This is a genomic window from Streptomyces sp. NPDC020958, assembly GCF_055562175.1.
This window is the reverse complement of sequence record NZ_JBVHFU010000002.1, coordinates 400,438-515,780: the sequence shown is the minus strand read 5'-3', so window position 1 is coordinate 515,780 and position 115,343 is coordinate 400,438. Positions and strand designations below refer to the sequence as shown.

Below are 115,343 nucleotides of genomic sequence, written 5' to 3'. Positions count from 1 at the left end.
GCTGACCGCCTCCGGGCAGCTGAGCGACTCCCAGGAACTGGTGACCCTCGCCGGCCGCACCCAGGACGCGCTGGCGCTCGCCAACTCCCTCGCCGACGAGCGCGACGAGGTCACCACCTACATCGCCGCGGGCCGCGCCAAGTCCAAGGCGCCCTCCGAGGACCGCAGCGCCCGCGTCGACCGCCAGGTCGAGGACCTGCGCGCGGACACCGACACCCCCGGCTGGCTGCGCACCGACCTCGACGGCATCGCCGCCGTCCGGCGCGCCGCGCTCACCGGCAAGAGCACCGCCCTGCAGACGCACGACGCGTACTCGCGGACGATCACCGAGCTGCACCGGCTCGCCGAGCAACTGGCCGAACAGACCCCGGCCAGGGCCGGCTCCGGCGCCCACGCGTTCGCCGAGCTCGACTCCGCCGTCCAGCAGTCCGCCGCCGCCCGCGGCCTGCTCCTGGCCGCCCTCAGCATCCCGAGCAGCACCCAGACCACGATCAGCCCGCTCACCGGGCTGCCGGTCACCAGCACCACCACCTCCGCAGCCGACAAGAAGCAGCGCGACGCCCTCTCCGCCGCCGCCCAGCAGGCCAGGCTGCGCGCGGACGCGGCCCTCGCCGACTTCCGCGACACCGCGCCCGCGGCGGCGGTCGAGTCCTACGACTCCACGGTCACCGGCAACGACGTCAACGCCGCCGACAGGTACCTGGCCGCCCTCACCGACCAGCCGACCCTCTCCGACGCCGACCTCGCCACCAGCTCCAAGAAGCTCGACGCGGCGCTGTCCGCGCGGGTCGAGCTGATGCGGGGCGTGGAGTCCGCCCTCTACGACCACCGCACCAAGGACCTCGCGAAGCTCCGCGACGACGACGTCACCGCGCTGGAGATCCGCGTCGCGGTGGTCGGCGCCCTGATGCTGGTGGCCGTCGGCATCGCCACGGCCATGGCCCGCAGCCTCACCCGCCCGCTGTCCGTGCTGCGCCGCGGCTCGGCGCGGCTCGCCGAGGCGGAGGACCCGCGCACCCAGGAACCGGTGCGGTTCACCGGCCGCAACGACGAGTTCGCCCAGGTCGTCCGCTCCGTCAACGCCCTGCACGCGCACGGCGTCGAGCTCTACGAGCGCATCGCCACCCTGGAGACCGACCGCAAGCACCTGGTCGGCCAGCGCCAGAAGATGGCCGACGCCCGCGAGGAGCTGCGCGCCGAACTGGCCGACTCCGCCACCCAGCTGGAGCGGCTGCGCACCAGCATCGGCGGCACCTTCGTCAACCTCGCGCTGCGCACCCTCGGCCTGGTGGAGCGCCAGCTCGCCGTCATCGAGGGGCTGGAGGAGCGCGAGCACGACCCGGAGCGCCTCGCGACCCTCTTCAAGCTCGACCACTTCGCCACCGTGATGCGCCGCCACAGCGAGAACCTCCTGGTCCTCGCCGGTACCGAGCACGTCCAGCAGCACGCCGGGTCGATCCCGCTGGTCGACGTCGTCCGGGCGGCGGTCAGCGAGATCGAGCGCTACGAGCGGGTCCGTATCGCCGCGCTGCCGCCCCACGCGCACGTGGCCGGTTTCGCCGCCGACGACCTCTCCCACCTCCTCGCCGAGCTGATGGAGAACGCCACCGCGTCCTCCCCGCCCGACGTCCCCGTGGAGATCTCCGGCTGGCTCCTGGAGAGCGGCGAGGTCATGCTCTCCGTGCAGGACGAGGGGATCGGCATGGCGGCCGACCGCATGGTCCGCCTCAACAGCCGCCTCGCCGAGTTCGACCCGGAGTCGCCGTACGACCAGGAGGGCGAGGACGGTCTCGGCCTCGGCCTCTACGTGGTGGCCCGGCTGGCCCACCGGCACGGCGTCCGCGTGCAGCTGCGCGAGCAGAAGCAGGGCGGGGTGGCGGCGGTCGTCGTCCTGCCCCAGCCCCTGCTGGCGGCGCCCCCCGCGGCGACGGTCCCGGCCCCCCCGGCCACCGCGACCGGCACCTTCTCGCTGCCCGGCGCGGACGCGGAGGCCAACTCCAACGTCCTGCACGGCCGCGCCACGTCCGGCGACCCGCTGGTGACGCTGGCGGAGCACGCGGTGGCCGCCCACGAGGCCGACGAGGACCCCGCACACGAGCAGGCGGCTCCGCCGGAGACGCCCGCCGAAACGACGATGGAACTCCTCCTCCCGGACCTCGCACCGACGGAGCCCGCCCCCCGGCCCACCGCCCCCGACGACCAGCCGGGGACCGTGTCCGCAGGGGAACAGCCCCGGGCCGCCGCGCCCGGCGACCGGTCCGGCTCCGTTCCTCCGGGGGACGCCTTCGGGTCTGCCCCGGCCGGGGAGCGGCCGCGGGTCGACGCATCCGAGGAGCGGTCGCGAGGCGCGTCGGCGGCGGAGCAGCCCCGCCCCGACGGGTCCGGCGACCGGTCCGACGCCTTCCCTCCGGCGGACCGCTCCGGGCCCGTCGAGGGCGGCCCCCGTGCCGCCGAGGCCTGGGGCCAGTCGCGCGGCGTGTCCGTGGGAGAGCAGTCCCGGACCGACGTGCCCGGCGACCAGCCCCATGCATACCCTCCGGCGGCCCGTCCCGGGCTGACCGAAGCCGGGGAGCAGCCCCGGGCCGCCGAGGCCTGGGGGCACGTGGGGGAGCAGTCGCCGGCCGGTGCGCCCGGAGGGCGGCCTGGGGCCGTTCCTACGGGGGAGCACTCCGGGTCCGGGCCGGCCGGGGACCAGGTGCGCGCCGTGCCTTCGGCGGGGCTGCCCTGGGGAGCCGGGGGTGAGGGGCGGGCGCATCCCGCGGACGCGGAGGTCCGGAACCGGCCGTCGACCGCGGCCGGTGACGGTGAGCGCGCGCCGGGGGCGCCCGGGTCCGGCGACGGCACCCGCACGGGTGCGAGCGCCTTCGGGGGAACCGAGGAGCACGCCCGCCCGCTGCCCGCACCCGGCGACGGCGGTGACGCCCTCGCCGACGCCGAGGACCCCGTCACCAGCAAGGGGCTCCCCAAGCGCACGCCCAAGATCACCGCGCCCGCTCCGCCGCCCCGCCAGCGCGGCACCGGCGTGGACGCCGAGGCCCTCCGCCGCAGGCTCGGCGGCTTCCGCCGCGGCGCCGACGCGGGACGGCGCGACGTCGAGGCGGAGATCGCCGAACAGACCGGCCAGAACCAGGTACCGAGCAACGCACCGGCCGGACGCGCAACAGGCGTATCCGAAGAAGCCACGGGGGGCACAGTCGAGGAGGCAAGCAGTTGACCGCGCCCAGTACCTTCGGACTGAGCAGTGAGGCACGCAACCTGCACTGGCTGCTGAGCAACCTCGTCGAGGAGGTGCCAGGTATCCAGTCGGTCGCCGTGGTCTCCTCGGACGGCCTCCTCCTGCTCTCCTCGGACACCAGCCGGAACGAGGCGGCCCGCGAGGCGCAGAGCGAGAAGCGCACCGGCCCGCGCGGCTCAGCCGCCGACCTCGCCACCATCGTCTCCGGCATCGGCAGCCTCACCGTCGGCGCCGCGAAGCTGATGGACTTCGGCCCGGTCAAGCACACGATGGTCGCGATGGACGAGGGCAGCCTCTTCGTGATGTCCATCAGCGACGGCTCGCTGCTCGGCGTGCACGGCAGCGCGGAGTGCGACATGAGCGTCGTCGCCTATCACATGGCCCTGTTCGTCGGCCGCGCCGGTCACGTCCTGACCCCCGAACTCCGCAGCGAGCTACGGAAATCGCTGGAGAACGACGCGCCGAGGAGCGGCCGATGAGCAGCGCGCCGAAGAACCACAGGCAGAACCTCCCGGTCCGCGGCGGCGACCGCAAGCCCGCCCGCGTCCGCCCCTACTCGCTCACCGGCGGCCGTACCCGCTTCGGCCACGTCCTGCTCGTGGAGACGTTCGTGGCCGCGCTCGAGGCCCCCGAGGAGCGCAAGGAACTGACGAATGGTTCCCTCAACACCCGGGTGATGCCGGAGTTGCAGGCCATCGTCGAGCTGTGCCGCCGTATGCGTACGGTGGCCGAGATCGCCGCGCTGCTGAGGATGCCGCTCGGCGTGGTCCGGGTCCTGCTCAGTGACCTCGCGGACCAGGGAAAGATCCGTGTGTACGGAACCGGAACCGGTCACGGCGTCGGCCGCCCGGACCGCGCTCTGCTGGAAAGGGTGCTGAGTGGACTACGCCGTCTCTGACGCCGTCGGCGTCAACCCGCTCCTCGACGGCGAGGAGGACGTGCGGTCGTGGCAGACGGACCGCAGCCGGGCCCCGATCGCGACGAAGATAGTCGTGGCGGGCGGTTTCGGTGTCGGCAAGACCACGCTGGTCACCGCCGTCTCGGAGATCACGCCCCTGCAGACCGAGGCGCTGATGACCGAGGCGAGCGAGGAGACCGACGACCTCACCGCCACGCCCGGCAAGCTCACCACCACCGTGGCCATGGACTTCGGCCGCATCACGCTCGACGACGACCTGGTGCTCTACCTGTTCGGCACGCCGGGCCAGCAGCGGTTCTGGTTCATGTGGGACGACCTGGTGCGGGGTGCGATCGGTGCCGTCGTCCTCGCGGACACCCGGCGGCTGAAGGACTGCTTCCCGGCCCTCGACTACTTCGAGAGCTGCGGGCTGCCGTACGTCGTCGCGGTCAACCACTTTGACGGCAGCGAGCGCTTCGAACCCGAGGACGTGCGCGAGGCATTGACGATTCCGCCGCGCATACCTGTAATGATCATGGATGCCCGCCGTCGTGTCCCGGTGATCGAGACCTTGTTGTCCCTGGTCGCCCACGCGCTGGACGAAACACCCGAGTAGGAGAACGGTCCCCGTATGCGGAAGATACTCGTCGTGGGGGCCGGTCAGTCCGGTCTCCAGCTCGCCCTCGGCCTCCAGTCGCACGGCTACGAGGTCACCCTGATGTCGAACCGGACCTCGGACGAGATCCGCTCCGGCCGGGTCATGTCGACGCAGTGCATGTTCCACACGGCACTGCAGCACGAACGCGACCTCCAGCTGAACTTCTGGGAGTCCCAGGCCCCGAAGATCGAAGGACTCGGCGTCTCGGTCGCGGCCCCCGGCTCCTGGGGTGAGGGCCCCGCGGCCCGCGCGATCGACTGGGTGGGCCGGCTCGACGGGTACGCGCAGTCGGTCGACCAGCGGGTGAAGATGGCCGGCTGGATGGAGACGTTCGCGCAGCGCGGCGGCCAGCTGGTCATCCACGGCGCGGCCGTCGGCGACCTCGACTACTTCTCCCGCGCCTACGACCTCGTCCTGGTCTCGGCCGGCAAGGGCGAGCTGGTGTCCATGTTCGGCCGCGACGCCGCCCGCTCCCCGTACACGGAGCCGCAGCGGGCCCTCGCCGTCGCCTACGTCCACGGCCTCGGCCCGCGTCCCGAGCACCCGGACTTCCACGCGGTCCGCTGCAACCTGGTCCCCGGTGTCGGCGAACTCTTCGTCATGCCCACCCTGACCACCTCGGGACCCGCCGACATCCTCTTCTGGGAGGGCATACCCGGCGGCCCGCTGGACGTGTTCAACGGCGTCAAGGACCCCTCGGAGCACCTCTCCCTGACCCTGGAACTCATGGAGCGGTACACGCCCTGGGAGTACGCGCGGGCCGGCAAGGTCGAACTGACCGACGCCGGCGGCACCCTCGCCGGCCGCTACGCCCCGACCGTCCGCAACCCGATCGGCCGGCTCCCCGGCGGCGGCCTGGTGCTGGGCGTCGCGGACGTCGTCGTGGCCAACGACCCGATCACCGGCCAGGGCTCCAACTCGGCCGCCAAGTGCGCCGCCTCCTACCTCGCCTCGATCCTCGAACACGGCGAGAAGGAGTTCGACGAGACCTGGATGCAGGCGACCTTCGACCGCTACTGGGACACGGCCCAGCACGTCACCAAGTGGACGAACGCGATGCTGGCGCCGCCGCCGGAGCACATCCTCAACCTGATCGGCGCCGCGGGCCAGCTCCAGCCGGTCGCGGACCGCTTCGCGAACGCCTTCAACGACCCCGCCGACTTCGAGAACTTCTTCTACGAGCCGCAGAAGACGGAGGCGTACCTGGCCTCGGTGACCGCGGGCGCCTGACCGGTTTCGGCCGCGGGTGCGTGGTGGTTGCTCGCGCAGTTCCCCGCGCCCCCGAAGGGGCGCACTGCAGCGCCGCTTCTTTTAGGGGCGCGAGGAACTGCGCGACCAGCCACGACGGCGCCGCAGTCGGTCGACGACCCGCAGCGCCCCCCGGCCGACCGCATACGCTGATCGCATGACCCCGCAGGCCCCCACCCCCGCCTACCGCAGGCTGTCCGTCGAGGAGCGGCGCAGCCAGCTGCTCGACGCGGCCCTCTCCCTCTTCGCGCACCGCGTGCCCGAGGACGTCTCGCTGGACGACGTGGCGGAGGCGGCCGGGGTCTCCCGTCCGCTGGTGTACCGGTACTTCCCGGGCGGCAAGCAGCAGCTCTACGAGGCCGCGCTCAGGTCCGCGGCCGAGGAGCTGGAGCACTGCTTCGACGAACCCCGCGAGGGGCTCCTGCTGCCCCGGCTGTCCCGGGCCCTCGACCGCTACCTGACCTTCGTCGACCAGCACGACGCGGGTTTCAGCGCCCTGCTCCAGGGCGGCAGCGTGGTGGAGACCTCGCGGACGACGGCGATCGTGGACGGCGTACGACGGGCCGCCGCGCAGCACATTCTCAGCCACCTCGGCGTCGCCGATCCCGGCCCCCGGCTCCGGATGACCGTCCGGATGTGGATCACCGCGGTCGAGGCGGCCTCCCTGATCTGGCTGGACGAGGAGAAGCAGCCGCCCGTCGAGGAGCTGCGGGACTGGCTGGTCGACCAGTTCGCCGCCGTGCTGAGCGTGACCGCGCGCCGCGACCCGCAGACGGCCGCCCTCGTCGACGCGCTCGCGGCGGATGGCTGAAACTGGTGCCGTGAAGAGTCAGGACACCCCCTTCGAGGGCGGCCCCATGGACGGGCGGGTGCTCCCCGTGCTGCTCGGCATGACCGGCCACCCCCCGAAGACGTACCGCATCCCGGTCCCGGACCCGGCCGGCGGCCCGCCCACCGTCCTGGTCTACCGCCGCGTCCCCCGCGGCGCCAGCAAACGCCTGGGCCTGACCCAGGGCTGGAAGTACGCGTACGACCCGACGGGCAAGGGCGGCGGCACCGGCGGTGGCAGGCCGAAGTGGCCGTGGAGCAAGCCGGCCGACACCGACGGGTGACATCGTTGCGCCGAACCGCGCACACGTACCGTACAAACCGGCCATACATGTCTGATTATCACCGATGCGGCACGGAGGGACCGTCCCGCATCGGAGGTGATGACGTGTCAGGAGGGTTTCTGCGCCTGGTCTGTACGGCCGCGGTGACGGCCCAGGCCGTCCTCGTGCCGGTACCCGCGCTCGCCGCGCCCGACCCGCAGCGTCCGGTGGCCGAGCTGCTGACGGACCTGCAGCGGCTGTACCGGGGGACCGAACAGGCCACCGAGGCCTACAACGCGGCCGAGGAACGGCTGCAGCGCCAGCGCGCCGAGGTGACCCGCCTGGACGACGAGCTGGCCAGGGCCAGGCGCTCGCTGGGCACCAGCAGGACCGACGCGGGCCGGCTGGCCCGGGAGCAGTACCAGAACACCACGGGCATCTCCCCGTACCTCCGGCTGCTCCTCGCCCGCGACCCGCAGCACGCCCTCGACGAGGGCCATCTCATCGGCCGGCTGGCGCGTCAGCGGGCCGAGGCGGTGGGGCGCCTCGCGGACGACGAGCGGAAGCAGGCCGACCTGGCCCGCAAGGCCCGCAAGGCGCTCGACACCCAGCTCACCCTCGCCGAGGGCCAGAAGAAGCAGCGCGACGAGGTACGGGCCCGGCTGTCCGACGTGGAACGCGTGCTGGCGGCCCTCACCCCCGCCCAGCTCACCGCCGTCGCCGACCTGGAGCGGACGGACACCGCCGCCGCCCAGCGCGACCTGACCGCCTCCGGGGCCCTGAGCGCCACCACGCCCCCGCCGTCCCTGCTGGGCGACCGCGCGGTGCGCTACGCGGTGCGGCAGCTGGGCAAGCCGTACCAGTGGGGTGCGGCGGGCCCGACGGCGTACGACTGCTCGGGCCTCACCTCACAGGCCTGGAGCCACGCGGGCACCCGCATCCCGCGCACCAGCCAGGAACAGTGGGCACACCTGCCGCACGTCCCCCTGAACCGCCTTCGCCCCGGCGACCTCGTCGTCTACTTCCCCGAGGCCAGCCACGTGGCCCTCTACCTGGGCGACGGCAAGGTGGTCCAGGCCCCCCGCCCCGGCGCCAGGATCAAGATCTCCCCGATCGCCGCCAACCCCATCCTGGGCGCGGTACGCCCGGACCCGAAGGCCGGCTCCCTGGCGCGCTACACGCCCCCGACGATCCCGAAGGCGGCGGAGGAGGGCTCGGACGACAGCTTCGGAACCTCGCGGCCGACGGCTCTGACACCCACCCAGGGGCGCGAGGAACTGCGCGACGAGCCCCCACTCACCCGCACCTGATTCTCAACCCAACAGCCCCGAGCTCTTCCACAACCGCCGTCCCGCCCCCCGCAGCACCCCGATGTCGTCCAGGAAGTCGGTCAACCGCTTCGCCCCCGTCTGCATGACCTCCCGCCGATGCCCACTGGCCCGCACCTGCGCCACCGCCTCCCGCCGGTCCAGCCCCACGTTCGTGTACACCTCGGGATTGACGAACGCCACCGAGAACACCCGGGCGAACTCCCCCGAGGTCACCCGGGTGAACTCCTGTGACCAGCGCGGAGCGGTCACCATCTGCCGCCGCAGTTCCTCACGGGCGTACCGCACGTGCCGGGCCTCCTCGACCACATGGATCCGCGTGACCCCCCGGACCAGCGTCTGCACCCGCTCGTCGGGGAAGGTCAGCCGCTGCATCCAGTCCAGCACCTCCTCGCCCAGCAGGGTCGCGGTGAACGACCCCGGCGTGGTCGAGATCGTCTTGAACAGGCGCCCCAGGTTCTGGTGGGCCCGGCTCACCGGGTACCAGGGCGCGTCGCCGCGCTCGATCAGCCGGGCGAACATCTTCGAGTGCCGGCACTCGTCCTCGATCTCGGTCAGCGCGTACCGCACGTGCGCGGACGTCGCCGCCTTGTCGTAGACGTGCCGGACCAGCAGCTGCATCAGGATCAGCTCGAACCAGATGCCGAGCGAGGCCAGCGCGGCGGCCTCGTGCTGCGACAGCAGGATCCGCTGCTCCTCGCTCATCCGCTTCCACATCGGCGTGTCGTACAGCGACACCAGCTCCGGCGGCCAGAACCACTTGCCGTCCTCGAAGGGCGCGTCCCAGTCCAGCTCCTTGTCCGGGTCGAAGGAGTGCTTCGCGGAGGAGACGAGCAGCCGTTCGGCCACCTGCTCGCGGTCCTTGAGCAGGCCGAGCGCGTCCCGCAGTCCGTCGACCGCGTCGGCTTCCGTCAGGGTCGTCATGGCTCCCTCACCTCGTTACCCGGGGGTACGTCGTCGTCCGGTCTTATGAGACCGCGTGTCAGCAAGGCGGTCAATCCCCTGCGCACGACTTGTTGACAACGGATCTACCTCAACCTCGCCCCGCCGGATCGGAGCCTCAGAGCCCCAGCGCCGCCCGCATCACCGCCCTGGCGATCGGCGCCGCGTCCCCGCCCCCGCTGATCTCCCCGCGGTCGGCCGCCGCGTCCTCGACCACCACCGCCACCGCGACCTTCGGCTCCACGTCCGTGTCCGCCTGCGCCCAGGACACGAACCAGGCGTACGGCACCCCGGAGTTGCCCAGACCGTGCTGCGCGGTGCCGGTCTTGCCGCCGACCGTGGCCCCGCGGATCGCCGCGTTGCCGCCGGTGCCCTCCCGGACCACGTCGACCATGAGTTCCTTCATGCGGACGGCCGTCGAGGGGCTCATCACCTGCCGCACCGGCCCCGAACCGCCCGTGCCCACCGTCTCACCGGTCGGCCGCTCGGTCCGTTCCACGAGGTACGGCGGCCGGGCCATCCCTCCGTTCGCCACCGCCGCCGCGACCATCGCCATCTGCAGCGGGGTGGCCCGCGTGTTGTACTGCCCGATCGACGACAGCGCCAGCTGGGCCTTGTCCACGCGGGTGTCGAAGGTGCTGGTCGCGGTGGAGAACGGGATGCGCAACCGCGTGTCGTTGAAGCCGAACGCCTGCGCGACGGTCGTCATGTCGGCGACCCCCACGTCCACGCCCAGTTTCGCGAAGACCGTGTTGCACGACCACTCGAAGGCCTCCCGCAGCGAGGCGTCCCGGCAGCCGTCCCCCTCGTTGGTCAGCCGGGTCGTCGTGCCCGGCAGCCGGTAGGGGTCGGGGGAGTCGGTCGGCGCGTCCAGGTCGGTGACCACCCCGGCGTCCAGGGCGGCGGCCGCGGTGACCACCTTGAACGTCGAACCCGGCGGATAGGTCTGCCGTACCGCCCGGTTGAGCATCGGCTTCTCCGGGTCGTCGTTGAGCCGCGCCCAGGCCGAGGCGACCCGGCTGTCGTTGCCGGACAGTTCGGAGGGGTCGTAGGACGGGGTGGAGACCAGGGCGAGGATCCGGCCGGTCGCCGGTTCGATCGCGGCCACCGCGCCCTTGCGGGTGCCCAGGCCCCGGAAGGCGGCCTCCTGGGCGTACCGGTTCAGGGTGGTCACCACGTTCCCGCCGGGGGTCGGCACCCGGCTGCCGTCGTGCCACAGCGGGAACGGCGACAGCATCGGGTCGGTGCCCGCGAGCAGGTCGTCCTCGGCGTGCTCCAGGAACGTCGTGCCGTACAGCTGGGAGGCGAAGCCGGTGACCGGGGCGTACAACGGGCCCTGCGGATAGGTGCGTTCGTAGCGCAGCTGCTCCCGGCTGTCCCGGGAGCCGGTGACCGCCTCGCCGCCGACCAGGATGTTCCCGCGGGGCAGACCGTAACGGGCGATCGTGGCACGGCGGTTGGCCGGATTGCCGTCGTAGGAGCGGCCCTGTACGACCTGCACGCGGGCGGCGTTGACGAGCAGGGCGAACAGCAGCAGGGCGCACAGGGCCCGGGCCCGGCGGACGTACGCGGCGGTCCCCTGCTGCCGGCTCACGGGGCCACCCGGCCGTCGTAGTGCCTGCGGGCCGAGTCGCTCACCCGGATCAGCAGGGCGACGATCGCCCAGTTGGTGACCACCGAGGAGCCGCCCTGGGCGAGGAACGGCATCGCCATGCCGGTCAGCGGGATCAGCCCCGTCACCCCGCCCGCGATCACGAACACCTGGAGGGCGACGATCGAGGCGAGCCCGACCGCGAGGAGCCGGGCGAAGGGGTCGCGCAGGGCGAGCCCGGCCCGGTAGCCGCGTTCGACGAGCAGGCCGTAGAGGAGGAAGATCGCGGAGAGGCCGGCGAGGCCGAGTTCCTCGCCCGCCGTGGCCAGGATGAAGTCCGACTTGGCGGCGAAGCCGATGAGCACGGAGTGACCGAGGCCGAGCCCGGCCCCGAGCACCCCGCCGGCGGCGAACGCGAAGAGTGACTGGGCGAGTTGGTTCGGTCCCTGGCCCGCGTCGATCGAGGCGAAGGGATGCAGCCAGTCCTCGATGCGGCCGTGCACGTGCGGCTCGAGACGGCCGACGGCGACCGCGCCGAGCACGGCGAGCAGCAGGCCGACGGCGATCCAGCCGGTGCGTCCGGTGGCGACGTACAGCATGACGACGAAGAGGCCGAAGAAGAGCAGCGACGTGCCCAGGTCGCGTTCGAGGATCAGCACCCCGACGCTCACCAGCCAGATGGTGACGATCGGGCCGAGCACCCGCCCCGTCGGGAACTGCATGAACCACAGGCGGCGGCCCGCGTAGGCGAGCGCGCCCCGGTTGGCGGCGAGGTACGCGGCGAAGAACACCGCGAGCAGCACCTTCGCGAACTCGCTGGGCTGGAGCGAGAATCCGGCGATCCGAACCCAGATCCGGGCCCCGTTGACCGCCGGGAAGAAGATCGGGAGCAGCAGCAGGACGAGGGCGGCGGCCACGCAGACGTAGGCGTAGCGCTGGAGGACGCGGTGGTCGCGCAGCATCAGCACGACCATGATGAAGAAGCCGACGCCCAGGGTGGACCAGACGAGCTGGGCGGGGGCCGCGCGGTCGCCCGGGGTCTCCAGGTCCAGCCGGTAGATGAGGACCAGGCCGAGGCCGTTGAGCAGCACGCCGATCGGCAGCGGCAGCGGATCGGCGTACGGGGCGCGCATGCGTACGGCGAGATGGGCGACGAGCGCGAGGATCCCGAGGCCGGCTCCGTAACCGGCGGCGCCGGGCGGGACGGTGCCGGTCCTGGCCAGGCCGACCGCGCAGTAGCCGTACACGGAGAGCAGCACGGCCAGCACGATCAGGGCGAGTTCGACGCCCCGGCGCCGGGGGAGGCGTTCGGCGGGGGCGGCGGGCGCGCTCGCCGGGAGGGTGGTTCCGGCCTTGGTCATGCCCGGAACTTACCCAAATAGCGTGAGATGCGTGCTGTGGGGATCGGTGCCAGCGTGGCGCGGGGGCCGAGAGGTGGATTTCGGGTGCGGGCCCGTCGTGGCTGATCGCGCAGTTCCTCCCCCAGCCTCCGGCCGGGGGTGCCCCCAGCGCCCCTAAAAGCACGTCGGCTGGTCCCACCCCTCTTGGGGGCGCGGGGAACTGCGCGGGCGACCCCAGTACGGGACGCGGGTGCGGCCCCCGCTCGACCCCCTGGGGTTCCCCTTGCCCACCCGCAGCCGCGCCTCCCACCTTTCAGGCCCCTACGGGAGCGTCAGAGTCGCCACCGCGCCCCCGTCCACCGCGTTGGCGAACGACAGCCGCGCGCCCAGCACCTCCGCCTGCCCCACCGCGATCGTCAGCCCCAGCCCGTGCCCCTTGGAGCCGCCCTCCGTCCGGAACCGCTGGGGGCCGTGCGCCACCAGGTACTCGGGGAACCCGCCCCCGTGATCCCGCACGGTGACCTCCTTGCCCTCCACCGTCAGCACCACCGGCGCCCGCCCGTGCCGGTGCGCGTTGGCGACCAGGTTGCCCAGCACCCGTTCCAGCCGCCGCCGGTCGGTCTCCACCCACACGTCCCGGACCACCTTCACCTCGGTCTGCGTCCCGGACGCCTGCACCACCCGCTCGGCCAGCGCGCCCAGCGCCTCCGCGTCGGTCTCCAGCCGCTCCCGGCCCGTGTCGAGGCGGGAGATCTCCAGCAGGTCCTCGGTGAGCGTGCGCAGCGCAGCCACCCGGTCCCGCACCAGCTCCGTCGGCCGCCCCGGAGGCAGCAGTTCCGCCGCCGCGTGCAGTCCCGTCAGCGGGGTCCGCAGCTCGTGCGCCACGTCGGCCGTGAACCGCTGCTCGCTCAGCAGCTTGCTCTGCAACGACGCGGCCATGCCGTCCAGCGCGGCGGCGACCGCGGCCACCTCGTCCTGCGGCCGGGTCGGGTCCTTCGTCCGGGGGTCGTCCACCCGCGCGTCCAGGTCCCCGGCGCTGATCCGCCGGGCCACCTGCGCGGTGCCGTGCAGCCGCCGGGTCACCCGGGTCACCGCGAACGCGCCCACCAGCAGCGTGGCCCCGATGGCCAGGGCCGACGACCAGAGGATCGAACCGTCGAGCGCGGCGATGGTGCGGGCCTGCTGGGAGTAGTCGACGGCCACCGCCAGCACCCGGTGCCGGTCGGCCGGCCCCGCCGCCCACATGAGGGGGCGGCCCTCGTCCTTGGAGACCATCGTGCCGCGCTCCCCGGCCAGCGCGAGCGCCCGCAGCGGCGACGGCAGCCCCCGCGGATCGACCCTGGCCTCCGGCACCAGCGTGTCCCCGGACTCGAAGTCGCCGGTCGCCTCCGCCAGCCGGGACAGCGCCTGTTCGCGGGCCTGTGCCACGGTCTGGTCGGTCACCGACACGTGCACCAGCACACCGAGGAGCGCGGCCAGCGCACAGCACATCACCGTGATGAACGCGGCCGACTTCGCCGCGAGCGTCCCGGCCCAGCGGGGGAGCCTCATCAGGCACCCGCCGAGGCCGAGGCCGACGCCGAACCTGAGGCCGAAGTCGAAGCCGAAGCCGAAGCCGACGCCGTGGGCGCGGAGGGCGGGGTGGGGGCCGGTGCCGGTGTGCGGTGGTGGCGCCCCTTGCCCGTGCGCATGAACTCGTCCCTGGAGAACACCATCGCCTTGCGGTCCGGGTCCCACGCCCAGGTCGTGCGGTACTCGTACCCGGTGATCCCGGCCGGCGACCGTACGATCACCGCCCGTCCGGCCAGCTCGACGCCGATGATCGCGTCGTTGTCGTCGAGCACCTGCACCAGCCGGTGCTTCTCGACGGTGTACACGCGCAGCGCGGTCTGGTTCGTCGGATACAGCCGGAAGCCGAGCGTCAGCTCGTCCCGGCCGTCCCCGTTCAGGTCCCGGTAGTAGGGCTTCAGCAGCGGACAGTCGGCACCACCGCCGGCCGCCCCGCACGCCTTCATCCGGTTCACGGTCTCGTGGTACACCCCCTTGGACCCGTAGTCCGCCGGGTCGGAGGCGATCTCCGCGCGGACGACGGCCACCGGATCCACCGCGCGGATGTCGTCCCCGGGAACCGTGATCCCCTTCACGGTGTGCCTGCTGCCCTCGTCGTACGGCCAGGCCGGACTGGACGCCGGCCGCAGATCGGGCCAGAGCTTCGCGGGACTGACCGCGGTGGGCGTCGCCCCCGCCGCGCGCAGCCCGCCGGAGTCGCCGCAACCCGCCACCGTCGTCGCCAGCAGCGCGACGGCGGCCGCGACGACGGCGCTGCGAAGGGGGCGACGGCTCGGCACGCTGCTCCTGGCTCGGGTACGACGGGTGTCCGGGCCGGCGGATCGGGTGACGGCCCCGTACACCTTAGTCGTAGATTCGTATGGAAGTCCGTTTTGCACCGGAGGGGCCGGTGCAGAGGAGAGGCTACTCGGCGAGTTCCTCAAGGAGACGGGCGGCGTCGGGACCTCGTACCGTTCCTCACGGATCCGCACCGGCGCCTCCCCGCCGCGTGCGCCAACCCCAGTCAAAGGCAGCGGGGTTCTTGCCCCTGGAGCACCCCGCCTGTTCCCATGGTCGAGGGGTGATGTCGCAATGAGCGGACTGCGCGTCGTGCCGGCCTGGCGCCACGGCCAGGAGCGGCTGTACGTCTGCCTCACGGACGGACGGAACATCGCCTGGTACGACCGTGAGGCGGGCCGGGTCAACCTCCTCGGCGAGGAGCACCTGGACGACGTACTGGAAGCCCTGCGGCCCTACCTGACCGGCCCGGTCACGGTCGGCCCGCCACCGGTGCCGACGCCCGCCGAACTGGCCCGGCTGACCCTGCACCCGGACGACGACCTGGCACCCAACCGCCCCGGCGAGGCGCTGCTGGTCGCGATCGACCGGGACCCCGGCCCGTCCCGCCGCCTGCGCCCCGACCCGCGCCGCCGCGCCCTGGCCGCGGAACAGGCCGTGGGCGACGCCCTGGACCGCCTGGACGGCGCCGGCTGGCATGCCCTGCACTCCGTGCCGCTGCCCGGCGGCGACCGCATCCACCACCTGCTGATCGGCCCCGGCGGCATCTTCTGCGTGCACGCGCTCCCCGCCCGTAAGCGGAAGGTGCTGGTGGCCGACCCGATGGTCACCCTGGGCCGCCGCGATCCGCAGCCGCTGCTCCGCCGGCTGCGGGCCGACGCGGACCGGGCCTCGTACGCCCTCACGGCCGAGGTCCGCCCGATCCTCGCCCTCACCGAACCGGCGGACGTGACGGTGCTCGCGCCGCCCCGCGAGGCCCGCATCCTGCGCGACCGCGACCTGCCGGACCTGGCCCGCCTGGGCGGGGTCCTCAAACCGGCGGACGTGGAGGCGCTGCACGCGATGGCACGGGACCGCAACACGTGGGGGAGGGTGTAGGACGCTCCGCGGGGCGACCGGGGGGGCTCATGGCATGGGGGCCGAGCGCGTCGCGTCCAGCAGGGGGGCCAGCAGGTCGCCGTGGTCCTGGACGCGGGGCGCGATGTCCTCGGGCCGGAACACCAGCTGCCCCGCCGCCCGGCACTCCGCGACCTCCTCCCAGGTCACCGGCGCCGACACCATCGGCTCCCGCCGCGCCCGCACCGTGTAGGGCGTGGCCGTCGTCTTGCGCCCCGCGTTCTGGCTCCAGTCCACGAACACCTTCCCCGGCCGCAGACTCCGCGTCATCCGGTGCACCACCAGCCGCGGCATCGCCCGCTCCGCCTCGACCGCCAGCCCCTTCGCGTACTCGCTGACCCGCTCGCTGCTCGCCCCCCGCACCCCCGCCAGCAGGTGCAGCCCCTTCGACCCGGCCGTCTTGGCGTACGCCTCGATCCCGTCCGCCGCCAGCCGCTCCCGGAGCCACAGTGCGACCTCGCAGCAGTGCACGACCGTGGCGGGCGGCCCGGGGTCCAGGTCGAAGACGATCCGGTCGGCTTCGTCGGGGCACTGCGCGACCCACTGGTGCGTGTGGAACTCGGTGACCAGGTTCGCCGCCCACATCAGGCTCGCGAGGTCCTGCACCAGCACCATCCGCGCCACGCCCTCCGACCGGTGCACCTCGGTCGTCGTCACCCACTCGGGCGTACCGGGCGGCACGTTCTTGGCGAAGAACACCTGGCCGTCGGGGCCGTCCGGGTACCGGAGGAACGACACCGGCCGGTCCCGCAGATGCGGCAGCAGCTCCCCGGCCGTCGTCGCGTAGTAGTGCAGCAGCTCGCCCTTGGTGAACCCGGTCGCCGGATAGAGCACCTTCTCCAGATTGCTCAGCGTGACCCTTCGTCCCTCCACCTCTGTGATCGGCGTCATACGATGACAATCTCACACAAACCGTACGTCCCGGACGGAGGGAAACCGCACGTGCGATCCATCTGGAACGGCGCGATCTCCTTCGGTCTCGTCAGCATCCCGATCAAACTGGTGAACGCCACCGAGAGCCACTCGATCTCCTTCCGTCAGGTCCACACCGAGGACAACGGCCGCATCCGCTACCGCAAGTTCTGCGAGCTGGAGGACCGTGAGGTGACCCAGTCGGAGATCGGCAAGGGATACGAGGACGCCGACGGCACCATCGTCCCGATCACCGACGACGACCTGTCCCACCTGCCCATCCCCACCGCCCGCACCATCGAGATCGTCGCCTTCGTGCCGGCCGACCGCATCGACCCGCTCCAGATGGACGCGGCGTACTACCTGGCCGCGAGCGGCGCCCCCGCGGCGAAGCCGTACACCCTCCTGCGGGAGGCCCTGAAACGCAGCCACAAGGTGGCCATCGCGAAGTACGCGCTGCGCGGCCGGGAACGCCTCGGCATGCTCCGGGTGGTCGGCGACGCCATCGCCATGCACGGCCTGCTCTGGCCGGACGAGGTCCGCGCCCCCGAGGGCGTCGCCCCCGACGTCGACGTCTCCGTCCGCGACAAGGAACTCGACCTGGCGGACGCCCTGATGGACACCCTCGGCGAGGTCGACCTGAAGGACCTGCACGACGAGTACCGGGAGGCCCTGGAGGAGGTCATCGCGGCGAAGGCGGCCGGCGAGACCCCGCCGGAGGCACCCGAGCCGGCCCAGGGCGGCAAGGTCCTGGACCTGATGGCGGCCTTGGAGAAGAGCGTCCGGGCGGCGAAGGAGTCGAGGGGCGAGTCGAAGGGTGAGTCGAGGGGCGAGGAGGCGGAGGTGACGCCGCTGACCGGCGAGAAGAAGTCCGCGTCGCGGGCGAAGAGGACGACGACGGCGGCCAAGAAGACGCCCGCGAAGAAGACCGCGAGCAAGTCGGCGGCCGGGAAGAAGACGGCGGCGAAGAAGACGACGGCGAAGGAGACCGCGAGCAAGTCGGCGGCGGCGAAGAAGACGACGGCGAAGAAGACCACCCGCAAACGCTCGGCGTGAGAGCGGGCGTGACCCTGGCCGCGCGCGCCCCGCCACGCGGCCGCAACGCGGCCGTCACGCGGCCTCTTGGGAGCGTCAGGCGGCTTTCTGGGAGGCGGCCGCGGCGGGGTGCAGGTCGTCGAGGGTGAGCCGGTGGGCCGGGGGATCCGGCAGCAGGGTCTCCTGGACGACGCGCAGTTCGGGGTCCACATGGAGCAGTTGGCCGGGACCGAGCGGGCGCCAGTCGGCGTTCTCGTCCAGACGCTCGCTGGCGACGACGACGGCGGGGTGGTCGGTGAGGTGCGCCGAGTGGACCCGCATGCGGCCGTGGCTGCCGCTCTGGTCGAGGTGCCGGCTGCCGTGCTGCCCGCCCGGCCTGCGCTCCAGGACGTAGAGGTCGTGGGTGTCCGGGTAGCGCAGCGCCCACAGCTCCTGCGGGGTGGTGAGGATCAGGTTCAGGGCGTAGACGGGCAGGTTCGCGGCGATCCAGCGGGTGGCCTGCCGGATGCCCTCGGTGACGTCACCGCCGTGGCGCCGGGTCTCCCTGGTGATCAGGGCGAAGTACCGCTCGGAGTCGGTGTCGCCCCGGACCAGCGAGCGGTCGTCGCCCAGGTGGGCGTCGAGGGCGTCGAGGCCCTCGATGACCCCGTTGTGCGCGAAGAGCCGTCCGTCCTGCTCGAAGGGGTGGGTGTTGCGCACGTCGAGGCTGCCGGTGGAGGCGAAGCGGATGTGGGCGACGAAGGTCGCCGACTCACGCTGCCGGGCCTCCTGCGCGAAGGCGCGGTCGCGGTAGGCGGCGATGGGCGCCTTGTCGACGTGCGGGGCGCCGTCCGGACCGAACCAGCCGAGCCCGGTGCCGTCGGGATCGCGGTGGCTCTGCCGACTGAGGCTGTCGGGCGCGTCGAGCAGCCAGAACGTGGCGTGCGCGCGGAGCGGGGCACTGCTGAGGCCGAAGAGACGGCACACGGAAGCCTCCTGGGGGCAGGCGGTTCATGACCCTTCGAAGACCGTAACGCCAAGGGGTAGGACGGCGCCAAGGTCGGCCCGGTGCCGACGTAGGCGTCACTGCACGTCCGACGAGGCGAACTGCACGAACCGCTCCAGCACCTCGCGCGCCTGCGTGGCGAGGGCGGCCAGCTCCGTCTTGTCGGCCGCCTTGTGCAGGGTGGAGGTCAGGGCGTACGCCTCCTGCGCGGTGTCGATCAACGGCCGCGCGCTCGCGATGAGCTGGACCCTGAACAAGGCGTGCAGGGCGACCCCGCGAAGGCGGTGGGCCTCGGACCGGGCTTCGGGGTACGTGGTGGCACCCCCCGGATCCGCCTCCCTGCGGTGCCAGCGGTCCTGCTGCGCGCGCCGGAACTCCGTCAGCGCCCCGGCGAAGTCGCTGTAGACGGCCATCCGGTCCGCCCGAAGCTGCTGCTGACTCACGAACAGCCGCTCACGCGCGGACGCGTTGCGCTGGAACGCGTACGTGACAGCGGAGCCCAGCAACGTGCCCACAATGGCGACCAACGCCGAGACGACACCATCCACGCGGCTATCAGATCACAAGACCATCACTCCGAAGGGGTGACGATCCCTCTGCACCCGCCGGGAACGGGGAAGTTGCAGGCGACGTCGTTCCGAGAGAGCTGGGAGTCACCCCGTGGTGGTGACGAGTTCGTCGAGTACCTGCTCCAGCAGGCTGTTGTCACCGAGAAAACTCTTCACCGAGGCGTCCTCATTGCGCTGAGGGTCCAACCCCGCCCAGTTCAGCTCGTATCCCGCGTCGGTGCTCAGCTGGGCCAGGAACGCCCGCTGGGCACGGCCGTTGCCCTCGCGGAACGGGTGGAGAACGTTCATGTCGCCGTACAGCTCGGTCAGTCGGATGACGAATTCCTGCCGGGGGAGACCCCGCAGACGACCGGCGGCAGGGGGCGTTCGGTGAGCAGGACGAGGCGAGCCCTGGTGATGTCAGCCTCCGCCGCCGCCAACAATTGATGGTCCGTGATGCCGAGTTTGTTGCGCAGCACGCCGTTGGACATGGCATACGGATCGTTCACCCTGCCCGCCGCTCCGAAGTTTGCTGGTGGCGGGCGATCGCGCGGGCGACAAGGGTGTCCGCGTCGAGGTCGCCCTTCACGTACGCCTCGGTGTCGCGGTCGGACGCCTCCGAGGCGTGGAGCCCCTCGGCCTCGATGGAGCCGGTGGCCGAGGCGACGGCCGCACGTCGTGCCGCTCGGCCGCTCAGCGCCTCGAAGGCCTCGACGGACAGGAGGACGCCCCGCGGCTTGCGGTGGGCGCCGATGAGGACCGGATCGGCATCCGCGCCGGACTCCGACAGGTCGGTCAGAATCCGTGACAGCCTCGCGCGCGTCACTGACTTCCGACGGGACGCTCCCCGGCGCCCACCGGCCTGCTCTCCGGCCGGCGTTCCGTTGAACCCCACGTGCTACTGGCACGGCCGTGCAGTGCGGACCTGCTGATCCTCTGTGCGGCGCGGCGCGGCGCGCTCACTCCGGGCCTTGATCCGACTTCGAGGGCGTTGGGCCGGCCAGGGCCTGCTGTCCCGTGCTCTGAGCGAAACCGATCAGCTCTTCGGGAGTCCAGCCGAGCCGACCGCTGCGAAGGTCGTCTGTGACGGCTCGGATCCAGTCCAGCTCCGCGGCGGTCATCGCGCGCAGATACTCCTCCTCGAGCCTGGTCACCCGCGGCAGGCCCTGGACCTTCGCCTGCTCCGTCAAGGACTTGTCGTGCGCGTCAAGGGTCTGCACGAGGGCCGCGGCGCGCTGTTCCAGCACATCGAGGGCCTCCTCCGGGGCCAGCATGAGGACGAAGGACAGCGCGGCGGGGAACTGAGGGAACTCCTGCTTCGGCGCGGCCAGCATCTCGTCGAGCCAGACGCGCATGGTCGAGCGCCCCGCGTCGGTCAGCTCGTACACCGTCCGCTCGGGGTACTGCTGGTCGCGGCCGGTCTCCCGGACCGTGACCAGGCCCGTTGCGAGCAGCCGGTCGATCGTTCGGTAGAGGCTCGCGCGCTGGCCGACATTGACGACCTCGTCCTTCCCCCACTGCTTGATCAATCTCTGGATGCCGTACGGGTGCAGCGGCTGGAAGTGCAACAGGGCCAGCACGGTCAGGGCCAGCGGGGAACTGCGGGGCGGGGTGCTCATGCGCGCATACTACCCACGTTGAAACTAGTTGACTTGATACTAGTTGCAGTGCAACTATCGGAGCGAAGTGAGCGGGACCCACGACCGGACGGAGACCACGAACATGACCACCACCAGCACTGAGACGCCCGCCGCCACCGAGCGCGTCCACGCCGACCACGCCACGACCAAGCGGCTGGGCAAGTGGACCCGTGCAGGACACATCCAGGTGCGTGCTCGTCGGGGCCTGGCCGTGCTCGACCTGCGCTCCCCGGACCTGCCTGACGACATCGAGCTGCGCCTGGAACTCCAACGCGCCACGCTCAAACTGCTGGTGCCGGAAGACGCCGTAGTCGAGCACTGGGACCTGCGTTGGACCGCTCGCGGCAAGGTCAAGGACGCGCAGGGCCGGACCGTCGGGGAACCGGTCCTCGCCGGGGCCCGCCGAATCCGTCTGACCGGTGCCGCAGCCGACAGCGAGGTCCGCGCGCACCGCGGCGGCATCGCGGTCCTGAGTGCCATGTGCTCCCGCGCCTACCTCCAGGACCTGCGCCTCGCCCACAGGACGGGCGGCCACCCGACCGTGGACGATCCGGCTCGCTCGCACGGCCACTGAAAATCCGACAGGACGGGGAAGGGCAGACGCATGACTGCGATCAAGACGGCGGCCGTGATAGGGGGCGGCATAGCCGGACCGGTGACGGCCCTCGCACTTCGCAGGGCGGGCATCGAGGCGACCGTCTACGAGGCTCACGAGAACACGGCGGACGGCCTCGGCGGCATGCTGATGGTCGCACCCAACGGGCTCAGCGCCCTGGAAGTCGTCGGTGTGGACCAGGGCTTGGCCGGTCAGCCGATCCATCGCATGGTGATGACCGACGGACGGGGCCGACGGCTGGGCGAGTTCGGCGGGCTGACGGGCCTACCGCCCAGCCAGGTGATGTGGCGCGCCGACCTGTACGGGGCGGTACGCGAGCGGGCCGCCGCGATGGGCGTACGGACCGTGTACGGCAAGCGCCTGGCCGGAGCCGAGGAGACTCCGGCGGGCGTCACCGCCGAGTTCACCGACGGGACCCGGGTGACCGCGGACGTGCTGGTCGGCGCGGACGGTATCCGGTCGGCGGTCCGGCGGCTGATCGACCCGGCAGCCCCCGGCCCGCGCTACACCGGCCTGCTCGGTTTCGGTGCGCATTCGAAGGCGCAGGTCCCACAGGCGCGGCCGGACACCATGTACTTCGCCTTCGGCAAGCACGCGTTTCTCGGCTACTGGCCGGTGCCCGGTGGAGGCACCGCCTGGTTCGGCAACCTGCCGTTCGACGGGCCGCTCAGCGCGGAGCAGGCCCGTGCGACGCCGTCGGCCGCATGGATGCGGATCCTGCGGGAGAAGTACACCGAGGACGTGCCCGGCCGGGATCTGCTCCGGGGCACCGGCGACGACGAACTCCTCACCTTCGGAGGGCTGGAGATCCTGCCCTCGGTGCCGAAGTGGCACCGCGGCCGGATGGTCCTGGTCGGCGACGCGGCCCACGCACCGTCCTCCAGCTCCGGACAGGGCGCGTCCCTCGCCGTGGAGAGCGCGGTGCAACTGGCGCGGTGTCTGCGGGACATCCCCGACGTGGGCACGGCGTTCGCGACGTACGAGCGGCTGAGGCGGGCGAGGGTGGAGAAGGTCGCCGCCCAGGCAGCGAAGACCAACAGCCAGAAGTCCATGGGGCCGGCCGCGACGAAGATCATGACCTTGCTGATGCCGCTGGCGACGCGGACGTTCCTGAGCCCGGAGAAGATGTTCGGCTGGACGCACCGGTACCGGATCGACTGGGACGCGCCCGTGGCGCCCGCCTGACGCGCGACGACGTCTGACAGCGGCCACCCGACTCGAGCGCCCGTGTCGTCGCGGGCACGGCACCCCGCGCCCCGCGCCCGCGCCCCGCGCCCGCACGGCCCGTACGCGGGTCGCCGCACATCGCTCGGTTCGCCGTCGTGCTCGACACCAAGCACCGCACTCGAGGATGCCGCAGTCAGGATCTACGACTGGGTCCGCAAGTCGTCTGAGAGGCCCGTCGGCCAAGGCCTTCCAGTGCCGGAACGCTTCCTCCGTGGCTTCGGGCCGGAATCGGGTCCGCTCAAGCCGACGCAGGGCAGCCGTGCAAGATCCTGAGAGGCGGTCAGTGAACGGGTACCGTCGATGCCTCGGCCGGCGGACAGGAATGCCGCCTCGCAGGGCTGACGGATGCCCGACTCATGCCGGGCTCTTGCCGAAGGCTTCGCGTCGTAGGAGCTGCCACAGGGTCGGGGCACCCTCGGGGGTCGTCACGGCTACTCGCCTGCCGCTCCACCGCCGGTCCCCGGCCTGCGCGAGGAGGCAGGCGGCGAGGTCGGCCCGGCTGGTGAAGACGCCGTCCGCGTGGTCTTCCTGGAGGCGGTAGTCGCTCACCTTCTCGGCGTCGAAAAGTCCGGAGGGACGCAGGACCGTCCAGTCGAGGTCGCTGTTCGCGAGGAGCGTCTCCATGGCGGCCATGTCGGCGTACGTCGTCCTGCCGATCGTTCGGGTGATCAGAGGCTGCAGCACCCGGTTGAGCACGATGCCGCCGTCCGCGTGCGGACGTGGGTCCAGGGCACTGGAGCTGACGGCGACGATTCGGGTGACACCGTGCAGGCGCATCGCGGTGACGATGTTCGCGACACCTGTGCTGTAGACGCTGATCGGGTCACGGCTGAAGGGCACGCCGAGCGTCGAGAGCACTGCGTTCGCACCGTGGACGGCCTTCACGACGTCGTCCTCGACGTGGACGTCGGCCGGGACCACGTCGAGATGCTCGTGGGCGAGCGGGAAGACGTCGGGTCGCCGGGTGACTGCGGTCACCCGGTGTCCGGCCTCCAGGGCCTGGCGGGTGAGCCGGCGGCCGGTCTTGCCGTTCGCACCGAAGACGACGAGCTTCATTCGGGTACCCCTGTCCTGTTGTTCTGTTGGGCGATGGTTCCGAGATGAAGTCGGATCAGCCGCCGTAGATGTGACGGTGCCGCTCGCGGCGCCTGCGGCCATCCGGCTCGCTCAACCTGAGGCGCAGGGACCGCCCCGGCTGCGCCGGTCACATCCGCGCACGTCAGGTGCCGCAGGCGCTCGGGGGCATGGCATCGAGCTGCAGCCCGGGAAGGGTTCGTCGCAGGGTCGAGGCCCCAAGCCGCGGAGCGACATTCGGCTCGGTCATCCTGAGGACGCCGTCGTCCCGTTCCTCAAGCCGGTTCGAGAAGTTCGCCACGGCGGATCGCCCGCCCGCACCACCGCCCCAGGGCCGTCCCGGTGGTCCTCATCAGCGGATCGTCAGGGTGGAGAGCTTGGCTGGGTCCAGGACCAGGTCGATCTCGGCGATGCGACCGGAGACGACGGTCATCCCTACGACAGCGACCACGCTCGACCGGGTCCTGGCGATGATGCCGGCGGCGCCGTTGACCAGGGCCGGCTCGCACAGCATGGCGAACCGAGAGCCGTGCGTGGCGGCGTGGGCCGCGACGTCGGCCGCGCCGGTCAGCAGCGCCGGTGCGAGCCAGGTGCGTGATCCGGTGTCGACGCGGAAGACCACGTCGGGGTCGAGCAGGGCGAGGAGTGCCTCGAAGTCGCCCGCCCGGGACGCGGCGAGGAACGCGTCCACGACCCGGCGCTGGGTGCGGAGGTCGGCGTCGGGCACGGCCGCGGTCCCGCGCAGCCGCCGCCTCGCGCGGCTGGCGAGTTGGCGCGCCGCCACCGGAGTACGGTCCACGATCGGGGCGATCTCGTCGAACGGGACGCCGAACATGTCGTGGAGCACGAACGAGAGCCGTTCGGCGGGCTCAAGGCTTTCCAGGACGACGAGCAGAGCAAGTCCGACCGAGTCGGCCAGCAGGCTCGCCTGCTCAGGGTCAACCGTCTCGTCGGTGGTGACGACGGGCTCGGGAAGCCATCCGGTGAGCTGCTCGCGTCGGGACTTCCTGGTACGCAGCATGTCGATGCACACCCGGCCGACCAGCGTGACCAGCCAGCCGTCGATGCTCTCGATGGCGCCGGCATCGGAGCGGGTCGTGCGGATCCATGCCTCCTGGAGGGCGTCGTCGGCGTCGGTGAGCGTGCCCAGCATCCGATACGCCACCGCCCTCAACCGTGGGCGGTGCAACTCGAACTGCTCGGCGAACCAGACCTTGTCGTCCCTCTGCATCCCGCTCTCCACTCCCGGCCACAGCCGTCCCGGCCGACGATGTCATGACAGATACGGCGAAGTGCCACCCCTCGGCTCCCGTACCCGCCGGTGAAGCACCCGGGCCGCCGGCGGCAGCATCGAGATCCGCGCACGCTCGTCGGCCAGGCGGGCGCGGCGCCTCCGGGCGTCGGCTCAGTTCTCGATGTCATCCTGCGAGATGTCAGGCATCGGTCCTCCTCGCCATTTCCTCTCCCCTCACGTACAGCCAGGCTCAGACACTTGGTCGGATCGAGTCACGAAAACGTGACACGGCGGAGTGCGTCTGCCTCAGCGGGTCTGCTGCAGTTGCGGGTGACGGTTGACCTGCCCCACCGCTCAGGTTGCAGTTCTGGTGGCTAACTGGCAGCCCTTCACGGAAGGTTGGCAGTCATGCCTCGTCCCTGTCCTCCGGAGTTCCGGGTGCGTGCCATCGCGCTGGTCCGCGCCGGCAAGCAGGCTGAACAGACGGCGGTGGAGCTCGGCATCCATCCCGTCACGTTGTCGAAGTGGTTGCGGCAGGACGACATCGACAACGGGCGGCGACCGGGAACGCCGTCGAGCGAGTCTGCTGAGTTGCGGGCCGCTCGCCGGCGGATCCATGAGCTGGAAACCGAGCTGGCGATCGTCCGGCAGACGGCGAAGTTCCTTGGCGAGGACAAGCCGGCCCCAAAAGACTCTGTCGAGGAACGCCTGGCACTCTAGGCACGGTCGTACGACCTGATGCGCGCGGCGACGACCGCGGCGATCGTGGCGGGCGGCGGGTGCGCCATGGATCTGGCCTGCACCGCCCAACGCCTCGCCCGTGAGGAGATGTTCCTGCTCGTGCAGGGTCAGACGGCCGAGGTGCGCCGGGCCCATCTGGACGCTCTGGCCGGGCCGTGGGCCGACTGAGCTGTTCACTGGACATTCAGTCGGTGGCCACTTTCTCCGGCGCCGGATGAGCAGAGTTATTCCATGGCGATCGCACAGTCAATCGACAAGAACCCCGCCGAGCTCAATGACGTCCCCGGCTGGTTCCCTCCGCTGGACCAGCTCCTGTTCACCTGGTTCCTGGAGCGGCAGGAAAAGGGCGGCCTCCGGGGCGATCTGGTGGAACTCGGCGTGTACATGGGCAGGAGCGCGATCCTGCTCGGGCGGCACCGGCAGGACGGCGAGGAGTTCACGGTCTGCGACCTCTTCGGCGGAGAGGCACCGGACGGGCCCAACCAGGCCGAGACGGCGAAGTCGTACTCCTCACTCACCCGGCAGGCCTTCGAACGCAACTACCTCTCCTTCCACGACACCCTGCCGCGGGTGCTGGAAGCCCCGTCCTCCGTGATCTCGGCGGAGGTGAAGCCGGGCACCTGCCGCTTCGTCCACATCGACGCCTCGCACCTGTACGAGCACGTCCGCGACGACATCGGGGCCGCCCGCGACCTGCTGCTGCCCGAGGGCGTCGTCGTGCTCGACGACTTCCGCTCCGAGCACACCCCCGGCGTCTCGGTCGCCACCTGGGAGGCCGTGCTCAATCGCGGGCTGCGCCCGATCTGCCTGAGCACCCAGAAGCTGTACGGCACGTGGGGCGATCCCGAGCCGGTGCAGGAGGAGTTGCTGGTGATGCTGGAGGAGCGGACGGACATCGGTCTGAGCGTGCAGGACGCCGCCGGGCACCGCCTGGTGCGCGCCCGCGCCAACAAGGGACTGCAGGCACCGCCCTTCCCGCACTCCCGGCACTACACACCGCCCGAGCCGCAGCAGCCGGCCGCCCCAGCCCCAGCCCCGGCCTCGGTGCCCGCTCCCCGCCGCCCGCGCTCCCGCGCCCGCCGCATAGGCGTGGACCTGATGCCCCCGATCCTCACCCGGACGGTGCGTCGGGTCCTGGCCAACCGCTCCCGGTAAGGCGCCTCAGCTCGCGAACGGCACCTGGGCCGGTGACACCGCCCGTGTCCTGGCCTGGTGTCGCCACAGGCACTGCCGCTTCTTCGTGTCCACGCTGATCACCGGCTCGCCGTCGGTGTGGTGCTGCTTGACCTGCTCATTGAGTGGCTTCACCTGCGGCAACGCCCCAAGATCCCGTCCACGCCTCGTCCACAGCCTCCGACATACGGCCGCTTTGGGCCGCATACGCCTGCACAAACGCGAAGACCCCGGCCTCAGCGTTTCCGCTGGTGACGGGGTCTTTGGGCACCTCATAAGGGGCCCCGGCGGGGGACTCGGAGCATGGGGCCGGGCGGCACCGCTTGTACGCGGCGGGCAGTTGGTCATTCAAACGGTGGTGCAGCTGAGCCGGTAGGCCGTGGGCACGCAGCCGCGGGTTCGCTTCCCTGGCGGGGCACAGGGACTGGGATGTTCAGAGGAAGGCGCTTGCCGGAGTGGGAACCAGCGACTCTGCCGGACCTCGCGGGTGGAGCCGCTGCCGCCGCAGCTGGTGGCCCTGTGGCGTGAGCACATCGCCACGTCCGGCACGGCCGACGACGGCGGCGAGGCGCTGTGAACCCAGGTCGTGACCGTGAGTGCGGCGCCATGGGCCAGCCGTGCCCCGCCTTCCCTGGTAGCCGAGCGGCTCCCTGTCCCGTATCGGCGTGGTCCGGTGCGTTCGTCGTCTCCCCTCGCTTGCCACGACGAGATGTGGCTTGCCCGGATGCCACGCACGCCCCACGGCCCGGGTGCTTCCTGATCGGTTCGTCGAAATTCCGGTCCGCGACCGCCCGTGTCGATGCCACGATGAGTGGGCGTCGTACCCGCACTTTTTGACCAGTCAGAGGGGGCGTCATGTTCCACAGCTCCGGCCGGCCGGACCTTCCTGCCGATCGCATATGGCTGGAGACCCTGCGGGAGTTCGGACGTCCGGTGGCTGTCCTCGCGTGGCCCGAGCCCGGATGGCGCCGCCTGGTGGGCCAGGGCGCGGTCGACGGCCTTCTCCAACGGCTCGACCTCGGGTATTACGAGGAGCAGACCATGCTGGTGCAGGTCACCACGCAGCGGCGCCTGCCTGAGCACGTCCGTGTGTTCTCAACCCTGGAGCCCGATGCGCTCCTGTATGAGTTCCTCTTCAACTCGTCGCCCCACGGACCGATCCGGCTGCCCAACGAACTGGCCACCGGAACAGGCCGACTGGTCGTGGACGGAACAGCGATCGAGGCGCAGCGGCTCACATGCGGCGAACACATCGCCACCCTCGCCGCGATCGGGGAGGAGGCAGTTGCGGTCATCAGCACCGCCGCACTCCACGATCAGGCCGTCCATCTGACCCTTGACACCACTGCCGTCCCCGTCTGAAAAGGAACACCGGCCGCCGGGAGCATTCCGGAGATCACCGACAACACCAGTTCCGTGAAGGCTGAGTGGCCAGGCCGACCATCAGTTCGGCCACGGCTGGGCGGTGAGCTCCGGCCACTCGTCCTTCCAGTACGTCGGCTTGGTCTCATACGCCCTCCCGCGGGGTCAGGGCCGGGGCCGCACGGCCAGTCCTTTGTCGGATCCCAGCCGGACGCCCAGACCGCATGCCGTCGCAGCGAGCCGTCGATCCCGGCCTCGGTGGACTCGTGCGGCGGGCATGGCACCCCGAACTCTTCTGCTCATCCCAAAGGTGCAGGCGGGCTTCGTTGTGGATCCGGCGGCGCTTGCCTGCGAGATCGGACAGGTAGGCCGCGGTGGACCGCCGATTGAGGGCCGTTGTCGTTACCTGTGTAGGCCGCGCATCAGCGCGGCGAGCCCGCCGAAGAACTCCTGGTCGGCTCCCACGTCGTGTGCGTGGTGTGCGGTCTCGGCCAGGCGCGGGAACTCGATCGGCGACAGAGCGGAGATGGCGACCGTACCTTCGCCCGCCAGAGGTCCCAGGTGCTCGAGCTGGATGGCTCCGATGACGTAACTCAGGAGGGCCCGCAGTGCGATGACGCGTCGCGCGCCGTCGAAGCCCGCCTCGGTGAGAACCGTGAGTACGGCCTCCGACCAGCGCAGCACCCCGCGGGACCGGTGCCGGTGGGTGATCGTCAGCGGCACGACGGCGGGATGGGCGCCGACGGTGTCGCGCAGGCGCCGCACCAGGGCTTCGATCCGCTCCTCCCACGGCGCGTCCGAGGGCGGCGGCTCGGTGTCGACGGTTCCGAGTACGGACTCGACGACCAGCCGTTCGAGTTCCTCGCGGTCGGCCACGTAGCGGTAGAGGCCCATCGTGCTCATGCGTAGTTCCTTGGCGACCGCACGCATGGACAGGCCGGCGACACCGTCGCGGTCCAGGACGGTCAGGGCGGACGAGGCGAGGTGGTCCGGGGTGAGTGAGCGGGGGCGAGGCATGACGGTTGACAGCGTACGGCATACGCCTACGCTGGTAGGCGTATGGCGTACGCCTAAAAGGAGAAGGGGGATCATGAAAACGACTCGCAGGAATACGCGGACAGGAACCTTAAGGCCCGGTGTCGTTGTCGGTGCCCATGACCTCACGGCCGTCTCCGGCGCCCAGATCGCCGTGCCCGACGGTGACCGGCTGACACATCTTCAGTTCCGGCGGTTCGCCGGCTGCCCGATCTGCAACCTGCACCTTCAATCGGTGGTGCGACGACACGCGGAGATCGCTCAAGCGGGAATCCGCGAGATCGTGGTCTTCCACTCGCCCGCGGAGGAACTGCGGAAGCACGTAACCGACCTCCCCTTCCCCGTCATAGCCGACCCCGCCAAGCGCCTGTACGCCGAGTTCGGGGTGGAGTCGTCGCCTCGCGCGTTGTTCAGCCTGCGGGCCTGGGCACCGACCACCGGGGCCATCCTGCGTAGCACGTGGACGATCCTCCGCGGGCGGGAGCGTCCGCCGTCCCGCAGGCCGCACGGCGGACGGCTCGGCCTTCCCGCCGACTTCCTGATCGCACCCGACGGCCGCATCCTCGCCGCCAAGTACGGCGAACACGCCTACGACCAGTGGTCGGTCGACCACTTGCTCGAACTGGCGACTCAAGCGACTCAAACATCACTGCCATCAGGACCTCGTCCCGAAGGAGCATCGTGAGCGACGATCCCTGGCCCACCCCGGCGAAGGAACTCGCCGAGTATCTGAGGTCGTACATCCAGGAGATGGGCCTGGGCAACGAGGACCCCGGCGTGGTCATCGACCGGTACCACACCCCGGACATCGAGTGGCACAACGACGGGATGTGCCTGGACCGGAACAGGTTGATCGCCCATGCCCGCCCTGCGCGGAAGAACGCGATCGCCCGCGACGTGGAGGTCCATGACGCCCTGGTGGCCGGCGACCGCGTCGCCGCCCGGTACACCTTGCACTCCACCGTGCGCAAAGGGCGTCGCTCGGGCGAGATCCACCTGTTCGGGGAGCCGGCTCCGGACGGACGGCTCCGTCGCGTCTACTCCACCAGCCGCCACATGCCAGATCAGGCCACCCAGGGGTAAAGCGTCCCGGGAGACCGTGCGGGCAATCCACGGGCGCGCCATCGGCGGTGCCGACCGACACACCGCGGGTGACCAGGAGGACGGGAAGAGCAACTGAGCAGGCTTGTCCCACCCCTCGATCAGAGGGGTGAGGAAGGGAATGTATCGGGTCCACGAGGGAATCCACCGGCTTGGTCTTCGACCGGTGGATTCCCGTTGATCCCCACGCGATGTTGATCTGCTCAGTGCGTCAGGTCCAGCACGACCGTGCAGTGCGGATCGTCCTCCGGCTCCTCGAAGAGCTCCCGCTCCCGCGAGCGGGAGAACACCTCCGCGATCACGGCCGGCCCTGCCTCCGAGAGTCGGACGTCACAGGCCACGACGTCGGGGTCTCCCTGATGGCGTACGTACAGCCGCATCCGGCCCTCGCGCAGGTACAGGAAGCCGACCAGCAGTGACTCGGCCTTCTCCCGCTCCTCATAGCCCGGAGCCGGGCAGTTCAGTGCGGTCAGCAGGCTGTACGCCCGGTCCTCCGGCAGCTCCTCCTCGGGCACGTCCTCCGCGAGCCTGATGAGCGGAGTATCGAGGACGTGGTCCACCTGGCCGCTGGAGTAGAAGCGCACCTCGCCCGCCTCGTGCCGCACGCGGCTGACGGCCTCCCACGGGAGCAGCACCTCGTCCTGCCGGAACAGCGGGATCTCGTAGATGGTGAGGAGATCGGTGACGGTCGCCTTCCGCCGGCCGAGCGCGATCCGCACGGCCGGCGTCCCGCCAGGGCCCGGGAGAACGCCGCGGACGCGCATCTTCTTCACGATCGGAGCCTGCGTGTAGAGGATCAAGTGGCCGGTCACGTCGGCCTGTGCCACGGCCACTTCCCACGGCGTCATTGCGGGTGTCTCCCTGTTCAGCGCTTGAACTTGGCGGCGGACTGGTTCATCAAGTTGGGGCACTTCCTCATGCCCTTGCAGTAGGCGGTGATGACGCCGATCATCTGCCCGCTTCCGGCGTCGTACCGGTTGCCCTGGGTACGGCGGGTGACCTGCGCCTTGACGATGATCTTCACCTGGGGGTGCGTACCGTCGAAGGCGTAACCCCAGTATTCCGGGCCCCCCTTGCCGTCGTTCTTGTCCGCCTTGCCGTTCAGGGGAGCGTTGACGATGCGGCAGGTGCGGATGTTGTGGTTGCTGGCGAAGTGCGCCCAGCCCAGTTCGCTGTTGCCGATACGGGTGGGTACGTTCCGCCCGTCCAGGTCCTTCTGGTGGCACTTCTTGGTCTTGTTCCAGAGAGGGGCATCGGCGTGCGCGGCTCCCGTCTGCCCCAAGGCCACGATGGCGGCCGAGAGGGTGACGAGCGACGCTTTCGCGATCCTTTGACGTGTTATGGCGGGCTTCCTCCGCATGCCATAAAGGAGGTCTCCGGCGGCCCACGGCCCTGTGAGGCTTTGCCGAGGCGAGCTGGTTCGACCCACCCATGGCAGGGCGGGAACAGCCGTCTTCGCAGAACAGGGCTGGCTTGAGGTGCCTCGCTGCTCCCAGGTAACGCCGCCATGGCGAGGCGTGGGCCCAGGCGCAGCCCGACGGACGCGCGGAGGCAGGTCTTCAGCCCGGTCGGCGGCGTGTCTGGCTGCCTGGTGCGAGTCGGTGTCCTGCCGCATCCGGGCCAGGGCGGGGCTGGTCGACTTCCGCGATCCTGCGGGCGCCATGTGGTGCAACCACGAAGGTGAGTGCCGGCCCCAGGGCGTGAACCTCGCGGAATGGCTGACGGGCACGCTGGCAGGAACCCTGACGGACGCTGGAAACTCCGCTGGAGAGCCAGCCCACTTCGTAGACCAGCCGCCTCACTGCCCTGAGACCGGTACTTCTCCTCGACGATTGCCGGACGTGAGCCCGCGATCTCTTCGTCCCGAATGAGGTTCGGTCAAGTTCAGCACCAGCCTCTTCGGCGTTTCTGCAGGTCGGGGCGTTTCGCTCGACGGGTCTCGCACGATCTCGGGAGGAGTCGGGGAGTGGGCCGGCTGCCAGACGGCTCTCAGCTCTGCTGATCTTTGACGGACTTCAGCCGCGCAGCGCGGTCAGCACGTCGGCCCGTGCCATGACCCTTTGTCCGTCGGCACGGAAGGCGTTTTCCCCGGCGCGGGATCCGGCGGAGCGGCTGCGCGTGATGGCGAACATCGCTGCCGCCAGCCGCCGGACGCCCACGATCAGCCCGGCGACGAAGAGTCCGCGGGCAGTGGAATCGCTGCTTGACGTGACCGGCTTGGTGCTCTCGGCGCTCTTCGAGGTCGCGGTCGGCGAGGAGACCGAGGGGCTGCCGCCTTCCTCCGCCCCCTTGGCGGTGAACTTGAGCAGGGGTGCCGGGTTGAGCAGGGGTGCAGGGTTCACCGCAACCCGTGCGCCGCCGCTGCCGCGAACACAGCCGTCACCCAGGTCCACAGCACCGCGAGCCCGACATGGCCTGCGGTGCGCAGGCGATGGCCGCGCCATGTCCGGGGTGAGAAGTAGGCGAACTCCATGATCCAGCGCAGGCCCCAGAACAGGGTCTGGCCACAGAGCAGGAACGTCGGCAGGGGTGCGCCGGTGAGCAGGGCCGGCGCGAAGGCCAGGGGAAGGGAGCCGAGAAGTGCGCAGGTCAATGCGATGAAGAACAGGTGCGCGTAAGAGACCTGGCGGGTGAGCAGGCTGCTGGCGCGCAGGTCGGCGGGCCACCCCAGTATCCGCGGGAGCGCGACGTGCACCAGTCCCATGAAGATCAGGGCTGCGCCGACCAGGCGCAACTGGACACTGAGACTGAGAAGTTGGGTCACTCTCGATCCTTGCTGAAGGCGAATGCCGCGATCAGGCCCGCGAAGCGGCGCTCGGCACTGGGTTCCAGCCCTGCGTGGGCGGCGAGCCGCAACCATTCCTGACGGGGCAGGAAGTGCCAGGCGCCGGGCCCGAACAGGGCTGTGTTGGCGGCATCTCGCAGGTGCTCGGCGACCAGCAGTGTGCCGCCGGGCCGCAGCAGCCGGGCGCATTCGGTGAACAGCCGCTCCCGGTCCTGTGCGCGGCGCAGTTCGTGCGCGGCGAAGACGAGCAGGACGGTGTCGGCCGAGTTCGCCGGGTGTGGCAGCGTCTCCGGGCGGCCCGGTGCGGCGTGGGCGGGGGGAGGCACCCGGCGTCGGGCGCGGCGCAGGGACCCCTCGCTCGTCAAGGCCGGGTCGTACAGGTCGAAGGCGGTGCGCTGGGCCTTCGGCCAGCGTGCGGCGAGTGGGGCGCTCACCTCGTCCAGGCCGGTGCTCACCACCACGTATGCCGACGGGATGCGAGGCAGTAGGTCCTCCAGCCAGTCGTACGTGTACAGGCCGGAGCGATCGTAGACGTGCCAGCTCGCCGCCGTGGCGGTGCACAGCAGAGTGAGTGCCGCGATCGATCCCGTCCGGGCGAGGGGGCGCAGCGCGCGAGGCAGACGTGGAGCAAGTAGGGCTGCAGCCGCCGCAGTCGCCGCACCCGCTGCGTACTGGGGCCAGTTGTAGGCGATGACGTCGCGGACGCCGGAGTGCCGCAGCGTCACCGTATCGCGCCGTTCTCGGTGCGGCGCACACCGCGGTGCCAGCCGTAGTCGACGCCCGCAACGTGGAAGGCGTTGGCGAGGACGGGGCGGGTTCCGGCGAGCGGGCCGTGATCGAAGAAGGTCAGCCGGCGCACATCGACACAGACCGGCTGCGGGTCCCACTGCGTACGGAATGCCTTGACCACGATCACGGAGCGGGTCTGGGGTTCGTACTCGAAGGTATAGGGCAGGGGGCCGGCGAAGCGGCGGGCGGCTCGGGCGTCGGCGAAGGGGCTGTGCGGGGGCAGCGGTGCCGGAGCGCTGTGCAGGTCGGCACGCACCAGCAGGTCGGCGTGCCCGTCGGCGCTGTCGACCCGGAATTCCAGGGTGCCGTCCTTGGCATGCGAACTGATGTGGGCAAGGCGGTAGTTGTAGTGAGTGAAGAGGTTGCCGCCGAGCCGCATCAACCGGGTATCGGTGTCGCTGCGCAGGATGCGCAGCCCTCGCATGGTGCGCCCGCCAGGGGTGCGGAAGCGGGTGAAGACGCGGTATCCGGTCAGCAGGAAGTCACGGCCCAGCCGCGCGGGCAGGAACGCCGGCCGCAGGGCACGGGTGTCGACCAGGGCGGCGGCCACGAAGCCGTACTCCTCGCCCTGCTCGCCGCGGGGGTACGTGTCAAGTTCCAGGCCCGGCGGCACCAGCCGGCGCAGCGCCTCGGCGGGCAGAGCGTAGGTCAGCACGAGCGAGTGCGCGAAATGCGTGCTCATCGCCATGGGATGACGTTGCACCAAGTGCCTCACGGGTCGATCCTCCTGTCCTCGGCGCCCGAGGGGTCTGCGCCCAGCCGCACGACGCGCACCACGCCCCACAGCGCCGATCGGTCCTGCGCCGCCCAGCCCGGTCCGGTCGCCGTGGGCTCGCGGAAGCTGCGCAGAACGACGATGCCGCCAGGACGCACGGCACGACGCACGGCGGCGCGCAGCCGGTCGGCGAAGGCGGGGCCAGGCCCGTCGAGCACGTTCGAGAGGGTCACCGCGTCGTAGCCGGCCCGCGGAGCCTGTTCCAGCGCGTCGACCACGTCGGCGTGGACGAGGCGGACGTCCGGCGCGAGCAGCGGCTGTGCCCCTGGAAGTTCGACCCCCGCGAGAAGCCGCCACATCCAGGGGTTACAGGCATTGGCGTGCCCGGCGACGGTCCGCCCCAGGCGTCGTCTGAGCACCTCGTCGAAGCGTGCCGGGACCTCTTGCGCGAACGAGGGGCGCAGCGCGACCGCAAGCGCGCCGCCCGGCCGCAGCGCGAGCGACATCAGCCGTCTCAGCCCCGGGCTGTCCAGGGCGGTGCGCCAATGCCGGGCCTGTTCGGCCGGATCGTCGAGGGCGAGGAAGGCGCGCAGTGCGGGCCCGCGCCAGGCCGGCAGCAGCGCGCCGGCCGCTCCACGACCCAGCCGCATCAGTGTCTCCGCGGAGCCTTCCGTGGTGGCTCTGCCGGCGAGCCGGTCACGTGCGTAGGCGAGTTGTACCGGGTTGACGTCGACGGCTGTCACGTCGTGACCGGCCTGCTGCAGGGCGGCGGCGGTGTCGCCCGCGGAGGCGATGCACAGCACCCGCGCCCCCGCGCCGGGCAGGACGCCGAGCTCGATACCGCAGTCCTCGTACATCCGCCCGAACAAGAGGCGGGGGCCGCCCGACCCGCTGATGATCCGGCCGCGTGCCCACGGTGTGCCGCTCACCGGACCGCCACTCCGAGTGAGGTCCGTTCCACCAGCCAGACCAGCGCTACAAAGGCCAGATTCTGGGTGAGCATCCGCCCCGGTTCCGCTATGTGATCCAGGCCGAACAGCAGCCCGCCCGCGTTGAACACCACCACGAGCACCGTCTGTACGACAGCGGCGGCCCGCGCCCACAGCCCGGAGAGCGCCCACAAACCGATGGCCGCCTCCGCGATCCCGATGACGATCAGCGCCGTCGTCACCGCCCAAGCCGGCAGATGGGGAACGTCCCCGAGAATGGCCCGCTGATCGTCCCGCCCCGGCCAGACCTTGCACCACAGGCCCTCGTAGAACCACACCAGAGCCACAGCCCAGCGCGCCAGCACCCCTTGCCACCCCGTCACTACGCTCCGGTCTCCCAGCCCTTCGGGTGGTGCCTCTGCGGCGGGCGGTACATCGGACGCACCGGCGCGAAGCGCGGCCGGAGAAGACCCGACCAGAAAGTCCATGGACACCACACCCGATCGCAGAATTGAACGCGTTCAAGAACAGTCTACTCATGTACGACCGTCGGAGAGGAGATGAGGGCCTGCTCGGCCCGGCGGCGTCGTTCAAGGAGCCGGTGCGGGAAGTAGCTGCCCTGCCGAACTTTGGGGACTGCCAGTTCGACGGTGCCGGCACGGGTGTCCCACTCGCGAGGGCGTTAGCCGTTGCGGTGGTTGACGCGTTCGTCGCTGACCTGCCCGTATGCGGCGTTGCAGAGGGCGTCTGCTTCCGCGGACCTGAGTGCGTCGGCGAAGGTATTGACCATCGCGCGCAGCAGATCGGGACTCGCCGCGGTGAGGTTGTCCTCGGCGAGGGCGTGCAGGGGCGGACTGTCAGGTGCGGTCATCGTGTTGATCTCCTTCGAGGCTTCGACACCTCGAAGATCAGCCGGTGGCCGTTCATCTGTGCGGGCCCCATCCCAACGCCGGAGCAAATCCCCGGATCAGGTAGAACCCGTACACCACTTCCCTGGACGTAACCCTCGGCTCGCCACCATTCTCAAGCAGTACCTCGATACCTTCGGTACTGCTGAGGGCGGGCGGCTGTTCACGAACGAGCGTGGGGGAGTGGTCGGCTCGTCGACGTGCTGTCGCGTTTGGCAGGAGGCTCTGACGCTGGCCGTTTCACCGGCCGCGGTCGAATCACCACTCGCTGCTCGGCCGTACGACCTCCGGCACTCGGCCCTCATTTCACCCGTTGCCGACAAGCGGGCAGGAAACAGCGTTGAGGTCCTGCTCGGCCGCTACGCGAAGTGCATCGACGGGCGGCAGGAGATCGCCAACCGGAAGATTGAAGATCTCCTGAGCGAGTACGAGTGAATCGGGTCGCTCGGCGAACAGCCCCCAGCCTTTACGGGTTGGGGGCTTCGTCGTGTACCGGCCGCGCTTTCCAAGCCGTCGGTTGCTGGATGCACCTTTCGCGTCACTTTCCCTCTCGCTGCTGCTTGGGCGCCCCAGGAGTCCCGTCCGATTCACCCTCTACGCGCGGCCGGACAGAGTGCCGACCCTCGCTACATGGGGGCTTCCAAGAAGTCGACGCGCAGGCTGGGCGAATCACGCCTGATGTGCCCGTACTGCGGTCTGCCACAGGAACGCGTGGCGACGATCGAACACGACTGGGTGCTGCTGGAGCCCGACATGGCTCCGCTCGCCCACCTGGTGCCGGCGGAGTACCGGTGGATCGAGACGTCCGACGGGCGAGTGGCGGTGTACGGCGTCTGTCCTGCCGAGCCGTTCCAGCGGTGCCGCATCGAGCATCGTCTTGCCTGTCCCGAGCAAACCCTGCCGGACCTGTGGCCGTGGCTGACGACTCTGCGAGGGGAGAACGCGCGGCAAGCCGAGCGGTTGAACGAGCCCGAGCCGCCCCGCCCTCCTGAGGAGTGGCCGGACGCCGGATAATGGGCTTCGGCTGAATCGGTGGGCTGACCTGGGGCGATGCTCCAAGATCCTTTCCGTAAATAGTCCACAGAGGCCGTCATAGCGCTGCCCAGCGCCGCACACGCAAGAGGACCCCGACCTCAGCGTTTCCGCTGGTGACGGGGTCTTTGGGCACCTTGTGAAGGGTGCCCCCGGCAAGGGGCCCAGAACATGGGAACAGAGCAACGCACAAGTGAAACGAGCCGAGCTGGCAATTGAGTCGATCGTCCAGCTGAAGCCATAGGCCTTACGAGCCCCAGCTCCGGGGCGCAGTCCCCGGAGCTAGCGGATGGTTCGGTGCGAACGCGGACGAAGTGGACCTACCGTTGCGATATTTGGGTTGCTGTCTCGTCGAACAGGGCCAACTGCTCCTGCTCGTCGTGCGGTTCCGGCTCCCGCTCCAGCCCCGGGGCTGCCCCGGCATCCGGTGAGGCATCGGCCGTGGCATCCGACGAGGGGCGCTCGTCCTCTGCGGCTCGGGTGGGCAGGACATACTCCTGCGCAAGACCGGCGAGATGCAGGGGCAGAGGCAGACTCAGCGCGTCTGGCAGATCGGGCGCCTGACGGAGCTGGTGCGCTGCGAGTGCCAGGGCCTCGGGAGAGTCGTCGTCCTCGGGATGACAGCCGAGTACTGTCAGCTCCACGAGACCCGGATTCCACGCGGCCTTGTCGGTGTCAACGGTCAGCTTCCCTTTCGTGTTCACTCGGGGGGCAAGCTTGTCGGCGGCCACCGACAGTTTGAAGGTCCGGGCCTTCGGGGTTGTGGACCAGAAGACGCGGGCCGTTTCCGGTGCGGCCGTAGGGGCTGTCCACAGATGGGCCGCGAGGCCGTTCGCCCCGTCTGGGTTTACGCCCCACCACTGCGCCGTTTCCCGCCCGCGTGACGTCCGTACCCGAACCAGCCGCAGATCCGGATCGAGGCGACGGGCGGGCGCGTGACCGTCACGGAACTTGTCGGCCACCACCTTGCTGTCCTGCAGCCAGGTCCAGTGCGAGCGCATGTTCTGGCCGTGGGCCAGCAACATCGTCGGCGTACCGCGCAGAGAGCGGCGCACCCTCTGCATCCACTCCTCGGTGGCTCGGCGCTGCTCGGCCATGTCCGCCCACCACGAAGGGTGGCGAGTGGCCGGAGTGCTGCCGTCGCGCGGGGCGGGCACTGTGCCTGCGGTCGGTACCTCCGCGCGCCTGGTCAGCCGCAGCAGCATCACCGGATACGGCACCCAGGCCCGGCCCTCTTCGTCCCAGCCCTCCACCCGGGCCAGGCCCTGCCCGGACGCCTCGGGTGTGACGAGTACCGCGACCGGCACATGCCCGGCCCAGCGCGTACGGCTGCGGCGGTTCTTGCGGACCATCCACACGGCCGCGTACCGCATACCCGAAGGGAGCCGCTCACCGAGACTGTGCTCGGGGTGGACCCGTACGCCGAGCTGCCGCAGACCGTCGTCCCACGCCTTGGCCGCGCGGAAGTCCTTGTTCTTCTCGCTGTTGTAGCCCTTGGCCTTCTTCGGCACCGCCATGAACTGGGTGAGCACACCGGCGTCCGCGCAGCCGAGCCGCACAGCGAACTTGGCGTCGTGGTCGGGGGAGGTGAAGTCCGCGACCCGGTCGATCTCCACCAGGGCGAGGGACGGAACGGAAGAGGGGGGGTCTTCCGCCGTGAAGGCCGCCATCTCCCGCCGCCGGGCGCCGAGCGCGGTGGTCACCGCTTCACGTGAGTGCGAGGACGCCTCGGGTAGCGCCAGGTCGTGGCCCAGCGAGCGGGTGAGCTTGCGGCAGTGCAGCCGCACCATGAGCTCCGGGGTCTGCCACTCCAGCACGACGGTGCCCTCGTAGGCGTCCGTCTCCTCCGGTGCCCCTCCGTCTCCCTTGAGGCCGAGATGGGCGATCAGCGCGGCCACTGCGGTGTCGCGCATTGCGGGTGTCTGCCAGAACAACCTGGTCTCCAGCAAGGGCAGTGCGCCGGGATCCGCGTCCGGGCTCAGGCAGCGCAGGGCGAAGGCGGCGCCCTTCCTGCGGGCCTCCGTCCGCTGCCGCTCCTCCATGGCCTTCTTCGTCGCATCCGACGGTTCCCGGCGCGGATTCGCGGGAGTGCTCCCGGACAGGCGCGTGTGCACCAGCGCGGGCGCCGGGCGCAGCTGAGCCGGCAGTGCCTCTTCGGCCCACTCGACGATCCGGGAGCGCTGGTCGGGCATCAGACCGGTGCCCACCTCGTGCGACCCCATCGCGGTGCTGTGGACGACGGCGGCCCGCATCCCGTCCTCCAGCCACTCGGCCGGGGCGGTGAGGATGGACGCGGCGTCGGGGAACGACTCGGTCAGGGACATGCTGCGCAGCATCCCGGCAGGCCCGCCGCCCACCCAGTCGTGGCCGCCCTTGTCCCACGCGAGCCGGGCCAGCGCGAAGCGTTCGCTCGCCGGGGCCCCGGGCAGCCACGGCACCCGGGGGCGCAGCAGGACCGTGGTCCTGCGGCCGTACGGCAGATAGAGCCGCCCGGACCTGGCGCCCACCCGGGTGGCGTAGCGCCGGATGTGGGTGTGCAGGTGGAAGCGGGGCAGCGGGTCGAACGGCACCGTCTGGAGCGTGATGTTCAGAACGACGGAGAACCACTCGGAGCCCCGGCTGCCCTCGTGCTTCAGCGCCTGTGACACCAACTCGGCACCTTGGTCGCGGGGCCCGCGCGGCATGGCGCGGAAGCGCAGCCGGCCCGCCCCGTAGTCGTACGGTTCGAGCTGTTCGAGGAGCCGCCGGGCCAGCCAGTCCGTCGTCAGCTGGAACTGCCGGGGATCCGGGGCTGCCGTGCCACCGGCGGCGGGCGGGCAGCGTAGCAACTCCACCTCGACACCTTCCTGCCACTCGGGAGGGTCCTCGAAGAGCGCCTCGCGGGTCTCGCTCAGCAGAGAGCGGTACTCGCGCTCCGGACGCAGATCCTTCAACCAGGCTCCGACGAGAGCCCGGAAAGCCTCAGTCGGCAGCGGATCGGGGATGTCGTCCGGGGCGTACAGCCAGAAATCCGGGTTCTCGCCCCTGTACGCGGAGGGGCGAGGACGCACCAGTACGTCGGGTGCGAGCGTCTGGATCACCTGGTCCATACGGAAGGTGGGTACCGTCTCCAGCGGCTTGTCGCGGCCCGCGTTGCACAGCGCGAGCAGCGGACCGCGCCACTGCTCCGGAAAGGGCAGAGCGCGGTACCGCCCCGTCAGCGAGGCGTCATGTGAGGCGGGCAGCCAGGAGGCGGTGCGGATGGAGTCGTAGCGCTGAGCCATGAGGGTGTCTCGTTTCGTTCAGGAGGTGTGGTGGGTGATGTCCCGCAGCGCCGTGTAGAGCGGCGCGTACAGCAGGCGGGCAACCGCGGGATCACTCGGATCGGGGCAGTCGGGCGGGAGGGTGCCTTCGCCGAAGTACGGGGCGAGGACGTCCCGCAACCCGGTCAGGAGCCCGTCCTCCTGCGGCAGCGGGGAGGAAACGGCACCGGGCGAGAGCAGTTCGGCGGTGTGCGGGGCGAAGCGGGCGTCGACGAAGACCACACGGGCCGGCACACCACCGCGCACCAGTCGGCCGATGACCTGCCAGATCGTCACCAGCTGGTCCCAGGTGAACGACCGCTTCTCGTGGTCGGACAGCCGGGAGTAGATGTATCGGCGGGACAGCAGCCTGCGCCACTCGGCGCGTGCCACGTGCCGGAACGCGAGCCCCGCCTCGTCGAGGTGCGCGGCGGCGACCGCCAGCTTGCCGAACGTGCCCTGGGCCAGTCCGGGTTCGTCGCGGGCGAAGCGGGCGGCCCAGTCGTTGATCGCGAACACGGCTAGTGCCAGGTCGTCCGGGCGCGGATGCGGACGTGCCAGGAAGAGGGCCGTGCCGAAGGCGGCGTTGCGCTGGGCGTTGAGGATGTTGTGGCCGCGCTCGACCGCCATGAGCGGGGCCACGAGGAGTTCCGCGCCGCGGTCCTCGGCGAAGGCGGCCAGGTCGCCGCGACGCAGCGCGGTGGCGCGCTCGGTGCCCGCGGGCACCGGACCCGTCCCGCGTACCGCCTGGTCCAGGTCGGCGTCGTCGGAGGCCAGGACGCGGACGCGGCCGTGCCACCGATCCATGTCGTGCAGGACGTCCGCGACGGTGTTGGCCTCCTTGTAGCTGCCGACCAGCAGGATCGCCCGCCTTCGTCGGTCGTCGGCGATCTTTGCCAGTTCCTGTTCCAGGGGGCTCGGGGCACCGCCGCGGCCCGGGGAGCCGAGCCTGCTCGCCATTGCCCGCGCTGCCGCGGGCCTGGCCTTGGGCTCGGTGCCCGACAGGCTCATCGGGCGGCCCTCGTCGTCGTACAGGAAGTGGGTGGTGAAGACCGACTGGCTCACGGCTTCCAGCGAGCGCGGCGACGGCTTGAGCACGGCGTCTACCGGCGCCGGCACATGGGCGCGGGTGGAGGTCCCGGCCCAGCTCGTGCCGGACATCAACACCACGTGCGGTCCCCGGCGCCCGATGCCCGGGTCGGCTCCTACCTCGTGCAGTGAGAGCAGCAGTTCGCGGCCGACGCCGGCACAGCGGAAGAAGCGCAGGGTGCCGCTGTGCCGTCCGTCTGTATCGCGTTCCCGGTCGTCGGGCAAGTACTGGAAGCCCAGGACGTTACCCATGGGCGCCTCCGGGACCAGCGGGGCGTAGTCGAGGGGAGGACGACGGGAGAGCTCGTTGCCCGTCGAATCCAGGTGCAGGGCGGCCTCCACCTGCGGCCACAGGAAGACCAATCGGTCAAGACGGTGGTTCAGGGCACTCAGCAGGAGCATGAACTCCAGACGCCGGGCAGTGAGATCGAGCCAGGATTCGTCCTCCGCCCTCGCGGCGGCGGGGCTGTCGGCGAGCAGGGGACGCAGTACGGTCAGGACGCGGGCGCGGGTGTCCGACGAAGACAGCGTGGCCAGCAGATCCTGGGCCAGCCGCACCAGATCGTCCGTGGTGTTCCCGTAGGGCCCCAGGCCGCCCAGCGGGTCGTCACGGAACGCGTCGAAGTGGCCGGTCAGTTCCCGACGGCGGGCGTCGGAATCGGGCCCCGACGGATCGGGTTGCGGAACATCGTCCTCGTACGCCTCGAACAACTCCGCCTCATCGGCCACACCATCGGGGGCGCCCGGTGTGCGCTCCGGCCTGAACCAGTCGCCCAGCAGCTTCTCCTGGAGCGTCCAGGGGCTGAAGTACTCGATGTCGGCCCACTCGCGCAGTTCCCCGTCGGAGATCAGCAGCTTGTACAGCCGGTCCGTTGCGGCGTGCACCACGGTCAGAGAGGCGGACCAGCGCTCGATCTCCTGGTCGGTGAGCGGCAGCCGGCCCTGCCGGGACAACTCCTCGATACGGTGCGTCTGCACCTGGTCCAGCCAGGACTCGGGGCCGGGCGAGACCAGTGTCGCCGACGGGGCGAAGATCTCGTCGAGTTTCATCTGCACCGAGTCGGCCTCGTCGACGATGATGATGTCACTGCGCAGGCAGGCCAGTTCCAGGTGGCGCAGCCGTTCGTCGCCCAGATGCCGAGGCACGGCCGTCTGCACCAGGCTCGCCGGGTTGGCCACCCAGATCCGGGCGTCGACGAGTTCGCGGGCCGCGTGGTGGCGCGGGCAGGCGTACCAGAGGGGGCATCCGTGGGGGGTGCCTTTGACTTCAGGTGTGCGCGGCTGCGCGGCCCGATCCCTCTGGCCGGGGCGGTAGGGGTCCGGCAGTGGGATGGAGCCCGCCGGCTCGTTGCCGGTCTTCTCCGCTGGGCGCTTCTCCGGGTACAGCGAGGTGCAGGGGGCGTCGGCGAACCGCAGCGGCTGGGCCGCCTCGGTGCCGCGCAGGGCGTCCACCACGCAGACCGTGCTCAGGTCGTCGAAGCCCGGCGCGTCGTGGTCCAGCAGGTTGGCCCGGCCACGGGAGGCCTGCCTGCGGTGCAGCCGCTGCACATGCGTCTCACGCGTGGTGAGCCCCAGGACCGGAGTCGCGGCGAGCCCGACGTCGCGCAGCAGCGCACTGAGCCGCAGCTGCTCCGCCACATCGCCGACGACGAGCGTCGTCCGCAGTGCGGGCTCGTGCCGCGCACCCCATACGGCGATCAGCGTCATCAGTGTCGACTTGCCCGCGCCGACCATGCCCGCGAGATGCAGTAGCCCGTCCAGCCGCAGGTCACCGTCCTCGGAGAAGCCGAGCCCGTCCGCGTCCCTCGGCGCTATGTGGAGCTCGGAGAGCCGACTCTCCCAGTGTCCCGGGTGGTCGACCTCCTCCTCCCGCTCCACCCGGTCCATCCAGCGCGCGGTCTCCAGGAGGTCCGCCCTGGTCAGGGTGATCGGGGCGCCGCCCCCCGGACGCCCGGCCCCGGGGTTGTGGCCCGGTACCGGTTCGGGCCGCAGCCGTTCGGGCAGGGTGACCGAGACGGGGCGCCGCCGGTCGATGAAGGTGGCCCGCCCGGCGGGCGCGATCGGCAACTCCTTGCGGGCGATCGGGGGGAGTGCGGAGAGCGCAGCGTCGTACACAGCGATTCGGTCGGAGGCGGCGGCCGGTTCGCAGCGTCGTGCCGGGGCGTCGTCCGCGGGGACGGTGTAGGCGCGCAGCCGCTCGGGCAGGGCCGCATACGTTTCCAGGGCCTGCCACCAGGTACGACGCCGCCGCAACGTCCACAGCAGATGGCGGCCGGCGGCAAGCATCACCTCGTGCTCGGAGGTCACCGCGATACCGCGGGCCCGTGCGAAGGGATAGCCGCCGAAGAGCACATACGCCCCGCGGGCCGGTTCTTCCGGCGCGAGGCGCTCCAACAGCCGGAGCGCCAGTTCGACCTGGCAGAGCAGAGCGGGCTTCACCCCGGACAGTTCGGGGGGCACTTCGGCCCACAGTCGGGCGAGCTCCCTGCTGACCGGTTTGTGCCAGCTGTCGCGGTCACGCATCGTGGGCCTCCTGCCGTCCGCCGGACCGGCTTCCCCGCATGCGGGTCCGGGCGCGGGCGATCAGTTCGGTGTCGGTGAGCAGTGGCAGGTTCCGGGCCGCCGCGGGGCGGTTGCGCTCGTACGAGGTGACGTAGTTGGCCCGGTCGTCCACGCGGGCCTGGGGCACCACCCAGAACGCCTCGTCGTACGGGGGCTCGGGCGGAACGGGACGTGCGGCCCGGCCGAGGAAGGCGGGATGCGCCCAGTCCTTCACGTCGACCGCCCACACCCAGCCGTCGGGGAAGGTGACGTGCACGTCGTACGCGTCGTACGCGGGCCACATCCGCACCCGCAACCCGAGCGCCGACAGCCGCGCCTCCAGCTCCACTTCGGCCCGTCCCGGACCGGTGACGAACTGGCGCAGCGGCCGTTCGAGCTGGAGCAGCCCGCCGGCCTCCTCCTTGAGGATGCGGCGCCCCACCGGCGGCGGGCCGAGGCGGCGGCAGCGGTCCCGCTCGCACCACCAGCCGCCGCCGTGCAGCGGGGTCAGCAGGGTGAGGCAGCGGCCGCAGACCGCGTAGCCGTCACCACGAGGGTAGCTCTCCGGGACGGGCTGGTAGATACGCCGCAGCAGTTCTTTGACCGGGTCGAGGACGTGATCCATCGAGACCGCGAACTCCTCGGCCGCGGTGAGTACCGGCCGGGTGACCAGCAGCCGCCGGAACTCGGTGTACGCGTCCTCCTCGCCGTGTTCGCGGCACAGCCGCAGTGCGGCCCGGATGATTTCCCGGTCGCGCAGGGCGAGGGCGCTGTCCTGCGTCTGCTCCGCCCATTCGTGGCACAGCTCGGTCGGCCGTGAGGAGTCCGGGTCCAGCAGCAGGTCCCCGGGGCCCACGGCGTCGGCGGGAAGGTCGACCGGCCAGTCGGCCACGGGACGTTGCCGACACCATGACAGCAGGTCGGGGAGGCTCACCGGAGGCTCAGCGCCCCGCTCCAGACAGGCGAGCACGGTCCGGTCCAGGGCGCGCTGGACCTCGGGCGCATACGGCAGGGTGAAGGCTTCGAGTCCGGTCGCGGCGTCTAGCGCGGTCAGGGCCGAGGCCAATGTGCGCATCAGAGGGATGCCATGGTGGGCGGACCAGTCGACGGCGGGGTAGGGCAGGGCGTCGTCCAGGCTCTCGGGCACGGTGCTCACCCGGCCTTCAAGTGGGCGCGTCCGGCGGCGCAGTGCAGGAGCATCTCGCAGCCCGCGCAGTGGTCCCCCGTCGCCGGCGCGTACGTCTCGTCTACGGCCCAGGGACCCGCCAGCCCGGCGATGATCCGGCGTGCCTCGGCCTGGGTGTCGGGGTCGCCGGGGTCAATCTCCTCGCAGCCCGACCCGTCCCCGTACAGCAGTTCCAGTTCGATCAGTGACCGGCGTGGATCGCCACCGGGCACGTTCGCCGCCATCAGCAGAACCGCGAAGGGGAGTTGTGGATACGTCTCCATCAGCTCCCGCCCCTCCCAGGGACGCCGGGCGGCTGTCTTCGTCTCGTGCCAGATCCAGCCGCCGGAGCGGGTGTAGAGCAGATCGGGGTCGGCGATGAGGACCACGTCCAGCTCGGGGTCGTACGCCGTCAGACGCGGTTGTACCCGCACGGTCTCGCCGGGTGCCAGGCCGTCCAGCGGACAATCGAGCAAGTGCTGGGCGAGCATGGCGAGAGCGGTGGGCTGTTCGGTCTCGGGCAGCCCCGGAAAAGCGTCCGGCAGGGTGGCTCCGCGGCAGCCGCCCTGCTTGTGCCGTTCGTTGAGCCAGTCGTCGACCGCCCGCCCCCTGCGGACGGGCTCGCTCTCCGGTTCGCCGGACCGCAGGTGCAGCACCCGGGTGAGGTGGAACAGTGCCGGGCAGCGGGCATGGACCCGAAGATCGGTGGCCGAGACCGACCGGCGCTTGCGGGGACGCCGCGGTCCCGCCACCCCCAGCAGCCCGGCCGCCCGGGGCGGCTGGGAGCAGCCCGACAGGGCCTCGCACCGCTCGCACCCTGAACCGGGGTTGAGCCGGTCGTCCGCGACCACGCGGGCCAGCACGGGTTTGGCATGCCGCACGAACTCATGTGCCGTGCGGTCGGTGTCCCAGTCCGCGAGCACCCTGTGCTCACCGTCCCCGCAGCCGACGCCGATCACCCGGACCTGCCGTGGACGGGCTGTGATGCCCGCCGCGGGGCGGTGGACGTCACCGAAGGCGGCCCGTGAGGGAACGCCGTCGGCGGTGACGGCCGCCGCTTCGGCGATCTCGGCGGCGGGGCGGTCTTCCTTGACGGAGTTCACGGACAGCAGCCACAGTTCGCGCTCCGAAGCGTCGGCGGAAGCGTACCGCCGTCCCCAGGCGGTGCGTTCGTACCGCGTCGCTCCGCGGTCGTCCGGTGTGTCCCTCTGGGTGATGGCAGTCCACTGAGCGCGGACGGCGATCATTGCGGGGCGCCCGAGCGCGCGGCGGCCGGTTTCGGACAGCTCACGTGCCTTCAGGTAGTTGCGCACGGCCATTTCGGCCCAACTGGCATGCGCGGTGTGCCATTTCGTGCTGCCGTGGAGCCGCCGCAGTGCCGTCTCCGGATCCACCCCGTCGTACTCGATGAGGTCCAGGGTGCGCATGACGGGACCGAGTGCGAAGTCCTCGACGGGTTTGCGGCGCGGCCGTTCCGGCACCTGCCGGACGAACGGCCGTGCCCGCAGGGCGTTGCCCCGCGGGCAGTCCTGCGGATCCTCCCGCAGCAGCGGCAGCGAGGTGCGGATGAGTCCGGTGTTGCCATCGGTGCCGGGTGGGAGCGGATGGAGCGTCACGACGTTCCCCTCGCGACGGAGTTGGGAAAGGCGGTCACCCCAAGGAGAGCGTACGTCTGTGAACTAAGTCAAGGCGCTTTTTTGTTCTGCTCTTGTGAACCGTTATCGTGGGTGCGGCACAGTGCCGTGGTGAACCGGGGGTACGGGTGGAATCCGGCGAAGTCCTCGACGGCCGCTTCCGTATAGAAGAAGCGCTCGATCAAGGGGGCATGGGAAGCATCTGGACGGCGACGGAGACCGCCACGGAGCGGCTCGTCGCGGTCAAGGTGCTGCGCCTCGACGCTTACACGCAGGGCCGGTTCACGCCGGCTGAGCGCGCGCGGCGCCGCGTCGAACTGCTGAAGCGGTTCGAGCGCGAGGGAGCGGTCCTCGAAGAGCTGGACCACCCCGCCATCCCGCGTCTGCTGCATCGCGGCTACCGCCAGGAGGAGCCGTACCTCGTCATGGAGTACGTCGACGGGCCCAGCCTGCGCGAACTCCTCGACCTGCGCCGCCCGTTCCCCTTCGGCGCGGCCGTCGCGGTCGCCGTCCAGATCGCCGAGGCCCTCGGCCACGCCCACACCAATGGCGTGGTGCACCGGGACCTCAAGCCCGGCAACGTGGTGATCGCTGCCGAGGACGGAACGGCGAAGCTGCTCGACTTCGGCATCGCCCACCTGACCGACCCTGACGCCACGCGCTACACGGCGCTCGGTGCCACCCCCGGCAGCGCCGGTTACATGGCGCCGGAGCAGCTCCGCGGCCAGCAGGACGTCTCCGCCGCGGTGGACCTCTACGCGTTCGGCTGTGTGCTGTTCGAATTGCTCACCGGCGAGAAGCCATTCGAGGACAAGCCGGATCGGAACAAGGATGCACAGCACCTCGAAGACCTACCGCCCCGCGTCCGGGACATCAACCTCGGCATTCCCGAGGACCTCAACGATCTCGTGTGGGACCTGCTTGGCAAGACACCTGCCGACCGTCCGGCAAGTATCGGCGAAGCCCTCGCCGTACTGCGCGGATACCTGCCCGTACCCGGCGACCCCGGACCCGACCCGGAGTTGCACCCGGACCCCACGGCCTGGTACCGGCTGGGCGGAGCAGGCCTCGCCGTCGGGCATGCCGGGCCGATGGGGAAGGCGGACCCCGTCGGGCGTGCCGACCGCGTCCGCCGCGGGGGCTCCCGTCGTTCCGTGCGGCGACGCGGCCTCTGGCTGGGACGCAGGGAATTCGCGGACCTGATCGCCCTGGCCAGGGCGGAACTTGCGGCGACCGGACACGGTGCCGAATGCGAACGGCTTGCTTCGGTGCTCGCTCGCGCTGTGTCCGAGTGGGGGCTCCAGGAACCCGCTGTTACGGAAGCCCACCTGGTGTGCGGCGATGCCGCGCGCCTCGACGGCGGCACCGGCCGCGCCAAGGAGCTCTACGAGAAGGTGGTCGCGCTCGGCGACCGGCAGGAACCCCGCCACGGTGCACTGACGCTGGAGGCGCGGCTGGGCGTGGCGGAATGCCAGATCCCCGAGGGGGACCTGCGGACCGCGCTTGAGGAGTGGCGCCGGACCGCCTCGGAAACGCTGAATCTCACCTCGCCTCCGGCTCACTTGGTCGAACGGTGCCGTGAGGTCGCACTCGAACTGAGCGAGCGCGGCTTCGGAGCCGAGGTCTCTTCCCTGGTCCGCCGCCTGGCCGAGCTGTAGGGGCTTCCGGCAATTGCGGCTGGCCCGCTGACCAGTGGCGGCGGTGCCAGGTGCGGTGGCCCGGCTGGGGGACGGTGGCAGAACCGGGTACGGCGGTCAGGTGCGCGGCAACCGGCCGTGGGCCAACAGATCACCGAGCGAACGGACGAGTTCGCCTCCCACCTGGCGAATCCCCTGAAGTTCCCTCTCGAACGTCGTGATCCTCCGGTAGATCTCTCCGTACCGTCGTTGCTCCTCCAGGGAGAACCGGGGCACCCGCAGCCGCCGTACATCCACACGGGACGTGGTGGACGCGTGGGTGCCCGCCTGGCGGGCATTGTCGGGAGCCCGTAGGCAGCCCGCCAGGAACCAGGGATCGAGGACCGAAGGGTCCACGCGCAGAGCGCAGAGCTGCGGCCCGAGAACCGACGGAGCCTCAGTGTCCACATGGACGTCGAAGTCTCGCGCCAGCACCGACAGGACCACATCCTGCGAAGCGGTGACGGTCAGTGCACCGCTCTTCTCGCCGCGCGCCACCTCCGCCGCCGGGAGCCAGAGCTCAGGGCCCCCAGGTCGACGAAGACCGGTCAGCACCCGTGTCCCGTCCGCCGGAGGCACACCGCGCTCCACTTCCGCCTCGGGCAGCGTCTGCCCGCCACGGATCTCCAGGGCTCCGGCCCGTTCCAGCTCGGCGACGGTGATCAGCGGCGCGATGTCGCCGGCTTCGACCGGCTCCAGGGCCGACAGCGCGCCCGCGGCGTCATGGAGTTCACTCGCATGGGCGTCGAACAGGGTCCAGGACCGTCGCATGTCCACGAGGTCGGCGGTGTGGCTGCGTGGAATGTGCCGAGCCGGTGTGAGGTCCACCGCCTCGTCCAGCAGATCGATGACCGGAACCATCACGCTTCCCGGCCCGCCCGATCCCCGGAGGGCCTTCACCACCTGCTCCGTGATCCGCTTCCAGTCGACATTGCTGCCACCGGTTCCACCGCTCCCGCTCCCGGTGCCGCTCTGCCCGGCCACGGTGTCCACCAGGGTCACCTCGCCCGGGGAAGCCCCGGGTTCCCCGCCGGTACCCGCTGAGCGGAGCACCCACAGATGGAGGCCCACCCCGTACGGAGGTGCGGCGCCGGGTGGCAGGGCGATCACGGTCTGCAACACCCCGGCGCGCAGCAGGCCGGCCCGGATGCGCCGGCCGGCCCGCCGCGCCGCGACCGCGGGCGGCAGCACCACGACCCCGACCCCTTCCGGGGCCAGCGCGGCGGCGATGTGCTGGACCCACGCCAGTTCGGATTCTGTGCGCGACGGCTGGCCGTACACCCAGCGCGGGTCCGTCGCGAGTTCCGCGTGTCCCCAGTCCCGCTCGTTCGACGGCGGGTTGCAGAGGATCACGTCGGCCTGTACGTCCGCCTGAGCATCGGCGCGCAGGGTGTCGGCCGCTGTCACCGTGACCTCCGGCAGGGCCGACCCTGTGTATCCGGTGGCGGCCAGCCGTGCTCGCGTCAGGGAGGCGAGCACCGGGTCGCTGTCCTGCCCGCGTAGCTCGGCCAGTCCAGAGCCGTCCCATCGCCGTCCCGCCGCCAGAAGCAGGGACCCGGTGCCGCACGCGGGATCGAGAACGACCCGTATCTCCTCGTCATGGACCGCCGAAGCGATCTCCGTCATGAGGTCCGCGAGTGGTTGGGGTGTGACGGCGATCTGCCGTACGTGGGTGCGCAGCCACCGCTCCAGCAGGAAACCGAAGGTTTCGGCAGCACCTTTGGCCTCGGCCAGGCGCAGGGTTCGCTCCAGGAGTGCGGACTGCTGCTCGTCAAGACCGGACTGCCCCGCGTCGAGCACCGCCGAAGCGGCTTGACCACTGGCGTCCGGCTTGGCGGGCTCCCCGCACAACCGCAGACCCACCTCCGCGACGAGGAGCCCCATCGCATCCCGGTCGCCCAAGGCCTCGTACTCCGGCCACAGCCGTTCCAGTGGCCCCACGACAGCCTTCAGCTTGCCTTCCTGATGCAGCCATGCCTCGATCTCGGTGAGCGAGAACAGCGGGCTCGCATCCGTGCCCCCGACCGGTGCGGGGAAGGTCTCGTGGCGCCGCCGCCAGTTGCTGACCGCGGCACGCCCAACACCCGCGATCCGCGCGACCTCGGCGAGGGGCACGGAGACGGCGGCGGACTCTGCGGACTCGGGCATCGGACTCTCTCCGGGAGGGGCACAGACCTGCTGCGCGTGGGGTGCGCGGCCCACGCTACAGAAACTGAGCGCACGGAGCCATGCATGGCTTGACTGAGTTTATGGACGCAGTGGCGACAGTCGAAAACATCGCCCAGGACCTGAGCCCGACGAGAGGCTGGGCGCTGTCGAGCATCGGCACGACTGCTTGGTCTGGTGAGCCGGCTCGCAGAAGCAGTTGAGGCTTCCGCGAGACCTTCGCCGATAGCTCACCCGCAGCCGGAACAAGATGTGCGACTTGACTCCCGAAGTGACGTCACCGCTACTGATCGAGTCCAGGCAGAGCACACCCCTGCCGCGATGGTGGAATATGGGTCGCCTGGGACTCAGTGGGGGGAAAGACGCGCGTGCACGCTCAGGAGACCACGTTCAACGAACTCGTCCAGGGCGAGAAGCAGTACCAGGTGCCGCTCTACCAGCGCACCTACAGCTGGCAGCGGGAGGAGTTGCAGCAACTCTGGGCCGACGTACAGGAGTTGGTCGAGGAGCAGTTGGAAGGACGGCACCCCGCGGCGCACTTCCTCGGCTCCGTGGTGCTGGCACCCGGCCGGATCACCGCCGGCGGCATGCAGCGCTGGCTCGTCGTCGACGGGCAGCAACGGCTCACCACCCTCATGCTCGCCTTCACCGCGCTGCGTGACCGCCACCGGGAACACGGCGCGGAGCAGAAGGCCGAGCGCATCCACGACCTGGTGCTGGTCAACAAGTACCGCAGCGGCGATGACCACTACCGTCTCCTGCCGACGCAGGCGGACCGCGATGCCTTCACCGCCTGCGTCGAGAGCTCACCCAGGGCTGGTGGCCCCGGCAACGTGGGGGCCGCCTACCGGTTCTTCCTGGGCGCCCTCGCCGAGGGCGAGGAGAACGGCGGTGAGGCGTGGACGGACGCGGTGGAGACCGTGCTCAGCGGACTGCTGTCGATCGTGGAGATCACCGCGGCGGAGGGCGACAACGTCTACCGGATCTTCGAGTCGATCAACAACACCGGGGTCGGACTCAGCCAGAGCGACCTGCTGCGCAACTACCTCTTCATGTGCCTGCCGACCCGCGGTGAGTCGGTTTACCGCAGCCTCTGGTTGCCCATGCAGGAACGGCTGGGCCCCGCCAACCTCGAACTCCTCGTCTGGCTCGACCTGGTGGTGGCCGGCAACAGCCGGGCCAAGCAGAGCGAGATCTACCGCGACCAGAAGAAGCGCCTGGAACCCCTGAGTTCCGACGAGGCGGCCCTGGAGGCCGAGATCGCCTCCCTCGCACGGCGGGCGGAACGCCTGATGCGCATCCTGGAACCCGAGCGGGAGCCCGACCCGGACCTGCGCGAAGTGCTGGAGCGGCTGTCCCGGTGGGGCGGCCAGACCCACTACCCGCTTGCGCTCCACCTGCTCGATCGCGTGGACGACGGACAGGCCACACCCCACCAGGCCGCCCGGGCACTGGCGTACGCCGAGAGCTACATGGTGCGGCGCCTCTTCACCGGGTACTCCACTACGGGCAGCAACCGGGTGTTCATGGAGATGCCCAAGGAGATGGAGAAGGACGACGACCCGGCTGAGGCCGTACGAACCTTCCTGTCGAAGAACAAGACGGGCGCCCGTGTCTGGCCCGACGACGACGCCGTCCGCGAGGCCATCCGCACCCGGCCCTTCTACAAGGCGGGCCGCAGCAACCAGCGGTTCCAGGTGCTGCGCAGGCTGGAGGAGAGCTACGGAGCCAGCGAACCGGTCGACTACGCCAAGGCGCGTCTGACCGTCGAGCACGTGCTGCCGCAGAGCCCCGCCCACCAGTGGCTGGACCTGCTCGCCGAGGAGACCGAGGACGGACAGGGACCGGAGGAACTCCACGCCCTCCTGGTCCACACACTGGGCAACCTGACCCTCTCGGCGGACAACGCGAAGCTGTCGAACCACCCGTTCCGCCGCAAGCAGGAGATCCTGGACTTCAGCGCTCTGCGGATGAATCAGGAGATCGCCGGGCGGGAGCGGTGGGGGAAGGCGGAGATCCTCGACCGGGCCGCCGACCTGGCCGACCGGGCGGTGCGGCTGTGGCCCGGCCCCGTCGCGGGCACAGCCCCTGTGGACGACGAGTGGTCCGGCTGGAAGGAGCTGCGGGCCGCGCTCCTCGCCATGCCTGCCGGAACATGGACGACGTACGGCGATGTAGCGGCGCTCATCGGCACCCATGCCGTCCCGGTCGGCCAGCACCTGGCGTCCAAGGCGGGTCTGCACGGCGCCTACCGGGTGCTGACGGCGGACGGCCGCGTCTCGGCGGGCTTCAGGTGGCCGGACGGCCAGGAGTCGGGGGACGCGCGGACACGCCTGGAAGCCGAGGGCGTCCCCTTCGACGACTCGGGCCGGGCCCGTCGCTCCCACCGGCTGACCACCGCCGACCTGGCGGCGCTGCTCGGCAAGGACATCGCCGAGGAGGCCGAGCCGTCACCGCAGGCCGACGACGAGCAGCAGACGGCGGCCGGCCGCTTCGAGACGCAACTGCGCGAGAACCAGACCAAGGAGACCCTCGACGGCGTCCTGGGCGCCCTGCGCTTCTGGGAGCAGCAGGGTGGCCACCTTGCCTACGGCAGGGCGAGCGAGACCAGTTGCTTCCCCACGGTACGTTTCGGCAGCGAACCCGGTTCTCGCGCGCTATGGCCCCTGGCGATCTACCCGGTCTCCGGCACGGTCGAGGTCGTCTTCCAGTATCTGAAGCGGCGTCCCCCGTTCGACGACGAGCCGCTGCGGCGCGAGCTGATGACCCGGCTGAACGACATCGAGGGCATCGACCTGGCCGAGGCCAAACTCGACCTGCGCCCGTCCTTCGCGGTGGAGGTCTTCGCCGAGCACAGCGACGAGATCTGCGCGGTGCTGGAGTGGTTCGCGCACACGGTGGCCCTCGCCGAGGCCCGCCGTATGGCGGACGAGGATCCCGGCACCCTCTGATACTCGGCAGTGCCCAGGTGGCGGGTGGGGCGTTCGGAATCCGCGGCCCCACCCGCGTCGCGCCGCCCTTGCACGCAGCGCTTCCCGCGGGCGCCAGGGGGCGCTGCGGGCGTCAGGGGTGGGGGTTCGTTACCGGCGCCAGGAATGGGCTGGGAGCGCCGTGCCAGGATACGCGGAGCGCCTCGCGCGCCCGTGTGCAGGCCACGAACAGCAGGCTCAGCTCGCTGTTCATGTCCTCCTGGTGCTGCTGGGCGTCGACCTCGACGGCGGTGACGGCCGACTTCATCGGCACGGTTCCGTCGCTGACGCCTGCCACGGCGACGCAGCGGAACTCCAGCCCCTTCATCCGGTGCATGGTCCCGATCCGCACACCGGGGCCTCCGCGCCCGGAGCCGAGCACGCACGCCGCGATGCCGGCCCGCTCCAGAGCCTGTGCGATGTCCCGCCCCAGCTGGATGAAGCGCACCGCCACCCCGATGTCCTCAGCTTCCACTCCCGAGCCGGTCCAGTCCCGTACCCGGGCCACCAGCGCCTCGATCTCCTCGGGTTTGGTGGTGTAACCGGCCGTCGTGGGCCGCTCCCCGTTCATGGTGGAGCGGTACCCGGCCAGCGTCTCGTCCCCGCCGTCCATGTCGTCGGGCTCCTCGCCGGTCAACAGCGAGGAGGACCACGCCAGGATCTCCTGCGTCGTGCGGTAGTTGATCCGCAGCCGGTGCGACCGCCCGACGACCTGGATGCCGAGCGAGCGCAGCGACACCCGGTTCCCGTAGATCCGCTGGTAGGTGTCCCCGGCGAGGAACAGATCGTCTGGACCGGGGGGTACCAGGGCACGCAGGAACCGCCACTGCGCGGGGTGCAGATCCTGCGCCTCATCGACCACGACATGGCGGTACGGCCGCTCCTCCCGATCGTCCAGGATGCGTGCAGCCTCCGCGCACACCTGCAGGAACGTCCACTCGCCCGCCTCGCGCAACTGCTCCTCGAACGCGGAGACAGCCCGCCATACCTGAAGGCGCTTCAGGGGCGGGAGCGCGGTGCCGCGACCGGTGCGCGGCGCCTTCAGGTACTCCTCCGGGGCTGTCAGGGACTGCGCCAGGATGATCTGACGCCATTCCTGGTCGAGGAAGACGTCCGCGAAGTCGATCCCCAGCCGCCGCGCGATCCGCGCCCAGCGAGCGGTGATCTCCTTCTGGTCGAAGACCAGCTTCAGGGGTGTGCCGCCACGCTCCGCCCGGACGATCTCGTTGGCCAGTGCGTCGACATTGACCACCCGTATCCTCGCCCGGACGTCCTCCTCCTTGACCAGCAGCCCGAGACAGCGCTCCAACTCGGCGGCGAGATCCTTGGTGTACGTGGTGAGCAGGACGCACCCTTCGGGGGCGTCCGCGGGCAGTCGTCGCGCCAGGTGGTACGCCCGGTGCAGGGCGACCACGGTCTTCCCGGTGCCGGGCCCGCCAGTCACCCGCGCCGGGCCGGCGTAGCCCTCGTGGTACGCCACCCGGTACTGGCTCGGGTGCAGGAAGACCCGCCACGCGTCGAACGGGCGCTCCAGGATTCCCTGCAGTTCGACGGGGCCCGACACGAGCGTGACCCGGCCGCGTGAACGGGCCATCGCGGTCCCCAGCTCATCACCGTCGTCGGCTGAAGGAGCCTGCGCGGCCGTCCGGGCGTACGCCTGCACCAGTTCCCGGTCGATGGCCTCGGGCTTCATACCGGTCGCGAGCCCAAGCAGCACGTCGTACTGCTGCTCCGGCAGCACCTTGTGCAGAGCCTCCAGGTGATCCTCGTCGGGAATCAGCCGGATGATCGGCAGGATCTCCTCGTCCACGCCGAGGCTGCGCAGCACCTTGTCCGGGTACTCGGAGGCGGGGAACAGACGGGACGGTTCCTCGGCGGCCAGCGCCCGCAGCCCGGCCGTGGCCCGTTCCAGTGCCACGTCGTTGCGTATCTCGATGCCCTGGGTCGCCTCGTTCACCGACGCGCGGTGCTTGGCGGCCCAGTCGTTGGCCTTGTCGTGGGGGAGCACCTTCAGCAGCAGATAACTGCTACCCGACTCCGCCTTCAGAACCACGCCCCGCCAGAAGTCGGTGATGCGGATGGTCCGCAGCCGCGGATCCTTCTGGTGCGTGAGCTTCTCCAGATGCAGTCCCGCGTGTGTGGCTGATGCGAACTTCTCGAACACCTCGAAGACGCGTTTCTGGACGGGTTTCTCCAGCGCCGCGAACTCCAGCAGGAAGTCGCGGTGCATGCCCAGCGTCGCCATCCGTGCCCCTCCGCCTGCTCAGGCGTTCCCCTCCAGGAACTGCGAACACCTTACTGACCGGATCCGACCCAGGAGGCAGGTCCGTACGCGCTATGGGCAGAGGCAGGGTGATGCGCCGCCCAGCCGGCCCGGTGCGCGTCAGTTGACTCGACGGTTGCCGGGCGGAACCTCGCTCCGGTGCATCCCGACGACGACCGAGCCTGGCCCCCCGACGGACAGGCTCTCGCGTATCAGGTCGATGACGTAGTCCCAACTGGTTCCGCGCGTGCCGATCCACCCGTCCCTGAGCAATGTGGTGAAGGTGGTGTTGTTCAGATACCGGGGAACCGATTCCTCGACGATGCGTGTCCCGCTGGCCGGTCCAGCGGACTCGGGGCGCTGGAGCAGCTCCCGGAAATGCTCTCGCGTGAGGTACATGCCGGGTATGAGGGCTGCCGAATTCATCATGAAGGGAACGGTCCGGCACAGCTTGACCATGCTGGGCGTGTCAACCAGGCGTGGGTCTCCCGGAGTCCTCGAGTTCTGGTGGCCCGCCCGAGCCAGCTCGTCCCCGGCTCTACAGTCGTCGTCCACGGCTTCCATCCGCTTCAACTCCCGCTCACCGGTGCCGTCGTGCCAATAGACCCAGCTGCGTCCACTCTGGCGCATGCGCTTGTACTGGACCGTCGCCACGCTGCGAGCGTGTTCGTTCACGTAGATCATGTCGACGCCCATGACGGCCTCGGCGTTTGTCCGGTTGGCGTTGTACACGAACAACCGGTGGGGGGATTCGGAGTTGCGGCGGTAGATCCGCCAGCCGACGTGCACGGCGTCCTCGCCCTCCATGCCGGGGAAGCGCAGGTAGTCATGGACGATCTGCTGGTCCTCGATCTGCCGGAGAGCGGGCAGCCCTTCGAGGAAGGGGACGGAACGGGAACGGGGATCGTTCTCACCGAGCGGCGGCTGCCATGCTTCCAGCGGGTCGCGATCCGCGCCGAACGCCTCAAGGAGGGTGCCCACGGCGTCCTTCTCGAGGCTCAGCCGTTCTCCCACCTCCCCGGTCGGAGGGTTGGCTCCCAGGCTGTTCTCCAGGCCGTCCAGCGTCTCGTTGAGTTCTGGCCGCAGGCGCCGGACCGCGTTGAGCAAGTTGTCGCCCGCCGCAGGAGACATGCGGCCGTCGTCGCCGAGAAATCGGCGGCTGGCGCCCATGGCGCCCTCGAGATCAACGAGGGGCAGTGGCAAGTGGAGTGTCGTGAAGTCGCGCGTGAGCAGGGCTCGTTCGTATGTCCCCGACCGTCTGCCTGGGAAGACGCTGCCCACCCCGATGATCCTGCGCTGCTCATAGCGGGCGTGACGGTCCGTGAAGAAGGCGAGGCACCATACGCGCGGCTTTCTCCAGTCCTTGTGCGGGTACGCGAAGGTCCGCTCACCGCGGATCAGCCATGCTGGAGGTTTCTCGGGGAGCCGCTCCATCATCAGCGCAGTGCTGTGCACCAGAGCGACGGCGACCATCTGTGACCTCCTGGATCTTGTGGGACTGGAGGCCCATATTGTTGGACAGGTCCCCAGCCGCCACGACGAAGTAGCTGCCAATCGGTCATGTGAATGGCGATGATTCGACGGTGACGGCGCTGGCGGAGCCAGGTTCAGGAGGAAGATCGTGCACGCCATCGGCCAGGGCACCGTGCTCGGCGACCGCTATGCGTTGGATCGTCCCCTCGGACGCGGCAGCATGGGGCAGGTCTGGCAGGGACGCGACTTGCACCTGGAGCGCCCGATCGCCGTCAAGATCGTCGCCGCGGAACTTTTCGCCGAGGCGGAGGACCGCGACCGGGCGCGGCGCAGATTCGTACGGGAGGCGAAGGCCGCGGCGGCGCTCGACAGCGCCAACATCGCCACCGTCTACGACGCGGCCGTCGCCGGTGACACCCACTGGCTCGTGATGCAGCTCGTCGACGGGGCGACGCTCGGCACGCTCATTGACGAGGCCGAGGAAGAACGACTGGACGTGGCGTCCGCGGCGGCAGTCGCCGCCCAGATCTGCTCCGGCCTCGCCGCCGCGCACGCCGCCGGTCTCGTCCACCGCGACCTGAAGCCCGAGAACGTCATGATCCGTCGCGACGGCGTGGTGAAGATCCTGGACTTCGGGCTGGTGAAACTGATGGCGGACGACGGTCCGAAGCTGACCGCCACCGGTGAACAGCCCGGCAATCTCCGCTACGCGTCGCCCGAGCTGCTGTCGGGTGAAGCGGTGCTCGACGGGCGCAGTGACCTGTACAGCGTCGGCTGTCTGCTGCACCACATGCTCGCCGGAACGCCGCCGTTCCCCGGGGAACGGCCGATGGCCGTCCTGCGCGGGCATCTGCACGACGCGCCGCCCAGTCTCTCCGCGGTGGGCGTACCGGTACCGGAGGCGCTCCAGGAACTGCTCCTCGCCCTCCTGGCCAAGGACTGCGAGGACCGGCCTGCCTCGGCCGCCGAGGTGTACGGCGCGCTCGGACCGTGGCTGCCCACCGCCCGCCCGGGACCCGGCACCCTGCACGGCTTCGCCCCCGAGGACCCGCGCCGCCCGTTCGTGCTCCCGCAGGGTCCGTACCCGGTGTGACCGCCCGGTCACCGATCGCGTGAGAATATGCCGTACGGGCGACCGCGCGACTGGGTAGGGGGCCGAGTACGGCGTGACACGACGGATCAGAGGACACTACGAGCTGATCGACCGCCTGGGCCGCGGCGGTATGGGCGAGGTGTGGTCGGCCCGGGATCTACGGCTGGACCGGCCCGTCGCGGTCAAGTTCCTGGCGGCGGGCGGCCACGGCATCGACCTCGACCGCATGGAGCGGCGCTTCCAGCGCGAGGCCCGCCTCACCGCCCGGATCCGCCACGCAGGCGTGCCGGTCGTCCACGAGTCGGGTCGGCTCGACGGGGACGACGGCGACGGCCTGTACCTCGTCATGGAACTCGTGCGTGGCGACACACTCTCCCGGCTCCTCAAGCAGAACGGCCCCTTCCCGATCCACCTCGCCGCCGCGGTCGCCGCACAGACGGCCGACGCCCTGTCCCACGCCCACCGCATCGGCGTCGTCCACCGGGACCTGAAGCCGTCCAACCTGATGCTCACGCCGGACGGCACGGTGAAGGTGCTCGACTTCGGTATCGCGGCGGCCATGGAGCCGGACCCCGATGAACCCCGACTCACCCGCACCCAGGAAGTGCTGGGCACGCCCGGGTTCATCTCACCGGAACAGGCGGACGGCGGGAGGGCGACGGAGCGCAGCGACCTGTACGCCCTGGGCTGCGTGCTGTACGAGATTCTGGCGGCCCGCCCGCCCTTTACCGCTGGTACGGCCGTCGCACTCCTCTACCGGCACGCGTACGAGGAACCGCCCCCACTCGGTGATCTGCGCGGCGACATACCCGCGGACTTCGGCTCCCTCGTCATGCGGCTGCTGGCCAAGTCCCCCGACGACCGCCCCTCGGCCGAAGAGGTCCACAGCGCGGCACGCGCCTGGCTTGCCCGACGGCCCGACCGGGCCGTCCCCAGAAGCACGTCCGCCGCCCCCAGAGGCACGTCCGCCGGGCCGGACAACGCGGCAGCCACCGGATCCGGCGCCCTGCAGTCCGCTTCCGTCTCCGTGTCACCCCCCGCCGGCCGTGCCCCGTCCCGGCCGATCCCCGTCCCACGCCCGGCGCCCACGGGAGACCCGGCCCAGGCCGCTGCTGTGCCCCAGGAAATCCTCGACCAGGCCGCGCGGGGCGACCACGCGGGGGCCGCCGCCTCACTGGAGCGGCGACTGCGCGAGGCGGGCCGCCCGCTCGACGACGCCGAGTCCGTGGCAGCGCGGCTGACGCTGTGCGACCTGTTGCTGAAGGCCGAGGAGTTCATCCGCGCCTACGACGGCTATTCCGCCCTCGGTAGCGCCCTCGGTCGCAGCCGCCCCGCGACGGACCTGGACGTACTGGCCTGCCGGGCCGGCGCGGCCACGTGCCTGGCCGAGCTGGGGCGCACCACTGAGGCGCTGCACGAGTTCGAAGACCTCCTGCCAGTGCAGCGGAACGCCTTCGGCGCCGCCGACCGGGGTGTGTTCGACACCAGGTTCCGGATCGGCTCGCTCGTCGCCCGGACGGGAAGGCTGCGCGAGGCGCGTGACCAGCTCACAGCCCTGCAACAGGAGCAGGAGCGGATTCTTCCGGTCGACGACGAATGCCACGCGCGGACAGATAGCCTGATCGCCCGGCTGGACCGGATGCTATCCGAGCCCGGAAGTCGTGCGTGAACTGTGTTCACGCGATCACGGCTGATGCTAGCTTACTGCCGGGGACGGGGCGGAGGCCCCGTATTGCGTAGGGTTCTGGCCGTATGCCAGGTCAAGGGGAGGCGGATCACCGATGACGCAGACGGCTCACTGGGAGCGGGGTGCGGCGGCTCCTCAGGAGCGACTGCCCGGGGACGGTGAGCTCGTCGAGGTACGGGGCCAGAGCTGGGTCGTCGCCCGCGTGGAGCCCGCTCCGCCCTCCGACGGCGGCCGGACCGCCACTCTGGTCCACCTCCAGTCCGTCGCCGACGGTCGGTTCGGCGACACCCTCTCCGTCATCTGGGAGGTCGAGCCCGGCCGCCGCATCCTCGACCGTGGCTCCCTGCCCAACGCCTCGACCGGCCAGTACGACCCGCCGTCCCGCCTCGCCGCCTTCCTCGACGCCGTCCGCTGGTCGGCCGTCGCCTCCGCCGACGTCAAGACGCTCCAGGCGCCGTTTCGCTCCGGTGTCGCCGTCGAGCCGTACCAGCTAGAACCCGTCTCCCGAGCGGTCGGCGCTCCCCGCGTCAACCTCCTCCTCGCCGACGACGTCGGCCTCGGCAAAACCATCGAGGCCGGGCTCGTCGTCCAGGAGCTGCTGCTGCGCGGCCGCGCCCACCGCGTCATGGTGATCTGCCCGGCGGGCCTCACCCTGAAGTGGCGTGACGAGCTCGCCGAGAAGTTCGGCCTGGAGTTCACCATCGTCGACGCCGAGCACTGCGCCCGGCTGCGCCGCACCCACGGCACTGCCGCCAACCCGTTCCGCGTCCACCCGCTCACCATCGTGTCCTTGCCGTGGCTGCGCGGCACCAAGGCACAGCGTCTCCTCGACGAGGTCGTCCCACCTCGCCAGGAGACCAACGAGGACGGCACCGAACGCCGCTTCTTCGACCTCCTTGTCCTCGACGAGGCCCATCACGTGGCCCCTGCCGCGCCCAAGCAGGTGTACGCCGTCGACTCCCAGCAGACAAAGCTGATCCGGCGCCTCGTGCCCCACTTCGAGCACCGCCTCTTCCTCTCCGCGACCCCGCACAACGGCTACCCCGAGTCGTACACTGCGCTGCTGGAGCTCATCGACAACCAGAAGTTCGCCCGTGGAGTCGACCCCGACGAGCAGGCCCGCAAGGAAACCGTCGTCCGCCGCCTGAAGTCCACGATCACCAACCCCGACGGCTCCCCCCGCTTCCGCACCCGCCGCACTCGCGAACTCCCCGTCGAGTACACCGACACCGAGCGCGAGATCCACGGAGTGCTCAGCAGCTTCGCCGACCTGCGCCGCAAGCGCATGACCTCCAAGGCCCGCGGTGGCCGCCGCGCCGCCGACCTGGTCACCCTGCTGCTCAAGAAACGGCTGTTCTCCTCCCCGGCCGCCTTCCTGCACACCGTACAGGTCTACCTATCCCACCTGGACGACACCCGGACCCGCACCCGCTCGGCCGCCGCCGATGTCCCCGAGTGGCTGGAGGACTTCCCCGACCTCGTCGCCGAACTCGACGACCTGGGCCTGGCGGAGGCCGAGGACGACGCCCTCACCCGCTCCACCAGCCTCACCCCCCAGGAGGACGGCGAGGAACTCGCCCTGCTCCAGCGGATGGAGCGCTGGGCCCTCACCCACGAGGCCGCCGTCGACTCCAAGGCCGACGCGCTCATCTGCGAACTGAAGGCCATCTGCCGTCCCGACGGCCGTCTCTGGACCAACGAACGGGTCGTCGTCTTCACCGAGTACCGCGACACCCAGAAGTGGCTGTTCAACCTGCTCCAGCAGGAGGAGCTCACCGACGGCGGACGCGTCGCCGTCCTGCACGGCGGCCTCAGCACCGACGACCGCGAGAACATCCGTCTCGGCTTCCAGGCCCACCCGGCCACCGACGAGGGCAAGGTCCGCATCCTGCTGGCCACCGACGCCGCCAGCGAGGGCATCGACCTCCAGAACCACTGCCACCGCCTGTTCAACTACGACATCCCCTTCAACCCCAACAAGCTCGAACAGCGCATCGGCCGCATCGATCGCTGGGGCCAGAAGACCGACCCGGAGATCACCCACTTCATCGGCGCCGGCTGGGAGAAGGCCGCCGCCGGCTCCTACGAGGCCGACCTGGAGTTCCTCTCCCGCATCGCCCGCAAGATCGCCCGCACCGAGGCCGACTTGGGCTCCGTCAACGCCGTCATCGCCGACGCCGTACAGCGCCGCATGACCGGCGACACCACCCCCGTCGACATCGACAACGCCAAGCCCAAGCAGATCGCCGGCCGCCGCACCGGCGGCACCGTGGCCCCCGAGCAGAACGTCACCGCCCAGGCCAAGCGCCTCGCCGACCAGTACCGGGAGACTGTCGACACCCTCGGCCTCACCCCGGCCAACATCAAACGCGTCGTCGATACGGCCCTCGCCCTCGACCACCAGCAGCCCCTCACCCCGTACTACAACGAGGACCTGGACGGCCTCTGGACCGTCCCGCCACTCTCCGGCACCTGGGAACGCGCCACCCGCGGCCTCGCCCATAAGCTGCGCCCCGCCGAGCAGCGCCCCGTCACCTTCGACCCGCAGGTCGCCGCCCTCGGCCGCGACGACGTCGTGCTCACCCACCTCAAGCACCCGCTCGTCGCCCTCTCTACCCGCCTGCTCACCGCCGCCGTGTGGAACGCCGACACCGTCGGCCTGCACCGCGTCACCGCCGTCGTCACCGACGACCCCGCCGTCGAGACCGCCCTCGTCTCCGCCTACGCCCGCTACGTCCTCGTCGGCAACGACGGCACGCGCCTCCACGAGGAGATCCTCTACGCGGGCGGATGGTTCGGCGACACCGGCCGCTTCCGCCGCTGGGAGTCCGTACGCACCCAGGGCGCCGTCCTCGCCCGCGCCCTCACCGACGGTACCGAGGCTGCCCCCGACCTGCGCCGCGCCTACGCCGAGGCCTGGCCCCGGCTGGAGAAACCCCTCCACGACTCCCTCACAGCCCGCGCCCGCGAACGCGGCGCCAGCCTCGAATCCGCACTGGCGTCCCGCCGGACCGAGGAGGAGAACCGCATCCAGGCCACCCTGGACCGCTTCGAGGCCTCCCTGCGCGTCAAGCTCAAGGAGGAGGGCGACGACGCCAACGAGCAGATCGCCCTCTTCGGCACCCGCGAGGTCACCACCGCCGAACAGCGTCAGTACCGTGAGGACCGCGAACGCTGGCAGGCTCGCATCGAAGGACTGGGAGCCGAACGCGAACGCGAACTCGCCGCCATTGCGGCCCGCTACCGCGAACCGAGCTCCCACCTCTTCCCTGTCGCCGTCGTCTTCGTGATCCCCGCAAAGGAAGCCAGCCGATGAGCCGCCCCGCCGCCTCCTCCTTCCGTGGCTCGGCCCGCGTCTCCTCCCGCGGAGTCGCCGCCGCCAGGGCCAAGGCCCTCGACGGCCGGGGCCAGCACCAGGAATGGCTGGACCTCACCGAGGTATCCGGCCCCTTCCTCACCATGCCCGTCCTGCTCCAGGCCTGGCCCCAGCTCGACGCGATCGATAAGGACCAGCGCGCCCGGCTGCGCGCCCGCCACGCCGACTGGCAGGCCGACACCACCGCCGGCCGCGACGAGTGGATCGCCTACGTCCTGCGCGCCCTCCTGGAATGGGGCGACGCCCTCACCCTGCGCCAGGGCCACGACGATGACCTTTCCCTGGACCGCCTCACCCTCGATGTCCCTGAGCACAACGCCCGCGTCCGCCCCGACTTCGCCCTCACCGAGCCCGGCACCGACCTCGCCGCGGAACCGGACACCGACACTGCCGCCAAGCGCGTACGTCTGCTCGGCATCATCGCCCCCAGCGGTACCGCCCCCACCGCCCGCCCGAGTGGGGGCGACGACTGGGCGGCCAGCCCCGCCGACCGCCTCGCCCGACTCCTGCGCCACCACGACATCCCCCTTGGCCTGGTCACCGACGGCCGCTGGTGGTGCCTGGTCTGGGCCCCCGTCGGCGGCGTCACCACGACCGCCGTCTTCGACGCCATCGGCTGGAACGAGGCCGCCGAACGCAACGTCGTCCGCGCCTTCGTCGCCCTGCTGCGCCGCCGCCGCTTCTTCGAGTACGACGAGTCCGAGACGCTGGTTGGCCTGCTGAAGAAGAGCCTTGACGCCGGTGAGGAGGTCACCGAGGCGCTGGGCATCCAGGTCCGCCAGGCGGTCGAGCAGCTGGTGGATGCCATCGGCCGAGCCGACGCCCGCGCCATGCAACACGGCGCCCCCGGTCTACGCGCGAGCGGCGTCGAGGCGAGCGAGGTCTACCGGGGCGCGGTCGCGGTCATGATGCGCCTCGTCTTCCTCCTCTTCGCGGAAGAACGCGGTCTGCTCCCGGCCGACAACGAGGTCTACGCCCGCTCCTACTCCGCCCGCTTCCTCCGCGCTGAGCTGAAGGCCCGCGCGGATGCCGAGGGCGAGGCCTCATTGGAGTACACGACGGCCGCCTGGCACCGTCTGATTGCGCTGTTCCATGCCGTACACGGGGGAGTCCAGCATCCGGAGCTCGAACTCCCCGCGTACGACGGCTCGATCTTCGACCCGGACGCCTACCCCTGGCTGGAGAAGAGCTACCCGCTCCTGCCGATCGACGACCGCACCGTGCTGCACATGCTCCAGTCCGTGCAGGAGGTCCGCGTCGGCACGGGCAGGCAGAGGGAGACCCGCACGCTCAGCTTCCGTGCGCTGGGCGTCGAGCAGATCGGCTACGTGTACGAGGGCCTGCTCTCGTACGACGGTCAGCGCGCCGTCGAGACCATGGTCGGCCTCATCGGCCCGGACGGCGTGGAGCATGAAGTACCGCTGCGGGAACTGGAGTCCCTGGCGGTCTCGTCGAGGGACGTGAAGACCCTTGCAAAGAAGATCTACGAGGCGTGGAAGGACCCGAAGCCGCCGGCGAGCGCGACGAGGCTGGAGAAGCTGCTCGCCCCAGTGAAGGACGTTGCCGAGAGGGAGGAGGCCCGTCGCTTGCTGAACCACGTCTGCCGCGACGGCGGCCTGACGGAACGCCTGCTGCCGTTCTTCGGCATCATCCGCCGCGACCTGCGGGACCTGCCGGTGGTCATCCCGGCGGGGGCTCTGTTCGTGACGGAGTCCTCGCTCAGAAAGAACACGGGCACGCACTACACTCCGCGCCGGTTGGCGGAGGAGGTGATCCTGCACGCGCTGGAGCCGCTGGTGTACGAGCCGGGGCCGCTCCAGACGGCGGACAGGGACGCTTGGGTACCGAAGAAGGCGAAGCAGATCCTTGAGCTGAAGGTCGCAGACATCGCGATGGGGTCGGCGGCGTTCCTGGTGGCAGCTTGCCGGTACTTGGCGGACCGGCTGATCGAGGCGTGGGAGCGGGACGAGCGAGAGGATGCGGTCAAGTACCGCGCGGGCCGGGCTGTCGACGCGGTCACGGCGGCGGACGCGGAGTCCGACCCGGTGGTGATCGAGGCTCGGCGCCAGGTGATTGAGCACTGCCTGTACGGGGTGGACATCAACCCAATGGCCGTGGAGATGGCCAAGCTGTCGCTGTGGCTGGTGTCCATGGATCCGACTCGTCCATTCACGTTCCTGGATGACCGGTTGGTGACGGGGGACTCGCTGCTGGGGGTCACGTCGTTGGAGCAGCTGAAGGCTGTCCACTTGGATGTGGCGAAGGGCGACCTGCTTGGCGCCGAGGCGGACACCGAGAGTCTGGTCGCCGAAGTTATTGCCGAGCGGCACGCCATCACGGAGATAGAGGGTGATGGCATCGAGGCCCTGGGCAAAAAGCGGGAACATCTGCGCGCGGTGCGGGAGAAGACGGCGCGTTTGAGTTTGGTGGGTGACCTTATCGTTGGGGCAGCGCTAGCTACATGTGCTTCAGGGAGGGTGCCCTGGTATGAGGAGGGCGGTGAACGGGTCCGAAACCTGTTCCCGTCCGCGGCACGCCGGGCGCGGGAGGCTGCCCGGAGTCTCGCGGCGGACGACTCGATCGCAGTTGTGGAGGCGCGGGCCGAAGCGCGGGAGTGGCTGGCGAGCGAGCTGCCGGAGGGCAGCATGGGAAGGATGCCGCTGCACTGGCCTCTGGAATTTCCAGAGGTTTTTGTGGAGCGGGGCGGGTTCGATGCGGTCGTAGGGAATCCGCCGTTCCTGGGTGGGCAGAAGCTTACGGGTGCCATGGGGGAGGCATACCGGGAATATTTGGTGGAGTACCTGGCTGGCGGCAGGAGGGGAAGCGCGGATTTGGTGGCGTACTTCGAGCTGCGCGCACACCGTCTCCTAAATGAAAGGGGGCAGACGGGTCTGATCGCCACGAATACATTGGCGCAAGGAGATACCCGCGAGGTGGGATTGGCTCAGCTGGAAGCTGGTGGAGTCACCATTCGGAGGGCCCTAAAGAGTGCACCATGGCCTTCGCGATCCGCAGTACTTGAATACTGTGCTGTATGGACTAGTCGAGCGAATGTTGCGCAGGGAGCAGCTCTTTTTCTTGACGGCATGCTAGTCTCGAACGGAATTTCTACGTCCCTGAACCCGGCTACGCGCGAGGACTCGTGGGCGGAGCGACTAGAACGTAATGGCGGATTGTCATTCCAGGGCGTAATCGTCTTGGGGCTCGGCTTTACGCTGCCTGCCGCGCGGGCGCGTGCCTGGATTTCAGAGTATAAGAAGTATAGCGAGGTTGTATTTCCGTACATCAACGGTCAGGATCTAAATAGCAACCCCAGGCATGAAAGTGATCGCTGGGTTATCAATTTTCACGATTGGCCGGAATCTCAAGCCAAAGAATACCCATACGCTTTTGAGCAGGTTCTGCGAGAGGTTAAACCGGAGCGTCAGCGCCGCGGAGAAGGGGGAGGGTATGTTTTGCGTAACCCACTTCCTCAGCGCTACTGGCAGTATGCTGAAAAAAGGCCAGCGCTTATGGTCGCCCTCTCTCGACTTTCGCGGTGCATGGTTATTACTCGTCATACGCACACTGTGATGCCCGTGATGATGTCAACTGGCCAAATTTTTAGCGAGGCAACGGTTGTCTTTGCTTGCGATGACCTCGCCCTCCTCGGCGTGCTAAGTAGTGCCCCGCACTATTGGTGGGCGATTGATCGCGCTTCTACGATGAAGGGTGACCTTCGTTATACATCAACCGATGTCTTCGAAACGCTCGTACGGCCCTTGCTAACTGATCGTCTACGCAGCGCTGGTGCCCGCCTCGACCAGTACCGTCGCGAGTTTATGTCGCGTCGAAATATCGGCCTTACTGCTACCTATAATCTCGTTCACGACCCAGCTTTCCAGGACGGCGACATCGTCGAACTTCGCCACATTCATGAGGAGGTCGACAAGGCCACTCTTGAGGCTTACGGCTGGCATGATCTGCTAGATGAGGCGGGCCAGACCCCGCCTGCCGACCCCGCCCACGAGACCTGCCCCCTCAATCATGGCTTCCACGAGACCGACCAGGGCACCCGCTACACCATCGGTCTGCTCGCCCGCACCGAGATCATCGACCGCCTCCGCCAGCTGAACCACCAGGCATACGCCGACGAGGTCTACCTCGGCTTGCACAAGAAGCCCAAGAAGTACCCTGACATGCCGGAGCCTTCGGCAGAAGCTAAGCGGCAGCGAGCAGAACAGAGGAGCGCTGCCCCCACTGCCCGAGCCGCATTCGAGGACGGTGGGCTCTTCCCGCCTGACGATGCCCTCTTCTGACGTGATGCCCACAAGGTCGTGGCCACCGGCTGGGAGTCACGCGCATGCTGACCAGCAGTAGCCGGCCTGAGGATTACTCGAGACCCCGCAGTCCGACCGTTTATCGCCGGAGGCCAATCAGCCATGCCCTCGCCGTACGTTGACTATCGCCTCGTCCAGACCGCGGTAATCGGCGACAAGGATTCCAACCTTGCCATCATCCTCCCCATGGAGGCGGCAGAACTGGCCCTATGGCGCATGCGGAGCAGCTACGCCAAAAGTTGATCACGGTTACTCGTGCTCGTCGTACCGTGACCTGGGATGCTCTGATCAGCGGTGTAGCCAGCGACCTTGCAGCCCTTCCCTACAGCACGCGGTGAGAGATGCTCGCGCGGGTCGACGCCGAAACCGCGATGAACGCGCCGTTGCTATCGGCACTGGTGACGACCCCGGGAGGTGGGCTGGTGCCCTACTACCGCCAGGTCCTCAGGAAGCTGGGATTCGAGGTACCCAGAACAGACCTGGCGCTTGGGATGATTTTGGCCCGTGAGCAGGAACGCGCTTATGCGGCTTACGGCGATAACCCATCGCCGCTTGGCCACCCCGCCTCGTGCCGAGAGCCGGGGACCACAGTACGGGAGCAGGGGGTTGGCCAAGGCGCGCACTGAGCCGGGGTACCTGCCCGCAGCCCTGCTCAGGTGAAAGCGGCGTCAGATGTCGTTCCGGTGCGCGCGCCTCGCGTACGCAACGAACGCGGACCATTCGGCATGAGAGAAGCCGAGCACCGGTCCCTGCCGGGTCTTCGAGTCGCGGATGTTGACCGTGCCCGGAGCGGGGGCCACCTCGACACAGTCTCCTCCGTCAGAGCCGCTGTAGCTGCTCTTGAACCACCGTAGGGAACCCGAGTCGGCCGTGCTCTGCTTCGAGTTCATGCCTCTCCTGCCAGACGTTCGATGAGATCTGCGGACTCTCCGGCGTTCAGGGCCTGCGAGCGCAGCTTGCCATATCGTAGGCCGAAGGCACTGACCTTCCCAGGGTCGGTAACGACGACACCGACCCCCTGGGATTCGAAGTAGCCGACCTGCTGGTGCTCCAGGGTTTCGAGGAGAACCATCGGGCCGTTGAGTCCCGGATGGAAGCCCGCAGCCTCCGGCATGACCTGGATCTCGACATTGCGCTGCGCCCCCACCTGCAGCAGATGTTCAAGCTGTGCCCGCATCGAGCCCCTGCCCCAGACGGCGTTGCGCAGTACGGATTCGCCGATGATGAAGGAGAGGTCCACCGGCGGTGTCTTGCTGAGCAGTCGCTGCCTGCTGAGCCGGGCTTCGATGTGCTGCTCGATCATCTCGTCGGGCAGCGGTGGGCAGTGGGCCGTGAACAGCGCCCGTGCGTACTCCTCAGTCTGCAACAACCCGGGTACCAGGAGCGGATCGTACGAGAACCGACTCACCGCCTCCGCCTCGATCGACGCGAAGTCCTGGAAGAACTTGGGCAATTTGGCCCGGTCCACGTCCTCCTGTAGTTCCGCGAGCACCCCGCCCGTCGCGAGGACACGCTCGGCCGCCTCCGTGAACGCGGCCTTCGCCGGCCGGCGGCCCTGCTCGATGGAGGCCACCTGTTCGCAGGAGTAGCCGACGGCGTCGGCCAGTTCCTGCTGGGTCAACCCGTTCTTACTACGGAAGAGCTTGGCCAGCTTGCCGTAGCCGACCCAGATCGCCGGGTGGTCGTCGTCTCGTTCGTGTCGCCTTGTGCGGCTGTTGTTCGCCATGCGCGTCACGTCCCCACGTCTCGCCGTACCTTCGCTGACCAACGTGGCCGCCTGCCACCCGTCACGGGCCGTGACCCGTACCGATCCCTACCCAACTCGTACAGCGCTGCCGGGTACGACCATCCGCCCTGGTCAGCGTATGGGCGTGACGAGACGGTTACGGTGTGAAGTCAGAAACTCGTGCTTCAGCGTGCACACCCCAACCCCAGTTCCAGGCCCTGTCGTTCCGCGTACAGCTCAGCTCGTCCCGGCGAGGGGCCCGGCTCGCCCGGCTGCTTGCCGTGCAGCAACTCGACGACTGGGAGATCCCCCGCGACGGCCGCACGGCGTCAACTGTGGCGGCCGTCGTCGCTGAGTTCGCCGCCAACGCCGTCACGCACGGCCACACGCCCGGACGGGACTTCGCCCTGCGTCTAACGCTGACGCCGGAGTGGGTGCGTATCGAAGTGGCCGACACCCGGCCGGACAAGCTCCCGCCTGCACCCGGGAGGCTGCCCGAACGGCCGGATCCGGCGGCGGAGTCGGGGCGCGGCCTGCTCCTCGTGGAAGCCCTCGCCGACCGATGGGGCGCGGAGCCGCAGGGGCCTTACACCAAGGTGACCTGGGCCGAAGTCGATCGGCCGCCCAGCGACCACTGAGGGCTACGATCTGGCATCCCGGCAAGGGGAACTGCCTGCCGCGAGCGCGACGCTGGGTGATCTGCCACGGCTTCCCCGCAGCGGCAGTCCTCGGCATTCCTGCCCTCTCTGCGGGGCATGCCAGATATCGTTTCCCGCATGATGTATGGGGGGACCGAGCGAACCAACGTGTCGTTCGGCGCGGGCGTGGCGCCCTGGGCGCCAGCACCGCCCGTGACGCCGGATGCGACGCATGATGCGGTGATCGTGGTGCCGGGGATCATGGGCAGCGCTCTGCGCGACACCACGACAGGGCGGTTGGTGTGGGGGCTGCGTGATCTCAGGTGGGTGGGCGCGGCCTGGCGTCACGAGGACGGGATGCAGCCGCTGCACCTGGACGATGACGAACGATCCGGCCGGTACGGCCGGATCGAGGCCACCGAGTTGCTTCGCGCTCCAGTCTGGGCGCCGTTCCTGAAGGGCATCGAACCCTATGACGATCTTCTCGATGCCGTCCGTGAGGTAGCTCGTCCCAAGGCCGTACTTGAGTTTCCGTACGACTGGCGGCTCCCCGTCGCCGTCAACGGAGCGCGGCTGGCAGGAGCCGCTCACGAGCACCTGGCCCTGTGGCGCGCCAGTGAGGAGCACACTCGGGCACGTCGCTCGCATCCGGACGAGCGCGAGGCCCGTCTGGTGTTCGTCGCCCACTCCATGGGCGGCATGGTCACCCGGGCCGCCTTCGCCCACGCCGCCTCCCAAGGCAGCGATCTGGCCTCCCAGACCAGGGCCGTGGTCACCCTCGGTACGCCGTTCCTCGGCTCGGCCAAGGCGGCGGTCATCCTCAACGGCGACCGCTCCGGCCGGTTGCCCGCCCGGCTGCGGCGCCGGATGCAGGCCCTGTCCGCGACACTGCCGGGTGTACACGATCTGCTCCCAGACTACCGCTGCGTCGATGCGGGTCTCGATGTCCACCGCCTCAGCTCGGCCGACGTCGCAGCCCTGGGGGGAGACGCGGAACTGGCTCGCGAGGCCCAGGAGTTCCAGCAGCACATGCGGGAGAAGGGGCCCGAGCTGCCGCGCCACCGTGCTGTCGTCGGGGTCGCCCAGCCGACCGTACAGAGCCTGCGCCTAGACGGCGGTGTGGTGCACGAGCAGTACGTTTCGTTCGAGCGCAACGGCGACGGCGAGCTGGCACGGGATCGCAACGGCGTCCCTCTCCGCCGGGACCGTGCCGGGGACGGCACGGTCTACCGGGACGCCGCTTCTTTCGCCCCGGCCATGGGGGTGACCCCACTCCCGCTGCAGCACGGCGCACTGGCCAAGGACAGCGTCGCCATCACCTATGTTCGGGCCGTCCTCACCGAGCACGACCAAGACCTCGGCCCCGCACTGGGCGAGGGCGACATCGGTCTGGACGTCCCGGACTGTGTTGAAGCGGGCCGGTCCTGGCTGCTGCGTCTGCGGCCTGGCCCCGGTTCCGTCTTGGACACGTATGCCGGAATCACCTGCACCGTCCATGACGCCGAGACCGGCCTGCGGGTCGCCACCGGTCGGCTCGGCTGGCACGACGGCGACATCGGTGCCTGGATCACCCTTCCCGGACCGGGCCTCTACCGGGTCAGGACCAGTACCGGCGGCAACGCAGCCGTCACCCAGCTCGTCCTGGCGCTCGACCCCGACAACGACTGAACCGCTGCGCGTCATGACCATCTCCGACAGCACCGACGGAAGACCTCTGCAGTTCTTCCCGATCGATATAGGCGTCTATCTCCACCACCCCGGGCTTGAGACGGATCCCGAGATCAAAGGCATCGAGGCGTTACTGAAGCCGTTCGGTGCTCGGGCCGAACCCTGGCCGGTCTCCCCGGAGGACCGCGGGATCGCAGCTGTCACCGCCCGCCTGAAGGAATGGTCCACTCCCCAGAACATCGGCGACACCGTTCTCTACTGGGTCGGTCACGGCGTCAGCGACGGAGGGCCCACCGCGCTGCTGGCCCATGCCCACAGCCCCTGGCTGGTGATCCCCGACGGAATAGACCCACCCACTCTGCTGCGGCACATCAAGGCCCGGCAGGGCAGGAACGGCGCGGGCTGGGCCATCGTCATCATCGACGCCTGCGCCTCCGGGCGGTTCGTTGAACTGCTGACCAGCGAGGCCTATCGGGACGGGGATGTTCACAACTTCCTGCTGGTGGCGACCTCCAAGGACGGAAGCACCACACTCGGTGCGTTCCGCAGAGCTCTTGCCCTCGTCCTGACGGCGACCTTCCCGGCGCAGGCTGCTATCGACCTGTGCGATCTTGCCAACGAACTGAACCGTAACCTCCACGGCTGTCACGTCATAGCCAAGATGGACACGGGGCGCGCCTTGCTGACGCGCACGGTGCCGGCCTTCGCGGCCCATGCTCAGGCGGCACTGGATGTGGTGGCCGAGATCGATGCCGTCATCGCGTCCCTGACCGAGGACGAACGGCGTCACTTCGTGCCCAAGGCCAGTGGTGCCGAACTCGGTGAGCAGCACTGGTACTTCAAGGGCCGCGTGAAGGAGCGTCGTGACATTCTCTCCTGGCTCGACCGTGCCACAGAGGGCATGCTCGTCGTCACCGGAGCGGCAGGATCGGGGAAGTCCGCGCTGCTCGGGCATGTCCTGGTGCACTCCCGGCGCGAACTCTCCGACATCCTCATCCGCCGTCAGCAGCTCGATCCCCTTCCCCTTGGCAGTCCCCGCCCCTACGAAGCCTTCGATCTGGTCCTGCATCTGACCGGTGCGACACCCAGGGAGGTCGTGCTGCGGATCGCCGCGGCAGCCGGGCTCCCTGCCCCTCCCGAGGGGGCGATCGCCGAACAGTGCACGTGGCTGACCCAGCATTTCGGCAAGACGGACGAAGCCGTGGCGGCATGCGATGCCGAGGTGGGCGGTTCCCCGTTCACGATCCTGGCGGACGCGCTCGACGAGGCCCACCTGCCGCTGACGATCGCCGAGCGGATACTGAGCCCCCTGGCGGACCTCCCCGGCGTGCGGGTCGTGGTCGGCACCCGCGGCTCCACACTCGAAGGACCCGACCTGCCGGAGCCGGAAGACCGAGACATCATGGACGCTCTGGGAATCGACCGGGAACCGAACCGGACGGTCCTCCTCGTCGACCGTGACGCGCAGGCCATGACCCGCTACATCCAGCAACGCCTGGAGTTGGCGAGGATTCGGGGTGACCTTCAGGTGGAACCCTCACAGATCGACTACCTGGCGAAAGCTCTTGGAGCTCTTGACCAGCAATTCCTCTATGCCCGCCTCGCGGTGCACGAGATCATCGCCGACCCGGGGCTTGCCGAGAACCCCGAACCGCTGCGCGAAGACGACCACCGTCGACTCTTCGCCCGTGCCGTCGACCGGCTGGCCAAGCGGGCCCCCGCCAACCACGCCCTGTTGGAGGCGCTCGCTCTGGCCCAGGGACACGGCCTGCCCCTGACCGGAGGTGTGTGGGCCGGTGTCGCCACAGCCCTCGCCGACAGCCCCGGCCTGAAGGTCACCGATGCGGATATCGAGGAACTGAGAGGAACAGCGGCCCCCTACCTCATGCTCGACATGGAATTCGGGCAGAGCGTGTACCGACTGGCCCACCGAACCTTCGCCGAGCACTTCTCCCGGTCTGGTTCGCTGTCCTCCCACGACCCGCGGCATTCCCGTATCACCGAGCACCTGGCAGACATGCCGGACACACAGGCGGCGGACAGCCCACTCAATCCTTATCTCGCTGAGTACCTGTCTGCTCACGCGGGCCTCGCAGGACCCGACGGGTGGCGGATACTCGCGGACCGCCCGCACCTGCTCGACTCGCTCAATCCGGCCGCGGTCACCACCAGCATCATGCTCAGGGCCCTCGGTCGGTTTGAGGTGCCGCCCGAGCTGGCCGGCTTCCTCTCGGCGAGCGAACACCTCAGCACGGCTGATCCCCGGGACCGGCGAGGGCTGCGCGAGCTGGCCGGCATCCGCAGCACAGGGGAGTCCGTGGTGCCCCGCAGGGGTGGGATGTTCCACGACCCTTGTTCGGCATGGTCAGTCCGCTGGGGCCACCTCAGGCGCCACGCGATCCATCTGCCCCTGACGGCACACACCGGCCGGGTGCGGGCGGTGGCAGCCTTCGAGGGCTCCGGCGGGCGGGTGCAGCTGGCCACGGGGGGCGAGGACGGGGCGGTACGGATCTGGGATCCGGCAAAGGGGGAGGCGACAGGGGAGCCGTTGATCGGTCACGACGGCGCTGTCCACACGGTTGTGGCGTTCAGGGGAGCCAAGGGGCGTGTGCAACTGGCTACGGGTGGTGAGGATGGGACAGTGCGGATCTGGGATCCCGCCAAGAGGGAGGAGGCCAGGGAGCCGCTGGTCGGTCACAAGGCTTGGGTCTATTCGGTGGCGGCGTTCGACGGGCCCGACGGACAAGCGCTGTTGGCGTCGGGTGGTGAGGACGGGACAGTGCGCGTCTGGGACCCCGCTACTGGCGAGGAGTTGGCTAGAGGGGGCGAGATCGTGACCGTCCCGACCCGGGACCCAGACACCGGCAAGGAAGGGTCGGAGGACCTCGTCATTGGCCACACCGGACCGGTGTACTCAGTGGTGGCGCTTGAGGTGCTTGACGGGACCGAGGCCTCAGAGGCGCCCGAGGGCCAGGTGCTGTTGGCGACCGGGGGCGAGGACGGGACGGTGCGGCTTTGGGATCCAGCCATCTGCGAGGAGGTCTCAGAACCCCTTGACGGTCATGGTGACGCGGTTTATTCGCTGGTGGCTTTCGACGGGCCTGATGGACACGTGCTGTTGGCGTCGGGGGGTGAGGACGAGTCGGTACTGGTCTGGGACCCGGCCATGGGAGAAGTGAGGGCAGAACTGACCGGACACACCAGCCCCGTGTTCGCCATGGGTGCCTTCACCGGACCCGAGGCCTCGCCGCTGCTTGCGGTCGGCAGCGGAGACCACAGCGTGCGGCTGTGGGATCCGGCCAACAGTCGCCAGACCGAGGGGCGTCTGACCGGGCACAAGGAATGGGTAAGGGCTGTCGTGCCGGTCGCGTTGCCCGGTACGCGTGCACTGCTGGCCACCGGCAGCGACGACGGCACCTTGCGGATCTGGCCGTCATCTGGAGGGAGACCGGCGAACGCGCTGCTCCAGGGTGATCTGGGAGCCGTCTATGCGGTGACGGCCTTCGTCGGCGAGGAGGAGCAGAACTTGCTCGCCACCGTGGGCGAGGACTCGGTGACGCGCGTGTGGGATCCGGCCGACGGGGAGCCGGCCGGAGAGTTGCAGACCGATCGTGACGGAGCCGACCACGCCGTTGCGGTAGTCACCACCCGTAAAGGGGACCTTCTTTTCGCTGCGGGCGGTGAGGACGGGGTTGTGCGGCTGCGGGACTGGCAGACCGGTGCGATGGTCGGCGAGCTGGCTCATGTGGGCGCGGTCCGGGCGATGTCGGTGTTCACCGGGCTGGGTGGACAGACGCTTCTCGCCACAGCCGGAGAAGACGGGGTGGTGCGACTCTGGGACCCGCTGACTGAGACGAGGGTGGGCGAAGTGGAGACGGCTCACGCCGGAGGGGTGCGGGCGATGTCGGTGTTCACCGGGCTGGGTGGACAGACGCTCCTTGCCACGGTCGGCGCGGACGGGACGGTGGGGCTGAGAAACCTGATGAGTGGCCACGACCTGGGTGAGCCGTTCCGTCACTGCAGCGGAGTGACTGCGGTGGCGGCATACCCCCTCTCTGACGGGGAAGCCATGCTCGTCACAGGTGGTCATGACGAAGCCCTCCGGTTCTGGCACTGCGAGACGGGGGTCGAGACGCTGACGATCCCCCTGGGGCTTCACGTGCACGATGTCGACTTTGTCGATGGGGATCTGGCCCTGGCCACAGCGGAAGGCCTGTTGCAGGTGAGCCTCGAAGCGGCCTCTAACCTCGCTGGCAAGCTCTGAGTCGTGCTTCCCTCCGACCTGCTAGGACTGCCGTCCCGACGCGACCACGCAACAGGATCTGCTGTGCAGGGGCGTCATTTCGTGGTGACGAGCTCGTCGAGCATCTGCTCGAGCAGGCTGTTGTCACCGAGGAAGCTCTTCACCGAGGCGTCCTCGTTGCGCTGAGGATCCATGCCCGACCAGCTCAGGTCGTATCCCGCGTCGGCGCTGAGCTGAGCCAGGAACGCCCGCTGGGCCCGGCCGTTGCCCTCGCGGAACGGGTGCAGGACGTTCATGTCGCCGTACAGCTCGGCCAGTCGGATGACGAATTCCTGCCGGGGGAGATCCTGCAGATGACCGGAGGAGGCGAGACGGCCGAAGACCTCGCCGGCGTAGGTCACCAGGTTTCTCGCCGGGCAGAACGGCGTGCGCTTGGCGATGTTCACGGTGCGTAACTCGCCTGCCCACGGATAGATGTCACCGAAGATCCCGTCATGGAACGCCTGGAGATGGGCGAGGTCGTACGCGCCGGGTAGGGGGCGTTCGGTGAGCATGACGAGGCGGGCACGGGTGATGTCCGCCTCTGCTGCCTGGAGCAGCTGATGGTCGGTGATGCCGAGCTTGTTGCGCAGCATGCCGTTGGGCATGGCGTACGGATCGTTCACCCTGCCCGCCGCCGCGGAGCCTGTCGGTGGCGGGCGATCGCGCGGGCGACAAGGGTGTCCGCGTCGAGGTCGCCCTTTACGTACGCCTCGGTGTCGCGGTCGGAGGCCTCGGAGGCGCGGAGCCCCTCGGCCTCGATGGAGCCGGTGGCCGAGGCGACGGCCACACGTCGCGCCGCCCGGCCGCTCAGCGCCTCGAAGGCCTCGACGGACAGGAGGACGCCCTGCGGCTTGCGGTGGGCGCCGATCAGGATCGGGTCGGCATCCGCGCCTGACTCCGACAGGTCGGTCAGAATCCGCGACAGTCTCGCGCGCGCGTCGCTGACGGTCACGACCTCGGGGATCTCCATGCTGTCACCGCACCCAGATAGAGTCATGATTCTGTACAGATTCTAGTACGGATTCCGGTGGGGTGCGTGGGTGGGGCGGTGAGCGCGGCTTGCCACGCTCGCTGAATCTCGCAAAACTCATTGTGAACTAAGTCAATAGACATCATGCTGAAGTTACTCGCCATGTCACACCCGCGCGATAGCCTCACCCCATTGGCTCACCCCTGGCAGAAAGGGCCCGCCCATGCCGTCGTCCCCGCCCGCCGCCCCCGGCGTGCCGCATCCGCTGAACGAGGTGCCGCAGACCTTCCGCCCCGGGGACTCATACGACGTACGCGACGGGCTGGTGGAGTACATCCGTCGGGACCTCCTCGGCCCCTGGGACGGGGAGACGGAGGAACTGCCGCACCGGTCGGCGGGGCCGCGCGACCGGTATCTCGTGGGCATGCTCGGGCCCCGCCCGGACGGTGGCGACGACGCCCGCCGGATGGCCCGCATCGCAGCCCAGAGCAGCGACGACGAACCCGGCAGTGACGACGGGCAGGCCGCCGAGGGCGGTGAACTGCCCGAACGCCTCACCCCGCAGGCCGCCGGCCGTATCTGGGCCTCCTCCATGGGGTTGTCCTTTGTCGTCCCGGCGTCGATCGGCACCATCAGCGTCACCGCACGCTGGGGGCGGTACTCGCTGGCCGAAAGGATCATCGACACCAGCCCGAATCCGGTGCGCGTATGGGGGCGCGAGCCTGTCACGCACCATCCCATCGACATCCAGGTCACCCGGTTCGGAGACCAGCGCCGCGTCCTGGAGGGGGACGCGACGCAGGGCGTCCACCTCGACGTACAGGTTCGCGAGCGCCCGGCCGGAGCGGCGGGCGAAGACCTGCGCGTCGTCGAGGTCGCCCTCGTCAACCGGCTTCCCGAGAGCACCTCCGACCGCAGGGACACCCAGTGGCTGTTCCAGACCGGCCTTGAGGTCGCTGCGTTCCCCGACGACCGGGCGGCCGTCTTCCTGCCCATCGACGACCCGCTGGACCCCAGGTCGGTAGGCGCCTCCGAGGAAGCGGAGGAGCGGCGGCTGCGGCTCCTCTACCGCGACAGCCTCCGCTATGCCGTCGGCCGCAACGTCGCCGTCAAGGCCGACGTCCGGCACGGCGAGCGGCGGGCTCACCGGCTGGCCACCACCTGGCTGCCCGAGTACGACGTGCGCGCCACCACCGCCCCCAAGATCGACGAACAGCCGCTGCTGGCCGGGCTGGAGCTCGGCATGGACGAACTCGCCGCCCTCGCCGTGCCCGGACGCCGCCTGGAACTGAGCGCCGCCCTGGCCCCACTCGCCGACGGCTACAGCAACTGGCTCCAGACACAGCGGGAGAAGGCACGGACCCTCCCCGACGATCTGCGACAAGCGGCCGAGGCAGCCATCGACCAGGCCGAGGACGTGTGCCATCGCATCGCCTTCGGTATCGACGTCCTGTCCACCGACGACGACGCGCTCGAAGCGTTCCGGTTCGCCAACCGGGCGATGGCCCTCCAGCGGCGTAACACCGCCATCGCCGCCCGGCGTGCCGGGCACGAAGACGATCCCGCCTCCTACCGGTCGGCCCACCAGGAGGTGCACGTGCAGGGCAAGGAGGCGGCAGGCTGGCGGCCCTTCCAGCTCGCCTTCGTCCTGCTCAACCTGGCCTTGCTGAGCGCGCCCGGTCACCCGCACCGCGGTACCGGGCGCGAGGCCCTCGTAGACCTGTTGTTCTTTCCCACCGGCGGCGGCAAGACCGAGGCCTACCTGGGCCTGGCCGCGTACACCTTCGCCCTGCGCAGGCTCCAGGGCATCGTGGGCAGCGGTGCAGAGGCCCGGGACGGCAGCGCGGGCGTCGCCGTCCTCATGCGCTACACCCTGCGACTACTGACGGCCCAGCAGTTCCAGCGGGCCGCCGCCCTGGTCAGCGCCTGCGAGGTGCTGCGCCGTGAGGAGTACGCGCGCGACCGGCGCTGGGGCGGCACCCCGTTCCGTATCGGACTGTGGGTCGGAACCTCGGTGTCCCCGAACTGGTTCGGCGAGGCGCAGGAGCAGATCGCGGGAGCCCGTGAGAGCGCCAGCGACAAGCACGCACGGGTCATCCAGGTGCTCAGCTGCCCCTGGTGCGGGCAGGGCCTGACCGCCCACTCCAACATGGACTACGACGCCGACCGGCGCCGTGTGCTGCTGTACTGCCCGCGGGGCGAGGGTGAGGACCGCTGCCCCTTCTCCCGGCTCGGCTCACCCGGCGAGGGCATCCCCGTGCTCACCGTCGATGAGGAGATCTACCGCCTCGCCCCCGCCATGGTCATCGCCACCGTCGACAAGTTCGCCCAGCTGCCGTGGAACGGCTACGCCGGGCTACTCTTCGGCCGCGTCACCGAATGGTGCCCGCGCCACGGCTACCGCCACGACGACCTCGACGAGCGCACCGGCTGCCGAAGCCGCCACACCCGCAAGGGGGCGCTGGAGGGGGTGACGGCCCAGCCCGTCACCCGGCTGCGTCCCCCGGACCTGATCATCCAGGACGAGCTGCACCTGATCTCCGGTGCGCTCGGCACCACCGTCGGACTCTTTGAGGCCGCCGTCGACCAGCTGTGCAGCTGGACGTACACCGACGCGGGCGGCGTACGTCACGACGTCGGCCCGAAGATCGTCGCGTCCACGGCCACCACCAAGCGCGCCGCCGAACAGGTGCGCGGCGTCTTCGCCCGGCAGGTCGCCGTCTTCCCGCCGCAGGTCCTGGACGTGGGCGACACGTTCTTCTCCCGGCAGGTGGAACTCGCCCGGGATAACCCCGGCCGCCGCTACCTCGGGGTGTGCGCCCACGGCACCCGGCTCAAGGCAGCCGAGATCCGGGTCGCCGAGATCCTGCTGCTTGCCGGACAGGAGCAGTTCGACACCTACGGGGCCGCGGCCGACCCGTACATGACGCTCGTCGGTTACTTCAACGCCACCCGTGAACTCGCCGGCATGCGCCGCTACCTCGACGACGACATCGCCACCCGCGTCCGCGCCAACGGAGGCCGCAAGGGGCACGACACGATCGCGGACCGTATCCCCACCAAGTCCGGGATGCTCACCATCCAGGAACTCACCTCCCGTATCTCCTCCGCGGACATCAGCGCCACCCTCAAACGACTGGAGGTGCCCTTCGACCCCGAACGGGACACCACGGAGCGCCGCAAGGCCTTCGCCGCCGAATACGTGGCGGCCCGGCGGGACAAGCGAGAACCGCGGGCCCGCATGACGCCCGTGCAGGAGCGCGCGGTGGACGTGGTCCTGGCCACGTCCATGCTCCAGGTCGGCGTCGACGTCTCCCGCTTCGGCCTGATGCTCGTCGTCGGCCAGCCCAAGAACACCGCCGAGTACATCCAGGCGTCCTCCCGCGTCGGCCGTGACGCACGCCGCCCCGGCCTGGTCGTCACCCTCTACAACTGGTCCCGGCCGCGCGACCTGGCACACTTCGAGGACTTCGCGCACTACCACGCGACCTTCTACCGCCAGGTCGAGGCCCTGTCGGTCACACCGTTCACCCGCCGCGCACTCGACCGCGGCACCGCACCGACGTACATCGCGGCGCTGCGCCAGGCCGCGTACGACAACTCCCGCAACACCGACGCCCAGCACGTCGATCTTTACGGCGACCTCGCCCGGCAGGTCGAACAGCGGCTGCTGGAGCGGGCGGACCGCGTCGGCGGGCAGCGCGCGCAGGACTACCTCACCGAACGCATCGACGCCCTCAAGGACCGCTGGGAGGAACGCCGTGAGGCCGGCGGCATCCTGGGCTACCGCAAGGAGAAGAAGAAGGACACCCTGGTCACCGGACTCCTCCACCGCGCCGACGGCTCCCGCTGGGACGAACTCACGGTACCCATGTCCATGCGGGAGACCGAGAACGAACTCAACCTGCTGCTGCCCGGCGGCGGCAACTTCGTGGACCAGCCCACCAACGGCGGGCCCGCCTGGCACTTCGGTGCCCGGGGAGGCGAGGACACCGGCGTGGACGGAGGCGACGGCGGCGCTCCGGTCGACGCCGACGAGTACGGGGACGCCGCACCGGCGGCAGGAAAGGGACGACGATGAGCGGCAACTACTACCGGCGCGTGGGCGCCGCACGCCCCAGCCACCTCATGTACACGGCTGGCGTGGGCGCGCTCGTCGACCTGCCCAACTTCTCCGTCCTGGTCAAGGGCCTCGAATCCTGGAGCCACACCGGGCTCCTCCCCGACGACTACCTCATCGAGGAACCCCGGCTGCGCACCGCCGTCAACCGGGCCCTCCAGCTCTACGGCCGCGCACAGATCAGCGAACTGCGCTCCGCCCCCTGGATGGAGGGAGCGGACGGCGCCCCCAAGGACTGGGCCGCGCAGGGCGTCGGCGTGCCCGTCACCCCCTTCCCGCAGTGGCTGCGCTGCACCGCCTGCAACCTGCTCGCCCCCATAGACTCCGACGCCTTCACCTTCCTCAACAACAACCCGCGCACCCCGCACGAGGCGAAGTTCGTCCACAGCGACTGCAAGTTCGGCAGGCCCCTAGCCGTGACCGCCCGCTTCACCCTGGTCTGCACGAACGGGCACCTCGACGAGTTCCCGTACGCGATGTTCGTCCACCGCGGCAATCCGTGCGCGAAGAGCCCCCGGCCCCTGATGCGCATGAAGGACCACGGCGGCAACCAGGCGGCCAACGTCACCCTCGAATGCGTCGCCTGTGGGGAGCGCCGCAACATCCGCGACGCGATGGGGGAGCGGGGCCGCGCCGAACTGCCCGCCTGCCGCGGCCGCCACCCCCACCTGTCCGCCTTCGAGAGCGACGGCTGCGACCGTGAGGCCACCCTGATGGTGGCGGGCGCCTCCAACCAGTGGTTCCCGATGACGCTCAGTGCCCTCGCCCTGCCGCCGAGCAGGAACCAGGACCTCACCGAACTGGTCGAGGAACGCTGGGTGGAACTGAAGAACGTCACCTCACGTCCCGTCTACGACGCGCTGTCCGCCATGCCGCAGTTCACCTATCTCAGGGAATACGACCCGGACGCGCTGATCGCCGCCATCGAGGCCCGCAGACAGGGCACCGCCGGACAACAGAGCCAGGACGCGGCGGCGGTGGCGGCCGACCTGCTCAGCCCTGAATGGGACGTCCTCGCCGCACCGCACGTACCCGACCCCACCGACGACTTCGCGATGGAGAGCGTCACCGTCCCCGCGGCGCTCGGCGAACTGTTCGCGGACGTCCGCCAAGTACAGCGGCTGCGGGAGGCTCGCGCGCTGGTTGGTTTTACTCGGCTCGACGCCCCCGACCCTGAATCGGAGGAGATCGCCACCCTCGTACGCCTCTCCCGCACCTCGCAGAACTGGGTGCCGGCCAGCGAGGTACGCGGCGAGGGCATCTTCCTGCGCGTGCGCGAGGACCTAATGGCCGAGTGGGAGGACCGGATGCAGAAGTCGCCGCAGATGGCGGCCCACCGGGAAGCCTTCGGCCGGTTTCGCAGCAACCGCAAATCGGACCGCATTACCGGCCCCTTCGACCCCATGCGCGGCTGGCCCGGTGAACGTTACATAGCCCTGCACACCCTCTCCCACATGGTGATCCGCACCATCGCCCTGGAATGCGGCTACAGCTCGGCGAGCCTCGGCGAACGCATCTACGCCGGAGACGAGGAGAAGACCCGCACCGGCATCCTCATCTACACCGCCGTTCCCGACTCCGAGGGCACCCTGGGAGGCCTCGTGTCTCTGACCGAGAACCCCCACTTCGAACGGATCGTGCGCAGGGCGCTGGAAGATGCCGCGCGCTGCTCCTCCGATCCGCTGTGCGCCGAACGGCTGCCGAAGGATCCAGCGGACTACCTGCATGGCGCGGCCTGCCACGTCTGCCTGTTCGTCTCTGAGACCACCTGCGAACGCGGCAACCGCTTCCTGGACCGCCGTTTCCTCGTCCCGCTGGGCGACGACACCGACCAGGTCCTCACCCCTGTGAATCTGCGGCCGTGAGCCGCCGGGATTTCGAAGCGGTGGCAGAGCAGGCGGTCGTCCTGCTCGGGCCGTCCCGTGCCAAGGACCTGGCTGGGGTCTTCGCCCGGGGCCGGGGACTTGAGCACGCGCTGCTTGTAGTCCAAGTCCCGGCCGCGGTCAATGCGATACGGAGCCTGTACGACGCGGCGGAACGGGACCGTGTTCCGTTCCCCGACGTCGCCGCCTACCTGCGCGGGTTCGTTGCCGGATGGTCCCGGCGCCACGGCGAGGCTGAAGTACGCACCGTCTGGAGCGGGCCCGCCACCCCTGGCGTGCCCGCCCGTGCCACTGCGAGGGTTCTCACAGACCTCGTCGGTCGCGCCGACTCAGAGCTGCTGGCCATGACGTACGCCGCCCGGCCCTACCCTCCGCTCCTGAGTGCCCTGCGAGATGCCGTGACGCGGGGCGTGGATGTCCACATCGTCGTGGAGACCCTTGAAGGCGCTGGCGGACTGCTCTCCGGGCCTGAACCGGCCGACGCCTTCACCTCGGTACGGGGCCTGAGACTGTGGCACTGGACACCCTCGGCACGCGAGCACCAACGTGCCCGCCAGCACGCCAAACTGGCCGTCGCCGACCGCCGCACTCTGCTGGTGGGCAGCGCTAACCTCACCGAGTCCGGGGTCAACAAAAACCTTGAAGCCGGCGTGCTTGTCACAGGCGGTACCGCTCCGAGAAGGGCCGCGGAACATATTCGGGAACTGCAGCGGCTGAGAGTCCTCAGGCCCTTGCATGAAATTAGCGAAAGCCGGTCCTGAGATACCTATCGCAGCGCTTTGGTTCGAATGGCGGTTGCCCTGTCGTTTCGGGGGTCGTATCCCCCGTCGTTTCTGTGTACGTCCTTGGATGCGACACCCCACGTAGGTGCCAGGATGCAGCTCAGGTGCACCGCGAGCCACTGCCGCGCGAGGGCGACTGTATATCGGTGCAGCAATGCATCCCGATCTACTGGTGAACGGCGCCCGCCTTCGAACTTCGAATCTGAAGATCATTCGCCGTAGCTTGCGCTGAGGCGCCGCCGCAGTTTCCCCGGGGCGCGGAAAATTGAGACCGTGCTGTTCCGGCGTTTACAGGTACCTGCTGACAGTCCAGCGTCTTTGGTTAGCGGACTGGGTGGACTCGGCGACTGTCGACTCGGCCTGTCCCGCCGGACCGGTGAAGCGAAGCGGTCTGACGCACGGCATGAGCCAGATCGGCGGCAACGAGAGATCGTGCCGATCGGTAGAAGATCAGCTCCGGACCACAGATCTCTGGCTTGGCGCGTAGGCGCCTGGATGCAGGCTGTAGCAGATTCAAAGCACGGCGGATTGGCGTCAGTGGCGAGAGAGGGTGTCCGCTGCACAGGCACATTGCTGCGGGCGGCGCCCGGCGCCCGGCACCCCCCATATGCCGGGTGCCACCGGGCCGCTGTTCGGGGGTTGTGGTGCCCCCGTGGGCCTATTAGCGGCGATCTGCCGGGGTGGGGTGTGCGCCATGTCGGTAGCAGGGCTCCGATCGAGGTCGAGTCCGATCGGTGGCCGATCTCAGCCTGGTGGAGTAGCGCACTCGATCGGTCGGCCCGGTTCGGTGCAGCGGCCGGGCCTCGAGGTCGTCTCAGAATTCCGAGCCTCTGCCGGAGCGGCAGGTTCAACGGGGACTCAACTTCAATCCGGCCGGGGCCGCGCTGTTTCTCTCCAGCACTTCCCGGGAATCGAACAAGGAAGATTTTGATCGCGATCCAGTGAAGCCGAGGGGCTGGAAGGTGGCTCGCCAGTGGCTCGCTTCCCCTTCTGCCTGCGAAGAGTTGCTCGTGATCGGCGCTCTGTCCAAAGTATCAAGAAGGGTGGATGTGGCTCTCTTTCATTCGAACAGCCGTTGAGATGGTGGCAATTGCGCCGCACGGGATCTCTATTAGGTGACGTCAGCATCGGAACCGGGCTGGGCCCGCAGTAGCCGGAGCAACCGTGAACCACCCCTCGCACCCTCAAATCGACACGCCGGACGGCGGTCTTGACGACACGGCCGAGGCGGAGCGTCCATGGACGGCGACCGTCAGCGTCACCCCGGGAAAGCCCTGCACAGCCCAGAGACCGCGGGCGGTCGTGGAGTACGTCACTGTCGACGGGGAGGACGCTCAAGCTCTGGCCCAGCGCCAAGGTGCCGCGATCTGCGAGGTGTTGGAGTGGCTGTACGGCCGCCACAGTGCCCCACCGGAAACCGGACAGGCCGAAGCCGGCCGCCCTGAGCCACCCCGCACATAACCAATGGGAGAGGGACGCCACATGCCCGCCACCCCACCTGCGCCCCGGTCGTCCTGGGCGCCTCCCGTACCTGGCCGCCCCTGGGCCACCGACGGCATCCCGGACGCCGCGGCGCTCCCGGTGACCGTCCCGGTGGCCTGGCTCGGCCGGACCTCTACGGAGGATGCCCAGGACCCGACGCTGTCGCTGCCCCGGCAACTGCGCAATGCCAGAGCTGCCCTACCGCCCGGCTGGGTCATCGTCGCCCACTTCTACGACGTCGAGTCCGGTCGCAAGGAACTGCACGAGCGGGGCAACTCCCTTGCCCACCAGAACTTCAAGATCCCTGTCCCGCGAGACGGCAGCGTTGCCGATCTCCTCCAAGAGGCCCAGTGTCCGGACCGCCGCTTCGCCGCCGTCATCTGCGAGTCGATCGAACGTGTCGCCCGTCGCACCTACTTCGGCACGAAGATCGAGTACGAGCTGGAGCAGGCCGGAGTCGCCCTCTGCGCCGCCGACGAACCGATCGTTACTGGCCCCAGAGCCAAGCGCGCCACACCGACCCTCACCCGGCGCGTCAAGCAGGCCGTCTCCGAGTGGTACGTACTGCAGATGCTCGAGCTGTCCTGGGACGGCTTCATCGAGCACGTCTCCCAGGGCTGGAATGTGGGCAAGCCTCCCTATGGCTACCTGGCGGAGAAGGTGCCCCATCCCGTCCCGGCTCGCCGAGCCGAGGGTCGTACCAAGCACCGGCTCATTCCCGACCCGCTGCGGGCCTCGGCGGTCACCCACATCTTCCAGCTCCGCGGGCTGGACAAGCTCGGCTACGACGCCATCGCCGACCGTCTGAATCTGGACCTCGCCGCATACCCGCCTCCGGAGCCGGCCCGGCCGGACGCGGCCCTGGGCCGCTGGAGCGGATCCGCCGTGCGAGAGATCCTTCGCAATCCCAAGTACACGGGCTACCAGGTCTGGAACCGCCGCGCGATGAAGAAGGGCGGCTGCTACAACGACCCGAAGGACTGGGTGTGGTCGCCCCGGCCCGCCCATGAGCCTCTTGTCACCAAGGAACTGTTCGACGCCGTCTCTACCGTGGGCCGCCAGCGTCAGGGATCCCGCACCACCCACGGAGCCAACGCCCACCCGGCCACCAAGCGCTCCTACGCCCTGCGGTCATACGTCTACTGCGACATCTGTGCCCGCCGCATGTTCGGTAAGACCCGCCACCAGATCTCCTACTACGCCTGCCAGCCCGACCCGAACGAACATCGTGATCAACCGTGGTTTCCCGACCACCCCAAGAGCCTGTGGGTCCGAGAAGAGATCCTGATCACCTGCGTCTCTCGCTTCTTCGCCACCAGGATCTTCGGCCCCGATCGGCGCGGCCACCTCACAGCCGCACTCGAAGCCGCTCGGTCGGCGGATGGTGCCGGAGACCGCATCGCCAACGAGCGGGCGGCTCTGGAGCGCGCCATCACCGCCATCGGCCAGCGCCAGGCCCGCCTCATCCGCACGCTCGCCGACGGTTTCGGCGGCGACGAGGCGGCCGACGATTTCGACCCGGATCAGGAGAAGCAGTTCCGCGACGCGATCCGCCGTGAACACGCCACGCTGGGCGCACAACGCCAACAGCTCGCCGAGCAACTGGCTCACCTGCAATCGCCGAAACAGGTGGCACAACCCGCCGACAGCGCGGCTCTACTGGATGCGCTCCCGCACCTCGATGTGGACCTCACCTTGGTCCCGGAGGAGATCCAACGAAGGCTCTACAACGCCTTTGGGCTGGAGGTCCGCTACAGCCGGCCTCGCGAAGAACTGACCCTACGGGTGACCATCCCGTGGCATCTGCTTGACGGACTGGTGTCCGTAACCCGCGAGCTAGACCCGTGGAACAAAAAATCGGGTCCCTGCACCGAAGTGCTGGAACCCGATCATGGCACTCGGAATGGACAAGCCCGACAAAATCGGCGTGACCGTTCCCATTTTTCGAGTGCCCCCGGCAGGATTCGAACCTGCGCACACGGCTCCGGAGGCCGTTGCTCTATCCCCTGAGCTACGGGGGCGTCTGGCTTTGAGCTGTTGCTCGCGGCGACGGGTAGAACACTACCAGCTCGGTCGGGGTGATCAGGAACGGGTTTCCCCGGGAGCCCTCCTCGGAGGGGCGGAACTCGGGAAAAGCCGGACGCGGTGGCCGGTCCCGACCTACTCTCGAGTTGTGCCAGGGGCGTCCGGCCGGGTCCTCGTTGTGGACGACAACAAGGTCATCCGGCAGCTGATCAGGGTCAATCTCGAACTGGAGGGTCTCGAGGTCGTGACCGCGGCCGATGGTGCCGAGTGTCTGGATGTCGTTCATCGCGTGCGGCCCGACGTGATCACCCTCGATGTCGTCATGCCGCGGCTGGACGGGCTGCGGACCGCCGCCCAGCTGCGTGCCGACCCGCGGACTCAGGATCTTCCCCTCGCCATCGTCAGCGCCTGTACCCAGCATGAGGTCGAGGCTGGGCTCGGTGTCGGTGTCGATGCCTTTCTCGCCAAGCCCTTCGAACCCGATGAACTTGTGCGGGTGGTGCGGGAGTTGCTGGAGCGGGGGAGACGCGGGTCTGCGGGGCCCGAGGTGGGGGACGGTGTCGGCGAGTACTCCGGGGAGCGGGCCGAAGGCGATCCCGTCTGTCCGTGACCACTGTGGTTCAGGCGACCCTGGTGGTCCAGGCTGCCCCAGTGGCTCAAGCGACCCCGGTGGCCGGGGCGGGGTCAGGGTTCAGGTGTCCCTTATTCCGGGTATTCCGAGTATTCCGGGTCCGGTCTCAGGCGGTCCGGGCTCGCGTCGCCCCGGCTCGTCAGCGTGCCCGGTTGCGCCGGCCAGGGAGCGCGGGGATCGTCCATGTCCCGGACCTCGGCCGAACCGGCTCGCCTACCCACCCCCCTCCTCCCCTACGCTTGTCCCGTGACCCCCGTCGAGCTCTCCCGTACCGTGCTGCGCGCGGTGCGTCGTGCCGTGGATGAGGGGGAGCTGAGCGTGACCGTGCCGGAGCGGGTCGTGGTGACGCCGCCGGGGCCCGGCGGCTGCGGGGACTACGCCACCAACGTCGCGCTCCAGCTGGCCCGCCCGGCCGGGCAACCCCCCCTGCGGGTCGCCGAGATCCTGCTGCCCCACCTCGCGGACTGCGCCGGCGTCGACGACGTCGTCGTCACCGGGCCCGGGTTCCTCAACATCTCGCTCAGCGCCACCGCCTCCCCGACCGCCGCCCTCGTCGCTGAGATCCGCGCCCTCGGGGCCGCCTACGGTCACAGCGACGCCCTCGCCGGGCAGGTGGTCGCGCTCCGGGTGCCGTACGACGTGCGCGCCGAGGTCGTCGCCGACGCGGTGGTGCGGCTCGTCGCCAGTCAGGGCGGCCGGGGCGAGGTTGGGCACGGTGAACCCGTCACCCTGCGACCCGTACCCGCGCCGGAGGACCCCGCGCCGCTCGGGCCCGACGCCGCCCAGTGGGCCCTGCTGCATCCCGCCGCGCACGACCGGCCCCGGATCACCGCCGACCATCTGGTGCAGCGGGAGAGCAATCCGCTGTTCCGGGTGCGGTACGCCCACGCCCGCGCGCGTGCCGCCATGCGCGGCGCCGCCCGGCTCGGGTTCGGCCCCGAAGCCGGTGACCTTCGGTTCGGCCCCGAAGCCGGTGAGCTTCCCGACGCGCCCGCCGTGCGCGGCGCCGCCCGGCTCGGGTTCGGCCCCGAAGCCGGAGAGCTTCGGTTCGGCCCCGAAGCCGGTGACCTTCTCGACGCGCCCGCCACGCTGGACGCGCCAGCCTCGCTGAACGCGCCCGCCACGCTGAACGCCCCCGCCGCCCCCGCCCCGCGCGGCGCCGCCCCGCTCGGGCTCGCCGCCGACACGAACGACCTGCCCGACGCCCCCGCCGCCGGCGCGGGACACCTGCCCGACGCCCCCGCCGCCGACACGGGCGACCTCTCCGACGCCCCCGCCGCCCTCGTCGCCGCCCTCGCCGACTACCCCCGGATCCTCACCGCCGCCGCCACCCACCGTGCCCCCGACCGGCTCGCCCGGCACCTGGTCACCGTCGCCGATGCCGCCCTGCCGTTCCTCGTGACCGTGCTGCCCCGTGGTGACGAGAAACCCTCGGCCGCCCACCGCGCCCGGCTCGCGCTCGCCGAAGCCACCGGGACGGTGCTGGCCGGCGGCCTGTCCCTGCTCGGCATCGACGCACCCGAACACCTCTGAAGAGAGCGCCAGAAGAGCCATGAGCCGTTCCGCACACCCCGCCGGGCCCCGGCACGCCGACGTCCTGCCCGAAGGCCACTACGCAGCTCCGCCCACCGACCTCAACGCGCTCGACGGCAAGGTGTGGGCCCAGACGGTCACCCGTGACGCCGACGGCGTCGTCACCGTCGGCGGTGTCGACGTGAAGACCCTCGCCGAACAGCACGGCACCCCCGCCTACATCCTCGACGAGACCGACTTCCGCGCCCGGGCGCAGGCCTGGCGCAGCGCCTTCGGGCACGACGCCGACGTCTTCTACGCGGGCAAGGCGTTCCTGTCGCGCGCCGTCGTGCGCTGGCTGCACGAGGAGGGGCTGAACCTGGACGTGTGCTCCGGCGGCGAGCTGGCCACCGCGCTGTCCGCCGGGATGCCCGCCGACCGGATCGCCTTCCACGGCAACAACAAGTCCGTCGACGAGATCACCAGGGCCGTCGAGGCCGGTGTCGGACGGATCGTGCTCGACTCCTTCCAGGAGATCGTCCGCGTCGCCCACATCGCGCAGGGACTCGGCAAGCGGCAGCGGGTGCAGATCCGTGTCACCGTCGGCGTCGAGGCCCACACGCACGAGTTCATCGCCACCGCCCACGAGGACCAGAAGTTCGGGATTCCGCTGGCGGGCGGGCAGGCCGCGGAGGCTGTGCGGCGGGCGCTGCAGCTGGACGGGCTCGAGGTCATCGGGATCCACTCGCACATCGGGTCGCAGATCTTCGACATGTCCGGGTTCGAGGTCGCCGCGCACCGGGTGGTGGGGCTGCTCAAGGACATCCGGGACGAGCACGGCGTCGAGCTGCCCGAGATCGACCTCGGCGGCGGGCTCGGGATCGCGTACACCAGTGACGACGACCCCCGTGAGCCGCACGAGATCGCCAAGGCACTGACCGAGATCGTGACGCGTGAGTGCGAGGCCGCCAAGCTGCGCACGCCGCGCATCTCCGTGGAGCCCGGGCGGGCCATCGTGGGACCGACCGCCTTCACGCTCTACGAGGTCGGCACGATCAAGCCGCTCGACAACCTCCGCACCTACGTCTCCGTCGACGGGGGCATGTCCGACAACATCCGGACCGCGCTGTACGACGCCGAGTACAGCGTCGCCCTGGTGTCGCGGACGAGCGATGCCGCGCCGATGCTCGCCCGCGTCGTCGGCAAGCACTGCGAGAGCGGCGACATCGTGGTGAAGGACGCGTTCCTGCCCGGCGACCTGGCACCCGGTGACCTCATCGCGGTGCCGGCCACCGGCGCCTACTGCCGTTCCATGGCGAGCAACTACAACCATGTGCTCCGGCCGCCCGTCGTCGCCGTCCGCGACGGCGAGTCCCGGGTGATCGTCCGCCGGGAGACGGAGGAGGACCTGCTCCGCCTCGACGTCGGCTGAATCGGCGCGGCGACCGACAGGCGTCGCGCACACGCGGTGGCATATCGGCGACCGACGGGAGTGGAAGATCTTCGGTCCTCCGAACGGAAGATCTTCTGTCTTCCGGCCCCACACAATGAAATAGATGTCTCACGATCCGGACCAAGGGTAGAAACCACCGTCCGGTGAGTGAGACTGGTCCAACCGTAGACGGTATGAGGAAACGAGGTCGGATGATGCGTACGCGTCCGCTGAAGGTGGCGCTGCTGGGCTGTGGGGTTGTCGGCTCAGAGGTGGCGCGCATCATGACGACGCACGCCGACGACCTCGCCGCGCGGATCGGCGCCCCGATCGAGCTGGCCGGTGTGGCGGTACGACGCCCTTCCAAGGTGCGTGAGGGCATCGACCCGGCCCTGGTCACCACCGACGCCACCGCCCTCGTCAAACGTGGCGACATCGACGTGGTCGTCGAGGTCATCGGCGGGATCGAGCCCGCCCGCACCCTCATCACCACCGCGTTCGAGCACGGCGCCTCCGTGGTCTCCGCCAACAAGGCGCTGCTCGCCCAGGACGGCGCCGCCCTGCACGCGGCCGCCGACCAGCACGGCCGGGACCTCTACTACGAGGCCGCCGTCGCCGGCGCCATCCCGCTGATCCGGCCGCTGCGCGAGTCGCTCGCCGGCGACAAGGTCAACCGGGTGCTCGGCATCGTCAACGGCACCACCAACTTCATCCTGGACAAGATGGACTCCACGGGCGCCGGCTACCAGGAGGCCCTCGACGAGGCCACCGCGCTCGGGTACGCGGAAGCCGACCCGACCGCCGACGTCGAGGGCTTCGACGCCGCCGCCAAGGCCGCCATCCTCGCCGGCATCGCCTTCCACTCGCGGGTCCGCCTCGACGACGTCTACCGCGAGGGCATGACCGAGGTCACCGCCGCCGACTTCGCCTCCGCCAAGAACATGGGCTGCACCATCAAGCTGCTGGCCATCTGTGAGCGGGCCGGCGACGGCGGCTCGGTCACCGCCCGCGTGCACCCCGCGATGATCCCGCTGACCCATCCGCTCGCCTCCGTGCGCGGCGCGTACAACGCCGTCTTCGTCGAGTCCGACGCGAGCGGACAGCTGATGTTCTACGGTCCCGGCGCCGGCGGCGCCCCGACCGCCTCCGCGGTCCTCGGCGACCTGGTCGCCGTCTGCCGCAACCGGCTCAGCGGGGCAACGGGGCCCGGCGAGTCGTCGTACGCCGCCCTGCCCGTCTCCCCGATGGGCGATGTCGTCACGCGCTACCACATCAGCCTCGACGTCGCCGACAAACCGGGTGTTCTCGCCCAGGTTGCCACCGTGTTCGCCGAGCACGGGGTGTCCATCGATACGGTGCGGCAGACCGGCAAGGACGGCGAGGCCTCCCTCGTCGTCGTCACCCATCGGGCCTCCGACGCCTCCCTCTCCGGGACCGTCGAGGCGCTGCGCAAGCTCGACACCGTGCGGGGTGTCGCCAGCATCATGCGGGTTGAAGGAGAGTAACCAGCAATGACCCACCAGTGGCGCGGAATCATCGAGGAGTACCGGGACCGGCTGCCCGTCTCCGACACCACGCCGGTCGTGACGCTCCGTGAGGGCGGCACGCCCCTCGTGCCCGCGCAGGTGCTCTCCGAGCGCACGGGCTGCGAGGTCCACCTCAAGGTGGAGGGCGCGAACCCGACCGGGTCCTTCAAGGACCGCGGTATGACCATGGCCATCTCCAAGGCCAAGGAGGCGGGCGCGCAGGCCGTCATCTGCGCCTCCACCGGCAACACCTCCGCCTCCGCCGCCGCGTACGCCGTGCGCGCCGGCATGGTCTCGGCCGTGCTCGTGCCGCGGGGGAAGATCGCGCTCGGCAAGATGGGCCAGGCCCTCGTGCACGGCGCGAAGATCCTCCAGGTCGACGGCAACTTCGACGACTGCCTCACCCTCGCCCGCGGCCTGAGCGAGAACTACCCGGTGGCGCTGGTCAATTCGGTCAACCCGGTGCGCATCGAGGGGCAGAAGACGGCCGCCTTCGAGATCGTGGACATGCTCGGGGACGCGCCCGACATCCACGTCCTGCCGGTCGGCAACGCGGGCAACATCACCGCCTACTGGAAGGGCTACAAGGAGTACGCCGGTGACGGCGTCTCCTCGAAGACCCCCCGGATGTGGGGCTTCCAGGCCTCCGGCAGCGCCCCGATCGTGCGCGGCGAGATCGTCAAGGACCCCTCGACCATCGCCACCGCGATCCGTATCGGCAACCCCGCCTCGTGGCAGTTCGCGCTCGCCGCGCGGGACGAGTCCGAGGGCCTCATCGACGAGGTGACGGACCGTGAGATCCTGCGCGCCTACCGGCTGTTGGCCGCCCAGGAGGGTGTCTTCGTGGAGCCCGCCTCCGCCGCCTCCGTCGCCGGTCTGCTGAAGGCCGCCGAGCAGGGCAAGGTGGACCCGGGCCAGCGCATCGTCTGCACGGTCACCGGCAACGGCCTGAAGGACCCCGACTGGGCCGTCGCCGGCGCTCCGCAGCCGGTCACGGTGCCGGTCGACGCGGCCGCCGCGGCGGAGCGCCTCGGCCTCGCCTAGAAAACCGCTCAAGGGGTACTCGAGGAGTGCTTGAGAAGTACTCGACTCGGTCGGCACATCGACCGACCCCGGCCGGGCAACCGGTGAAGCGCCTGTGGCGTCCTGACGAGTGGACTCCCTACGAAGGGGGCACAGGGGGCTTACGACACGCATCGTGCGCCTCCTGTGCGCCCTATGTCGCCACAGAACCTTCCTTCGATAGGCTGTACCGAACCCGCCCGCTGCATATGCCTGCGCATATGGTGCGGTGCCGCGCCGTCTCCACGGCCCGAGGTTCCCTCACGTACCTATCGAATGTCATTCGACCATCACGCAGCTCAAGGAGAGTCATCGAGCGATGGCCGGTCCAGCGTTCCGCGCCGCCGCCGTCCGGGTGCGCACCCCCGCCACCAGTGCCAACATCGGCCCGGGCTTCGACGCCCTGGGTCTCGCACTGGGGCTCTACGACGACGTCGTCGTCCGGGTGGCCGACTCCGGGCTGCACATCGACATCGCGGGTGAGGGCAGCGAGACGCTGCCACGTGACGAGAGTCACCTCCTCGTGCGCTCCCTGCGCACCGCCTTCGACCTGCTGGGCGGACAGCCCCGCGGCCTGGAGATCGTGTGCGCCAACCGCATCCCGCACGGCCGTGGCCTGGGCTCCTCCTCCGCCGCCATCTGCGCCGGCATCGTCGCCGCACGCGCGGTGACGATAGGCGGCGAGGCCAGGCTCGACGACGCCGCGCTCCTGGAGCTGGCCACCGAGATCGAGGGCCACCCCGACAACGTCGCGGCCTGCCTGCTCGGCGGTTTCACGCTCTCCTGGATGGAGTCCGGCGCCGCCCGGGCGATCAGGATGGAGCCCGCCGATTCCATCGTTCCGGTGGTTTTCGTGCCCGGAAAGCCGGTCCTCACGGAGACCGCGCGCGGACTGCTTCCGCGCTCCGTGCCGCACGTCGATGCGGCCGCCAACGCGGGCCGTGCCGCCCTGCTCGTCGAGGCCCTCACCCGGCGCCCCGAGCTGCTGCTGCCCGCCACCGAGGACCGGCTGCACCAGGAGTACCGCGCCCCGGCCATGCCGGAGAGCGCCGCCCTGGTGGAACGGCTGCGTGCCGACGGGGTCCCGGCCGTGATCTCGGGCGCCGGACCCACCGTGATGGCCCTGGCGGACGCCGACAGCGCCGAGAAGGTGCAGGCCCTGGCGGGTCCGGAGTGGGCCGCCAACAGGCTCGACCTCGACGCGCGAGGCGCGAGTGTGCTTCCGCTCGCGACCTCCAGTGACATCTGACCGCGTGCGATTGCCGGATTTGGAGAGGGGGAATGTTTGTTGGATCCGGTAGTGTTAACCTCAAGTCTGCACCCGACCCCACCATGGCGAGGTGCTTCACGTCCCCGTCCGGGACAGACATTCTTCCGGGAGTCTCCCAAGCCATTCAGCGTTCTGTATGACGTACCTGGGCAGTACGCCGTACGCGGACTCTGAGCAGGCCGCTGGGCACGCTCCGGAACAGGTGCGACCACGCCAACGTGACACCGGGTGCCACGGCTGACGAAGCGCCGTCACCAGAAATTCTCTCCGCCGCTTAGGCGGACCACCGCCCCGGCACGGTCCACACAGCAAGGACCGAAGCCGGACAGCACAACCGGTCGCCGAGCCAGACAGGCCGACGTCCGCTCCAGGGAAGGACCCTTCGTGAGCGACACCACCGATCTGATGGGCGCACGTGTCGAGGAGACCGCTGCCGCGCCCGCCACGGACGCCTCCGCGCCTGCCTCCGGTGCCGGCTCCCGGCGGCGCCGCGGTACCGGCCTCGAGGGCATGGTGCTGGCCGAGCTTCAGCAGGTCGCATCCGGCCTCGGCATCAGGGGCACCGCGCGCATGCGCAAGAGCCAGCTGATCGAGGTCATCAAGGAGGCCCAGGCCGGCGGCGGTGCCCCCGCCAAGGCCGAGGCGGCCACCGAGACCAAGCCGAAGCGCCGGGCCACCTCCAAGGCCCGAACGGGCGACGCCGCCGCCGAGAAGAAGGCGGAGCAGCCCGCCGAGGCTCCCGCCGAGAAGGCCGTGGCCCAGCAGCAGATCGAGATCCCGGGCCAGCCGGCCGGCTCCCGCGCGAGCGAGGCCGAGCGCGGCGGGGACGACGCCCCCACCGAGCGCCGTCGCCGGCGTGCCACCGCCGAGGCGGGCAGCCCGGCCGCGGGCGGCGCCGAGACGATCGTGGCCGAGGCGAAGACCGAGACCAGGGCCGAGACGCCCGCCCAGCAGGGCGAGGCCAAGGCCGACGCCGGTGACGGCGAGGGCCGTGGCCGCCGCGACCGCCGCGAGCGCGGCCGTGACCGCGACCGCCGCGGCAAGGGCGACGAGCAGCAGCAGGGCGGCCAGAGCGGCCAGGGCGGGCGTCAGGACCGCCAGGACCGTCAGCAGCAGGGCCAGGGCCAGGGCCAGCAGGGCGGCGGCCGTCAGGACCGCAACGTGGGCCCGCAGGACGACGACGACTTCGACGGCGGCCGTCGTGGCCGTCGCGGCCGCTACCGGGACCGTCGTGGGCGTCGTGGCCGTGACGAGATCGGCGGCGCCGAGCCGCAGCTGGCCGACGACGACGTCCTGATCCCCGTCGCGGGCATCCTGGACATCCTCGACAACTACGCGTTCATCCGGACCTCCGGCTACCTCCCGGGCCCGAACGACGTGTACGTCTCCCTCGCCCAGGTCCGCAAGAACGGCCTGCGCAAGGGCGACCACATCACCGGCGCGGTCCGCCAGCCGAAGGAGGGCGAGCGCCGCGAGAAGTTCAACGCGCTGGTCCGCCTCGACTCCGTCAACGGCATGGCGCCCGAACACGGCCGCGGCCGCCCGGAGTTCAACAAGCTGACCCCGCTCTACCCGCAGGACCGCCTCCGCCTGGAGACGGACCCGGGCGTCCTCACCACCCGGATCATCGACCTCGTGTCGCCGATCGGCAAGGGCCAGCGCGGTCTGATCGTGGCCCCGCCGAAGACCGGCAAGACCATGATCATGCAGGCGATCGCCAACGCGATCACGCACAACAACCCCGAGTGCCACCTGATGGTCGTCCTCGTCGACGAGCGTCCGGAAGAGGTCACCGACATGCAGCGGTCGGTGAAGGGCGAGGTCATCTCCTCGACCTTCGACCGCCCCGCCGAGGACCACACCACGGTCGCCGAGCTCGCCATCGAGCGCGCCAAGCGGCTGGTGGAGCTGGGCCACGACGTCGTCGTGCTGCTCGACTCGATCACGCGTCTGGGCCGTGCGTACAACCTCGCGGCGCCGGCGTCCGGCCGCATCCTGTCCGGTGGTGTCGACTCGACCGCCCTGTACCCGCCGAAGCGCTTCTTCGGTGCGGCCCGCAACATCGAGGACGGCGGATCCCTCACGATCCTCGCCACCGCCCTGGTGGACACCGGGTCCCGCATGGACGAGGTGATCTTCGAGGAGTTCAAGGGCACCGGCAACATGGAGCTCAAGCTCGACCGGAAGCTCGCCGACAAGCGCATCTTCCCGGCGGTGGACGTGGACGCGTCCGGCACCCGCAAGGAGGAGATCCTGCTCGGCAACGAGGAGCTGGCCGTCGTCTGGAAGCTGCGCCGGGTGCTGCACGCGCTCGACCAGCAGCAGGCGATCGAGCTGCTCCTCGACAAGATGAAGCAGACGAAGTCGAACGTCGAGTTCCTGATGCAGATCCAGAAGACGACGCCGACGCCCGGCAACGGAGACTGAGAGTCCCCGTAGATCTTCATAACCGGAAGCCGTCCCCCCTGGTGGGGACGGCTTCTGGCGTTTTCGCGACCGGTGTACGATCACGCCCTTCGGTCCTTTGACCGAATGTCGAACTCCATATCCCCAGGGGGGGACTCAGGTGGGCACACCCACGTCCGGGACCGGCCGTCACAGACGCCGGATACGTTTCGCTCTGCCCGTGGCCGCGGCCTCCGTCGCCGCCGCCGTCACGGCCGCACTGATCTCGACCTCCGCCAGCGCGGCCACCCGGCCGGTGCCGACGGTCAAGCCGGCCGTCACCGCGCCGTCGGGGACCACGCTGGAGCGGCGCGCCGCCGACGCGGTCGCCGCCGTCAACGGCGGGAGCACCGGCGCGAAGCCGTCGAGCAGCGGCTCCGCCGTCTCGCCGAAGATCATCGGTGGCGGTACGACCAGCATCTCCTCGGCGCCCTGGATGGCGCAGCTCTGGTACTACGACGACAAGGGCACCACCAGCACCAGCGACGACGTCGGCTTCTTCTGCGGCGGCTCGGTCGTCTCGCCCACGAAGATCCTCACCGCCGCGCACTGCGTCAAGGGCTACAAGTGGAGCACCACGAAGTCCGTGGTCATCACCGGCACCGCCGCGCTGCCCACCACCAACAGCGACGGCAGCGACAACCTGCACGGCGGCACCGTCTCCGGCGTCCTGCGCCAGTGGAACCACCCGTCGTACACCGTGTCGTCCCACGGCGTCCCCAACAACGACGTCGCCGTGCTCACCCTGGCCGCCCCGGTCAAGGCGACGCCGATCCGGATGACGACCAACACCGACACCGCGTCGTACACGGGCACCGCCGCCACGACCGCCAAGGTCTACGGCTGGGGCCGCACCAGCTCCACCTCGGACGCCATCTCCCCGACCCTGAAGACGGCCACGCTGCCCATCCAGTCCGACACCACCTGCACGGGCGGCTACGGCAGCGACTACGTCAAGGGCCACATGGTCTGCGCGGGCAAGGCCGCCACCGGCACCGACACGGGCACCACCACGGCCTGCAACGGCGACTCCGGCGGTCCGCTGGTCGTCGGCGGCCGGATCGTCGGCGTGGTCTCCTGGGGCGTCCAGAACTGCGTCGCCAAGGGCGCCTACAGCGTCTTCTCCAAGGTCAGCACCTACGTCGGTGCCGCCTACGCGCAGATCGCCGACACCAACCTGAGCTACACCGACGGCAAGGCCGACCTGTTCGCCCGCAGGTCCTCGACCAGGGTCGGCTACGAGCTGGACTCCAAGGGCACCTCGCTCGCCTCCCGCGTCTCGTGGGGTGACTGGAGCGGCGTCAACCTGATCCTCCAGGCCGACCTGAACCGGGACGGCTTCCAGGACCTCGTCTACCGGGTGTCGTCCACCGGCGACGTCTACTGGGACCACTTCGCTCTCAACAGCGCCCAGACCAACGGCTCCTGGGTCACGACGAAGATCTTCACCAACTGGAAGACCCGCAAGGCCGTCGTGATCCCCGGTGACCTCACCGGCGACTACCTGCCCGACGTCCTCTCCGAGGACTCCAGCGGCGTCCTGTGGCTGTACCCGGGCAAGGGCAACGGCACCTTCGCCGCCGCCGTCCGCATCGGCGGCGGCTGGAGCCAGTACAACCAGCTGCGCGGCGTCGGCGACTTCAACGGCGACGGCAAGGCCGACCTGCTGGCCCGCAGGAGCAGCGGCGGCGACCTGTACCTGTACAAGGGCACCGGCAAGTCCGGCACCGGACTCTTCTCGGCCCGCGTGAAGGTCCGCTCCGGCTGGACCGGCTACAACACCCTCGCCGCGGTCGGCGACCTGACCGGCGACGGCAAGGCCGACCTGGTGGCCCGTACGACCGGCGGAACGCTGTACCTCTACCCGGGCACCGGCAAGGGGACCAGCGAGATCTTTGCCACAAGGAAGTCGCTCGGCACCGGTTTCCAGCAGTACGACATCTTCGGCTGAAACACCTGGTGAGCGGGGTTCGCCCGGACTCACCCGATGACACGGTGTGCCCATCGCGTGACGCGGTGGGCACACCGTGTCGTGCAACCCTTTCCCGAGTTTCGCCGTCTGACCCGGCGGAGCGACGATGGTCCGGTACGTGCCGATGTTCCCGGTACGCCGGGCCTGACCCTGAAAGCAGGGGGTAACCGACCAGTCGTACGAGAACCGAGGAGCGCATGTCCGCCGAGAGCACGCCAGGGCCGCACATACCCGAGCCCCCCACGACGGCCGTCGGCCGCCGCGGCAGGGGCCGACGCCGCAAGCCGCCCGGCGGCGGCCGCAGGGCGCTGCGCGTCACGGCCTGGACGGCGGCGGGCATCCTCGTCCTCGGCGGCACCGGCGTCGGCTACCTGTACTTCAAGCTCAACGGGAACCTCAGGACCGTCGACATCAACCAGGTGCTCGGCTCCGACCGGCCCGCCAAGGTCGACAACGGCTCCGAGAACATCCTGGTCCTCGGCTCGGACACGCGTTCCGGCGCCAACCGGAAGCTCGGCGGCGGCGCCGACGACGGCAGCGCCCGCTCCGACACGGCGATGATCGTCCACGTCTACAAGGGGCACCGGCAGGCCAGCGTGGTCTCCATCCCGCGGGACACCCTCATCGACCGCCCGTCCTGCACGGACGCGCAGGGCACCGCGCACGACGCCGCGACCGGGGTGATGTTCAACTCCGCGTACTCCACCGGGGGCGCCACCTGCGCCGTCAAGACGGTCGAGGGCATGACCGGCATCCGCATGGACCACTACCTGGAGGTCGACTTCTCCGGCTTCCAGAAGCTCGTCGACGAACTCGGCGGGGTCACGCTCACCACCACCAAGGCCATCGACGACCCGCAGAGCCACCTCGACCTCAAGGCCGGCCGGCACACCCTCGACGGGCAGCAGGCGCTCGGCCTGGTGCGCACCCGGCACGGCGTCGGCGACGGCTCCGACCTGGGCCGCATCCAGCTCCAGCAGGCGTTCGTGAAGGCGCTGATCGACCAGGTCGAGCAGGTGGGGGTGTTCACCAGCCCCAAGAAGCTGTACGACCTGGCCGACACCGCGACGAAGACCGTCACCGCCGACTCCGACCTGGGCTCGGTGAACTCGCTGATCGACTTCGCGAACGGGCTGAAGTCCATCGGTGCGCAGAACATGCACATGGTGACGATGCCGGTCCGGTACGACCCGTCCGACCCGAACCGGGTGGTGGTCGCCGAGGCCAAGGCGAAGCAGGTGTGGGCCGCGCTGCGGAACGACGAGCCGATCCCGGCCTCCGCGACGAAGGGGACGGCGACGGGGCAGGCCGAGGGTGTCGTGACGTCGTCGTGAGGGTGCGGGCGGGCTCGCCCCCCTATGGGCGTAGCCCCTGGAATAAACATCCAAGGCCCCCGGTTTTGGGAGATACGGCCAGCCCTGGCAGACTGGACCGTCGGCCCCGGTTCACGCCCCGCAGCCCGCGACGGCGACCCGGTGCCCTCCCGATATCTAGGAGAACCCCTTGAAGCGCGACATCCACCCCGAGTACGTCGAGACGCAGGTCAGCTGCACCTGTGGCGCGTCGTTCACCACCCGTAGCACGATCACCAGCGGCACCATCCGTGCCGAGGTCTGCTCCGAGTGCCACCCGTTCTACACGGGCAAGCAGAAGATCCTCGACACCGGTGGCCGTGTGGCCCGCTTCGAGGCCCGCTTCGGCAAGGCTGCCGCCGGCAACAAGAAGTAGCGAGCCCGACTTCGCCGGTCCACGGCACGCCCCCGTGCGGGGTGTGCCCGGACCGGCGTTTTTGGTCGCCCGCCTTTCCTTCCCCCGTGCCGCAGCAGTATCAGGAGCCAAACATGTTCGAGGCCGTCGAGGAACTCGTCGTCGAGCACGCAGACCTGGAGAAGAAGCTCGCCGACCCGTCGGTCCACGCCGACCAGGCCAACGCGCGCAAGCTGAACAAGCGCTACGCCGAGCTCACCCCGATCGTCGCCACGTACCGCTCCTGGAAGCAGACCGGCGACGACATCGAGACCGCGCGTGAACTGGCCGCCGACGACCCCGACTTCGCCGCCGAGGTCAAGGAGCTGGACAAGCAGCGCGAGGAGCTCACCGAGAAGCTGAGGCTGCTGCTGGTGCCCCGGGACCCGTCCGACGACAAGGACGTCATCCTGGAGATCAAGGCCGGCGCCGGCGGCGACGAGTCCGCGCTCTTCGCCGGCGACCTGCTGCGCATGTACCTGCGGTACGCCGAGCGCGTCGGCTGGAAGACCGAGATCATCGACGCCACCGAGTCCGAGCTGGGCGGCTACAAGGACGTCCAGGTCGCCGTGAAGACCAAGGGCGGCCAGGGCGCGACGGAACCCGGGCAGGGCGTCTGGGCGCGGCTGAAGTACGAGGGCGGCGTGCACCGCGTGCAGCGGGTGCCGGCGACCGAGTCCCAGGGCCGGATCCACACCTCGGCGGCCGGTGTGCTCGTCACGCCGGAGGCGGAGGAGGTCGACGTCGAGATCAACCCGAACGACCTGCGGATCGACGTCTACCGGTCCTCCGGGCCGGGCGGCCAGTCCGTGAACACCACCGACTCCGCCGTGCGCATCACGCACCTGCCCACCGGGGTCGTCGCCTCCTGCCAGAACGAGAAGAGCCAGCTGCAGAACAAGGAGCAGGCCTTGCGTATCCTGCGCTCCAGGCTGCTCGCCGCGGCCCAGGAGGAGGCGGAGCGGGAAGCGGCCGACGCCCGCCGCAGCCAGGTCCGCACCGTCGACCGCTCCGAGAAGATCCGCACGTACAACTTCCCGGAGAACCGCATCTCGGACCACCGCGTCGGCTTCAAGGCGTACAACCTGGACCAGGTGCTGGACGGCGACCTCGACGCGGTCATCCAGGCCTGCGTCGACGCGGACTCGGCCGCCAAGCTCGCGGCCGCGTAAGGCACGTACGGCACGTACGGAACGTACGAGTTACGACACGGAGGACCAGCGTGCAGCAAGAATTTGGGGGGCGACCCCCAAGCCCCCGCAGTGTGCTGCTCGCCGAGGTGGCGCAGGCCGCCCAGCGGCTGGCCGACGCCGGCGTGCCCTCGCCGCGCAACGACGCGGAGGAGCTCGCCGCGTTCGTGCACGGCGTGAAGCGGGGCGCGCTGCACACCGTCAAGGACGCGGACTTCGACGCCCGCTACTGGGAGGTCATCGCCCGCCGGGAGCAGCGCGAGCCGCTCCAGCACATCACCGGGCGGGCGTACTTCCGCTATCTCGAACTCCAGGTGGGTCCGGGGGTGTTCGTGCCGCGCCCGGAGACCGAGTCGGTGGTCGGGTGGGCCATAGACGCCGTGCGGGCCATGGACGTCGTCGAGCCCCGCATCGTCGACCTGTGCACCGGTTCCGGTGCCATCGCGCTCGCCCTCGCCCAGGAGGTCCCGCGCTCGCGCGTGCACGCCGTGGAGCTGTCCGAGGAGGCGCTCCAGTGGACCCGCAAGAACGTGGCGGGCTCCCGGGTGGACCTGCGCCAGGGAGACGCCCTGGACGCCTTCCACGACCTCGACGGCCATGTCGACCTGGTCATCTCCAACCCCCCGTACATCCCGCTCACCGAGTGGGAGTACGTCGCCCCCGAGGCCCGCGACTACGACCCCGAACTCGCGCTGTTCTCCGGCGAGGACGGCCTCGACCTCATCCGGGGCATCGAGCGCACCGCGCACCGGCTGCTGCGCCCCGGAGGTGTCGTCGTCATCGAGCACGCCGACACCCAGGGCGGCCAGGTGCCGTGGATCTTCACCGAGGAGCGGGGCTGGGCCGACGCGGCCGACCACCCGGACCTCAACAACCGCCCCCGCTTCGCGACCGCCCGCAAGGCGCTGCCGTGAGCACCCAGCTGACTTTCATCCCGCAGTACGTGTACGAGGAGGCCCGCTAGACATGGCACGGCGATACGACACCAACGACGCGACCGACCGCGTGACGGGTCTGCGCGAGGCCGCGTCCGCCGTCCGCCGGGGGGAACTGGTGGTGCTGCCGACCGACACGGTGTACGGCATCGGCGCCGACGCGTTCACCTCGGAGGCGGTCGCCGACCTCCTCGACGCCAAGGGCCGGGGCCGCAACATGCCCACCCCGGTGCTGATCGGCTCCCCGAACACCCTGCACGGTCTCGTCACGGACTTCTCCGAGCTGGCCTGGGAGCTGGTCGACGCGTTCTGGCCGGGCGCGCTCACCCTGGTCGCCAAGCACCAGCCGTCCCTGCAGTGGGACCTGGGCGACACCCGCGGCACGGTCGCCGTGCGCATGCCCCTGCACCCGGTCGCCATCGAGCTGCTCACCGAGGTCGGCCCGATGGCCGTCTCCTCCGCCAACCTCACCGGCCACCCCTCGCCGGAGACCTGCGACGCCGCGCAGGACATGCTCGGCGACTCCGTCTCCGTCTACCTCGACGGCGGTCCGACCCCGGGCAACGTGCCGTCCTCGATCGTCGACGTCACCCGTGAGGTTCCGCTGCTGCTGCGCGCGGGCGCGATCTCGGCGGAGGAGCTGCGCAAGGTCGTACCCGACCTCGAGGTGGCGAATTGACAGCCCCTGACGCGGGGCGTGGCATAGGCAACGGGGAGCGCGCGGCGGAGATCACGACGACGTTCGTGGGGCTGCCGCGCGACAGCTTCCGCATCCTCCACGTCAGCACCGGCAACGTGTGCCGCTCGCCGATCACCGAGCGGCTGAACCGCCACCTCGTGACCGACCGGCTCGGCACGTTCCTGGGCGGCGGACTGATCGTGGAGAGCGCGGGCACCTGGGGCCACGAGGGCGCCCCCATGGAGGCGAACGCGGAGGCCGTGCTCGCCGACTTCGGCGCGGACGCCTCCGGGTTCGTGGGCCGGGAGCTGCTCGACGAGCACGTCATCCGGGCCGACCTGGTGCTGACGGCCACCCGTGACCACCGCGCCCAGGTCATCTCCATGGGCCACTCCGCGGGCCTGCGCACGTTCACCCTGAAGGAGTTCACCCGGCTGGTCCGCGCCATCGACCCGGCGACCCTGCCGCCGCTCACCGACGGCGTGGTCGTCCGCGCCCGCGCGCTGGTCCGCGCGGCCGCCGCGCTGCGCGGCTGGCTGCTGGCCCCGACCGCGGAGGCCGACGAGGTCTACGACCCGTACGGCGCCCCGCTGCCGTTCTTCCAGTCCATCGGCGACGAGATACACGAGGCGCTGGACCCGGTGGTGACGGCGCTCACCGGTGTTCCGGCGCGGATGTAGAAGCGCCCCGTAAGGGGCGCTGGGGTACCACCCCCGGCCGAAGGCTGGGGGAGGAACTGCGCGAGCAGCCCCTACCCACCCGCAGTCGCGCGACCGGCCGTCCCCCCGACGCCCCACCCGTACGCACAAACCGCGCGTCCGTCGCATACCGGGCCTACATTGGACCTACGTCACCGCCGACCGTCCGGAGCCCGTCATGTCGGTCACCCCTGCCCTCGACGAGGGCGATCTGCTGCTGCGGCGCCAGGACCCGGAGCTGGCCGAGCTCCTGCTGGCGGAGCTGACCCGGCAGTCGACGTCGTTGCAGCTGATCGCCGCCGAGAACTTCAGTTCCCCGGCCGTGCTGGCGGCGCTCGGCTCCCCGCTCGCCAACAAGTACGCCGAGGGCTATCCGGGCGCCCGGCACCACGGTGGCTGCGAGATCGTCGACGTCGCCGAGCGGCTCGCCGTCGACCGTGCCAAGGCCCTGTTCGGCGCCGCCCACGCCAACGTGCAGTCCCATTCGGGCTCCTCCGCCGTGCTGGCGGCCTACGCCGCGCTGCTGCGCCCCGGTGACACCGTGCTCGCCCTCGGGCTGCCCTACGGCGGCCACCTCACGCACGGGTCGCCGGCCAACTTCTCCGGCCGCTGGTTCGACTTCATCGGGTACGGGGTGGACGCGGAGAGCGGGCTCGTCGACTACGACCAGGTGCGGGCGCTGGCCCGGTCGCACCGGCCCAAGGCGATCGTGTGCGGGTCCATCGCCTACCCCCGCCACCTCGACTACGCCCTCTTCCGCGAGATCGCCGACGAGGCCGGCGCGTACCTGATCGCCGACGCCGCCCACCCGATCGGGCTCGTCGCCGGGGGAGCGGCCCCGAACCCGGTGCCGTACGCCGACGTGGTGTGCGCGACCACGCACAAGGTGCTGCGCGGGCCGCGCGGCGGGATGCTGCTGTGCCAGGCGCCCGAGCTGGCCGAGCGCCTGGACCGGGCGGTGTTCCCGTTCACCCAGGGCGGCGCGCAGATGCACAGCGTCGCCGCCAAGGCGGTCGCGTTCGGGGAGGCGGCGACACCGGCGTTCAGCGCGTACGCCCATCAGGTGGTCGCCAACGCGAAGGTGCTCGCGGCCCGTCTCGCCGAGTGGGGGCTCGTGGTCACGACGGGCGGCACCGACACCCATCTGATCACCGCCGACCCCGCCCCGCTCGGGGTGGAGGGGCGCGTCGCCCGGGGACGGCTCGCCGCCGCCGGGATGGTCCTCGACTGCTGTGTTCTTCCGCACGGCGACGCACGCGGGCTGCGGCTGGGCACGGCGGCCGTGACCACCCAGGGCATGGGGGAGCCGGAGATGACCCGGATCGCGGACCTGCTGGCGGCCGTGGTGCGCGGGACGTCGGAGGTGGGGAGGGTGCGTGACGAGGTGCGGGAGCTCACGGGTAGATTTCCGCCGTATCCCCGTTGAGAGGGGGTAGGCGCAGCGTCGTAGGCACCGTTGTGCGCCCGGTTCACAGCCGCACGTGCAACCATCGTCGCTACCCGGAAGTCCTCACACATATGCGTCCCTCGCTAGGGTGTGGGGCTGTGATGGCCAGCGAGACCTGTGGGGAAGCCCGTGCGTGAATACCTGCTGACGCTCTGCATCACGGCCGCGGTGACGTATCTGCTGACAGGGCCGGTGCGGAAGTTCGCGATCGTGGCCGGGGCGATGCCGGAGATCAGGGCCCGTGACGTGCACCGGGAACCCACTCCGCGGCTCGGCGGTATCGCCATGTTCTTCGGGCTGTGCGCCGGTCTGCTGGTCGCCGACCACATGACCAACCTCAACGAGGTCTTCGAGAAGTCCAACGAGCCGCGCGCGCTGCTCTCCGGGGCGGCGCTGATCTGGCTGATCGGTGTGCTCGACGACAAGTTCGAGATCGACGCCCTCATCAAGCTGGGCGGTCAGATGATCGCCGCGGGCGTCATGGTCATGCAGGGTCTGACGATCCTGTGGCTGCCCATCCCGGGTGTCGGCACGGTGGCGCTGACCCCCTGGCAGGGCACCCTGCTGACGGTGGCGCTGGTGGTGATCACCATCAACGCGGTGAACTTCGTGGACGGCCTGGACGGCCTGGCCTCCGGCATGGTGTGCATCGCCGCCGCGGCGTTCTTCATGTACGCCTACCGGATCTGGTACTCGTACGGCATCGAGGCCGCCGCCCCCGCCACGCTGTTCTCGGCGATCCTGATGGGCATGTGCCTGGGCTTCCTGCCGCACAACATGCACCCCGCGCGGATCTTCATGGGCGACTCCGGCTCCATGCTGATCGGCCTGGTGCTGGCCGCGGGCGCGATCTCGGTCACGGGCCAGGTGGACCCGGACGTGATGAACCTGTTCGCCGGGTCCGAGCGCAACGCGGTGCACCAGATGGTGCCCGTGTACATCCCGCTGCTGCTGCCGCTGACGATCATCGCGGTGCCGGCCGCCGACCTGGTCCTCGCGATCGTGCGGCGCACCTGGCGCGGCCAGTCGCCGTTCGCGGCGGACCGCGGGCACCTGCACCACCGGCTGCTGGAAGTCGGCCACTCGCACAGCAGGGCCGTGCTGATCATGTACTTCTGGGCGGCCCTGATCGCCTTCGGGGCGCTGGCCTACTCCGTGAACTCCGCCTCGATGTGGATCGTGCTCGGTGTGGTGTTCTTCAGCGCGGTCGGCCTGGCGCTGCTCCTGCTGCCGCGCTTCACCCCGCGGGCCCCGATGTGGGCGCAGGCCTTCGTCCCGCCGCGCTACCGGCGCCGCAGGGCCGCCCTGGCGGCCCAGGCGCCCGCCGCCGCAACTCCGCAGCCGGCGGCTGTAGTTGGGACTCCGGAGCGCGGTCAGGCCAACGGTGCGACGGCCATCGGAGGCCACTCCCGCGTGCTGGACCGGCGCACCTCGGGAAGCTCGCGCTGACCCTCGCCAAGGTAAGAATCTGACTAGAGCATTGCCAACTCGTGGGGGAGTAAACACCCCCAATACCAGACAGAACGGCCCGGTTTTCGCTCAGACGGGCAGGTTCACTCTCATGTGTGACACCAAGCACACCGAACAGGTAAAGACCTCATCAAATAGTTTGTGATACGGTTCACGAGAACCCCGGACAGAGCCGACGGACGCAACCGCGTTGGTCCATTGGCGTGAGGCAGGCGTGAGGTTTTCGCCCCTCCGACCGGGACTACGCTCGTCCATGACGACACCTGCCCCCTGTGAAAGCGGAGTTGCCGCCATGCCGTCCAATGACGCCCGGATCCTGGCCCAGGCCGCCGTACCCACGGCTGCCGTCGGCGTGCTCGCCGCCGTCGTCGGCGGTGTGGTCGCTGGCGGCAAGGGAGTGATCGGGGCGCTCGTCGGGACGGTGATCGTGATCCTCTTCATGGGGATCGGTCTCTACGTCCTGCAGCGCACGGCCAGGTCCATGCCACAGCTCTTCCAGATGATGGGCCTGATGCTCTACGCGGCCCAGCTCCTGCTGCTGGTCGTCTTCATGGCCGTGTTCAAGAACACGACACTGTTCAACCCCCGGGCCTTCGCCCTCACTCTCGTGGTCGCCACCCTCACGTGGATCGCCGCGCAGACCCGCGCCCACATGAAGGCCAAGATCCTCTACGTCGAACCGGACAAGGCCGACAAGGCCGAGAAGACCGGGCATTCGTCGTGAGGGGTAGGGCCGGGATAAAGGCGTACGAGAGATCCTGCTATCGTCCGGTGCCAACTGCGGCATCGCGGGCGCGGGCATCTGAGCTGACGCCTGCTCAATCGCGAGGCGAGATGCCCCTCAGCCGCCCCCACATCCGTAACACCAGTCCCGTGCCGAACCGCGGCCCTGCGCCGCGCCGACACAACGAGGTTGCCGTACCCATGCGCCACGATGAAGGAGCCCGCGGTGAGTGCTGACCCGACGCAGACGCTCGCTTTCGACACGAGCTGCCACCTGTTCGACGGGTGTGGCTTCCCGGCTCCGGGCCTGCACTCGTTCCTGTTCAAGCCGCTCTTCGGCGACGCGGACAGCAGCGTGTACTTCAACAAGACGATGCTGCTGGCGCTGCTCGGGTCGATCATCATCGTGGGCTTCTTCTGGGCCGCCTTCGCGCGTCCGAAGGTTGTCCCGGGCAAGCTCCAGATGATCGCCGAGACCGGCTACGACTTCGTCCGTCGCGGTGTCGTCTACGAGACCATCGGCAAGAAGGAAGGCGAGAAGTACGTCCCGTTCGTCGTCTCGCTGTTCTTCTTCATCTGGATGATGAACCTGTGGTCGATCATCCCGGTCGCCCAGTTCCCGGTCACCGCGATCATCTCGTACCCCGCGGTGCTGGCCGCCCTCGTGTACATCACGTGGGTCGTGCTCACCTTCAAGCGCCAGGGTTTCGTCGGCTTCTTCAAGAACGTCACCGGCTATGACAAGACGCTCGGCCCGGTGCTCCCGCTGTCGATGACGATCGAGTTCTTCTCGAACCTGATCGTCCGGCCGTTCACCCACGCCGTACGACTCTTCGCGAACATGTTCGCCGGTCACACCCTGCTGCTGCTCTTCACGATCGCCAGCTGGTACATGCTGAACGGCATCGGCATCGCCTACTCCGGTGTCTCGTTCGTCATGGTCCTCGTGATGACCGCCTTCGAGCTCTTCATCCAGGCTGTCCAGGCGTACGTCTTCGTACTGCTGACCTGCAGCTACATCCAGGGCGCGCTCGCCGAGCACCACTGAGCGCCAACCCGACCACCCACCCAGGCATCCGGTGGCCAACCCCCACCGGTCATTGAAAGAGAAGGAAGAACCGGCATGTCCGCTCTCGAAACCATTGCCGCCGGCGTCCAGATCAAGGGCAACCTCGGTTCCATCGGTTACGGCCTCGCGGCGATCGGCCCGGGCGTCGGTATCGGCATCATCTTCGGCAACGGCACGCAGGCGCTCGCCCGTCAGCCCGAGGCCGCCGGCCTCATCCGCGCCAACCAGATCCTCGGCTTCGCCTTCTGTGAGGCGCTCGCCCTGATCGGTCTGGTCATGCCGTTCGTCTACCCGGCCTCCTGACCCGACCGTCGCGCACTTTTAGACGAAAGGCACTGATATGAGCCCCCTGGTTCAGCTGGCGGCGGAGGAGGCCGAAAACCCCCTCATCCCGCCGATCCCAGAGCTCGTCATCGGCCTCATCGCCTTCGTCATCGTCTTCGGCTTCCTCGCCAAGAAGCTCCTTCCGAACATCAACAAGGTTCTGGAGCAGCGCCGCGAGGCGATCGAGGGCGGTATCGAGAAGGCCGAGGCCGCGCAGACCGAGGCCCAGAGCGTCCTTGAGCAGTACAAGGCGCAGCTGGCCGAGGCCCGTCACGAGGCCGCGCGCCTGCGCCAGGAGGCTCAGGAGCAGGGCGCCGCGCTCATCGCCGAGATGCGCGCCGAGGGCCAGCGGCAGCGTGAGGAGATCGTCGCCGCCGGGCACGCCCAGATCGAGGCCGACCGCAAGTCGGCCGCGCAGGCACTGCGTCAGGACGTCGGCCAGCTGGCCACCGACCTGGCCGGCAAGCTCGTCGGCGAGTCCCTCCAGGACCACGCCCGGCAGAGCCGCGTCATCGACCGCTTCCTCGACGAACTCGAGGAGAAGGCCGAGGCGGCTCGATGACAGCGCACGGAGCGAGCCGCGAGGCCCTGGCAGCCGGACGCGAGCGTCTCGACGCGCTGACGGACTCCGTGTCCGTGGACGCGACGCGGCTCGCCGACGAGCTGGCGGCCGTCACCGCGCTGCTCGACCGCGAGGCGGGCCTGCGTCGGGTCCTCACCGACCCGGCGCAGTCCGGCGAGGCCAAGGCCGAGCTGGTCCGCCGCCTGATCGGCGGGCAGGTCTCCGGGACCACCGCCGACGTGGTGGCCGGTCTGGTCCGCTCCCGCTGGTCGCAGTCCCGCGACCTGGTGGACGCGCTGGAGGAGCTGGCGGACGTCGCCGACCTCACCGCCGCGCAGAAGTCGGGCACGCTGGACGACGTCGAGGACGAGCTGTTCCGCTTCGGCCGGATCGTCTCCTCCAGCACCGAACTGCGCGCCGCGCTCACCGACCGCAAGGCGACCGGCGCCGCCAAGATCGAGCTGCTGCACCGGCTGCTCGGCGGCCGGGCCAAGCCGGTCACCGAGCGTCTGGTCACGCGCCTTGTGACCGCGCCGCGGGGACGTAGCCTGGAAGCGGGCCTGGAGGCCCTGTCCAAGCTCGCCGCGGAGCGCCGCAACCGCGTCGTCGCCGTCGTCACCTCGGCGGTCCCGCTGAGCGAGCCGCAGAAGCAGCGCCTGGGCGCCGCCCTCGCGAAGCTCTACGGCCGCACGATGCACCTGAACCTCGACGTCGACCCCGACGTCGTCGGCGGGATCCGGGTGCAGGTCGGTGACGAGGTCATCAACGGTTCGATCGCGGACCGGCTCGAGGACGCGGCCCGCCGCATGGCGAGCTAGCACCCAACTCAAGAGTCAGTACGTACTTACGGCCCTGGTTGGGCCGGTGTGCAGAAGAATCCTGGGGGTCGCCCCCAGACCCCCCAAGTGAAACTTCGGGCCCAACAAGGAGAGCAGGGAACCCAGATGGCGGAGCTCACGATCCGGCCGGAGGAGATCCGGGACGCGCTGGAGAACTTCGTCCAGTCGTACCAGCCGGACGCGGCCTCGCGCGAGGAGGTCGGTACGGTCACCCTTGCCGGCGACGGCATCGCGAAGGTCGAGGGTCTTCCCTCGGCCATGGCCAACGAACTGCTGAAGTTCGAGGACGGCACCCTCGGCCTCGCGCTGAACCTGGAAGAGCGCGAGATCGGCGCCATCGTCCTCGGTGAGTTCAGCGGCATCGAGGAGGGCCAGCCGGTGCAGCGCACCGGTGAGGTCCTCTCCGTCGCGGTCGGCGAGGGCTACCTCGGCCGCGTCGTCGACCCGCTCGGCAACCCGATCGACGGCCTCGGCGAGATCGAGACGTCCGGCCGCCGTGCCCTGGAGCTGCAGGCTCCGGGCGTCATGGCCCGTAAGTCGGTGCACGAGCCGATGGAGACCGGCTACAAGGCCGTCGACGCCATGACCCCGGTCGGCCGCGGCCAGCGTCAGCTGATCATCGGCGACCGCCAGACCGGCAAGACCGCCCTGGCCGTCGACACCATCATCAACCAGCGCGACAACTGGCGCTCGGGCGACCCGAAGAAGCAGGTCCGCTGCGTCTACGTCGCCATCGGCCAGAAGGGCTCGACCATCGCCTCCGTGCGTGGCGCCCTCGAAGAGGCCGGCGCGCTGGAGTACACGACCATCGTCGCCGCCCCGGCGTCCGACCCGGCCGGCTTCAAGTACCTGGCGCCGTACACCGGCTCGGCCATCGGCCAGCACTGGATGTACGACGGCAAGCACGTCCTGATCATCTTCGACGACCTGTCGAAGCAGGCCGACGCCTACCGCGCCGTGTCGCTGCTGCTGCGCCGCCCGCCGGGCCGTGAGGCCTACCCGGGTGACGTCTTCTACCTGCACTCCCGTCTGCTGGAGCGCTGCGCCAAGCTCTCCGACGACATGGGTGCCGGCTCGATGACCGGTCTGCCGATCGTCGAGACCAAGGCCAACGACGTCTCGGCGTTCATCCCGACCAACGTCATCTCCATCACCGACGGCCAGTGCTTCCTGGAGTCGGACCTGTTCAACGCCGGTCAGCGCCCCGCGCTGAACGTCGGTATCTCCGTCTCCCGAGTCGGCGGTTCCGCCCAGCACAAGGCGATGAAGCAGGTCTCCGGCCGACTGCGTCTGGACCTGGCCCAGTACCGCGAGCTGGAGGCGTTCGCCGCCTTCGGTTCCGACCTGGACGCCGCGTCGAAGTCGCAGCTGGAGCGTGGTCAGCGTCTGGTCGAGCTGCTCAAGCAGGCCCAGTACCAGCCGATGCCGACCGAGGACCAGGTCGTCTCCGTGTGGGCCGGTACCACCGGCAAGATGGACGACGTCCCGGTCGCCGACATCCGCCGCTTCGAGAAGGAGCTGCTCGAGTACCTGCACCGCAAGGAGCAGGGCCTCATGACCTCCATCAAGGAGGGCGGCAAGATGTCGGACGACACCCTCACCGCTGTCGCCGACGCGATCGCCGAGTTCAAGAAGCAGTTCGAGACCTCGGACGGCAAGCTTCTCGGCGAGGACGCCCCGGCCGCGGCCAAGTGACGTAAGGAAGGGACCTGACTCATGGGAGCCCAGCTCCGGGTCTACAAGCGTCGCATCCGATCCGTCACCGCGACCAAGAAGATCACCAAGGCGATGGAGATGATCGCCGCCTCGCGTGTCGTCAAGGCGCAGCGCAAGGTGCGGGCCTCCGCGCCGTACGCGACCGAGCTCACCCGCGCGGTCACGGCGGTCGGTACCGGGTCGAACACCAAGCACCCGCTGACGACCGAGGCGGAGACGCCGACGCGTTCCGCGGTGCTGCTCCTGACGAGCGACCGCGGTCTCGCCGGCGCCTTCAACTCCAACGCGATCAAGGCCGCCGAGCAGCTGACGGCGCGCCTCGAGGCCGAGGGCAAGGAGGTCGACACCTACATCGTCGGCCGTCGCGGTCTGGCCCACTACAACTTCCGCGAGCGCAAGGTCGTGGAGTCGTGGTCGGGCTTCACCGACGAGCCTTCGTACGCGGACGCCAAGAAGGTCGCGGCGCCGCTGATCGAGGCCATCGAGACGGAGACGGCGGACGGCGGGGTGGACGAGCTCCACATCGTCTACACCGAGTTCGTGTCGATGATGACGCAGACGGCGCTCGACGCCCGGCTGCTGCCGCTGCGCCTCGAAGAGGTCGCGGAGGAGGGCGCCGCCAAGGGCGACGAGATCCTCCCGCTGTACGACTTCGAGCCCTCGGCGGAGGACGTCCTCGACGCCCTGCTGCCGCGCTACGTGGAGAGCCGCATCTACAACGCGCTGCTCCAGTCGGCGGCTTCGAAGCACGCCGCCACGCGGCGCGCGATGAAGTCGGCCACCGACAACGCGGGCGAGCTGATCAACACGCTCTCCCGTCTTGCCAACGCGGCCCGCCAGGCCGAAATCACCCAGGAAATCAGCGAGATCGTCGGAGGCGCCAGCGCCCTGGCCGACGCGACCGCGGGGAGTGACCGATAAATGACCACCACTGTTGAGACCGCGACGGCCACGGGCCGCGTCGCCCGGGTCATCGGCCCGGTCGTCGACGTGGAGTTCCCCGTCGACGCGATGCCGGACATCTACAACGCCCTTCACGTCGAGGTGGCCGACCCGGCCAACGCCGGCGAGAAGAAGACGCTGACCCTGGAGGTCGCCCAGCACCTGGGTGACGGCCTGGTCCGCACCATCTCCATGCAGCCCACCGACGGTCTGGTCCGCCAGGCCCCGGTCACCGACACCGGCGACGGCATCACCGTCCCGGTCGGCGACTTCACCAAGGGCAAGGTGTTCAACACCCTCGGTGAGGTGCTGAACGTCGACGAGCAGTACACGGGCGAGCGCTGGTCCATCCACCGCAAGGCCCCGAAATTCGACGAGCTCGAGTCGAAGACCGAGATGTTCGAGACCGGCGTCAAGGTCATCGACCTGCTCACCCCGTACGTCAAGGGTGGCAAGATCGGTCTGTTCGGCGGTGCCGGCGTCGGCAAGACGGTGCTCATCCAGGAGATGATCTACCGCGTCGCCAACAACCACGACGGTGTCTCCGTGTTCGCCGGTGTCGGCGAGCGCACCCGTGAGGGCAACGACCTCATCGAGGAGATGACCGACTCGGGCGTCATCGACAAGACCGCCCTGGTCTTCGGCCAGATGGACGAGCCCCCGGGCACCCGTCTGCGCGTCGCGCTGGCCGGCCTCACCATGGCCGAGTACTTCCGTGACGTCCAGAAGCAGGACGTGCTGTTCTTCATCGACAACATCTTCCGCTTCACGCAGGCCGGTTCCGAGGTCTCGACGCTGCTCGGCCGGATGCCCTCCGCGGTGGGCTACCAGCCGAACCTGGCCGACGAGATGGGTCTCCTCCAGGAGCGCATCACCTCGACCCGTGGTCACTCGATCACCTCGATGCAGGCGATCTACGTCCCCGCGGACGACCTGACCGACCCGGCTCCGGCCACCACCTTCGCCCACCTCGACGCGACGACGGTGCTCTCCCGTCCGATCTCGGAGAAGGGCATCTACCCGGCCGTGGACCCGCTGGACTCCACGTCCCGGATCCTGGACCCGCGGTACATCGCGGCGGACCACTACGCCTGCGCCATGCGGGTGAAGACGGTCCTCCAGAAGTACAAGGACCTCCAGGACATCATCGCGATCCTCGGTATCGACGAGCTGGGCGAGGAGGACAAGCTCACCGTCCACCGCGCCCG

92 protein-coding genes, 1 tRNA gene and 3 pseudogenes (2 of these 96 only partly in view) are annotated in these 115,343 nt (G+C 70.0%); 57 read left to right on the top strand and 39 right to left on the bottom strand.

All coding sequences use genetic code 11. From position 1 onward, the window contains the following. The 8 genes from ACZ3KP_RS08120 to ACZ3KP_RS08085 form a co-directional block, all read left to right on the top strand. On the top strand, positions 1–3,214 hold the 3' portion of the coding sequence (locus ACZ3KP_RS08120; RefSeq protein WP_467497411.1) for a sensor histidine kinase. Its footprint begins 161 nt before the window's first position; the window shows 3,214 of its 3,375 coding nt (coding positions 162–3,375); its start codon lies off the left edge, out of view; it ends in the stop codon at positions 3,212–3,214. Further along, the gene (locus ACZ3KP_RS08115) at positions 3,211–3,714 is read left to right on the top strand and encodes a roadblock/LC7 domain-containing protein (RefSeq protein WP_358981504.1); all 504 of its coding nucleotides are present in this window, start codon (positions 3,211–3,213) and stop codon (positions 3,712–3,714) included. The genes ACZ3KP_RS08120 and ACZ3KP_RS08115 overlap by 4 nt, the downstream gene beginning before the upstream one ends. Beyond that, the gene (locus tag ACZ3KP_RS08110) at positions 3,711–4,133 is read left to right on the top strand and encodes a DUF742 domain-containing protein (protein ID WP_467497408.1); all 423 of its coding nucleotides are present in this window, start codon (positions 3,711–3,713) and stop codon (positions 4,131–4,133) included. Before ACZ3KP_RS08115 ends, ACZ3KP_RS08110 begins: the two co-directional genes overlap by 4 nt. Beyond that, complete coding sequence (locus ACZ3KP_RS08105; protein WP_467497406.1) at positions 4,114–4,749, top strand: GTP-binding protein; 636 nt, start codon at positions 4,114–4,116, stop codon at positions 4,747–4,749. Before ACZ3KP_RS08110 ends, ACZ3KP_RS08105 begins: the two co-directional genes overlap by 20 nt. A gap of 15 nt (positions 4,750–4,764) precedes the next feature. Further along, positions 4,765–6,021, top strand: a complete 1,257-nt coding sequence (locus ACZ3KP_RS08100) for a styrene monooxygenase/indole monooxygenase family protein (protein WP_467497403.1) — start codon at positions 4,765–4,767, stop codon at positions 6,019–6,021. A gap of 175 nt (positions 6,022–6,196) precedes the next feature. After that, on the top strand, positions 6,197–6,850 hold the full coding sequence (locus tag ACZ3KP_RS08095; RefSeq protein ID WP_467497401.1) for a TetR/AcrR family transcriptional regulator: 654 nt from the start codon (positions 6,197–6,199) through the stop codon (positions 6,848–6,850). Continuing rightward, on the top strand, positions 6,843–7,151 hold the full coding sequence (locus ACZ3KP_RS08090) for a hypothetical protein (protein ID WP_358981508.1): 309 nt from the start codon (positions 6,843–6,845) through the stop codon (positions 7,149–7,151). Before ACZ3KP_RS08095 ends, ACZ3KP_RS08090 begins: the two co-directional genes overlap by 8 nt. Before the next feature lie 104 nt (positions 7,152–7,255). Beyond that, positions 7,256–8,440 (top strand): C40 family peptidase, encoded by a 1,185-nt coding sequence (locus ACZ3KP_RS08085; RefSeq protein WP_467497398.1) that lies wholly within the window; start codon positions 7,256–7,258, stop codon positions 8,438–8,440. Positions 8,441–8,443: 3 nt separating this feature from the next. Here the strand turns inward: ACZ3KP_RS08085 and ACZ3KP_RS08080 are convergent, their stop codons facing one another. The 5 genes from ACZ3KP_RS08080 to ACZ3KP_RS08060 form a co-directional block, all read right to left on the bottom strand. Then, positions 8,444–9,382 carry an AurF N-oxygenase family protein gene (locus ACZ3KP_RS08080; protein ID WP_360518928.1) on the bottom strand — a complete coding sequence of 313 codons (939 nt, stop codon included), beginning with the start codon at positions 9,380–9,382 and terminating at the stop codon, positions 8,444–8,446. A 136-nt stretch (positions 9,383–9,518) separates the two neighbouring features. Further along, complete coding sequence (locus tag ACZ3KP_RS08075; RefSeq protein ID WP_467497394.1) at positions 9,519–10,994, bottom strand: penicillin-binding transpeptidase domain-containing protein; 1,476 nt, start codon at positions 10,992–10,994, stop codon at positions 9,519–9,521. Then, a complete protein-coding gene (locus ACZ3KP_RS08070) occupies positions 10,991–12,352 on the bottom strand; it encodes an FtsW/RodA/SpoVE family cell cycle protein (protein WP_467497392.1) in 1,362 nt (453 codons plus the stop codon). Before ACZ3KP_RS08070 ends, ACZ3KP_RS08075 begins: the two co-directional genes overlap by 4 nt. A 300-nt stretch (positions 12,353–12,652) precedes the next feature. Next, positions 12,653–13,882 carry an ATP-binding protein gene (locus tag ACZ3KP_RS08065; protein ID WP_467497390.1) on the bottom strand — a complete coding sequence of 410 codons (1,230 nt, stop codon included), beginning with the start codon at positions 13,880–13,882 and terminating at the stop codon, positions 12,653–12,655. Continuing rightward, positions 13,882–14,679, bottom strand: coding sequence for a hypothetical protein (locus tag ACZ3KP_RS08060; RefSeq protein ID WP_467497388.1), 798 nt, complete (start codon positions 14,677–14,679; stop codon positions 13,882–13,884). Before ACZ3KP_RS08060 ends, ACZ3KP_RS08065 begins: the two co-directional genes overlap by 1 nt. 292 nt (positions 14,680–14,971) lie before the next feature. On the opposite strand from ACZ3KP_RS08060, the gene ACZ3KP_RS08055 reads away from it, so the two are divergent. After that, complete coding sequence (locus ACZ3KP_RS08055; RefSeq protein WP_467497386.1) at positions 14,972–15,775, top strand: nuclease-related domain-containing protein; 804 nt, start codon at positions 14,972–14,974, stop codon at positions 15,773–15,775. A 27-nt stretch (positions 15,776–15,802) separates the two neighbouring features. On the opposite strand, the gene ligD is transcribed toward ACZ3KP_RS08055, so the two are convergent. Further along, on the bottom strand, positions 15,803–16,684 hold the full coding sequence (gene ligD / locus ACZ3KP_RS08050; RefSeq protein ID WP_467497384.1) for a non-homologous end-joining DNA ligase: 882 nt from the start codon (positions 16,682–16,684) through the stop codon (positions 15,803–15,805). Between the two features lie 51 nt (positions 16,685–16,735). Here ligD and ku point away from each other — a divergent pair, with 51 nt between their 5' ends. Next, positions 16,736–17,761 (top strand): non-homologous end joining protein Ku, encoded by a 1,026-nt coding sequence (ku, locus tag ACZ3KP_RS08045; RefSeq protein WP_467497381.1) that lies wholly within the window; start codon positions 16,736–16,738, stop codon positions 17,759–17,761. A 75-nt stretch (positions 17,762–17,836) separates the two neighbouring features. On the opposite strand, the gene ACZ3KP_RS08040 is transcribed toward ku, so the two are convergent. The 6 genes from ACZ3KP_RS08040 to ACZ3KP_RS08015 form a co-directional block, all read right to left on the bottom strand. Beyond that, entirely contained in the window at positions 17,837–18,706 is an 870-nt protein-coding gene (locus tag ACZ3KP_RS08040) for a class II glutamine amidotransferase (RefSeq protein WP_467497379.1), read from the bottom strand. Positions 18,707–18,802: 96 nt separating this feature from the next. Then, on the bottom strand, positions 18,803–19,273 hold the full coding sequence (locus tag ACZ3KP_RS08035) for a DUF1757 domain-containing protein (RefSeq protein ID WP_358981519.1): 471 nt from the start codon (positions 19,271–19,273) through the stop codon (positions 18,803–18,805). Between the two features lie 105 nt (positions 19,274–19,378). Beyond that, a complete protein-coding gene (locus tag ACZ3KP_RS08030) occupies positions 19,379–19,639 on the bottom strand; it encodes a Fic family protein (RefSeq protein ID WP_467498063.1) in 261 nt (86 codons plus the stop codon). Further along, a complete protein-coding gene (locus ACZ3KP_RS08025) occupies positions 19,600–19,782 on the bottom strand; it encodes a hypothetical protein (RefSeq protein WP_467497375.1) in 183 nt (60 codons plus the stop codon). Before ACZ3KP_RS08025 ends, ACZ3KP_RS08030 begins: the two co-directional genes overlap by 40 nt. Next, positions 19,779–20,099: an antitoxin VbhA family protein gene (locus tag ACZ3KP_RS08020; protein ID WP_467497373.1), complete on the bottom strand. Its 321-nt coding sequence runs from the start codon at positions 20,097–20,099 to the stop codon at positions 19,779–19,781. The genes ACZ3KP_RS08025 and ACZ3KP_RS08020 overlap by 4 nt, the downstream gene beginning before the upstream one ends. Before the next feature lie 133 nt (positions 20,100–20,232). Beyond that, positions 20,233–20,892 (bottom strand): PadR family transcriptional regulator, encoded by a 660-nt coding sequence (locus ACZ3KP_RS08015; protein ID WP_467497371.1) that lies wholly within the window; start codon positions 20,890–20,892, stop codon positions 20,233–20,235. A gap of 103 nt (positions 20,893–20,995) precedes the next feature. Here ACZ3KP_RS08015 and ACZ3KP_RS08010 point away from each other — a divergent pair, with 103 nt between their 5' ends. Next, a complete protein-coding gene (locus tag ACZ3KP_RS08010; protein WP_467497369.1) occupies positions 20,996–21,487 on the top strand; it encodes a hypothetical protein in 492 nt (163 codons plus the stop codon). A gap of 30 nt (positions 21,488–21,517) precedes the next feature. Beyond that, positions 21,518–22,714: an FAD-dependent oxidoreductase gene (locus tag ACZ3KP_RS08005; RefSeq protein WP_467497367.1), complete on the top strand. Its 1,197-nt coding sequence runs from the start codon at positions 21,518–21,520 to the stop codon at positions 22,712–22,714. 396 nt (positions 22,715–23,110) lie between these two features. Here ACZ3KP_RS08005 and ACZ3KP_RS08000 read toward each other — a convergent pair whose 3' ends face one another. Together ACZ3KP_RS08000 and ACZ3KP_RS07995 are read right to left on the bottom strand one after the other, a co-directional pair. Beyond that, on the bottom strand, positions 23,111–23,812 hold the full coding sequence (locus ACZ3KP_RS08000) for an NAD(P)-dependent oxidoreductase (RefSeq protein WP_467497365.1): 702 nt from the start codon (positions 23,810–23,812) through the stop codon (positions 23,111–23,113). Between the two features lie 370 nt (positions 23,813–24,182). Beyond that, positions 24,183–25,061, bottom strand: coding sequence for a sigma-70 family RNA polymerase sigma factor (locus ACZ3KP_RS07995; protein ID WP_467497363.1), 879 nt, complete (start codon positions 25,059–25,061; stop codon positions 24,183–24,185). Positions 25,062–25,472: 411 nt separating this feature from the next. On the opposite strand from ACZ3KP_RS07995, the pseudogene ACZ3KP_RS07990 reads away from it, so the two are divergent. The 3 genes and pseudogenes from ACZ3KP_RS07990 to ACZ3KP_RS07980 form a co-directional block, all read left to right on the top strand. Continuing rightward, a pseudogene (locus ACZ3KP_RS07990) lies at positions 25,473–25,739 on the top strand (transposase); the annotation flags it as partial. A gap of 63 nt (positions 25,740–25,802) precedes the next feature. Continuing rightward, positions 25,803–25,973, top strand: a complete 171-nt coding sequence (locus ACZ3KP_RS07985) for a hypothetical protein (RefSeq protein ID WP_467497360.1) — start codon at positions 25,803–25,805, stop codon at positions 25,971–25,973. 63 nt (positions 25,974–26,036) lie between these two features. Then, positions 26,037–26,960: a class I SAM-dependent methyltransferase gene (locus ACZ3KP_RS07980; protein ID WP_467497358.1), complete on the top strand. Its 924-nt coding sequence runs from the start codon at positions 26,037–26,039 to the stop codon at positions 26,958–26,960. Between the two features lie 6 nt (positions 26,961–26,966). On the opposite strand, the gene ACZ3KP_RS07975 is transcribed toward ACZ3KP_RS07980, so the two are convergent. After that, the gene (locus ACZ3KP_RS07975; RefSeq protein ID WP_467498094.1) at positions 26,967–27,113 is read right to left on the bottom strand and encodes a hypothetical protein; all 147 of its coding nucleotides are present in this window, start codon (positions 27,111–27,113) and stop codon (positions 26,967–26,969) included. Positions 27,114–27,833: 720 nt separating this feature from the next. Between ACZ3KP_RS07975 and ACZ3KP_RS07970 the strand changes: the two genes are divergently transcribed. Beyond that, positions 27,834–28,340 carry a hypothetical protein gene (locus ACZ3KP_RS07970; protein ID WP_467497356.1) on the top strand — a complete coding sequence of 169 codons (507 nt, stop codon included), beginning with the start codon at positions 27,834–27,836 and terminating at the stop codon, positions 28,338–28,340. Between the two features lie 402 nt (positions 28,341–28,742). On the opposite strand, the gene ACZ3KP_RS07965 is transcribed toward ACZ3KP_RS07970, so the two are convergent. Next, a complete protein-coding gene (locus tag ACZ3KP_RS07965) occupies positions 28,743–29,357 on the bottom strand; it encodes a TetR/AcrR family transcriptional regulator (protein ID WP_467497354.1) in 615 nt (204 codons plus the stop codon). A gap of 73 nt (positions 29,358–29,430) precedes the next feature. Between ACZ3KP_RS07965 and ACZ3KP_RS07960 the strand changes: the two genes are divergently transcribed. Next, a complete protein-coding gene (locus ACZ3KP_RS07960) occupies positions 29,431–30,060 on the top strand; it encodes a peroxiredoxin-like family protein (protein WP_467497352.1) in 630 nt (209 codons plus the stop codon). Further along, entirely contained in the window at positions 30,057–30,458 is a 402-nt protein-coding gene (locus tag ACZ3KP_RS07955) for a nuclear transport factor 2 family protein (RefSeq protein WP_467497350.1), read from the top strand. The genes ACZ3KP_RS07960 and ACZ3KP_RS07955 overlap by 4 nt, the downstream gene beginning before the upstream one ends. A gap of 221 nt (positions 30,459–30,679) precedes the next feature. On the opposite strand, the gene ACZ3KP_RS07950 is transcribed toward ACZ3KP_RS07955, so the two are convergent. From ACZ3KP_RS07950 to ACZ3KP_RS07910, 9 genes and pseudogenes are all read right to left on the bottom strand, one after another. Next, entirely contained in the window at positions 30,680–31,324 is a 645-nt protein-coding gene (locus ACZ3KP_RS07950) for a hypothetical protein (protein ID WP_467497348.1), read from the bottom strand. A 17-nt stretch (positions 31,325–31,341) separates the two neighbouring features. Next, positions 31,342–31,758, bottom strand: a complete 417-nt coding sequence (locus ACZ3KP_RS07945; protein WP_467497346.1) for a hypothetical protein — start codon at positions 31,756–31,758, stop codon at positions 31,342–31,344. 733 nt (positions 31,759–32,491) lie between these two features. Continuing rightward, positions 32,492–32,818, bottom strand: a complete 327-nt coding sequence (locus ACZ3KP_RS07940) for a hypothetical protein (protein ID WP_467497344.1) — start codon at positions 32,816–32,818, stop codon at positions 32,492–32,494. Beyond that, complete coding sequence (locus tag ACZ3KP_RS07935) at positions 32,815–33,240, bottom strand: hypothetical protein (RefSeq protein ID WP_467497342.1); 426 nt, start codon at positions 33,238–33,240, stop codon at positions 32,815–32,817. The genes ACZ3KP_RS07940 and ACZ3KP_RS07935 overlap by 4 nt, the downstream gene beginning before the upstream one ends. Further along, positions 33,237–33,986 (bottom strand): methyltransferase domain-containing protein, encoded by a 750-nt coding sequence (locus ACZ3KP_RS07930; RefSeq protein ID WP_467497340.1) that lies wholly within the window; start codon positions 33,984–33,986, stop codon positions 33,237–33,239. The genes ACZ3KP_RS07935 and ACZ3KP_RS07930 overlap by 4 nt, the downstream gene beginning before the upstream one ends. Next, positions 33,983–34,738 (bottom strand): DUF2071 domain-containing protein, encoded by a 756-nt coding sequence (locus tag ACZ3KP_RS07925; protein WP_467497338.1) that lies wholly within the window; start codon positions 34,736–34,738, stop codon positions 33,983–33,985. Before ACZ3KP_RS07925 ends, ACZ3KP_RS07930 begins: the two co-directional genes overlap by 4 nt. 23 nt (positions 34,739–34,761) lie before the next feature. Then, complete coding sequence (locus ACZ3KP_RS07920) at positions 34,762–35,694, bottom strand: BtaA family protein (RefSeq protein WP_467497336.1); 933 nt, start codon at positions 35,692–35,694, stop codon at positions 34,762–34,764. After that, positions 35,691–36,077 carry a DoxX-like family protein gene (locus ACZ3KP_RS07915; protein ID WP_467497334.1) on the bottom strand — a complete coding sequence of 129 codons (387 nt, stop codon included), beginning with the start codon at positions 36,075–36,077 and terminating at the stop codon, positions 35,691–35,693. Before ACZ3KP_RS07915 ends, ACZ3KP_RS07920 begins: the two co-directional genes overlap by 4 nt. Positions 36,078–36,250: 173 nt before the next feature. Next, a pseudogene (locus ACZ3KP_RS07910) lies at positions 36,251–36,565 on the bottom strand (transposase); the annotation flags it as partial. A gap of 1 nt (position 36,566) precedes the next feature. Here ACZ3KP_RS07910 and ACZ3KP_RS07905 point away from each other — a divergent pair. Both ACZ3KP_RS07905 and ACZ3KP_RS07900 read left to right on the top strand, forming a co-directional pair. Then, the gene (locus ACZ3KP_RS07905; RefSeq protein WP_467497332.1) at positions 36,567–37,037 is read left to right on the top strand and encodes a hypothetical protein; all 471 of its coding nucleotides are present in this window, start codon (positions 36,567–36,569) and stop codon (positions 37,035–37,037) included. A 195-nt stretch (positions 37,038–37,232) separates the two neighbouring features. Beyond that, the gene (locus ACZ3KP_RS07900; protein WP_387146156.1) at positions 37,233–37,616 is read left to right on the top strand and encodes a DUF6083 domain-containing protein; all 384 of its coding nucleotides are present in this window, start codon (positions 37,233–37,235) and stop codon (positions 37,614–37,616) included. A 338-nt stretch (positions 37,617–37,954) separates the two neighbouring features. Here ACZ3KP_RS07900 and ACZ3KP_RS07895 read toward each other — a convergent pair whose 3' ends face one another. From ACZ3KP_RS07895 to ACZ3KP_RS07875, 5 genes are all read right to left on the bottom strand, one after another. Then, entirely contained in the window at positions 37,955–40,897 is a 2,943-nt protein-coding gene (locus ACZ3KP_RS07895; protein ID WP_467497330.1) for a pPIWI_RE module domain-containing protein, read from the bottom strand. An 18-nt stretch (positions 40,898–40,915) separates the two neighbouring features. Continuing rightward, positions 40,916–44,527, bottom strand: a complete 3,612-nt coding sequence (locus ACZ3KP_RS07890; RefSeq protein ID WP_467497328.1) for a pPIWI_RE_Z domain-containing protein — start codon at positions 44,525–44,527, stop codon at positions 40,916–40,918. Next, positions 44,520–45,701, bottom strand: a complete 1,182-nt coding sequence (locus ACZ3KP_RS07885; RefSeq protein WP_467497326.1) for a pPIWI_RE_Y domain-containing protein — start codon at positions 45,699–45,701, stop codon at positions 44,520–44,522. Before ACZ3KP_RS07885 ends, ACZ3KP_RS07890 begins: the two co-directional genes overlap by 8 nt. Continuing rightward, entirely contained in the window at positions 45,698–47,326 is a 1,629-nt protein-coding gene (locus ACZ3KP_RS07880; protein ID WP_467497324.1) for a PD-(D/E)XK nuclease family protein, read from the bottom strand. Before ACZ3KP_RS07880 ends, ACZ3KP_RS07885 begins: the two co-directional genes overlap by 4 nt. 68 nt (positions 47,327–47,394) lie before the next feature. Further along, positions 47,395–47,529 carry a hypothetical protein gene (locus ACZ3KP_RS07875; protein ID WP_388291532.1) on the bottom strand — a complete coding sequence of 45 codons (135 nt, stop codon included), beginning with the start codon at positions 47,527–47,529 and terminating at the stop codon, positions 47,395–47,397. A 6-nt stretch (positions 47,530–47,535) separates the two neighbouring features. Here ACZ3KP_RS07875 and ACZ3KP_RS07870 point away from each other — a divergent pair, with 6 nt between their 5' ends. Then, entirely contained in the window at positions 47,536–49,002 is a 1,467-nt protein-coding gene (locus tag ACZ3KP_RS07870; protein WP_467497321.1) for a serine/threonine-protein kinase, read from the top strand. A 96-nt stretch (positions 49,003–49,098) separates the two neighbouring features. Here ACZ3KP_RS07870 and ACZ3KP_RS07865 read toward each other — a convergent pair whose 3' ends face one another. Further along, complete coding sequence (locus tag ACZ3KP_RS07865; RefSeq protein ID WP_467497319.1) at positions 49,099–51,168, bottom strand: N-6 DNA methylase; 2,070 nt, start codon at positions 51,166–51,168, stop codon at positions 49,099–49,101. A 386-nt stretch (positions 51,169–51,554) separates the two neighbouring features. On the opposite strand from ACZ3KP_RS07865, the gene ACZ3KP_RS07860 reads away from it, so the two are divergent. Beyond that, complete coding sequence (locus ACZ3KP_RS07860; protein WP_467497317.1) at positions 51,555–54,137, top strand: GmrSD restriction endonuclease domain-containing protein; 2,583 nt, start codon at positions 51,555–51,557, stop codon at positions 54,135–54,137. Positions 54,138–54,249: 112 nt separating this feature from the next. Here ACZ3KP_RS07860 and ACZ3KP_RS07855 read toward each other — a convergent pair whose 3' ends face one another. Beyond that, complete coding sequence (locus tag ACZ3KP_RS07855; protein WP_467497315.1) at positions 54,250–56,400, bottom strand: UvrD-helicase domain-containing protein; 2,151 nt, start codon at positions 56,398–56,400, stop codon at positions 54,250–54,252. Between the two features lie 138 nt (positions 56,401–56,538). After that, positions 56,539–57,891 carry a hypothetical protein gene (locus tag ACZ3KP_RS07850; RefSeq protein ID WP_467497313.1) on the bottom strand — a complete coding sequence of 451 codons (1,353 nt, stop codon included), beginning with the start codon at positions 57,889–57,891 and terminating at the stop codon, positions 56,539–56,541. A 148-nt stretch (positions 57,892–58,039) separates the two neighbouring features. Here ACZ3KP_RS07850 and ACZ3KP_RS07845 point away from each other — a divergent pair, with 148 nt between their 5' ends. The 4 genes from ACZ3KP_RS07845 to ACZ3KP_RS07830 all read left to right on the top strand — a co-directional run bounded on the left by ACZ3KP_RS07845 (position 58,040) and on the right by ACZ3KP_RS07830 (position 68,345). After that, positions 58,040–58,984, top strand: coding sequence for a serine/threonine-protein kinase (locus tag ACZ3KP_RS07845; protein ID WP_467497311.1), 945 nt, complete (start codon positions 58,040–58,042; stop codon positions 58,982–58,984). Between the two features lie 73 nt (positions 58,985–59,057). After that, positions 59,058–60,653, top strand: coding sequence for a serine/threonine-protein kinase (locus tag ACZ3KP_RS07840; RefSeq protein WP_467497309.1), 1,596 nt, complete (start codon positions 59,058–59,060; stop codon positions 60,651–60,653). Positions 60,654–60,765: 112 nt separating this feature from the next. After that, positions 60,766–63,987 (top strand): DISARM system SNF2-like helicase DrmD, encoded by a 3,222-nt coding sequence (gene drmD / locus ACZ3KP_RS07835; protein ID WP_467497307.1) that lies wholly within the window; start codon positions 60,766–60,768, stop codon positions 63,985–63,987. Continuing rightward, positions 63,984–68,345: an Eco57I restriction-modification methylase domain-containing protein gene (locus ACZ3KP_RS07830; RefSeq protein WP_467497305.1), complete on the top strand. Its 4,362-nt coding sequence runs from the start codon at positions 63,984–63,986 to the stop codon at positions 68,343–68,345. The genes drmD and ACZ3KP_RS07830 overlap by 4 nt, the downstream gene beginning before the upstream one ends. Positions 68,346–69,034: 689 nt before the next feature. On the opposite strand, the gene ACZ3KP_RS07825 is transcribed toward ACZ3KP_RS07830, so the two are convergent. Next, positions 69,035–69,256 carry a DUF397 domain-containing protein gene (locus ACZ3KP_RS07825; RefSeq protein WP_467497303.1) on the bottom strand — a complete coding sequence of 74 codons (222 nt, stop codon included), beginning with the start codon at positions 69,254–69,256 and terminating at the stop codon, positions 69,035–69,037. Next, the gene (locus ACZ3KP_RS07820) at positions 69,253–70,092 is read right to left on the bottom strand and encodes a helix-turn-helix domain-containing protein (RefSeq protein WP_467497301.1); all 840 of its coding nucleotides are present in this window, start codon (positions 70,090–70,092) and stop codon (positions 69,253–69,255) included. The genes ACZ3KP_RS07825 and ACZ3KP_RS07820 overlap by 4 nt, the downstream gene beginning before the upstream one ends. Positions 70,093–70,256: 164 nt before the next feature. Here ACZ3KP_RS07820 and ACZ3KP_RS07815 point away from each other — a divergent pair, with 164 nt between their 5' ends. From ACZ3KP_RS07815 to ACZ3KP_RS07805, 3 genes are all read left to right on the top strand, one after another. Further along, the gene (locus tag ACZ3KP_RS07815) at positions 70,257–70,730 is read left to right on the top strand and encodes an ATP-binding protein (protein WP_467497299.1); all 474 of its coding nucleotides are present in this window, start codon (positions 70,257–70,259) and stop codon (positions 70,728–70,730) included. A 138-nt stretch (positions 70,731–70,868) separates the two neighbouring features. Continuing rightward, a complete protein-coding gene (locus tag ACZ3KP_RS07810) occupies positions 70,869–72,398 on the top strand; it encodes an esterase/lipase family protein (protein ID WP_467497297.1) in 1,530 nt (509 codons plus the stop codon). A gap of 13 nt (positions 72,399–72,411) precedes the next feature. After that, the gene (locus ACZ3KP_RS07805; RefSeq protein WP_467497295.1) at positions 72,412–76,662 is read left to right on the top strand and encodes a hypothetical protein; all 4,251 of its coding nucleotides are present in this window, start codon (positions 72,412–72,414) and stop codon (positions 76,660–76,662) included. 74 nt (positions 76,663–76,736) lie between these two features. Here ACZ3KP_RS07805 and ACZ3KP_RS07800 read toward each other — a convergent pair whose 3' ends face one another. Both ACZ3KP_RS07800 and ACZ3KP_RS07795 read right to left on the bottom strand, forming a co-directional pair. Further along, positions 76,737–77,306 (bottom strand): Fic/DOC family protein, encoded by a 570-nt coding sequence (locus tag ACZ3KP_RS07800; protein WP_467497293.1) that lies wholly within the window; start codon positions 77,304–77,306, stop codon positions 76,737–76,739. Further along, positions 77,303–77,653, bottom strand: a complete 351-nt coding sequence (locus ACZ3KP_RS07795) for an antitoxin VbhA family protein (protein WP_467497291.1) — start codon at positions 77,651–77,653, stop codon at positions 77,303–77,305. Before ACZ3KP_RS07795 ends, ACZ3KP_RS07800 begins: the two co-directional genes overlap by 4 nt. A gap of 223 nt (positions 77,654–77,876) precedes the next feature. Between ACZ3KP_RS07795 and drmA the strand changes: the two genes are divergently transcribed. From drmA to ACZ3KP_RS07775, 4 genes and pseudogenes are all read left to right on the top strand, one after another. After that, positions 77,877–81,734, top strand: a complete 3,858-nt coding sequence (gene drmA, locus ACZ3KP_RS07790) for a DISARM system helicase DrmA (protein ID WP_467497289.1) — start codon at positions 77,877–77,879, stop codon at positions 81,732–81,734. Beyond that, positions 81,731–83,638 (top strand): DrmB family protein, encoded by a 1,908-nt coding sequence (drmB, locus tag ACZ3KP_RS07785; RefSeq protein WP_467497287.1) that lies wholly within the window; start codon positions 81,731–81,733, stop codon positions 83,636–83,638. The genes drmA and drmB overlap by 4 nt, the downstream gene beginning before the upstream one ends. Further along, positions 83,635–84,417 (top strand): DISARM system phospholipase D-like protein DrmC, encoded by a 783-nt coding sequence (gene drmC, locus ACZ3KP_RS07780; protein ID WP_467497285.1) that lies wholly within the window; start codon positions 83,635–83,637, stop codon positions 84,415–84,417. The genes drmB and drmC overlap by 4 nt, the downstream gene beginning before the upstream one ends. A 1,485-nt stretch (positions 84,418–85,902) precedes the next feature. Then, a pseudogene (locus ACZ3KP_RS07775) lies at positions 85,903–86,910 on the top strand (recombinase family protein); the annotation flags it as partial. A 141-nt stretch (positions 86,911–87,051) separates the two neighbouring features. Here ACZ3KP_RS07775 and ACZ3KP_RS07770 read toward each other — a convergent pair. Together ACZ3KP_RS07770 and ACZ3KP_RS07765 are read right to left on the bottom strand one after the other, a co-directional pair. Then, the gene (locus tag ACZ3KP_RS07770; RefSeq protein WP_467497283.1) at positions 87,052–87,531 is read right to left on the bottom strand and encodes a hypothetical protein; all 480 of its coding nucleotides are present in this window, start codon (positions 87,529–87,531) and stop codon (positions 87,052–87,054) included. A 338-nt stretch (positions 87,532–87,869) separates the two neighbouring features. Beyond that, positions 87,870–87,941: transfer RNA gene (locus ACZ3KP_RS07765), tRNA-Arg, on the bottom strand. 152 nt (positions 87,942–88,093) lie between these two features. On the opposite strand from ACZ3KP_RS07765, the gene ACZ3KP_RS07760 reads away from it, so the two are divergent. From ACZ3KP_RS07760 to atpD, 24 genes are all read left to right on the top strand, one after another. Next, positions 88,094–88,555: a response regulator gene (locus tag ACZ3KP_RS07760; protein WP_387145477.1), complete on the top strand. Its 462-nt coding sequence runs from the start codon at positions 88,094–88,096 to the stop codon at positions 88,553–88,555. 267 nt (positions 88,556–88,822) lie between these two features. Further along, on the top strand, positions 88,823–90,109 hold the full coding sequence (nrtL, locus tag ACZ3KP_RS07755) for an ArgS-related anticodon-binding protein NrtL (protein WP_467497281.1): 1,287 nt from the start codon (positions 88,823–88,825) through the stop codon (positions 90,107–90,109). Between the two features lie 19 nt (positions 90,110–90,128). Further along, positions 90,129–91,520, top strand: coding sequence for a diaminopimelate decarboxylase (gene lysA, locus ACZ3KP_RS07750; protein WP_467497279.1), 1,392 nt, complete (start codon positions 90,129–90,131; stop codon positions 91,518–91,520). 215 nt (positions 91,521–91,735) lie between these two features. Further along, on the top strand, positions 91,736–93,025 hold the full coding sequence (locus ACZ3KP_RS07745; RefSeq protein WP_132888991.1) for a homoserine dehydrogenase: 1,290 nt from the start codon (positions 91,736–91,738) through the stop codon (positions 93,023–93,025). Positions 93,026–93,031: 6 nt separating this feature from the next. Then, positions 93,032–94,090: a threonine synthase gene (thrC, locus tag ACZ3KP_RS07740; RefSeq protein ID WP_467497277.1), complete on the top strand. Its 1,059-nt coding sequence runs from the start codon at positions 93,032–93,034 to the stop codon at positions 94,088–94,090. Between the two features lie 337 nt (positions 94,091–94,427). Next, a complete protein-coding gene (thrB, locus tag ACZ3KP_RS07735) occupies positions 94,428–95,357 on the top strand; it encodes a homoserine kinase (protein WP_360560842.1) in 930 nt (309 codons plus the stop codon). Positions 95,358–95,762: 405 nt separating this feature from the next. Further along, on the top strand, positions 95,763–97,805 hold the full coding sequence (gene rho, locus ACZ3KP_RS07730; RefSeq protein WP_467497275.1) for a transcription termination factor Rho: 2,043 nt from the start codon (positions 95,763–95,765) through the stop codon (positions 97,803–97,805). 199 nt (positions 97,806–98,004) lie between these two features. Beyond that, on the top strand, positions 98,005–99,774 hold the full coding sequence (locus ACZ3KP_RS07725; protein ID WP_467497273.1) for a trypsin-like serine protease: 1,770 nt from the start codon (positions 98,005–98,007) through the stop codon (positions 99,772–99,774). 218 nt (positions 99,775–99,992) lie between these two features. Beyond that, positions 99,993–101,129 (top strand): LCP family protein, encoded by a 1,137-nt coding sequence (locus ACZ3KP_RS07720; RefSeq protein ID WP_467497271.1) that lies wholly within the window; start codon positions 99,993–99,995, stop codon positions 101,127–101,129. Between the two features lie 169 nt (positions 101,130–101,298). Beyond that, positions 101,299–101,523: a 50S ribosomal protein L31 gene (rpmE, locus tag ACZ3KP_RS07715; RefSeq protein WP_132888899.1), complete on the top strand. Its 225-nt coding sequence runs from the start codon at positions 101,299–101,301 to the stop codon at positions 101,521–101,523. A gap of 113 nt (positions 101,524–101,636) precedes the next feature. Continuing rightward, positions 101,637–102,713, top strand: a complete 1,077-nt coding sequence (gene prfA / locus ACZ3KP_RS07710) for a peptide chain release factor 1 (protein ID WP_132888993.1) — start codon at positions 101,637–101,639, stop codon at positions 102,711–102,713. Positions 102,714–102,805: 92 nt separating this feature from the next. Further along, positions 102,806–103,645, top strand: a complete 840-nt coding sequence (gene prmC, locus ACZ3KP_RS07705; protein WP_132888994.1) for a peptide chain release factor N(5)-glutamine methyltransferase — start codon at positions 102,806–102,808, stop codon at positions 103,643–103,645. A 52-nt stretch (positions 103,646–103,697) separates the two neighbouring features. Beyond that, positions 103,698–104,345 (top strand): L-threonylcarbamoyladenylate synthase, encoded by a 648-nt coding sequence (locus tag ACZ3KP_RS07700; protein ID WP_358983049.1) that lies wholly within the window; start codon positions 103,698–103,700, stop codon positions 104,343–104,345. After that, positions 104,342–105,025 carry an arsenate reductase/protein-tyrosine-phosphatase family protein gene (locus ACZ3KP_RS07695; RefSeq protein WP_467497267.1) on the top strand — a complete coding sequence of 228 codons (684 nt, stop codon included), beginning with the start codon at positions 104,342–104,344 and terminating at the stop codon, positions 105,023–105,025. Before ACZ3KP_RS07700 ends, ACZ3KP_RS07695 begins: the two co-directional genes overlap by 4 nt. A 196-nt stretch (positions 105,026–105,221) precedes the next feature. Continuing rightward, a complete protein-coding gene (locus tag ACZ3KP_RS07690) occupies positions 105,222–106,469 on the top strand; it encodes a serine hydroxymethyltransferase (RefSeq protein ID WP_467497265.1) in 1,248 nt (415 codons plus the stop codon). 150 nt (positions 106,470–106,619) lie between these two features. Then, positions 106,620–107,939 (top strand): MraY family glycosyltransferase, encoded by a 1,320-nt coding sequence (locus tag ACZ3KP_RS07685; protein ID WP_467497263.1) that lies wholly within the window; start codon positions 106,620–106,622, stop codon positions 107,937–107,939. Between the two features lie 313 nt (positions 107,940–108,252). After that, a complete protein-coding gene (locus ACZ3KP_RS07680) occupies positions 108,253–108,684 on the top strand; it encodes a hypothetical protein (RefSeq protein WP_467497261.1) in 432 nt (143 codons plus the stop codon). A gap of 210 nt (positions 108,685–108,894) precedes the next feature. Then, a complete protein-coding gene (atpB, locus tag ACZ3KP_RS07675; RefSeq protein WP_358983039.1) occupies positions 108,895–109,731 on the top strand; it encodes a F0F1 ATP synthase subunit A in 837 nt (278 codons plus the stop codon). Between the two features lie 75 nt (positions 109,732–109,806). Then, entirely contained in the window at positions 109,807–110,055 is a 249-nt protein-coding gene (gene atpE, locus ACZ3KP_RS07670; RefSeq protein WP_132888906.1) for an ATP synthase F0 subunit C, read from the top strand. A gap of 37 nt (positions 110,056–110,092) precedes the next feature. Further along, positions 110,093–110,638, top strand: coding sequence for a F0F1 ATP synthase subunit B (locus ACZ3KP_RS07665; RefSeq protein WP_132888907.1), 546 nt, complete (start codon positions 110,093–110,095; stop codon positions 110,636–110,638). Further along, a complete protein-coding gene (locus ACZ3KP_RS07660; protein ID WP_467497258.1) occupies positions 110,635–111,456 on the top strand; it encodes a F0F1 ATP synthase subunit delta in 822 nt (273 codons plus the stop codon). Before ACZ3KP_RS07665 ends, ACZ3KP_RS07660 begins: the two co-directional genes overlap by 4 nt. Positions 111,457–111,582: 126 nt before the next feature. Next, positions 111,583–113,172 (top strand): F0F1 ATP synthase subunit alpha, encoded by a 1,590-nt coding sequence (gene atpA, locus ACZ3KP_RS07655; protein ID WP_132888909.1) that lies wholly within the window; start codon positions 111,583–111,585, stop codon positions 113,170–113,172. 21 nt (positions 113,173–113,193) lie between these two features. Continuing rightward, positions 113,194–114,114: a F0F1 ATP synthase subunit gamma gene (locus ACZ3KP_RS07650; RefSeq protein ID WP_132888910.1), complete on the top strand. Its 921-nt coding sequence runs from the start codon at positions 113,194–113,196 to the stop codon at positions 114,112–114,114. Continuing rightward, positions 114,115–115,343: the 5' portion of a F0F1 ATP synthase subunit beta gene (gene atpD, locus ACZ3KP_RS07645; protein WP_467497255.1), read on the top strand. It continues 208 nt past the right edge of the window; only the first 1,229 of its 1,437 coding nucleotides appear in the window; its start codon is at positions 114,115–114,117; its stop codon lies off the right edge, out of view.

Excerpts from the sequence above, each read along its gene's own strand:
- ACZ3KP_RS08095 (WP_467497401.1), top strand. The coding sequence starts at position 6,197 with ATGACCCCGCAGGCCCCCACCCCCGCCTACCGCAGGCTGTCCGTCGAG.
- thrC (WP_467497277.1), top strand. The coding sequence starts at position 93,032 with ATGACCCACCAGTGGCGCGGAATCATCGAGGAGTACCGGGACCGGCTG.
- ACZ3KP_RS07900 (WP_387146156.1), top strand. The coding sequence starts at position 37,233 with ATGGGGGCTTCCAAGAAGTCGACGCGCAGGCTGGGCGAATCACGCCTG.
- ACZ3KP_RS08070 (WP_467497392.1), bottom strand. The coding sequence starts at position 12,352 with ATGACCAAGGCCGGAACCACCCTCCCGGCGAGCGCGCCCGCCGCCCCC.
- ACZ3KP_RS07825 (WP_467497303.1), bottom strand. The coding sequence starts at position 69,256 with ATGAACTCGAAGCAGAGCACGGCCGACTCGGGTTCCCTACGGTGGTTC.
- ACZ3KP_RS07865 (WP_467497319.1), bottom strand. The coding sequence starts at position 51,168 with ATGCCCGAGTCCGCAGAGTCCGCCGCCGTCTCCGTGCCCCTCGCCGAG.
- drmA (WP_467497289.1), top strand. The coding sequence starts at position 77,877 with ATGCCGTCGTCCCCGCCCGCCGCCCCCGGCGTGCCGCATCCGCTGAAC.
- ACZ3KP_RS08010 (WP_467497369.1), top strand. The coding sequence starts at position 20,996 with ATGACCACCACCAGCACTGAGACGCCCGCCGCCACCGAGCGCGTCCAC.
- ACZ3KP_RS07995 (WP_467497363.1), bottom strand. The coding sequence starts at position 25,061 with ATGCAGAGGGACGACAAGGTCTGGTTCGCCGAGCAGTTCGAGTTGCAC.
- ACZ3KP_RS08015 (WP_467497371.1), bottom strand. The coding sequence starts at position 20,892 with ATGAGCACCCCGCCCCGCAGTTCCCCGCTGGCCCTGACCGTGCTGGCC.
- ACZ3KP_RS08055 (WP_467497386.1), top strand. The coding sequence starts at position 14,972 with ATGAGCGGACTGCGCGTCGTGCCGGCCTGGCGCCACGGCCAGGAGCGG.
- lysA (WP_467497279.1), top strand. The coding sequence starts at position 90,129 with ATGAGCCGTTCCGCACACCCCGCCGGGCCCCGGCACGCCGACGTCCTG.
- ACZ3KP_RS07680 (WP_467497261.1), top strand. The coding sequence starts at position 108,253 with ATGCCGTCCAATGACGCCCGGATCCTGGCCCAGGCCGCCGTACCCACG.
- ACZ3KP_RS07650 (WP_132888910.1), top strand. The coding sequence starts at position 113,194 with ATGGGAGCCCAGCTCCGGGTCTACAAGCGTCGCATCCGATCCGTCACC.
- ACZ3KP_RS07970 (WP_467497356.1), top strand. The coding sequence starts at position 27,834 with ATGTTCCACAGCTCCGGCCGGCCGGACCTTCCTGCCGATCGCATATGG.
- atpA (WP_132888909.1), top strand. The coding sequence starts at position 111,583 with ATGGCGGAGCTCACGATCCGGCCGGAGGAGATCCGGGACGCGCTGGAG.
- ACZ3KP_RS07665 (WP_132888907.1), top strand. The coding sequence starts at position 110,093 with ATGAGCCCCCTGGTTCAGCTGGCGGCGGAGGAGGCCGAAAACCCCCTC.
- ACZ3KP_RS07690 (WP_467497265.1), top strand. The coding sequence starts at position 105,222 with ATGTCGGTCACCCCTGCCCTCGACGAGGGCGATCTGCTGCTGCGGCGC.
- ACZ3KP_RS07720 (WP_467497271.1), top strand. The coding sequence starts at position 99,993 with ATGTCCGCCGAGAGCACGCCAGGGCCGCACATACCCGAGCCCCCCACG.
- ACZ3KP_RS07895 (WP_467497330.1), bottom strand. The coding sequence starts at position 40,897 with ATGGCTCAGCGCTACGACTCCATCCGCACCGCCTCCTGGCTGCCCGCC.
- ACZ3KP_RS08000 (WP_467497365.1), bottom strand. The coding sequence starts at position 23,812 with ATGAAGCTCGTCGTCTTCGGTGCGAACGGCAAGACCGGCCGCCGGCTC.
- ACZ3KP_RS08080 (WP_360518928.1), bottom strand. The coding sequence starts at position 9,382 with ATGACGACCCTGACGGAAGCCGACGCGGTCGACGGACTGCGGGACGCG.
- ACZ3KP_RS07700 (WP_358983049.1), top strand. The coding sequence starts at position 103,698 with ATGGCACGGCGATACGACACCAACGACGCGACCGACCGCGTGACGGGT.
- ACZ3KP_RS08100 (WP_467497403.1), top strand. The coding sequence starts at position 4,765 with ATGCGGAAGATACTCGTCGTGGGGGCCGGTCAGTCCGGTCTCCAGCTC.
- ACZ3KP_RS07950 (WP_467497348.1), bottom strand. The coding sequence starts at position 31,324 with ATGACGCCGTGGGAAGTGGCCGTGGCACAGGCCGACGTGACCGGCCAC.
- thrB (WP_360560842.1), top strand. The coding sequence starts at position 94,428 with ATGGCCGGTCCAGCGTTCCGCGCCGCCGCCGTCCGGGTGCGCACCCCC.
- ACZ3KP_RS07795 (WP_467497291.1), bottom strand. The coding sequence starts at position 77,653 with ATGGAGATCCCCGAGGTCGTGACCGTCAGCGACGCGCGCGCGAGACTG.
- ACZ3KP_RS08090 (WP_358981508.1), top strand. The coding sequence starts at position 6,843 with ATGGCTGAAACTGGTGCCGTGAAGAGTCAGGACACCCCCTTCGAGGGC.
- ACZ3KP_RS07850 (WP_467497313.1), bottom strand. The coding sequence starts at position 57,891 with ATGGTCGCCGTCGCTCTGGTGCACAGCACTGCGCTGATGATGGAGCGG.
- ACZ3KP_RS07960 (WP_467497352.1), top strand. The coding sequence starts at position 29,431 with ATGAAAACGACTCGCAGGAATACGCGGACAGGAACCTTAAGGCCCGGT.
- ACZ3KP_RS08005 (WP_467497367.1), top strand. The coding sequence starts at position 21,518 with ATGACTGCGATCAAGACGGCGGCCGTGATAGGGGGCGGCATAGCCGGA.
- ACZ3KP_RS07980 (WP_467497358.1), top strand. The coding sequence starts at position 26,037 with ATGGCGATCGCACAGTCAATCGACAAGAACCCCGCCGAGCTCAATGAC.
- ACZ3KP_RS07985 (WP_467497360.1), top strand. The coding sequence starts at position 25,803 with ATGCGCGCGGCGACGACCGCGGCGATCGTGGCGGGCGGCGGGTGCGCC.
- ACZ3KP_RS07830 (WP_467497305.1), top strand. The coding sequence starts at position 63,984 with ATGAGCCGCCCCGCCGCCTCCTCCTTCCGTGGCTCGGCCCGCGTCTCC.
- ACZ3KP_RS07810 (WP_467497297.1), top strand. The coding sequence starts at position 70,869 with ATGATGTATGGGGGGACCGAGCGAACCAACGTGTCGTTCGGCGCGGGC.
- drmB (WP_467497287.1), top strand. The coding sequence starts at position 81,731 with ATGAGCGGCAACTACTACCGGCGCGTGGGCGCCGCACGCCCCAGCCAC.
- ACZ3KP_RS07660 (WP_467497258.1), top strand. The coding sequence starts at position 110,635 with ATGACAGCGCACGGAGCGAGCCGCGAGGCCCTGGCAGCCGGACGCGAG.
- atpB (WP_358983039.1), top strand. The coding sequence starts at position 108,895 with ATGAAGGAGCCCGCGGTGAGTGCTGACCCGACGCAGACGCTCGCTTTC.
- ligD (WP_467497384.1), bottom strand. The coding sequence starts at position 16,684 with ATGACGCCGATCACAGAGGTGGAGGGACGAAGGGTCACGCTGAGCAAT.
- ACZ3KP_RS07965 (WP_467497354.1), bottom strand. The coding sequence starts at position 29,357 with ATGCCTCGCCCCCGCTCACTCACCCCGGACCACCTCGCCTCGTCCGCC.
- ACZ3KP_RS07925 (WP_467497338.1), bottom strand. The coding sequence starts at position 34,738 with ATGGCGATGAGCACGCATTTCGCGCACTCGCTCGTGCTGACCTACGCT.
- ACZ3KP_RS07855 (WP_467497315.1), bottom strand. The coding sequence starts at position 56,400 with ATGGCGACGCTGGGCATGCACCGCGACTTCCTGCTGGAGTTCGCGGCG.
- ACZ3KP_RS07745 (WP_132888991.1), top strand. The coding sequence starts at position 91,736 with ATGCGTACGCGTCCGCTGAAGGTGGCGCTGCTGGGCTGTGGGGTTGTC.
- drmD (WP_467497307.1), top strand. The coding sequence starts at position 60,766 with ATGACGCAGACGGCTCACTGGGAGCGGGGTGCGGCGGCTCCTCAGGAG.
- ACZ3KP_RS07870 (WP_467497321.1), top strand. The coding sequence starts at position 47,536 with ATGGGAAGCATCTGGACGGCGACGGAGACCGCCACGGAGCGGCTCGTC.
- ACZ3KP_RS07820 (WP_467497301.1), bottom strand. The coding sequence starts at position 70,092 with ATGGCGAACAACAGCCGCACAAGGCGACACGAACGAGACGACGACCAC.
- ACZ3KP_RS07890 (WP_467497328.1), bottom strand. The coding sequence starts at position 44,527 with ATGCGTGACCGCGACAGCTGGCACAAACCGGTCAGCAGGGAGCTCGCC.
- prfA (WP_132888993.1), top strand. The coding sequence starts at position 101,637 with ATGTTCGAGGCCGTCGAGGAACTCGTCGTCGAGCACGCAGACCTGGAG.
- ACZ3KP_RS08065 (WP_467497390.1), bottom strand. The coding sequence starts at position 13,882 with ATGAGGCTCCCCCGCTGGGCCGGGACGCTCGCGGCGAAGTCGGCCGCG.
- atpE (WP_132888906.1), top strand. The coding sequence starts at position 109,807 with ATGTCCGCTCTCGAAACCATTGCCGCCGGCGTCCAGATCAAGGGCAAC.
- ACZ3KP_RS07805 (WP_467497295.1), top strand. The coding sequence starts at position 72,412 with ATGACCATCTCCGACAGCACCGACGGAAGACCTCTGCAGTTCTTCCCG.
- ACZ3KP_RS08110 (WP_467497408.1), top strand. The coding sequence starts at position 3,711 with ATGAGCAGCGCGCCGAAGAACCACAGGCAGAACCTCCCGGTCCGCGGC.